Genomic DNA, 113,001 nt, shown 5'->3' with positions numbered 1-113,001 from the left:
CGTTTCGCCAGAATCCGGGTTTCGATGTCGCCAAGGCCATCACCGAACTCGGCGTCGGCGAGGCCTTGATGAGCTTCCTCGAAGCGAAGGGAACGCCTTCCATCGTCGAGCGGGCCCTCGTCGCTCCGCCCCAGGGCCGCGTCGGCCCCATCACGCCGGCCGAGCGCGCGAGCCTCATGGCGAACAGCCCCGTGCGGGGGAAGTACGATGCGGCGGTCGACAACGAGAGCGCCTACGAGATCCTGGCCAAGCGCAAGGGTTTGGATTCCGCGCCGGCAGAGGCGGCTCAGCAAGCCGAGGGCGGTCTGACGGGCATGCTCGGTGGATTGCTCGGCAGCGTCTTCGGCTCGAAACCCGCTGCAAAGGGGCGCCGCCCTCCACAAACCCTCGCCGAACAGGTCATCGGTAACGCTGCCCGTTCCATGGCGCGCAAGGTTGGAACGGAGGTGGGGAATGCGATCCTTCGCAATGTGCTGGGCGGGCTGACCAAGCGTTGAATTCGTGGCACGCGGCTCTTGCCCGAACCGGCATCGCATTGACAAATCACCCCCATCGCGCCTATGCACCAGCGCAATGCGCGGCTTCCTCGACGAAGTCCGCGCGTTTCGCGTTCGCGCCCGGCTCGACCCGGTGTCGCGGATGACCTGAACAAGAAGACGGTCCAGGTTCACCTGACGGTGAGCGGGAGGCCGGCAGAGAACACGAAAGAGAACGATGTTCGCAGTCATCAAGACGGGCGGCAAGCAGTATCGCGTTGCCGCCAACGACACCATCACGATCGCCACCCTCGAGGGTGAAGCCGGCTCCACCGTGACCTTCGGGGACGTGCTCCTTTTCGCCGACGGCGCTGGCGCCACTCAGATCGGCGCGCCGCTGCTCTCGGGCATCAGCGTCACCGGCGAGATCGTCAGCCATGGCCGCGACGCGAAGGTCATCGCCTTCAAGAAGCGCCGCCGCCAGAACTCGCGCCGCAAGCGGGGCCACCGCCAGCACCACACGGTGGTTCGCATCACCGGCATCAGCGCCTGACGGTCGGATCGTTTTTCGAGATTTCGGAGTAAGCCACAATGGCCCATAAAAAAGCAGGCGGCTCGTCCCGCAACGGCCGCGATTCCGCCGGCCAGCGCCTCGGCGTGAAGAAGTTCGGCTCGGAAGCCGTCATCGCCGGCAACATCATCGTGCGCCAGCGCGGCACCAAGTGGCATCCCGGCGCCAATGTGGGCATGGGTACGGATCATACCCTGTTCGCCAAGACCGATGGCCGGGTGCTGTTCATGACCAAGCGCGGTCGTGCCTTCGTCACCGTCGTGCCGCTGCAGGAAGCTGCCGAGTAACGAACTTTTCTTTCGGTCGCCCGGCCTTCCGGCCGGTCGGGGCATGGATGGGGGAGGATGGGTATCCATCCTCCCTTTCGTCGTCTGAGGCGGAGTAGGTTCCGCCTACAGCGATGGGGTCGAGGCCATGAAGCGTACCCTTGCCGTATCGGGCGCGGCTGCCCTGGCGGCCTTCGGGTTTGCCGCCCTCCTGTTGCGTGGCTTGGACCACCCCCAGCCAGCACCCGGTGTCGTCGCGACGACGTCTGCGATGCCGACGCTGTACTGTGAATTCTACAATTTCGTCGGCCGCGCTCCGAAGGTCGGGTTCACCTTCTCGACCTCGCGCGCCAACGAAGCTCCGGCCTTCGCCCAAGTGAACCAGATCGAGGCGGACGGGACGCGGACCGCTTTTGGCGCGGACAGCGAGCCGTCACGGAATTGGACTTTCGAGGCGGGAGACCCGCCGAATCTGGTTTCGCCCGACGATGCCATCCGCATCCTCCTTTACGGATACGAGGGCACCACGTCCGCCGGGACGTGGTTCGAAGCCGGACTTCGGAGTATCCAGTACCTGAACCTCGACGGGAAATGCCGTTGCGGCGGCGTCTGACGCCGATACCGGCATCCCGCCGGAGCCGACCCGCGAGACCGCTTCGCGTGTCCGAGACGAATGAAGTGAGACGAGCAGTACCGTGAAATTCCTCGACGAAGCCAAGGTCTACGTGCGCTCCGGCGACGGTGGTGCCGGATGCGTGGCCTTCCGGCGTGAAAAGTTCATCGAATTCGGCGGTCCCAACGGCGGCGACGGCGGCCGGGGTGGCGACGTCTGGGTCGAGTGCGTCGACGGTCTCAACACCCTGATCGACTACCGATACCAGCAGCATTTCAAGGCCAAGAAGGGCGAGCACGGCATGGGCTCGAACCGCCACGGGGCCAACGGCGCCGACGTGGTGCTCAAGGTGCCGGCCGGGACTGAGATCATCGCCGAGGACGGCGAGACACTGATCGCCGACATGACCCATATCGGCCAGCGGGTACGCTTGGCCAAGGGAGGCAACGGCGGCTTCGGAAACGCCTATTTCACCACCTCGACGAACCGTGCCCCCAAGCATGCCAACCCGGGCCTCGAGGGCCACGAGCAATGGGTCTGGCTGCGCCTGAAGCTCATCGCCGATGCGGGCTTGGTCGGCCTGCCGAATGCCGGTAAATCGACGTTCCTCGCCACCGTGACGGCGGCCAAGCCGAAGATCGCCGATTACCCCTTCACCACCCTGCACCCCGGCCTCGGCGTCGTCCGCTCGGACGAGCGGGAATTCGTTCTCGCGGATATTCCCGGTCTCATCGAGGGCGCACACGATGGCGTCGGCCTCGGCGACCGGTTCCTCGCCCATGTCGAGCGCTGCCGCGTGCTCCTGCACCTCGTCGAGGCCACCAACGAGCATGCGGGCAAGACCTACAAGCTCGTCCGCAAGGAACTCGAGGCCTATGGCGGCGGCCTGACCGACAAGCCCGAGATCGTCGCCCTATCGAAGGCCGACGTGGTCGATCCCGACACGCTCAAGGAGCAGGTCGCCCGGCTCAAGCGCGCCTCGGGGAAGAAGCCGTTGATCCTGTCGTCGGCGACGGGGCTCGGCGTTCAGGACGCGCTGCGGGCGATCACCCGCTCCATCGCGGAGGCCAAGCGCGCCGAGGCGGAGGCGCAGCCGGCCGATGCGTGGCAGCCGTGAGTGACGCGGCGGTGACTTCGCCGCGTGCATCGACGCCCAACCTCCAGGACTTCCGCCGGATCGTCATCAAGGTCGGTTCGGCACTCCTCGTGGACCGCGCGCGCGGACGTCTGCGCCATGCCTGGCTCGCGGCTCTGGCCGAGGACATCGCCGACCTGCACGCGCAGGGAGCCGACGTCCTCGTCGTCTCCTCGGGCGCCATCGCCCTCGGGCGTACGGTGCTTGGATATCCGCCCGGTACCCTGCGGCTGGAGGAGAGCCAGGCGGCGGCGGCCGTGGGACAGATCGCGCTCGCGCGGCACTGGTCGGAGGCGCTCGGCCACCACGGGATCGCGGCCGGTCAGATCCTGGTGACGCCGCAGGACACCGAGGAGCGCCGACGCTACCTCAACGCCCGCGCCACCGTGCTCAAGCTGCTCGAAGTGCGCGCCGTGCCGGTGGTGAACGAGAACGACACCGTGGCCACCAGCGAGATCCGCTACGGCGACAACGACCGGCTCGCCGCCCGTGTCGCCACCATGATCGGTGCCGACGTCCTGGTGCTCTTCTCCGATATCGACGGCCTCTATACGGCGCCGCCTCACACCGACCCGCTCGCTCGCCATCTTCCGGTGATCGAGCGCATCACCCCCGAGATCGAGGCCATGGCCGGCGGTCCGGCCTCGGATCTGTCGCGCGGTGGGATGCGCACCAAGGTCGAAGCCGCGAAGATCGCCGCCAGCGGCGGCACCCACATGGTCATCGCCGACGGCCGCGAGAAGAACCCCCTGCGCACCATCCTGAAGGGGGGGCGTTGCAGCTGGTTCCTGTCGGGCTCCAACCCGATCGCCGCGCGCAAGGCCTGGATCGCCGGGTCCCTCGAGCCGCGCGGCATCCTCATCGTCGATGACGGTGCCGCCCGCGCGCTTCAGGGGGGAGCCAGCCTGCTGCCGGTGGGCGTCACCGGGATTCACGGCGGATTCGGACGCGGCGACGCCGTGGTGATCCGCGATGCCGCCGGGCGGACCCTCGGGCGTGGCTTGGTGGCCTACGACAGCGATCAGGCCGTGCGGATCATCGGCCGCCCGAGCCGCGAGATCGCCGATCTGCTGACTCATCCCGGCCGCGCCGAAATGGTGCATCGCGACGACCTCGCCATGGTGGGCGAATAGCCGGGTTGTCATGCGTTACGCTTGTTTCCCCAGTATCCGGCATGCGATGACGGGCGGGACAACAGGCGGGCGCGCCGGATCGCGCGACGGCCCGCGAGGATGAAGGCCGTGCCCGTTCTGAACCTGCGTACCGATTTTCAAGCTCCCGATCTGACCGCCGAGATGCATGCCATCGGCCAGCGCGCGCGAGCCGCCGCGCGTGGCATCGCGCTGGCACCAGCTCAGATCAAGGATATCGCGCTTCGCACCATCGCCGAGCGCTTGCGGGGGGCACAGTCCGAGATCCTGACAGAAAACGCCCGGGACGTGGAAGCGGCCCGCGCCGCCGGCCAGACTCAGGCGCTCATCGACCGGCTCACCCTCGATCCCACGCGCCTGAGCGCCATCGCCGACGCCGTCGAGAAGATCGGTGCCTTGCCCGATCCCGTCGGGCGTCAGGTCGCTGCGTTCGAGCGTCCCAATGGCCTGCTGATCGAGCGCATCGCCGTGCCGCTGGGCGTCATCGGCGTGATCTTCGAGAGCCGCCCCAACGTCACCGCCGATGCCGGCGCGCTGTGCCTCAAGGCCGGCAATGCCGCCATCCTGCGCGCCGGGTCCGACAGTCATCGCACGGCCATGGCCATCGCGCGCGCCATGCGGGCCGGTCTGGAAGCGTCCGGACTGCCGGCGGACGCGATCCAGATCGTACCGACCCGTGATCGGGCTGCCGTTGGCGCCATGCTGTCCGGCCTCGACGGCTGCATCGACGTGATCGTGCCCCGGGGCGGGCGCGGTCTGGTGGAACGTGTCCATGCCGAGGCGCGGGTGCCGGTCTTCGCGCACCTCGATGGTATCTGTCACGTCTACGTCGCCGCCGGCGCCGATCTCGACATGGCCCGTACCATCGCCCTCAACAGCAAGATGCGCCGTACGGGTATCTGCGGCGCCGCCGAGACCCTCCTGGTGGATCGCGCCTGCGCCAGCACGCATCTGGCTCCCCTCGTCACGGCTCTCATCGAGGCAGGGTGCGCCGTGCGTGGCGATACGGATGTGCAGGCGGTCGATGCCCGTGTGACGCCGGCCGCGGAGGCGGACTGGCGTACGGAGTACCTCGATGCCATCATCGCCGTCCGAGTGGTCGATGGTCTCGATGCGGCGATCACCCATATCGAGACCTACGGATCGCACCACACCGATTCCATCGTGACCGCCGACCGCGCCGAGGCGACGCGCTTCCTCGCCGAGGTCGATTCCGCCATCGTCGTCCACAACGCCTCGACCCAGTTCGCCGATGGCGGGGAGTTCGGCTTCGGGGCCGAGATCGGTATCGCAACGGGCCGGATGCATGCGCGCGGACCCGTCGGCGTGGAGCAACTCACCACCTTCAAGTACCGCGTCCACGGGAGTGGGCAGACGCGTCCTTGACGCTTCGCTTCGTTCCGCCACCACACGCGGCTTCCGATGCGACTTGACGTGTCGGGACCCGTTCGGCTTCCGCCGGCCTGCCCCGGCCTCCGGATCGGCCTCTACGGCGGTTCGTTCAACCCGGCTCATCTCGGGCATCGGCATGTCAGCCGCGTCGCCCTGCGGCGCCTGGGCCTCGACCGCGTCTGGTGGATGGTCACGCCGGGCAATCCCCTGAAGGACCGGGCCGATCTCGCTTCCATCGACGCGCGCGTCTCGGCCGCTCAGGCTATCGCTGCCCATCCCCGCATCGTGGTGACGGCTTTCGAGAGCCTCATCGGTGCTCGCTACACTCGGCAAAGCCTTCGCTACCTCACGGACCGCCATCCGGCCGTGCGATTCGTCTGGATCATGGGAGCCGACAGCCTCGCGACATTTCATCGCTGGCAGGGATTCCGTGCGATCGCCGAAACCATGCCCATCGCCATCATCGACCGGCCCGGCTTCACTCTCAAGGGGCCGGTTGCGCGGGGTGCGCAAGCCCTCGGCCGTTGGCGGATCGACGAGGCGGATGCCCGTGTGCTCGCCGATCTCGACCCACCGGCCTGGGTCTTCCTGCACGGTCCACGCTCTCATCTGTCCTCCACGGCCCTGCGAACCGGGGGGCGGAAAGATGGATTGCGCGAAGACGCAACGGGAACGTTCCATGTCGCGCCCATTCAGGGTACGATCCCCGCATGACGATGGCCATTGCAGGAACTGAGACGCTGAACGACGCGGTCCACCAGGGAGCCCCAGGTTCCGACGACGTTGCCGACCGCAAGATCGGCGACCTCAGAGCGCTCGCCCTCGATTGTCTGGAGGACATGAAGGCGGAGGAGACCATCGAGATCGATCTGATGGGTCGGACGTCGCTCGCCGACACCATGATCATCACTTCGGGTCGCTCGCAGCGCCATGTCGGTGCCATCGCTGACCGCATCCTCCAGGACATGAAGGCCAAGGGTCTCGGCTCCGCCCGGGTCGAGGGCATGCCGGCCTGCGACTGGGTGCTGATCGATGCAGGCGACATCATCGTCCACATCTTCCGCCCGGAAGTGCGCGGCTTCTACAATCTCGAGAAGATGTGGGGCGCCGACCGTCCCGCCGTCGACCTGCCCAGCAACGCCCTAGCCGAGTAAGCGACCGCGGGTCGTCGACTCCATGCGGCTCCTCATCGCGGCGGTCGGGCGCCTGAAGGCCGGTCCGGAGCGCGACCTCGCGGCACGCTACCGCGAACGGGCGGCCCAACTCGGCCGCAGTCTCGGCTTTCCAGCCTGCGATACGGTCGAGATTCCCGAGAGCCGTGCACGTCGGCCTCAGGATCGTTGTGCGGAGGAGGGCACGGCCATCCTCACGCACGCGCAGGGAGCCGCCCTCGTCGTCTACGACGAACGCGGACGCGCCGATCTCACCAGTGAAACCTTCGCCGATCGCGTGGCGGCCTGGCGCGACGCCGCGCGTCCGAGCCTCGCCATCGCCATCGGCGGAGCCGACGGACTCGATCCGGCGGTACGAGCGCGAGCCGATCTCACCCTGTCCTTCGGCGCGGCGACGTTGCCGCATGGCCTTGTGCGCGTGCTGGCCTTGGAGCAGGTGTATCGAGCGCTGACGATCCTCGCCGGCCATCCCTATCATCGCGGAAACCTCGACGAACGATGACGGCGGCCAGGCCATGGATGGCGGCACGGGGGGGAGGGCGCAGCTTATGCGTGCTCGCCCTGACCGGCCTCGCCGTGACCACGCCGGCCGCAGCGCAGGAATCTGCCAGGCAAGAGTCTGCCAGGGAAATGACTCCGAAAGACCCAAGCGCCAAGTCACCGGCTGCCGAACCGGATGCGGTTCAGAAAGCCGTCGAGGAAAAGAACCGACGTGCCGAGAACTTGAAGCGCATCGAGGAGGCACTCGCGGCCTCGACGGGGACGCGTGCGCAACTCGAGGCCGAAATCACATCCATCGGCGGCGACCGGGCCAAATTCAATACGGCCCTCCTGGATGCGACCCGTCAGGCTCAGGCGACGGAAGACCGGATGACCCGGTTGGAAGAGCGTCTCAAGACCCTTGGGGCCTCCGAGGCGGCCATCCGCCGGTCGCTGGACGGGCGGCGCGGCGTCATCGCCGAGATCCTCGCAGCTCTCCAGCGCATGGGTCGTCGGCCGCCTCCCGCGGTGCTGGTGCGTCCCGAGGACGTGCTCGCCGTTATCCGAACTTCGATGCTGCTCGGTGCCGTGGTGCCCGAACTGCGCGGCGAAGCCGAGACCTTGGCGGCCGACCTCACCGAACTCGTGCGCCTGAAAGGTCTCATCGCCGCCGATCGCGAGGGTTTGAAGAACGATCTCGCCGGATGGGCGCGGGAGCAGCAGCGCCTCAACGGCCTCATGGCTGCCCGAAAGGCGCGGCTGGCCGAGGTGGAGAGCGGCTTGGCGACCGAACGCTCACGCACCGCCGAACTCGGCCTCCAGGCCCGCACCCTCAAGGAACTCCTGGAGCGGATGGAAGGCGAGGTGGCCTCCGCACGCCGTGCGGCGGACGAGGCGCGTGCGGCCGAGACCCGGGAGGCGCGCGCCACGCAGGAGCGCTTCGCTGCCGCCGGTATCCGCGACCCGGCGCGCCTCGCCCCCAAGGTTCGGTTCGCGGACACACGTGGCGATCTGCCTCGGCCTGTGAGCGGAGCGCTGACGCGCGGCTTCAACCAAACCGACGCCAATGGTGGCACCACCCGCGGCATTTCGCTCACCACCCGACCCAAAGCCGTGGTTTCGTCACCGGCCGATGGCTGGGTCTCCTTCGCCGGCCAGTTTCGGTCGTATGGCCGACTCTTGATCATCAATGCCGGCGATGGCTACTATCTACTGCTGGCGGGGATGGATCAGATCGACGTCGAGGTCGGCCAGTTCGTCCTGGCGGGCGAGCCCGTGGCGGCCATGGGCGAGGGCGGTGCGGGTACGACCCCGGCCGGCGGCGATCCGGTGTTATACGTCGAGTTCAGAAAAGACGGCGGCTCCATCGATCCGGAGCCTTGGTGGGCCAAAAGCCCCAGCGAGAAGGTTCGCGGATAATGCGCAAGGTTTCCCTCGTTCTCCTCGGCGCGTTCATCGGCGTCGGGTCCTCCATGGTCGCGACCCAGACCCGCCTGCTGTCGGGGACCAGCGCCGTGGCGGCCTCGGCCGAGACCTATCGCCAACTGAGCCTGTTCGGCGACGTGTTCGAGAAGGTCCGCACCGACTACGTCGAGAAGCCCGACGAGGCCAAGATCATCGAGGCGGCGGTGAACGGCATGCTCACGTCGCTCGATCCGCATTCGAGCTACATGGACTCGAAGAGCTTCCGCGACATGCAGGTGCAGACCCGCGGCGAGTTCGGTGGTCTCGGTATCGAGGTCACCATGGAAGACGGTCTGATCAAGGTCGTCACCCCCATCGACGATACGCCCGCGTCGAAGGCCGGCATCCTTTCCAATGACGTGATCACCCAGATCGACGAGGATCAGGTCCAGGGACTCACCCTGAATCAGGCCGTGGACAAGATGCGTGGCCCGGTGAACTCGCCGGTCAAGCTCAAGATCAGTCGCAAGGAGTCGAAGGACCCCATCGAGGTCGTGCTCAACCGCGACGTGATCAAGATCAAGCCCGTGCGCTCGCGCGCCGAGGGCGGCGACGTCGGCTACATCCGTCTGACCCAGTTCAACGAACAGACCTTCGACGGGCTGCGGTCGGCCATCGACAAGCTCAACGGCGAGATCGGCGCCGACAAGCTCAAGGGCTACGTCCTCGATCTGCGCAACAATCCGGGCGGCCTCCTCGATCAGGCCGTGATGGTCTCCGACGCGTTCCTCGATCGCGGCGAGATCGTCTCGACCCGCGGCCGCAATCCCGACGAGACGCAGCGCTTCTCGGCGAAATCCGGTGATCTGACCAAGGGCAAGCCCATCGTCGTACTGGTCAACGGCGGCTCGGCCTCGGCCTCCGAGATCGTGGCCGGCGCCCTGCAGGATCATAAGCGCGCGACGGTGCTCGGCACCCGCTCGTTCGGCAAGGGCTCGGTGCAGTCGATCATTCCGCTCGGCGGCAGCGGCGCCCTGCGCCTGACCACGGCACGCTACTACACCCCGTCGGGTCGCTCGATCCAGGCCAAGGGCATCGAGCCGGATCAGGAGGTGCTGCAGGAGGTGCCGGACGAGCTCAAGGGCAAGGACGAGACCAAGGGCGAGGCCGGCCTGAAGGGCCACCTCAAGCAGAAGGACGTCGAGGAGCGCGGTGGATCCTCCGCCTACGTTCCGCCCGACCCGGCCAAGGACAAGCAGCTCACGGCCGCCTTCGACTACCTGCGCGGCATCCAGAAGGGTGCGTCCAACACCAAGACGACGGTTCCGAACTGACCCGGCACACGGTCGCTCTTTAGGGAAGCGTTAACCATGGCGGCCCCCAATGTCGGTTCAGAACCGATATCGGGGGCCGCTTTCGTTTCGGGAGGCGGTTGCCGTTCTCGTCCCGACCCTGAGGGAAGCGGCTGAGCGTGGCCTCCGACGACATCCTGACCTGGCCTCTCGGCGCCAAGCGAACCCCACGGGAGCGCCTTCGCAGCCTCAACGCCACATACCTGACCCCACGGATGGTGACAGGGGGCCTCGTCCTCGGCCTCGTCGGTGGCCTGAGCATCCTCGGCGCCGTCGGCGATCCGCAGGGAGGCGAGCCGGTGGCCGTCGCTACCATCGCCCTGCGCGACCCGCCGCCCGTGCCGACCGCTGCGGTCTCGGTGCCCGAGAAACCGGTCGCAGCCCAGCGCTCGGCCGATGCCGTCGAGACCGCCTCCGGTGTCACCGTGGTGCGCGCGGGCGGCGGCAATGCGCCGAGCGACGCCGTGGTGATCCGTGTTCCCGATGCGGCACCGGTCAAGCTCGCGTCCGCCCCCGACCCGCGCCTCGTCGAGCGCGGACGCCACGGCAGCGTGCCGCGCCTCGGCGAAGGGCGAATCCGCCCCCTCGACGTTTATGCCCGGCCCGATCCCGGGACCACCGGCCCACGCATCGCCATCCTGGTGTCGGGGCTCGGCATCGGGCAGGCCGCCACCGCCAGTGCCATCACCCGGCTGCCGCCGGAGGTCAGCTTCGCCTTCGCCCCCTACGGCGGCGACCTCGAACGGACCGTGGCGCGCGCCCGGGAAGCCGGCCACGAGGCGCTTCTTCAGGCACCCATGGAGCCGTTCGACTATCCCGACAGCGATCCGGGGCCACAGACCCTGCTTACGACAGCGCGTCCGCCGGAGAACCTCGACCGGCTTGCCTGGGCCATGAGCCGCTTCCAAGGCTTCGTCGGCATCGTCAACTACATGGGCGCCAAGCTGACGAGCGATGCCTCCGCCTTCGAGCCGGTGCTGCGCGAGATCGCCGCGCGCGGTCTCGGCTACGTCGACGACGGCACCTCGCCGCGTTCCATCGCCACCACCCTCGGTGCCAAGGCGAAGATTCCTGTGGCACGGGCCGAGTTCGTCCTCGACGCCCTGCCCCGGCCCGAGGCCATTGATCGGGAACTCGCGCGGGCCGAAGCGCAGGCCCGTGCCAAGGGCTTCGTCCTGGTGTCCGCCACCGCGATGCCGATGACCATTGACCGGATCGCGCGTTGGTCGAAGGACCTCGAAGCACGCGGCGTGCGGCTCGTGCCCGTGAGCGTCGCCCTGCGTGCGGCTTCGGGGAGCGCCCGCCTCAGCAGCGCCGCGCCCTGAGTGTCGGGCCGATACGATTCTTCGCATCGTGCCGCCATCGTGCGTTGCGGCGCGGGGATGGGGTGCCCTATGATCGCGCCGATGACAGCCCTCCCGAACGACGACGGCACCGGATTGCCGTACCGCCCCTGCGTCGGGATCACGTTGATCGCACGCACCGGTCTCGTATTCATCGGTCGTCGCCGCGCCGATGCCGGTCCGGAACACGTTGCCGATGGCCGTGCCTGGCAGATGCCGCAGGGCGGGATCGACCCCGGCGAGGCCCCCAAGGATGCGGCCTTGCGTGAACTCTACGAGGAAACCAACGTCGCACCCGGCTCCGTCCGGCTGCTGGCCGAAGCGCCCGACTGGCTGACCTACGATCTTCCGCCAGCGGTGATGAAGCAGGCCTGGAAGGGGCGTTATCGCGGGCAGACGCAGAGGTGGTTCGCCTTCGGTTTCCTCGGCGACGACAGCGAGATCGATGTCGCGTCACCCGGTGGGGGTGCCCACGCGTCCGAGTTCGATGCTTGGCGGTGGCAACCCATGGCTGGATTGCCGGACCTCATCGTGCCGTTCAAACGGCCCATCTACGAGGGTGTGGTCGCGGCGTTCGGTGGTTTGACCGACTGGTGCGTTCCGGCGTGAGCTCCAGCACTCTCCCGGCTCGCCGGTAAGGCTGCCCACCGATGCGCTGGTGGTCGATCCCCGTTGTACTGGCGCTGTGCTGGTTCGTGTTCACCCTGACGCCGTTCTGGGCGCTCTACGACCTCGCCCGTGCCGTGCAGGCGCATGACGTGGCCTATATCGAGCGCCACGTGAACTTCCGCACCCTGCGGCTGTCGGTGATCCGACAGGCCGCCGCCGCCGCTCAGGCCCGTGGCGAAACGGGCGGTGCGGAACCGCGCGAGCGCCAGCGCGTGACCGATGCCCTGGTGGCCCTCGCAATCCCCATCGCCGAGTCCCTGGTGACGCCCCAAACCGTGGTCGACCTCCTCGACGACGGCTGGCCCCAATCCATCGACCTCGGCCCTCCGGAGCCCCGGCAAGGAGACACACCCGCCGACCTGCGCAAGCCCGGGCTGCATGCCGAGGGCTTCCGCCGGCTCATCCCGTTCTACCTGTCCTCCGAGATGCGCGGCTTTCGCACCGTGGTCATTCCGGTCCCGCCCGACGAGACGCGGGATCGCCGATTCCGCCTGCGCCTGCGCCTGCGCGGCTGGACATGGCGCCTCGTGGACATCGAGCTACCCGAGGAATTGCGCGAGCGGATCGCGCAGAAGCTCGCCCGTACGGGGCGGAGCCGTTAAGGCGAGGGTGCCAGGGATATAGGACCGGTTACTGGCCCCGGTTTGGTTGGGCCGGATCCGAGTGTTCGCTTCGCCAGAGCCAGCTTCTCAGGCCTATCTCTCAGGCAGTCGCATCGTCGGCGTTCCGGTTGGTGAAGCGAGCGTTGCCCAGGCCGGTGCCGATGGTGAGGATGCCCCAGCGGGTCACCTCCTGTCGGTACGGCACCTCGCTCAGGCCCTGCACGACGGCATCGTTGTGCATCACCACCATGGTGGCGTGGTCGCCGATCCGCGGGATCGCCGCGACGAGGCGCTCGGCGAGGTTGAAGCGGTCGCTCTCCCAGTTGCCGGGCAGGTTCTGTCCACCGCGGTCGATGGTGCCGTCCGCTTCGATAACGCCGGGGCAGCCGATACCGATGAAGGGCGCCAACGTGAGATTGGCCCGGCCCGCTCGCCGGATCAGGTCGTTGAGCATCCCGATGAGCCGATCCACGGCGGCGTCGCGGGTCGGTGCCGGATCCTCGTCGCGGTGACGCCAGATCTCGGAGCGCCAGACCGCGCTCCGGGACAGGTCGGGCGCCTTGCGGAGGTTCGTCGCGACGACCCCGGCGCGGATGTTGGTGCCGCCGATATCGACGGCGAGCAGGCTGTCGTATCCGGCGAAGATCCAGGCCGGTGCGAGGTGGACCGACCCGATGAGGCCGGCTTCGTCGGGGTGGTGGCGGATCGGCTCCAGGGTTAGATCGAGGCCGGCGGCCCGCAGGAGCACACCGGCCCGGGCGATGGCGAGGTGCCCGACGCGGCTGTCGCTGAAGCCGCCCCCGACCACGATGCTCTCCGTGTCACGCCAGCCCTTCTGACGCAGGAAGCGGCGCACCACACGCGCGAGTTCCTGGGCGAACTCCTCGATGGCGCTGAAGATCAGGCCGGAGCTCAAGGGATCGCTGCCGTCCAGCGCCCGATCGAGCGCCTTCTTGCTGAGGTCGGCACTGGGCTTGTCGCCGAAAGGATCGGGGCCGGCCTTGCGCAGGGTTTCCCGCCACGTTTCCAGGATCTCGCGAAACGCCTTCTTCGAGACCTTGTCGCCGACGAACCCGTCGTCGGCCTTCAATTCGCTGTTGTAGTCGTCGACGATCACCGAAGGCAGTCGATGGGCGGCATGTGCGATGCCCGCCTCGCGGGTGAGGATGTCCGTCGCCATGCCGATACGCTGCCCCTGGATACGCGGTCGCCCCCTCAACGCGGCATCCGCTTTAGTGGATGGCGATACGCGCGAGCGGGCGCCGCGGTCCTAACGCGGCGCCCGGGGCATGGGAAGCCGACCGCACCCCCAGGGGTGGGCCGGCCTCGATATCGGGTCGTCAGTTCGCCTTCGGCGCGGCCGGCGCGGCCTCGGCCGGGGGGGCCTTCGGCTCGCGGGTTTCCAGAACCTCCTCGGCCTTCTCCTCGTCGGTGTCGCCGCCGCGCTCGATTGCCTTTGCGGGATTGGCCGCGAGCGCCTTGACGATCGCGACGAGGCGTTCGCACTCGGGACCGTACTGGTAGGTCTCGAGCACGATGGCGGCGTCGCGCAGGGTACGAAGATCGCGCACGGTCTGCTTGTTGGCCGCCTCGCGCAGCTGGCTCTTCGCCGCGATGGCCTCTTCGAGCTTGGCTGCCTTCACGTCGCAGGCGGAAGCGACGCCCGTGGAGGCGATCACGAAGGCGAGGGTGGTGAGGATGGTGCGCATCGGTGGGTCCGGGGGCTGGCGCTCAGGCGTGGTGGGCGGGTGAGCGCAGGATGTCGTTGGCCAGGGCCACGAGGGCGCTGAGGCGATAGGGCTTCGGTACGAACACCGAGTCCGTCACGGCGTCGCCGTGGGCAAGATGGCCGCGTCCGCCCGAGGTGTAGACGACGGGCAGGTCGGGGCGAACCTGGCGCGCACGCTGAGCCAGGGCGAGACCGTTCGTGTTGCGGGCCAGATCGATATCGGTGAAGAGCAGATCGACCCGCTCACGGGCCAGGATGCCCTCCGCTTCATCCGCATCGGACGCGGTGAGAACGCGATAGCCTTCCTCCAGAAGCGCCTCGGCGGCAAGCTCGCAGACCATGATCTCGTCCTCGACGATGAGCACGGTCTCGGCGATCCCGCAGGAGCCGAAGACGGACGGGGTGAAGCTGGGCAGGGCGAGGGCGGCGCAGGCGAATGGGATCATGACGCAACTCCTACTCACCCGGCGGGGGACGCATGGTCCCGTACCGGATCACCCAACCAACGGACCGCAGCGGCGCGATGTTCGAGTGCGTTCACTCCAATTGCGCGGACTTGGTGAGCAAAGCTTTAACCCTGCCGGCCCGGTGGTGAACGCGAAGGGGCGGCGCCCGTGACCCGGCCCTGGCATCTCGGCTTCGGCCTCATTCTCACGGCGCTGGCCGGCTACGTCGACGCCCTCGGCTTCATTCGGCTCGGTGGCCTCTACACCTCGTTCATGAGCGGCAACACGACCCAGTTCGCCGTCGCCCTCGGACATGGCCAGCCCCACCTCGCCTGGCTGCCGGCCCTGCTCATCCTCGCTTTTCTCCTCGGTGGAATCTGCGGCGGCGCCCTCTCGGCCCTGACGCCCGCACGCTGGAGCACGCCCGTGATCCTCGGCTTCGAGGCCGCAATCGTCGCAGCTGCCTTCGAGGCTGCCGTCGCCGCCCCGGATTCGGGCCTCGCCTCCCTGATGCTGGCGCTTGCCATGGGGGCGCAGAACGCGGTCCTGTCCCACGTCCAGGGCTTTCGCGCCGGGACCACTTTCGTCACCGGCGCGCTGTTCAGCTTCGGCCAGAAGCTCGCTTTGGCGCTCGCCCGGCGCGGCGCCCGTTACGCCTGGGTCGGCGATGGGGTGGTCTGGCTCGCGCTTCTCGTCGGATCCCTCGCCGGAACGGTCGCCTACGGCCGTTTGGCGTTGTATGCCCTCGCCATCCCTGCCGGCATCGCCGGCATCCTGGCCGTCGTCGCCACGATCCTGACGGCGCGGCGTGCGGTCTCCGGCGCACCCGCCCTGTGAGGCTCGGGCTCCGCGCGCCTATCGCAACCGAGTGACGAGAGATCCCCGCCGGATGGCCGAGACTGCACCTTCCCTCCTCGACCACGTCACGCCCATCGCGGCCGGGGCCCACGTCACCGCCGCTGTGTGGTTGAAGGACACCCTGGCCCTGGCGCTGGGCGACGGCGCCGTGCTGCTGGCCGGCCGCGGCGAGGTCCGCCGGATCGAATCGCACCCGGACGGCGCCATCCTGGTCGCCGCCGGTGACGGACGCCGGATCGTGACCGGGGGCGATGACGGCCGCGTGGTGGCGACATCGCCCGAGGGCGATGTCGTCGAGGTGGCCGTCGCCAAGGGCGGGGCCTGGATCGACGCCCTGGCGCTCCATCCCGACGGCGCCATCGCGTACGCCGCCGGACGAAACGTTGTGGCCCGCGACGCCAAGGGCCGCGAGAAGGTGTTCGCCGCCCCATCCACCGCGCGCGGCCTCGCCTTCGCGCCGAAGGGCTACCGCCTGGCCGTCTCGCACTACAACGGCGCCACCCTGTGGTACCCGAACCTCGAGACCGCGCCCGACTTCGTCGAGTGGAAGGGCTCGCACATCGACGTGACCTGGTCGCCGGACGGCCGCTTCGTCGTCACCACCATGCAGGAGAACGCCCTGCACGGCTGGCGTCTCCAGCCCGACCGCGGCCACATGCGGATGTCGGGCTATCCCGGCAAGGTCCGCTCCGTGGCCTGGTCGGGCGATGGCGACTGGCTCGCCACCGGGGGCGCGGAAGCCGCCATCATCTGGCCGTTCGACTCGAAGGAAGGCCCCACCGGCAAGGCCCCGCGCGAGTGCGGCGTGCGCCCGGCGCGGGTCTCGCGGGTGGCGTTCCATCCCAAAGCCCTGGTGCTCGCCATCGGGTACGAGGACGGCTGCATCCTGCTCGTGCGTTTCGCCGACGGGTCCGAACTGTTGGTGCGCCCGGCCGTGAAGGGCAGTGGCGTCACGGCCCTCGCCTGGGACGCGCGCGGCGCCCGCCTGGGCTTCGGCTGCAGCGACGGGGCCGCCGGCCTCCTCACCCTTCCGGGCTGACGTCCATGGCGCTGTTCGGGCGGAAACAGCCACAGGCCGATGCGGCGGTGCGCGCGGCGATCCTCGCCTGGGCACGACAGGCCGCGGGCTTCGACGCGGCGGGAATCGTCAAGGTGAACGAGATCGTTTGCGCCGATCCGGCCTGCCCCGGCATGGAAACGATCCTCCTGCTCATGCCGCCGGGGCAGCCGACCCGTGCGGTGAAGATCACCAAGCCCATGGCGGCGGTAACGGAAACCGATGTGGTCCTGGCCCTCGCGCGGGATTGACGATCCCGCGCAGGATTGAAACCGCGTCGCTTTTCTGTCATACGCCGCCTCGCGTTGAACCGCCCGGCCGATCGGGCTGCCGTGGCGGTTCGTGCTGCTCCATCAGAAGCATCAACCGAGCGCATCCCTTCGATCCCAACCCGGATCGGGGTGCATGCGCGTTCAGGAGAGCCAAATGCCCAAGCTGAAAACCAAGTCGGGCGCGAAGAAGCGCTTCAAGATCACCGGCACCGGCAAGGTCATGTACGCCCAGGCCGGTAAGCGCCACGGGATGATCAAGCGGACGACGAAGCAGATCCGCAACCTGCGCGGCACCACCACCCTGTTCGAGGGCGATGCCGCCAACGTGAAGAAGTATTTTTTGCCGAACAGCCGGTAAGCCTTCTTTCACCCGCCGAACTGCTTTTTCTGATCCAGGAGACTCCATATGGCCCGCGTCAAGCGCGGCGTGACCAGTCACGCGAAGCACAAGAAAGTCCTCAAGGCCGCCCGTGGTTATTACGGTCGCCGCAAGAATACGATCCGGATCGCCAAGCAGGCGGTCGAGAAGGGCATGCAGTATGCCTACCGCGATCGTAAGAACAAGAAGCGCACGTTCCGCGCCCTCTGGATCCAGCGTCTCAACGCCGCCGTCCGTGAGCATGGCCTGACCTATTCGCGCTTCATCAACGCGCTGTCCAAGTCCGGCATCGAGGTGGACCGCAAGGCCCTGTCCGAGCTCGCCATCCATGAGCCGGCCACTTTCGCCGCCGTGGTCGAGAAGGCCAAGGCCTCCCTGCAGGACGTCGCCAAGGCGGCTTGAACCTTCTTCGTTCGGCCTTCGCGTCGGACTCTGTGGAAAAGGCGCGGCCCCGCACGGGCGCCGCGCCTTTTCGTTTTTACTGGGCGCGCCGGGTTTTCCAGGGCGCGATGGCTTGCCAAGGCGGCCTCGACCCGCAAAACCCTCGCGCCATGATCGCCCGACCATCCTGTGGTCGAGCCGCAGCCGGTGAGTTGAACCGATGACCGATCTCGACACCCTCGAAGGTGACCTCCTCGCAGAAGTCGCCGCCGCGTCCGATGAGGCCGCCCTCGACGCCGTACGCGTGGCGGCGCTGGGGAAGAAGGGCTCGGTCTCCGAACTGCTCAAGACTCTGGGCGCCATGACGCCCGACGAGCGCAAGGCGCGCGGGCCCCTCATCAACGGGTTGCGCGATCGCGTGCAGGGCGCGTTGGGCGCTCGTCGCGAAGCCCTCGGCGAAGCGGCGCTCACCGCACGCCTCGCCGCCGAGCGCATCGACGTGACCCTGCCCGTGCGCGAGGCGCCGGAGGCGCGCGGCCGCATTCATCCCATCAGCCAAGTCATGGACGAGATCGCGGCGATCTTCGCGGATATGGGGTTCTCCGTCGCCGAAGGGCCCGACATCGAGACCGACGACTACAACTTCACGGCTCTCAACTTCCCGCCCGGCCACCCGGCGCGCGAGATGCACGACACCTTCTTCCTTGCGCCCGACCGCAACGGCCAGCGCAAGGTGCTGCGCACCCACACCTCGCCGGTGCAGATCCGCACCATGCGGTCGAAAGCGCCGCCGATCCGGGTGATCTGCCCGGGACGGACCTACCGTCACGATTCCGACCAGACCCACACGCCGATGTTCCATCAGGTCGAGGGTCTCGTCATCGACAAGGCGGCCAACATCGCCAACCTCAAATGGGTTCTGGAGGAGTTCTGCCGGACCTTCTTCGAGGTCGACGCCGTGAAGATGCGCTTCCGTCCGTCGTTCTTTCCCTTCACCGAGCCCTCGGCCGAGGTCGACATCCAGTGCTCGCGCAAAGGCGGCGAGATCCGCTTCGGCGAGGGCACCGACTGGCTCGAGATCCTCGGCTGCGGGATGGTCCATCCCAACGTCCTGCGCAATTGCGGCCTCGACCCCGACAGCGTCCAGGGCTTCGCCTTCGGCATGGGCATCGATCGTATCGCCATGCTCAAGTACGGCATGCCGGACCTGCGCCCATTCTTCGAGGCGGACGTCCGTTGGCTCGATCATTACGGTTTCCGGCCGCTGGATATCCCGAGCCTGGTCGCCGGGCTGACCGGCTGATGTGATGTCGCGAAGGTCCGGGCGCTGCCCGGATCGTCCTTCTCAACCCTGATGGGTGCCGGATCGCCAGTCGCTGGCCGATCGGAGAGCGCCGACGGACGCAAGTCATGAAATTCACCCTCTCCTGGCTCAAGGATCACCTCGACGCCGAGGCCTCCCTCGACACGATCTCCGAGACGCTCACGCGCATCGGGCTCGAGGTCGAAGGCATCGAGGACAAGGCCGCGAGCCTGAAACCCTACGTGATCGCCCACGTGCTCACGGCCGAGCAGCACCCCAACGCCGACCGCCTGCGCGTCTGTTCCGTGGATGCGGGCGACGGGGAGCCGGTACAGGTGGTCTGCGGTGCGCCGAATGCGCGCGCCGGCATGAAGACCGTGTTCGCCCCCCCCGGCACCTACGTGCCCGGCAAGGCCATCACCCTGTCGGTGGGCACCATCCGCGGCGTCGAGAGCCGGGGCATGCTGTGCTCGGGCGCCGAACTCGGCCTCGGCGACGACCACGACGGCATCCTCGATCTGCCGGAGGACGCGCCCACGGGGCAGACCTACGCGGTCTATGCCGGCCTCGACGATCCGATCATCGAGATCAACCTGACGCCGAACCGCGCCGACTGCACCTCGATCCACGGCATCGCCCGCGATCTCGCCGCCACCGGCCTCGGTGGCCTCAAGCACACGCCCCAGCCGCCCGTACGGGGGGAGGGGGCCTGCCCGGTTCCCGTCACCCTCGACTTCGAGCCGGCCGACCGCGGCCTGTGCCCCTACTTCACCCTGCGCCGCGTGAGCGGCATCACGAATGGCCCCTCGCCGGATTGGATGCAGGCCCGCCTGCGCGCCATCGGCCTGCGCCCGATCAACGCCCTCGTCGACATCACCAACTATCTCACGTTCGACCGGGGCCGGCCGCTGCACGTCTTCGACGCCGCCAAGGTGGCGGGCGGCCTCACCGTGCGCCGCGCCCGCGATGGCGAGGCCCTGAAGGCGCTCGACGGCAAGACCTACGCGCTGACGGACGACACGGTGGTCATCGCCGACGACAACGGTGTCGAATCCATCGGCGGCATCATCGGCGGGGAGGCGTCCGGTTGCGACGCCGGCACCACCGATGTCCTCATCGAATCCGCCCTCTGGGACCCGGTGAACATCGCCCAGAGCGGCCGGCGCCTCGGAATCATCACCGATGCGCGCTACCGCTTCGAGCGCGGCGTCGACCCGGCCTTCACCCTGCCGGGCCTCGATCTCGCCACCCGCCTCGTCCTCGAGATCTGCGGCGGCACCCCGAGCCAGCCCGTGATCGTCGGCGAGCCGCCCGAGACCGAGCGGGTCATCGATTTCCCCTGGACCGAGACCCGGCGCCTGGCCGGCCTCGAACTGTCGCGCGCCGAGATGAAGGTGACCCTGGAAGCCTTGGGCTTCCACGTCGCCGGCAGCGGCGACCGGGTGAAGGTGCTCACCCCGTCCTGGCGCGCCGACGTCGAGGGCAAGGCCGATCTCGTCGAGGAGATCATCCGCATCGCCGGTCTCGATCGCATCGAGCCGAAACCTCTTGCGCGCATCGAGGCCCAGGTCGGTAAGGCCGTGCTCACGGTGATCCAGAAGCGCACGCGGCTCGCCAAGCGCGCACTCGCCGCGCGCGGCCTCGTTGAGGCCGTGACGTGGTCGTTCATTCCCCATGACGACGCCGTGCTGTTCGGGGGCGGCCGGGCGGATCTGGTGCTGGCCAACCCCATTGCGGCTGACCTCTCCGATATGCGCCCGAGCCTCGTGCCCGGCCTGCTGCGCGCCACCCAGCGCAATGCCGACCGGGGTCTCTCCGACGTCGCCCTGTTCGAGGTCGGTCAGTGCTTCAAGAACGATCAGCCGGAAGGTCAGACCGCACGCGCTACAGCGATCCGCCGTGCCACCGCCGGCCATCTCGGCGGTGGCCGCCACTGGGACGGCGCCGCTGCCCCCGTGGATGCGTTCGACGCCAAGGCCGATGCCCTGGCGCTGCTCGCCGCCTTCGGCATTCCCACGGGTGGCCTGCAGGTGGTCGCCGGCGGGCCGAACTGGCTGCATCCCGGCCGCTCGGGTACCCTCCAGTTCGGGCCGAAGAACCCCGTGGGGTATTTCGGTGAGATCCACCCGCGCGTGATGAAGGCGCTGGACCTCAAGGGCCAGATCGTCGCCTTCGAAATCACCCTCGATGGCGTGCCGTTGCCGAAGTATCGCCCGACCAAGGTGAAGCCGGCCCTGGCCCTCTCCGACTTCCAGCCGGTCTCGCGCGACTTCGCCTTTGTGGTGCCCCGCGACGTGGCGGCGGGCGACGTGGTGAAGGCGGCGCAAGGGGCCGAGCGCAAGCTCATCGCCGGCATCGACGTGTTCGACATCTACGAGGGCGTCGGCGTTCCCGAGGGGGCGAAGTCGGTGGCCATCGCCGTTCGGCTCCAGCCCGTCGAACGCACCCTGACCGACGCGGAGATCGAGGCGGTGACGGCCAAGATCATCGCCGAGGTCGGCCGCAAGACCGGCGCGACCCTGCGCGCCTGAACCCCGGAAGAACGGAGCCTCGCCATGATCGACCGTGCCCTCGTCGATGCCCTCTCGGCGGCCGAGTACCTGCCGGCCGCCGAACTTCGGCGCGCGGTCGAAACACCGGAGGCCATCGCCGACGAGGTGCTGCGCGTGCTGGCCGGGCCTGCGGACGGTGCCGAGGTGTCGGAGGCCGACGCCAACCTGCTGTTCTACGGTCTCCACGTCCTCGCGGCCGCCCGCAACACCCGTGTGTTCGCCCCCCTGGTGCGTCTGCTGCATCAGGACGGGGATACCCTCGACGCCCTGCTGGGCGACGCGGTGACGACGACGCTGGCCCGTATCCTCGTCAGCGTCTTCGACGGGGAGGTGGCGCCGCTGCACCGCCTCATCCTCGACAGCACCCTCGACGATTTCGTCCGTAACGAGGCCCTCGCGGCCCTGACCTTCTTGACCCAGACCGGCCGCGTCGACCGTCAGGCGACCCACGACCTCCTCGTGCGCTTCGACGACAAGCGCGTCGCCGTCGAGGGTGATATCGGCTGGGTCGGTTGGGAGGAGACCATCGCGCTGCTGGGGTTTCGCGACCTGGCGCCCCGCTCGGCAGCCGCGCGCAAGGATGGCCGTCTCACCGATGAATTCAGCGACGCGCCGTGGTTCCGCACCACCTTGCGCCAAGCCGAGGCCAAGCCGGACGACCTCGCCCGCTTCGATCCGCGCCGCTACGGCACCATCGACGATCCCGTCGCGGACCTCGCCTGGACGGCCGAGGATGCCGGCCAGCCCGTGCGCAATCCGTTCAAGGATGTCGGGCGCAACGATCCGTGCCCGTGCGGCAGCGGCAAGAAGTTCAAGAAGTGCTGCCTCGACAAGGCCGCCTGACGGCTCACCGCGCCGCGCCGCTGAGCGGGTTCGCGTCGTCCCAGGCATAACCCAGGGTTTCGAACCGCATCGAGCGGGCATCGACCATGAGCAGGCGTCCGACCAGGGGCTCGCCGAAATCCGTCACAGCGCGAATGACCTCCAAGGCCATGAGCGAGCCCATGATGCCGGCGAGCGCCCCGAGCACCCCTGCCTCGGCGCAGGCCGGCACGGAGCCGGGTGGCGGGGGGCTCGGGAAAAGGCAGCGATAGGTCGGATTCGGCCGCCCGTCCGACCCGGTCTCGTGGGCCCGGATGGTGGTCAGCGACCCGTCGAACTGCCCGAGCGCCGCCGTCACCAGGGGGCGCTTGCCGTGGAAACACGCATCCGAGACGGCGTAGCGCGTCGCGAAATTGTCCGAGCCGTCGGCGACGAGATCGTAGTCCGCGACAAGTTCCACCGCGTTCTCCGCCGTCAGCCGGAAGGGGTGGGCCTCGATGGCGACGTGCGGGTTGAGGCGACCCACGGCGTCCGTGGCGCTCTCGACCTTCGGCCGGCCGATATCGGGCGTGCCGTGGATCACCTGCCGCTGCAGGTTCGACAGGGAGACGATGTCGTCGTCGACGATCCCGATGGTGCCGATGCCGGCGGCCGCGAGGTACTGGATCAGGGGCGCGCCGAGGCCGCCGGCCCCCACCACGAGGATGCGCGCCGCCTTGAGGCGGGCCTGTCCCGGGCCGCCGACCTCGCGCAGGACGAGGTGACGGGCGTAGCGTTCGACTTCATCGGATGACAGGGCCATGACCGGGAGATAACGCCCGCGAGGGCGCATCGGAAGCCCCGCGATTTGCGCGGGCACCGGCGGGCGCCTATGGCCGTGGCGATAGTCGCCGAGACCCCGCGAGATTCTGGCCGTGTCTGATTCCCTCGACCGTTCGCCGCTCACATTGGCCCAGGCCCTGATCCGCTGCCCCTCGGTGACGCCGGAGGAGGGCGGCGCCCTCGCCTGGCTCGGCGAAGTTCTGGAATCGGCCGGCTTCACGGTCCACCGGCCGCGCTTCTCCGAACCCGGCACGCCCGATATCGACAATCTCTACGCCCGCATCGGCACCGGCGCACCCTATCTGCTGTTTGCCGGCCACACCGACGTGGTGCCGACGGGCGATGTCGCCGCCTGGCGCCACGGGCCGTTCGCCGGAACGGTGGCCGACGGCCTCCTCTACGGGCGCGGCGCCGTCGACATGAAGGGCGGCATCGCCTGCATGCTCGCCGCCGCCCTCGATTATCTCGACGCGGTCGGGCCGGGCTTCTCGGGCTCCCTCGGTTTCCTCATCACCGGCGACGAGGAGGGCCCGGCCGTCAACGGCACGGTGAAGCTGCTCGAATGGGCGCGGGCGCGCGGCGAGCGCTTCGATCACTGCCTGCTCGGCGAGCCGACGAACCCCGAACGTCTCGGCGACATGATCAAGATCGGACGGCGTGGCTCCCTCACCGGCAAGCTCACGGTCCATGGCCGCCAAGGCCACGTCGCCTATCCGCACCGGGCCGAGAATCCCATCCCCGGCATGCTGCGCCTCGCGGATGCGCTCCTGGCCGAGCCCCTCGACGGCGGCACCCGGCATTTCGATGCGTCGAACCTCGAATTCACCACCCTCGATGTCGGCAATCCGGCAACGAACGTGATCCCGGCGGAGGCGCGGGCGACCTTCAACATCCGCTTCAACGAGGGCTGGACCGCCGAGACCCTCGGCGCCGAAATCCGTGCACGCCTGGAGCGGGCGGCCCGGAACAGCGTACGCTACAGTCTCGACCTGCAGCCCTCGAATTCCCCCGCCTTCCTCACGGAGCCCGACGCCTTCACCAGCCTCGTCTCCGCCGCCATCGAGACGGAGACCGGTCAAGTGCCGAAGCTCTCGACCACGGGCGGCACCTCGGATGCCCGTTTCATCAAGGATGCCTGCCCAGTCATCGAGTTCGGCCTCGTCGGCGAGACCATGCATCAGACCGACGAGTGCGTGGCGGTGGCCGACCTGAACCGGCTCACCGCGATCTATACGCGGGTGCTCGCGGCGTATTTCGCCGCCGCGGCGCCGTCGGCTTGACCGTTCGCGTCAGGCGGCTCGGCGCTTGAGACTTCGGCAGAGCCAGCCGTGTCCGGACCGGTAGCGGCACCGATAGTTGACGCGGCTCGACCGAAACCGCCGGCTGCTCGCGCCCAGGCGATCACCCACGGCGATGTAGATCTGCCGCAGGCGCTGGACGTGGGGATCGTCGAGGCGCAATTCGATGCTGGCCCGGACCATGGCCACCGCAGCCGGCCGATCGGCAATCTCCCTCGGGACCAGTCCCTCGCCCAGGATGACCCGTCCGACTTCGAGGAGAAGGGCTTCGCTCGCACCCTCGCCCGAAGCGGCGAGGCGCTCGAGGTCGAACAGGGTCCGAACGCCCAGGGGCCATAACCGGATCACGCGATCGCGCCCGACCGAGCAACAGAGTTGCGCCTGGGCGACCCAGTCCATGATCTGATAGACCCCATAGGGTGTCTCCACGAACAGCATCAACGGGTTGGCCGCGGCGAGGTTCTGCGTGGAGTGGATATGATAATCCTCGAGCCGGATGCGGATATCGCTGTCGATGCCGTCGATGATCTCCACGGGCGTGATCTTGAACGCCTCGAACACCTCCTCCTCCCGCTTGAAGTTCCGTAATTTGTCGCGCTGGATGATGCTCCGCAGGACGACCTCCGGCATCACGCCCGCGATGAAGCTGGCGGCGACCACCAGCGCGATGACGGATGGCGCGGTCAGGGTCGCCTCGTTCGTCACCAGTGCTTGAACCGCCTCAGTGCCGATCCAGAAGAGGCCGACGACGAGTACCGGGGCGAGCACCGCGCTCAAAAGCATCCGGATCGTCTCACCGACGAGGGTTCCGGGGCTGAGATCGAAGTTCTTGATCGCTCGGTAGAGATTGCGAAGGGCGGTGATGTAGCTGCCGGCGAACGCTGCGCACAGGCCAAGCAGCCACACCATCCCGATGCCGTCGAGCGTAGGGTAAGTCACCCCCGGCCAGCGGAACGCCGCCGCATCGCTTCCCGCAGGCGCCAAAAGCGAAACGAGGAGCGACAGAGCGTAGAACATCGCCAGCCCCGACAGGACGCTGAACGGGATGCTGCCGATAAGCCAGGAGAGCGTTGCGTAGTCTTCCTTCCGACGTGGGAAGTCTTGGACTGCCGTGCCAGGCTGCATCGGAGTGACGACGGGCACTGAGCGGCGCTTGGCGCCGACGAAATACTTGTACTTCACAAATTCGAAGGATGGGATCAGGGAGGGGCTCGACCGGTCGGCGATCTCGAAAACCAGGGCGAGATCCTTGATGGTCTCCTGCCGCTGGCGTTTGATGGCCTCTCGGATCGCAATGAAGATCAGGGGTGAAAGGACCGCGAAGGCGGAGGCAACGACGATGATGACCCGCAGGGGTGTTTCCATGGCGATAATCCCGAGCTCCTCACGATGATCGGAGAGGTTGCGCATTTGGACGCAGAGCCGGGTATAAATTCAACCTCAGATTAAAATTTACTGTGAATCAGCGGTTCATTTAGGTAATCCACCCCCACCAGCGTCAGGCCACACGACGGGGCTAGAGGGCCGCAACGACTGCGGTCCCGGCTCGCCAGGATCCCTGCGACATCGTCGGCCGTGATCTTGCCGGAGCCTGCGAGCACCAGGGTGCCGACGAGCCCCCGGACCTGGTGGTGCAGGAACGAGCGCGCCGACGCCGCCACCACGATCTCGTCGAAGTGACCCATGCTCACTATCGCGACGTCGAGCTGTTCCAGGGTGCGGATCGGGCTCTTGGCCTGGCATTCGGCGGCCCGGAAGGCCGTGAAGTCGTGGCAACCCAGGAGCGGGCGCGCGGCGGCCTGCATCAGCGGGACATCGAGGGGCCACGGCACCTGCCAGACCTGTCCGCGCGTCAGGGCCGCCGGGCTGCGGCGGTTGAGGATGCGGTAGCGATAGTGCCGGCGGAACGCAGAATGGCGGGCGTTGAAGTCCGGGGCAACGCGCTCGGCACTCAGGATCGAGACCGGATGCGGGCGCAGATGCGCGTTCAGGGCGTCGCGCACCACATCCGTGCGCCAAGCCTTGGTGAGGTCGAGATGCGCTACCTGATGCGTGGCGTGAACCCCCGTATCGGTGCGGCCGGCGCAGGTGAGGCCGGCGGTCTCGCCGGAAAAGCGTTTCACCGCCACCTCGATGGCGCCTTGCACGGAGGGCTGCGCCGTCTGGCGCTGCCAGCCGCAGAACGGCGTGCCGTCGTACTCGATGACGAGCTTGTAGCGCGGCATCAGGCGCCGAGGGACGAGCCGGGCACCAAGCGGGCGCCCCGCATGAACTCCGGCCCGGTCGCGACGCCGCCCTTGCCGGCGCGGCGCAGGGCCGTGAGGCGGACGGCGCCCGTACCGCAGGCAAGGGTGCAGGCTTCGTCGAGGATCGTGCCGGGGTCGCCCTTGGCCTCCGTCGCGAGGGCGCCCAGCACCTTCACCCGCTCCGGACCCTTGCCGAGATCGGCCTCGAAGAAGGCGCCTGGGAAGGGGGCCAGTCCGTTGACGTGATTGGCGACCTCAGGGGCCGGGCGGGTCCAGTCGATGCGCGCCTCGTCGTTGGTGATCTTGTGGGCGTAGACGACGCCCTCAGTCGCCTGCAGTGTGAACGTGAGGGCGCCGTGCTCCAGTTCGGCGAGGGCGCGGGCCATCAGGTCGGCGCCGAGCGGCATGAGCGCGTCGTGCAGGGCACCGGCGCTCATGCCGTGCGTGATCGGCAGGCGCGCCTCCAGGCCGACCGGGCCGGTGTCGAGGCCGGCTTCCATCCGCATCACGCCGACGCCGCTCATCGCGTCGCCCGCCATCACGGCGCGCTGGATCGGAGCGGCGCCGCGCCAGCGCGGCAGCAGGGAGCCGTGGAGATTGAGGCAGCCGTGGCGCGGCAGGTCGAGGATCGCCTGGGGCAGCAGCATCCCGTAGGCCACCACCACGGCGACATCGGCCGCGTGCGCCCGAAAGGTCTCGACGGCTTCCGCATTCTTCAGGGTCGTGGGCGTCAGCACGGGCACGCCGAGGGCTTCGGCCATCACGTGGACCGGGGATGCCTTCAGGGCCATGCCGCGCCCGGCTTTGGCCGGCGCGCGCGTGTAGACGGCGACGAGGGTGTGGCCGTCAGCATGAAGGCGTGCCAGCGTCGGCACGGCGAAATCCGGCGTGCCCATGAACACGACGCGCATCGGGCTTTTTCCTAACGTGGGATCACGCGGCGTCGCGCTTGGCCGCCTTGGCGAACTTCTTCACCACCCGGTCGCGCTTCAGCTTCGACAGGTGGTCGATGAACAGCATGCCGTCGAGGTGGTCGATCTCGTGCTGGATGCAGGTGGCGAGCAAGCCGTCGGTCTCGATCTCCTGCGTCGCGCCATCGAGGCCGCGGAACCGCACGCGGACCCGGTCTGGCCGTTCGACCTCGCCATAATAATCCGGGATCGAGAGGCAGCCCTCGTCGTAGACCCGCTTCTCCTCCGAGCCCCAGACGATCTCGGGATCGAGAAAGACCTGCGGCCGGCGGTCGTCCTCGTCCTTCGACGTGTCGATGGTGACGACGCGCTTCGCCACCCCGATCTGGATCGCCGCGAGGCCGACGCCCGGAGCGTCGTACATCGTCTCCAGCATATCGGCGACCAGGGTGCGGATCTCGTCCGTCACGGGGCCGACGGGCTCGGAGACCTTGCGCAGGATCGGGTCGGGCAGGATGACGAGCGGACGGATGGTCATGGCGTGATGGGGTTCGGCTGTGGGGATCGCGGCGCCGCGATCCCCAGCAGATAAGGTCGTGCCGATGAGCGGTCAAATGACCCGTGCGTCCGCCCGTCAGAAGGGTGTGCGGCTGCGGATGGCGGCCGTCAGCGTGCCCTCGTCGAGGTAGTCGAGTTCGCCGCCCACCGGCACACCGTGGGCGAGGCGGGTGATCTTCAGTCCATGGACCTTCAGCGATTCGGTGACGTAATGCGCCGTGGTCTGACCGTCGACCGTGGCGTTCAGCGCTAGGATGATCTCGCGCATGGCCGGGTCGCCGGCGCGCGCCACGAGGCTGTCGAGGTTGAGGTGCTCCGGCCGCACGCCGTCGAGCGCCGACAGTACGCCGCCGAGCACGTGGTAACGGGCCGTCACCGCGCCCGAGCGCTCCAGAGCCCAGAGGTCTGAGACGTCCTCCACCACCACGAGGGTCGAGGGGTCGCGGCTCTCGTCGCGGCAGATGGTGCAGGGCTCGGCGGTATCGACGTTGCCGCAGGCGCTGCACACGACGATGCGCTCCGAGGCGACCCGCATGGCGTCGGCCAAGGGAGCGAGCAGGGTTTCCCGCTTCTTGATGAGCTGCAGGGCCGCGCGCCGGGCCGAGCGCGGGCCGAGGCCCGGCATGCGGGCGAGGAGCTGGATCAGGCGCTCAATCTCGGGACCGGCGACGGCTTGGGGCATGAACGGTCCGTCTGGGCTCGTGCGGATGGCCCGAGGCCACCACATGGTTCAAGCGGGATAGCGGGTGAGGCGTACCCGGCGAAAGTAGGAATCCTCCACACATAGGGTCGCGCCGCTCCGGTTTCGCCCCCGCAGGCCTACGCCCGCGCGGGATACGGAGAATTCAAATTTCTTTTTCCATTGTCGCAAACGTGATTTGTCGGCAAGATTTGAGGAACCGAGCACAAACGGTGACTCGTGGGGCGGCGAACCTGCGCGCGGCGGACCTGAACGACCGCGCGGACGCCCCACACACGAGTCCGGCCCGGCGGAGCGATCAGGGGCCCGAGGAGGAACGCGCATGACCAACATCGGACTTTTCAATTCGGGCCACGGCGCGGAGGCCATCGGCCTGCGCCAGCTGAAAGCCGTGCATTGGAATCTCGAAGCTCCGCGGCTCTACGAAGAGGCGCTGCGCCGCAACGAGGCGGAACTCGCGCAGGGCGGCGCCCTGGTGGCGACCACGGGAAGCCACACGGGGCGCTCGCCGAAGGACAAGTTCGTGGTGCGCGACGAGGGCACCGAGAACGAAGTCTGGTGGGAGAACAACGGCGCGATCACGCCCGAGCAGTTCGAGACGCTCTATCAGGATTTCCTCGGCCATGCCGAGGGGCGCGAACTGTTCGCCCAGGATCTCCATGGCGGCGCCGACCCGTGCCACAGGGTCAAGGCCCGGGTGTTCACCGAGCTCGCCTGGCACTCCCTGTTCATCCGCAACCTGCTGATCCGGCCCGAGCGCGAGACCCTGTCGGATTTCGTGCCGGAACTGACGATTATCGATCTGCCGAGCTTCGAGGCTCAGCCGCATCGCCACGGCTGCCGCTCGAAGACGGTCATCGCCATCGATTTCTCGCGACGCCTCGTGCTCATCGGCGGGTCGGCCTACGCCGGCGAGATGAAGAAGTCGGTCTTCACCTACCTCAATTACCGGCTGCCCAAGGTCGGGGTGATGCCGATGCACTGCTCGGCCAACGTGGCCCTCGACGAGGCCGGCCAGTCGGCCCTGTTCTTCGGCCTGTCGGGCACGGGCAAGACGACCCTCTCCAACGACTCCTCGCGCATGCTACTCGGCGACGACGAGCACGGCTGGAGCCCGGATGGGATCTTCAACTTCGAGGGCGGCTGCTACGCCAAGACCATCCGCCTCTCCCGGAACGCCGAACCCGAGATCTACGCCACCACCGAGCGCTTCGGCACGGTGATGGAGAACGTGGTCATCGATCCCGAAACCCGGGTGCCCGATTTCGACGACGCCTCCCGCACGGAGAACACCCGCTGCGCCTATCCCCTCGACTTCATCGCCAATGCGAGCACCACGGGACGCGCCGCGCACCCGAAGAACATCGTCATGCTCACCTGCGATGCGTTCGGGGTGATGCCGCCCATCGCACGGCTCACGGGGGCAGAGGCGATGTACCACTTCCTCTCGGGCTACACCGCCAAGGTCGCGGGCACCGAACGCGGCCTGACGGCCCCGGAGGCGACGTTCTCGACTTGCTTCGGGGCGCCGTTCATGCCGCGTCACCCGAGCGTCTACGGCAATCTGCTGCGCGACCTCATCGCGAAGCACGCGGTCGACTGCTGGCTCGTGAACACCGGGTGGACCGGGGGTGGTGTCGGCACGGGCCGACGCATGCCGATCCGCGTGACGCGCCGCCTGCTCACGGCAGCCTTGGACGGATCCCTGTCCCAGGTCGAATTCCGACGCGATCCGTATTTCGGGTTCCAGGTGCCGGTCTCGGTGCCGGGCGTCGAGGCGCAGGTGCTGTCACCCGTGGAAACCTGGACCAACAAGGCGGCCTTCGCTGAAACGGCAACGCGCCTCGTCGCCATGTTCCAGGAGAACTTCAAGCGCTTCGCCGAACACGTCGACGCCGACGTGCGGGCGGCCGAGCCGTCCGCTCAGGCGATCGCAGCCTGATCTCTCGAAGGGGGCGACCTGCGGGTCGCCCCCTTCGAGCCCCTAAAAGAGTTTCAGGCCGGGCGGCAGGGGCAGGCCCTTCGTCAGCTCGCCCATGCGCTCGGCGGCGACCTGCTCGGCCTTGCCCCGGGCGTCGTTCATGGCGGCGACGACGAGATCCTCCAGGATCTCGCGCTCATCCGGGTTCATCAGGGTCGGATCGAGCTGCACGCCCTTCACCTGTCCCTTGGCCGTCATGGTCACCCGTACGGCGCCGCCGCCGGAGGCGCCCGATACTTCGACGGTGTCGAGTTCACCCTGCAGGGCGGCCATCTTCTCCTGCATGGCCTGCGCCTGCTTCATCATGCCCATGAGGTCGCGCATGCTCGTAATGTCCTTCGGCTGTATCGGGTGAGGCGTTCAGGCTGATCTGGGGACGGAGCGGCGCCGGCGCTATGCCTCGCCGTCCGTGTCTTCGGTCTCGGCCTCGCCCGTCGGCGGAGCCTCGACCGCAATCTCAGGGGTCTTGTCGCGCACGTCGACGATCTGGGCACCGGGGAAGCCCGCCATCACCGCACGCACGAGGGGATGGGCGGCGGCGCTCTGATGACGGGTTTCCGTCGCGGCCCGTGCCGTGGCGTCGAGGGTCGGCTCGCCGGCCTCCTTCGACAAGGCGACGATCCAGCGCCGGCCCGTCCACAGGTCGAGGGCCTTGGCGAGGTCGTTGGCGATGGTCTGGCGCCCGCCCTCCGCGAGACGGAACTCGATGCGTCCCTCCTCGAAGCGCACGAGATGGACCTCGCGCTCCAGGGCCATCTTCAGGCCGATGTCGCGCTTGGTGTCGGCCAGCGCGACGACGTCTGCAAAGCGCGTCAGCCGTGGGCCTTCTGGTTCGGGGGAGGGGGCTTGGCTCGGTGCGGGCGCCTGACTCGGCATGGGTGAGGGCGCGACCATCGATAGGGCCGGACGGCCACCGCCGCCGGCCGCCATGGACAGGGCCGGGCGCGGCGGCGGCTCGGACGAGAAGATCGGGATCGGCGGCAGGGCCGGGCGCCCCTGCGCCGTGACGGGTGCGGAACTGGCGTGGGTGTCAGCCGGTGTCCGGGCCGGAGCCGCCAGGGCCTCGCCCTTGAACTGGCGCAGGGCTTCGTCGGGGGTCGGCAGATCGGCCGCGTAGGCGAGGCGCACCAGGGCCATCTCGGCGGCGGCCAGCGGCCGCGTCGCAGTCTGTACTTCCGGAATCGCCTTGAGGAGGATCTGCCACGCCCGCGATAGCACCCGGACGGAGAGCTTGCCCGCGAATTCGCCGCCGCGCGACCGCTCCGCCTCGCTCAGGGTCGGATCGGCCGCGGCCTCCTCCGGCACCAGCTTCAGGCGGGTGACGAGGTGGGTGAAGCTCGCGAGATCCGACAGGATCACGGCGGGGTCGGCGCCCGCCTCGTACTGGCCGCGCACCTCGGAAAAGCTCGCCGGAATGTCGCCGCGCATCACCGCCTCGAACAGGTCGACGATACGGCCCCGGTCGGCCAGACCCAGCATGTCCCGTACGCCCTGGGCACTCACGTGTCCGGCGCCGTGCGCGATGGCCTGATCGAGGAGCGAGAGGGCGTCCCGCACCGAGCCCTCCGCCGCCCGCGTGATCGCGGACAGTGCCTCGGCATCGGCCTCGACACGCTCGGCGGCGCAGATCCCGGCCAGATGCGACACCAGGGTGTCGGCCTCGACACGGCGGAGATCGAAGCGCTGGCAGCGCGACAGGATCGTCACCGGGACCTTGCGGATCTCGGTGGTGGCGAACACGAACTTTGCGTGAGGTGGTGGCTCCTCCAAGGTCTTCAGGAAGGCGTTGAACGCCTTCTCGGAGAGCATGTGGACCTCGTCGACGATGTAGACCTTGTAGCGGGCCGAGACGGGTGAATAGCGGATGCCGTCGATGATCCCGCGCACGTCGTCGATGCCCGTGTGCGAGGCGGCGTCCATCTCCAGCACGTCCATGTGCCGGGATTCCATGATCGCCTGGCAGTGGCGCCCGAGTTCGGGCATCGCGATGGTGGGACCGGTGTCGGGATGGCCGTCGCGGACGTAGTTCAGGCCCCGCGCCAGGATGCGGGCCGTGGTGGTCTTGCCGACGCCGCGCACGCCCGTCAGCATCCACGCCTGGGGGATGCGGTTGGCCGCGAAGGCGTTGGCCAGGGTCCGCACCATGGCGCCCTGTCCGATGAGGTCGTCAAAGTTCTGGGGGCGATACTTGCGGGCGAGCACCCGATAGGGCGTCGCGGACGCTTGCGGCTCGGGAAAACCCGGAAGGCCGGGGGCGTCGCTCGGAGTGCCGGAGGTCGCGTCCATGCCGCCTTCGCGTGGGTTGGCGCCGCCCTGGTCGGAGGGATGCCGCCACGCGGGCTATAGATCGAAAGGTGGGAGGCTGGACGAAGACCCGCTCGGTCTCGTTAGGGCTGCTTCCTTCCGGACCTGACCCGGTTGGCGAGTGAAACGTCCCTCGCCAACCTCCCGTGCGCTATATGGCCGGGGCCGGCGGCGGATGCAAGCGGCCGGACCGCAGCAGTGACACGGGAGAGCGAGGCATGGCTTCATTTCGGGCGCGGGCGCTCCACACCGCCTTGATCCTATCGGCCAGTTTCATTGCGCTGGGGACCACGGTGTCGGGGCAGGCTCCCGCTCAACCCTGGGCCGGACACTACGCCTTCGTACACGATGGCGGCCGCACGGCCGGTGGTTCTCCCATCGTCGTCACGTATCGCCTCGACATCGCGTCGGGCCGGGGAAACCGCGACTGTCTTCTCAGGATCGAAGGGTTTCAGACCGACGAGACCATCGTCTGCAAACTCGATGGCGACGCGACCTCGGTCGCGGTGAAATTCCACACCTACGGCGATGGGCGGCTCGTGAACGCCTACGGCACGAAGCTCTACGAGATCGGAAAGACGTTGTTCGCCCTACGCCGGACCGGACCGGTGGTTCTCACGGAGTGGCAAGCTCTGGGTCCGGACGGCGTCCGCCGGGGCACGGCGGGCACCGCGTTCGAACGGCAGCGGTGATCCTCTCGGGAGCGACCGCTGCCGTTCGCCTTACTCGGGCTTGCGCTTCACGATCGCAAAGGTCTTCGGGTCGAGCTTGAGGTCGAACTGCTTGCCGTTGGCGTCGAGGGCGTCGTCCACCTCGATCTCGTCGCTCTCGACTTCGATCTTCTTCCACTTGGTGAAGCCCGCCTCCTTCAGCACGGCGTCGATCCGGGTCAGCTCGGCGGCGGTGGGCTCGCGGTCCGCGCGGGCCGCACCGGTAAGGGCGAGGCCGAGGGCGAGTGCGGCGAGGCCGGTGGTCTTGAACGACATGTGAACTCCTTAAAGACGGTCGAGGTGGGGTGCGAACGACGCACCGCATGATCCGGTTCCCGGTCCCTGAGAAGTCCTGCGCGCGTTAAGGTTGTTTCTGACCGAACTGCCGCCTACGCTTGTATCCGTCGAGCCGTCCAAAAGGGTTGAGAGCCATGGTCACCCGCGTCGCCACCGTCGCCTTCGAGGGAATCGAGGCGCGGGCCGTCGATGTGCAGGTGCAGATCGCGCCCGGTCTCGTCGCCTTCACGGGGGTGGGGCTCGCCGACAAGGCCGTGGGAGAATCCCGCGAGCGGGTGCGCTCCGCCCTCATCGCCTCGGGGCTGGCGCTGCCGGCCAAGCGCATCACCGTCAACCTCGCGCCGGCCGATTTGCCCAAAGAGGGCTCCCATTACGATCTGCCCATCGCGCTCGCTGTCATGGCGGCCATCGGCGCCCTGCCGGCCGATGCCCTGGCCGGCTACTGCGTGCTCGGCGAACTGGCGCTCGACGGCACCATCACGGCGGTCTCCGGCGTGCTGCCCGCCGCAATGGCGGCCAATGCCCGCGGCCTCGGCCTCATCTGTCCGGCTGCCACCGGGCCAGAGGCGGCTTGGGCGGCGGGCGACATGGACGTACTGGCACCGCGCTCGCTCATCCAGCTCGCCAACCACTTCAAGGGCACGCAGGTGTTGGCCCGTCCCGAACCCGCCATCGCCGCGTCGGGCGGTCCACTGCCGGACCTGCGCGACATCAAGGGCCAGGAGGGTGCCAAGCGTGCCCTGGAAATCGCGGCGGCCGGATCGCACAATCTCGTGTTCAATGGCCCGCCCGGGGCCGGTAAATCGATGCTGTCCGCCCGCCTACCCTCGATCCTGCCGCCGCTCTCCCCGCGCGAACTCCTCGAAGTCTCCATGATCCAGTCCGTCGCCGGTGCCCTCAAGGATGGGGCGCTGTCGAACCGTCGGCCGTTCCGGCAGCCGCATCACTCCGCCTCGATGGCGGCTCTGGTCGGCGGCGGGATCAACGCCCGGCCGGGCGAGGCGTCGCTCGCCCATGGCGGCGTCCTGTTCCTCGACGAATTGCCAGAGTTCACCCCACAGGTGCTCGATTCCCTACGCCAGCCCATGGAGACGGGGGAGATCATGATCGCCCGCGCCAACCACAGGGTGACCTATCCGGCCCGCTTCCAGCTCGTGGCGGCCATGAACCCGTGCCGCTGCGGTCAAGCCCTCGAGCCGGGCTACGCCTGCCGCAAGGGTCCGAACGAGCGCTGCGTCGCGCAGTACGGTGCCCGCATCTCCGGGCCTCTCCTCGATCGCATCGATCTGCGCATCGAAGTCGCCGCCGTCACCGCCGCCGACCTCATCCTGCCGCCGCCGGCGGAAGGCTCGGCCGAGATGGCGGCCCGGGTCGCCGCCGCCCGCGCCCTGCAGACGGCACGTTACGCTGCCCGGGATCTTGGACCCAGCGTCACCAACGCCTCCTGCCCGGCCACGGTGATCGAAGCGGTGGCGGCGCCCGATGCGGAAGGGGCCGCCCTGATCCGGAGCGCGGCCGAATCCATGCGCCTCTCGGCCCGCGGCTTCCACCGCACCCTGCGGGTGGCACGCACGCTGGCCGACCTCGACGGCGAGGCCCAGGTCCGTCGCATCCACCTCGCCGAAGCCCTGTCCTACCGCGGCCGCGCCGATCGGCCGGTGGCGGCGTGACTCAGCGCCCGTAGATGTCCTCGACCCGGATGATGTCGTCCTCGCCCGTGTACGAGCCGACCTGGACCTCGATGAGTTCGAGGGCAATCCTGCCCGGGTTGGTAAGGCGGTGCATCGAGCCGATGGGCAGGTAGACCGCTTCGTTCTCGTGGACGAGGACCACCCGGTCGTCGACGGTGACTTCGGCGGTGCCCCGCACCACCACCCAGTGCTCGGCCCGGTGATAGTGCTTCTGCAAGGAGAGTCGGCCGCCCGGCGTCACCATGATGCGCTTCACCTGGAAGCGTTCGCCGATGTCGATGCGCTGGTACCAGCCCCAGGGGCGGTACATCCGCCGATGGGCGTCGGCTTCCGGATGGGCCTTCTCGCGAAGCTGGGCGACGAGGTCCTTGACCTGGCCGGAGCGGGCCTTCGAGGTCACCAGCACGGCGTCCGGAGTCGCCACCACCACCACATCGTCGAGGCCGACCACGGTGGTAAGGAGTTCGCCCTCGCTGTGGATCAGGCTACCGTGGGTGTCGATGGTCTCGACCCGGCCGCGCACGGCATTTCCCGACGCGTCGCGGGGCAGGACTTCCCACACGGCGTCCCAGGTGCCGACGTCCGACCACGGGAACGAGACCGGGAGCACGCCGGCCCGCTCGGTCCGCTCCATCACGGCGTAGTCGATGGAGGTCTTCGGAGCCCGCGAGAAGGCGGAGCCGTCGAGGCGCAGGAAGTCGAGGTCGACCTGCGCGGCGTCGAGGGCCGCCCGGGTCGCCGACAGGATCTCGGGCGCCCGCGCTTCGAGCTCGGCCAGCATCACGTCGGCGCGGAACAGGAAGTAGCCGGAGTTCCACAGGGCGCCCTCGCCGATGAGGCGCTCGGCCCCGTCGCGATCCGGCTTCTCGACGAAGCGCTCGACGGCGTAGGCGCCCGGCACCCCATCGAGGCCCGCTCCGCGCCGGATGTAGCCATAGGCGGTGGCCGGCCCCGTCGGTTCTATGCCGAGGGTCATAATCCGGCCGGCCCGCGCACCGATGGCGGCAGCCTGCGCGGCGGCGACGAAGGCCGGCGTATCGCCGATGACGTGATCGGCCGCCAGGATCAGAACGACGGCTTCCGGATCGCGGCGGGCCGCATGCAGGGCCGCGACCGCCACGGCTGCGGCCGAATCCCTGCGCTCGGGCTCCAGCACGATGTCGGCCTGCACGCCGGCCTGGAGCAGCTGCTCGGCGACGATGAACCGTGCCTCGGCGTTGCTGATGATCGTCGGGCGACCGAACACGGCGGGATCCAGCACACGGCGCGCCGTGTCCTGGAAGGTCGAGCTGTCGGCGTTCACCAGGGGGGTGAACTGCTTCGGCATGCTCTCGCGCGAGGCCGGCCACAGGCGCGTACCCGACCCACCGCACAGGATCACGGGGTGGATCAGTTCGGAACGTGCCTGTGCCATGGTCGATCACTCACGCGAGGGGAGGGCCAGGGTCCAGCATGGACCGGGCCGCGTGGATCATTCCGCCGCTTGGCGCGCGGCGTAGCCCAGGCGGCCGTTCAACTCCTGGATGAGCTTGACCGCCGCCTCGGCGATGACGGTGCCGGGCGGGAAGATCGCCGAGGCGCCCGCTGCATGGAGAGCGGGGTAATCGCTCGGGGGAATGACGCCGCCGATGACGATCATCACGTCCTCGCGCCCCTGCGCGGTGAGCGCGGCCTTGAGTTCCGGCACCAGGGTGAGGTGGCCGGCGGCGAGCGACGAGACGCCGACGATGTGGACGTCGTTCTCAACCGCCTGCCGGGCGGCCTCGTCCGGGGTGGCGAAGAGCGGCCCGATATCGACGTCGAAGCCGAGATCGGCGAAGGCCGAGGCGATGACCTTCTGGCCGCGGTCGTGGCCGTCCTGTCCCATCTTGGCGACGAGGATGCGCGGACGGCGCCCGTCGTTTTCCTCGAACGCTTCCACGAGATGACGGACCGTCTCGACTGCCGGCGACATGCCACCCACCTCCCGCTTGTAGACGCCCGAAATCGAGCGGATCTCGGCCCGGTGCCGACCCCAGGCCTTCTCCAGGGCATCGGAAATCTCGCCCACGGTGGCCTTGGCCCGCGCCGCTTCGATGCCGAGTGCCAACAGGTTGCCTTCGCCCTGCGCCGCCTCGGTCAGTGCTGCGAGGGCCGCATCGACATCGGCTTGGCTGCGCTCGGCGCGCAGGCGCTTGAGCTTGTCGATCTGCAGCATGCGGACGTTGCCGTTGTCGACGCGCATGAGCTCGATGGCGCGGTCGTCGTCCGGCTTGAACTTGTTGACGCCCACGATGGTCTGCCGGCCGGAATCGATCCGGGCCTGGGCGCGGGCGGCCGCCTCCTCGATGCGCAGCTTCGGGATGCCGGCCTCGATGGCTTTCGCCATGCCACCCAATTCCTCGACCTCGCGAAGATGCTCCCAGGCGCGGGCGACGATGTCCTGAGTCAGCTTCTCGACGTAGTACGAGCCGCCCCACGGATCGACCACGCGCGTCGTGCCACTCTCCTGCTGCAGGAACAGCTGGGTGTTGCGGGCGATGCGGGCGGAGAAGTCTGTCGGCAGCGCCAGCGCCTCGTCCAACGCGTTGGTGTGAAGGGACTGGGTGCCGCCCTGCGTCGCCGCCATCGCCTCGATGCATGTGCGGGTGACGTTGTTGAACACGTCCTGCGCCGTCAGCGACCAGCCGCTCGTCTGCGAATGGGTGCGCAGCGGCAGGGACTTGTCGGTCTTCGGCTCGAATTCCTTGACGAGCTTGGCCCAGATCAGGCGCGCGGCCCGCATCTTGGCGATCTCCATGAAGAAGTTCGTCGAGATCGCCCAGAAGAACGACAGACGCGGGGCGAATTGATCGATGGTCAGGCCGGCGGCGAGGCCCGCCTTGATGTACTCGACGCCGTCGGCGAGCGTGTAGGCCAGTTCGAGGTCGTTCGTCGCCCCGGCTTCCTGCATGTGGTAGCCGGAAATCGAGATCGAATTGAACTTCGGCATGTTCTTCGACGTGTAGGCGAAGATGTCGCCGATGATCCGCATCGAACCCGCCGGCGGGTAGATGTAGGTGTTGCGGACCATGAACTCCTTGAGGATGTCGTTCTGGATCGTGCCCGCGAGCTTCTCCGGCGGCACGCCCTGCTCCTCGGCCGCCACGATGTAGAGGGCCAGGATCGGCAGCACGGCGCCGTTCATGGTCATCGAGACGGTCATCTCGTCGAGGGGAATGCCGGAGAACAGTGTCCGCATGTCGTAGATCGAGTCGATGGCGACGCCCGCCATGCCGACATCGCCCGACACCCGCGGGTGATCGGAATCGTAGCCCCGGTGGGTCGCGAGATCGAAGGCCACCGACAGGCCCTTCTGCCCAGCGGCGAGGTTGCGCCGGTAGAACGCGTTCGAATCCTCCGCCGTGGAGAATCCGGCATACTGCCGGATCGTCCAGGGCTGGGTGACGTACATGGTCGGGTACGGCCCGCGCAGGAACGGCGCCACGCCCGGATAGGTGTTCAGGAACTCGATGCCCTCGCGGTCCTCGGGTCCGTAGACGCCCTTCACCGGAATGCCCTCGGGGGTCATCCAGGGCTCGCCCATCGGCGGCACCGGGGCGGCAATGGCATCGGCCGCGTAGGCGACGGCGGTGAAATCGGGAATGCGGGAGGGCATGGATGCGTGCTCGTGCGGCGGCGTGTTGCCCGGCATTATAGGTAAGCGCGCGAGCCGGGCTACTCCTATCCACCGAACGGCTGGCTCGAGGTCACGAAAATTTCGCGCGCCGTGTCTGGCCTTAAAATAATTTTTTTCCTCGGGATCGGGCGGTTTTGCCGGCGACTGGGCGATGGCTCGCTTCACTCCGCCGCCATTCGGCGCGGCGCCCAGTCCTCGACTTCGGCTGCCACCGCCGCGACGACGGTCCGCAGGTGCCACACCAGTTCCGAGAAGCCCCGCCCGAGGGCGAGGCTCGATTCGTTCATGTAGAGGGCACGGTTGATCTCCACCTGAAGGGCGTGGCGTCCGAGATTCGGTTCGCCGTAATGTTCGGTGATGAAGCCGCCCGCATAGGGCTTGTTGCGCAGGGTGCGGAATCCACGGGCACGAAGGTGGTCCTCGAAAGCCCCGATGAGCTCGGGCGCGCAGGCGGTGCCGAACCGGTCGCCGAGGATGAAGTCGGCCCGTGCGGACTCGTCCCGGCCGAGGCTCGAGGACGGCATCGAATGGCAATCGATGAGGATGGCGTGGCCGAAATCGCGGGCGGTGCGCTGGATCAGTCCGCGCAGGGTGCGATGATACGGTTTGTAGAGAGTCTCGATCCGGGTGACCGCGTCCTCCACCGGTAGGCGTCCGCGATAGATTTCCTGTCCGTCGGCGACCACTCGCGGCACGGTGCCGAGGCCGCCGGCCACCCGCATGGAGCGTGTGTTGGCGAACGCCGGCAATCGCCCGTCGAACATGCGTGGGTCGAGTTCGTAGGGCTCGCGGTTCACGTCGAGGTAGGCCCGGGGGAAGTGCGCGCTCATGAGCGGCGCGCCGAGATCCACCACCGGCGCAAACAGCCGGTCGACATGCGCGTCCTCCGACCGACGCAGGGTCAGGGCGTCGAGGCGTGAGGCCTCGACGAAGGCGCGCGGATACACGGCCCCGGAATGGGGCGCATTGAACACGAAGGGGAGGGTGTGGGCCTCAGGCTCGTCCACGCGGAAGGGCGGGTCGAACCAGGGATGTTCCGGAGAATCCGGAGGGGAGAGCGGTTCTGTCATCGCGGCGCGGGCGCCTCGGTCCGGGCGGGAAAACGCATGGCGCCACTGTGCGGGGCCGTGCGGGCCGTGTCTACCGTCACGGCACCCGTCGCCCGCAGGCCACGGTGCCGTCGCACACCAAGCCCGGGGGGCGGCCGGCGTCCGCTAGCAACGTTCTGTTTACCAAGCTGGTGCTTTGTGGAAAGAACACAGCAACTCAAGGGCACAAGGCAACGTTCGATGAAGATCCTCCTCGCGGAAGACGACAACGACATGCGCCGGTTCCTGGCCAAGGCGTTGCAGAATGCCGGCTACGACGTGCTCTCGTTCGACAACGGCCTCTCGGCCTACAACCGGCTGCGCGAGGAGCCGTTCGAGCTGCTCCTCACGGATATCGTGATGCCCGAGATGGACGGCATCGAGCTGGCGCGCCGCGCCACCGAGCTCGATCCCGACATCAAGGTGATGTTCATCACGGGTTTCGCAGCTGTGGCCCTCAACCCGGATTCGAAGGCTCCGAAGGACGCCAAGGTGCTGTCGAAGCCGTTCCATCTGCGCGACCTCGTCAACGAAGTCGAGAAGCTGCTCGCGGCCTGAAAATCGCCTCAGGCCCCGCGGAACGCCGCAGTAGGAAGAGTCTCCGGGCTCGCCTATAAGCGATGTGGAACGCCTTGGGGCCCTGAGACATGAAGCCGGTCACGATCTACACCACCGCCTGGTGCCCTTACTGCTCGGCGGCCAAGAGCCTGCTTCGAGAGAAGGGCATCGTCTTCACTGAGATCGACGTCGAGAAGACGGCCGGCTCGCGCGCCGCCATGGTTCAGCGGGCCGGGGGACGCACCAGCGTGCCGCAGATCTTCGTCGGTGAGAGCCATGTGGGCGGCTGTGACGATCTTTACGCCCTCAACGGCGCCGGCAAGCTCGAGCCGATGGTGTCCGCCTCGTGACGGACGCATCCCGCTTCGTCGCCGCCTGCGTGCAGATGCGCTCGGGACGCGACCCCCTCGCCAACCGCGACGCGGCGGTCGCCCTGGTGCGCGAAGCGGCGGATGCGGGTGCCGATTACGTGCAGACCCCGGAGATGACCTCCCTGGTCGAGCGCAGTAAGGCAAGCCTGTTCGAGAAGGTCACCGGCCAGGACGAAGACCCGACGCTGGCGGCCCTGCGCGAGGTGGCGCGGGAGCGCGGCCTCGTCGTCCAGATCGGGTCGCTCGCCGTGCGCAACGGTGACAAGATCGCCAACCGTGCCTTCCTCATCGATGGGCAGGGGGCGATCACCGCGTCCTACGACAAGGTCCATCTCTACGACGTCGATTTGCCCAACGGCGAGCGCTGGCGCGAATCCGCCACGTATACGGGAGGAGCCTGTGCGGTGGTGGCCGACACGCCGTGGGCACCCATCGGCGTCACCATCTGCTACGACATCCGCTTCCCGGCCCTGTTCCGGGCGCTGGCCGAGGCCGGCGCCGCGATCCTCACGGCGCCGGCGTGTTTCACCCAGCAGACCGGCGAGGCCCATTGGCACGTGCTGCACCGGGCCCGCGCCATCGAGACGGGATCGTTCATGATCTCGGCGGCGCAGGGCGGCCATCACGAGGACGGGCGGGACACCTACGGCCACTCGCTCATCGTCGATCCCTGGGGCAAGGTTCTGGCCGATGCCGGCGGGAACGAGCCCGGGGTGATCCTGGCGGAGATCGACCTGTCCCGCGTCACCGACGCCCGTGCGCGGATTCCGGCCCTCCTGCACGCCCGGCCGTTCACCGTGGAGCGGATCGGGCATTCCGCCTGATCCCGACCCGAGTCCGCCCATGATCCGGTATACCCTCGTCTGCGATGGCAGCCACGCTTTCGAGAGTTGGTTTCCGTCGAGCGAATCCTACGACGACCAGGCCGCGCGTGGGCTGGTGGCGTGTCCGGTCTGCGGATCCGCGCGGGTGGCCAAGGGAATGATGGCCCCGGCCATCGCCCGCACCGATCGTGCGGTGGCTCGCAGTCCCGCTGCCGATGTGCCCGAGGTGGCGCCAGTCCCCGCTCCTGCGCCGACACCCGTGTTCTCGGAGCCCGAACAGCGCGTTCGCGCGCTCATGCGAGCCGTGCGCGAGCACGTCACCAGCACGGCCGACGATGTCGGCACGGCGTTTCCCGAGGAGGCGCGCCGGATGCATTACGGCGAGAGCCCGACCCGCCCGATCTACGGCGAAGCCAGCCTCGAGGAAGCCCGAGCCCTCGTCGAAGAGGGTATCGAGGTGGCGCCCCTGCCGCCCGCCCCCGACGACCGGCACTGACCCCATCAGCGCTTCGCGGCGGCCGTGCCCGAAATGGACGCGAGGACGAACGCCACCACGGCGTTCCAGCCGGCGAGCGAGACGCCCAGGAACCGCCAGGCGGCGGTGGAGCAATCGGCCACCCGCGTGGTCTCGAGGGTCGCGCGGAAATCCGTGACCGTGGCGGGTGCCGCCCCGGTACCCCCGCCGCAATCCGTCGGACCGGCCCAGAGCGCCCACTCGGCGCCGGCGTGATAGACGCTCAACCCGGCGCCGTAGAGCAGCCCGAGGGCAGCCAGGCCCAGGGCAACGCGGCTCAGGCGTTCCGGAAGCACGAGGGCGAGGATCCCGAGGGGGATCGCCGCATAGTACGGAATGCGCTCCTCGAGGCAGAGCTTGCACGGCACGTAGCCAAGCACGAACTGGAAATAGAGCGCCGCCGCCAGGGTCACCACCGCGCCGACGACGAGGATCAGGGCGCTCCGGCGCAGGCGCAGCAGGGTCGCGTAGTTCATCTTACAGAAGCACCTTGAACAGGACGAAGCCGAGGATGATCACCGCGACCGCGATGGCTGCGACGACGTTGAGGTGCCGGTCGAGCACCCCGCGGATCTGAACGCCGTAGCGCCCGAGAAGTCCCGCCAGGAGGAAGAAGCGCGCGCCCCGGGTGACGAGGGACAGAACCACGAACCAGAACAGGTCGTAATGGGCGAAACCCGAGGTGATGGTCACGAGCTTGAATGGGATCGGGGTCAGCCCCTTCAGCAGGATCACCCAATGGCCGTACTCGGCGTAGGACGCCTGGAACGTCGCGGCCTTCTCGGAAAGGCCATAGACCCGGAACACCCATTGGCCGACGGAATCGAACAGCAGGGCGCCGATGGCGTAGCCGAGCACGCCGCCGGCCACCGAGGTCAGAGTGGTGATGAGGGCGTAGAACCACACCCGGTCGGGCCGGCTCACCGCCATGGGCACCATCATCACGTCGGGCGGTACCGGGAAGAACGAGCTCTCGGCGAACGACACCGCGCCCAGCGCCCACGGCGCCGACGGCTTGCCCGCGAGCGCGAGGATCCATTCGTACAGGCGGCGGATCATGGACGGATCATGGGCTTGGCGGAATCCGAATGGATGGGGTGGAAAAGCACTGCCCTTTGAGCATAGGCCAAAGGGCGTGGCGAGCACGCGGCCGTGGAAAATCGCCACTGGCTCGAATCACGAAGGTGTGCCATGAGGCGTTCATCGCGGGCGTGGTGGAATTGGTAGACGCGCCGGACTCAAAATCCGGTTCCGCAAGGAGTGTCGGTTCGATTCCGACCGCCCGCACCATCGTCACGCTCCGGTCTCCAGAAATCGCCTGATCCAGCCGCCGAGGCGTGGTCCGTCGTTGGCTCGCGCCAGCGAGGCGAGGGCTGCTGCGTGCACCGCCGGCTCGTGCGGTACCGCAGGGCTGTGGCCGGCGACGAGGGCCAGGGCGTAGTCGGACGCGAATTCCGGGTGGACCTGGAACGAGATTGCGCGCCGGTCGCGGTAATTGAGGATGCCGTACGGCGTGAAGCTGCTGCCCGCGAGGGTCAGGGTGCCGGGCGGCGGCTCCAGAACCTGATCCTGATGGATCGCCGGGACGGCGATTTCGGTGACGTCGTCCATCCAAGCGGCACGAGCCCGGACCCGGTAGGTGTGCAGGCCGATGCCCCAGCCCTTGGGCGATTTCGCCACCCGCCCGCCGAAGGCGGCGGCCATGACCTGATGACCGAAGCAGATGCCCACCAGCGGCGTTTCGGGCGGCACCGTGCGCAGGAACCCGATGAGGGCGGCGATCCAGGGCAGCGGTTCGCAGACGCCCGCCGGGGACCCGGTGATGAGGTAGGCGTCCTGCTCCGAGGGGCCCGCCGGAAGGGTCCCACGCGCGACGGCATAGTGCGTATAGGCATGGCCGGGCCCGACGAGATCGGCCACCATCCGCCCGTAGGACGGGTAGCGGTCACTCAGGCGCTCGGGCGGATCGCCGGTCTCGAGGATGCCGATCTTCATGACGGGCGGCTTACCAGGGCGCCGGCCGCACCGGAAGCTCAGGCCGCCGTCACCCGGGTGCTCAGGCGGGCCGGTGCCTTCGGTCGGATATCCATGGGGTTGCCGCGCCAGAGAACCGCGCCCCGCATCCAGGCGCCGATCCAGATCACCGGGAAGACGGCGTCGCGGACGAGGAAGGCGAGGAGAAGGCGCGGCCCACGATACCATCCAGCTCGAACCGCGAGGCCGTACTCCGCGCTGTACCAGAGGGTGGCCAGAGCGCACAGCCAACCCGCGAGGGTCGTCGATGGAACCGACAGGAGGGCGATGCCGAAGGGCAGGACCGGACCGGTGCCGATCTCGGGTGCGAAGAACGCCGGAAAGGTGACGCGGCGCAGGCGCGCCCAGCGCAACTGGCGCGCCCAGACTTCGGCGGGCGTTCGCCGCCCCAGGGGCTGCTCGAACGGGCTCGCCACGAGATGGACCCGGGCGCCGGCCGCCCGCACGAGCTTCGTCGCCGCCGCGTCCTCGGCGATCTCGGCCGCGAGGGCGCGGATGCCGCCGCGGGCTTCCAGGAACGGCTTGTGCCACAGCATGCTCTTGCCCTGGGCGAAGCCGAGGCCCACGGCCTCGCCGGCATATTGCCAGCGGGCCTGGAGGGTGTTGAGGAACGCGCATTCGATCTCGGCGCAGAAGCCGTCCGGCCGGGCCCCGATGGGCGTCGAGCAGACGAGGCCGGTGTCGTGACGCCATGCCGACTGGAGCCGCTGGAGATAATCCGGTGGCATCAGGACGTTGGAATCGGCCAACACCACCCAGTCGTGACGCGCCGCCTCCCAGCCGCGGACGCAATTGTTGAGCTTCGGATTGTCGCTGATCCGCTCGTCGCCGACGATGAGGCGCGACGGAATCTCCGGGTGAGCGGCCATCAGGCGGTGGAGCAGGGGCACGATGGGGTCGGCCCGGTCGGCCACGCAGAAGATGAGTTCGTAGTCAGGATGCTCGAGGCGAAAGCCCCGGGTGAGCATCTCCTCGCTGAAGGCCTCGAGGCCGCAGACCGGGCGCACCAGGGAGATCGGCGCTTTCGTGGGGAAGATCGAGGCGCCGCGCCGTCCCCCGAGACGCAGACCCGCCAGCCCGAGGCTGGCGAGGTTGATCAGCGTCAGGGCGAGACACAAGATCAGGGCAAGGTCCGTTCCGGTCCAGGCGTCCATCATGTCCGGGTCTCCCGCGCCGAGGCCGACATCGTGCCGCGCCCCGGTCGTCCGAACGGCCCTAACAGCCCCTCGGCTTCAGTCGTATGACAAGGTCTGCGGGATGGGCGGCGTGGGGGCGGGAATGCGGGGGATGGTCCACGGAGCGGAGGCCGCGGGGGCGTGACGGTCCCGCCCATCGTCTATCACCCGGACTATCAGGCGAGCCTGCCGGACGGGCACCGCTTCCCCATGGGCAAGTACCGCCGCCTGTCCGAGATCCTCCAGGCGCGGGGCCTCGCGCCGGGGGGATTCGTGCGTCCCGAGCCGGCGGATGTGGATCTCATCGCCGGGGTGCACGACCGGGCCTACGTCGAATCCGTCTTCGCCCACGACGTCCCGCGCGCCGTCGCGCGGGAGATCGGGCTGCCCGTGGAAGCGAGCGTGGTCGCGCGTTCGCGGGCCTCCGTCGCCGGGACCCTGCTGGCGGCGCGACTCGCCCTGGCGCATGGCCTCGCGGGAAGCGCCGCCGGGGGGAGTCACCATGCCCGCCGCAGCGGCGGGGCCGGGTTCTGCATCTTCAACGATGTCGCCATCGCGGCCCGTACCCTTCACCGGGAGGGCACCATCGCCCGCGCCGTGGTGATCGATTGCGACGTGCACCAGGGCGATGGCACCGCCGATTGCCTGTCGGGCACGCCGGACCTGTTCACGTTCTCGCTCCACGCCGAGAGGAACTACCCGGCCCGCAAGATCGCAGGCGACCGCGATGTCGGCCTGCCCGACGGGCTCGAGGACGCGGCATACCTCGCCGCTCTAGGAGCCCATGTCGGCCCCCTCCTCGATGCGCTCGCTCCGGATCTCGTCTTCTACAACGCCGGCGTCGATCCCCACCGCGACGATCGTCTCGGTCGCCTCGCCCTCACGGATGCGGGGCTGTCCGCTCGGGACCGCTTGGTCGTCGCGGCGGCGCGATCCCGCAACATTCCCCTCGTGGCGGTGATCGGCGGCGGCTACGCAACCGATATCGATGCCCTCGCGGCCCGCCATGCCGGTGTGTTCGAGGCCATGGCGGCGCAGGCCGCCTGAGCGTCACGCCCGGTCCGGGTCGCCTTTGGGAAGATCCCGCGCGAATCGCTCCATGGCGTCGAACAATCGAGCCAGATCCGCACCCTCGATGGTGTGGAAGCCGAGCGTCCGCGTCAGGAGCAGGCCGAGCGTCGCGAAGGTCAGCACCGCACCCGCGCCGGGGCAGCGGGCGACGTCTTCCATCTGGGCGAGGCGGTCCTTCAGGAATGTGTTGAAGCCTGCGAAGGCCTCGGGATTCTCCGCCGATGCCAGCAGGAGGGCGCGGGGAAATCCCTCTTCGTCGGCGTAGACCTGCCGGACATGGGCGATGAGCGCCAGAGGGAGAGCGGCCGGACCGGGTCCCTGAGCCGCCTCGTGGGCCGCGATGCTGTCGCGGATCATCCCGAGCTTGCGCTCGGCCAGCGCCTGGATCAGCGCGTCTTTCGAGCCGTAATGATGCAGCACGCCGCCCTTGCTCAGGCCGGCCTCCGCCGCCACCGCATCGATGGTCAGGGTGCGTGTCCCCACGCGGCGGATCAGGCGCTCGGCCGCATCGAGGATGATCGCCGGGCGGTCTTCGCGCCGCGTGCGCGGTTTGGTCATCACGTTCCTATTTCTAAAAACCGTCTGGACGGTCGGTAAGATAGCCGATAAGGATCGCCACCGATAGGGTCGCGAGAGGGACGAGCGGGAAGCGATGATCGATTTTTCACCGATCCGATCCTGGCCGGCTCTCCTCGGCGCGGCCCTTTTCGTGACCGTGGCCGTCCTTGCCGCAGTTCCCGTCCCCGCGGCGGCCGACGAGAGCGCTCGTTCTGGCGCGGACAGGATTGCCGGCACCGACAGGAGCCAAGAGCTCGCCCTGGTTCGCACGGTGGTGGCCCAGCGCACCACCATCAGTTCGGACCTCATCTTCACCGGGGACATCGAGGCGCAGTCTCAGGTCAACGTCTCGTTCCGCACCGCCGGCAAGATCGCCAGCCGCCTCGTCGAGGTCGGCGATCACATCCGGGCCGATCAGGTTCTGGCGCGCCTCGATCCGCAGGAGCAGCGGGCCAACCTCGACAACGCGAAGGCGGCGCTGACGTCGGCCGAAGCCCTGCTGACGCAGGCCAAGGTCAGCTTCAAGCGCCAGGAAAGCCTGATGGCCGGCGGCTACACCACGCGGCCGAGCTACGACGACGCCGAGCAGCAGTTGCGCACCACGCAGGCGGCGGTGGAATCCGCCAAGGCGGCCCTCGGCACGGCCCAGGAGCAATTTTCCTACACGGATCTCAAGGCCGGCGTCGACGGAATCGTGCTCAGCCGAACCTTCGAGGTCGGCCAAGTGGTTCAGGCCGGCCAGACCGTGATGGTCATGGCGCAGGACGGCCCGCGCGACGCGGTGTTCAACATCTTCGAGGCGGTGCTGGCGGCACCACCCGAAAGCGAGACCGTCGCCGTCGCCCTCCAGGCCGACCCCAAGGTGACGGCGGTGGGCCGCGTGCGCGAAATTTCGCCGAGCGTGGATTCCGCTTCCGGCACCGTGAGGGTCAAGGTCGGGCTCCAAGCGACCCCGCCGGGCATGAGCCTCGGCGCCGTGGTGATCGGCACCGGCAAGTTCCACGCGCGCCAGGCCATCGTCCTGCCGTGGTCGGCCCTCTACCGCTGGCAGGATGGTCCTGCGGTGTGGGTACGTGATCCGAAGGACGGCACCGTGGCGCCGCGCAAGGTCACCCTGGAGCGCTACGCCCCCGATACCATCGCGTTGGCGGGCGGGATCGAGCCCGGCGAGGAAGTGGTCATCGCCGGTATCCAACTGCTCCGACCGGGCCAGGTCGTCGCCGTCGCCCAGACCCTGGGGGTTGCCCCATGAACCATCACCCCGCTCCTGCCGTCGTGGCTTTCCTCGCGGTCCTCGTCTTGGGGGGCTGCAAGCCGGAGCAGGAGGCCGGTCCGGCCCCTGTTCGCCCAGTGCTGACCACCACGGCCAAATCGGTCGCGACGGAAGTCTTCGGCCCCTTCGCGGGGGTCGTGGCACCGCGCTACCAGTCGGAGATCGGCTTCCAGATCGCCGGACGCATGGTGGCCCGCGACGTGACCGTGGGCGATGTCGTGAAGAAAGGGCAGCGCCTCGCCGCCCTCGATCCCGTCGTGCCGCGCTTCGCCCTGACACGTGCGGAGGCGGACCTCGCCGATGCCGAGGCCCAGGCCGAGAATGCCGGCGCGACGGAGAACCGCCGCCGCAAGCTGCTCGCCGGCGGAAACGTCACCCAGGCTCAACTCGACAGCGCGGTCGCCAGCCGCGACACCGCCCAGGCCCGTCTCGCCCAGGCCCAGTCCAGCCTCCAGAAGGCCCGCGACCAGATCGGCTACACCGAACTCCACGCCGATTTCGACGGCGTCGTCACCGTGCGGTCGGCCGAAGTCGGTCAGGTGCTCAGCGCCGGCCAAGCGGTGCTGACCCTCGCTCGCCCCGAGGAGCGCGAGGCGGTGGTCGACATCCCGGAGGACCTCGTCGGCGCCATGCCGAAGGACGCGGTCTTCACCGTCGCCCTCCAGAGCGCACCCGACGTGACGGCCACGGCCAAGGTCCGCGAGACCGCGCCGTTCGCCGACCGTGTCACCCGGACCCGGCGCATCCGCATGACCCTGCTCGCTCCTTCGCCGGCCTTCCGCCTCGGCTCGACCCTCACGGTCTCCCTCTCGCGGAACGTCGCGCCCCGCTTCGTCCTGCCGGCGACGGCACTGTTGAATACGGATGGCCAGGATTCGGTCTGGCTCGTGGACGCGAGCGGCAAGGCCGTGACCCGCCGTCCCGTTACCGTGACGGGACGGAACGGCAGCCGCGCCACCGTTACACAAGGCCTGGCCGCCGGCGACCGCGTGGTCGTCGCCGGCATCCATTCGCTGAGCGAAGGCCAGGCCGTGCGCCTGCCCGACGCCACGCCGTAACCGGTCGGAAGCGAGACTGACCCCGTGAAGAACTTCAACCTGTCGGAATGGGCCCTGGAGCACCGCTCCTTCGTCTGGTTCCTGATGCTGATCTCGGTGATCGCCGGCGTGCTGGCCTACGAGAAGCTCGGCCGCGAGGAGGACCCGCCCTTCGCCATCAAGACCATGATCGTGCAGGCGCGCTGGCCCGGCGCCACCATCGGCGACACCCTCGATCAGGTGACCGAGCGAATCGAGAAGGAACTGCAACAGATCGACGCCGTCGATTTCAGCCGCTCCTACACCACGCCCGGCCAGGCCACGGTGTTCGTGCAATTGCGCGAGACTACGCCGCCGAAGACGATTCCGGCGATCTTCTATCAGGTCAGGAAGCGCATCGGCGATATCCAAGGCACGTTCCCGCAGGGAATGCAGGGCCCGTTCTTCAACGACGAGTTCGGTGACGTGTTCGGCAACGTCTACGCCTTCACGGCAGACGGCGTCAGCATGCGCCAGCTCCGCGACTACGTGGAACGGGTGCGCGCTGCGGTGAAGTCGGTGCCCAACGCCGGGAAGATGATCCTCCTCGGTGCCCAGGACGAGGTGATCTACCTCGACTTCTCCGTGCGAAAGCTCGCGGGCCTCGGCCTCGACATGAATTCCGTGATCAGAACCCTGCAATCCCAGAACGCCATCACGCCGTCCGGTGTGATCCAGGCCGGGCCCGAGCGGGTCTCCGTAAGGGTCGGCGGGCAATTCATCTCCGAGGACAGTCTCAGGGCCATCAATCTGCGGGTCAACGACCGTTTCTTCCGCCTGTCGGACGTCGCGGAGATCTCACGCGGCTTCACCGATCCACCGACCGCCCTGTTCCGCTTCAACGGCGAGCCGGCCATCGGTCTCGCCATCGCCATGCAGCCATCGGGTAATCTCCTCACCTTCGGCCACGACCTCAAGGCTCGCATGCGCAAGCTCGAAGGCGAGTTGCCCGTAGGCGTCGGCATCCATCTCGTGTCGGATCAGCCCAAGATCGTGGAGGAGGCTGTGGGCGGCTTCACCAAGGCCCTGGTGGAGGCGGTGGTCATCGTGCTCGCCGTCAGCTTCGTCAGCCTCGGCTGGCGCGCCGGCCTCGTGGTCTCCCTGTCGATCCCCTTGGTGCTCGCCATCGTGTTCGTGGTGATGCAGGTGATGGGGGTGACCCTCCAGCGCATCTCCCTCGGCGCCCTCATCATCGCCCTCGGATTGCTCGTGGACGACGCGATGATCACCGTCGAGATGATGGTGGCGCGCCTGGAAGTCGGCGACAACCTCAAGAAAGCCGCGACCTTCGCCTACACCTCCACGGCCTTCCCGATGCTGACCGGCACCCTCGTGACCGTGGCGGGCTTCCTGCCCATCGGTTTCAACGGGTCCTCTGCGGGCGAGTACACCTACAGCCTGTTCGTCGTCATAGCCGCGTCGCTCCTCGTCTCCTGGGTGGTGGCGGTGCTGTTCGCGCCCCTCATCGGCGTGAAGCTCCTGCCGGCGACCATGAAGCACAAGGACCACGACAGGCCCGGTCGCCTGATGCGGATGTTCACGGCGGCGCTGCTCGCTGCCATGCGCTGGCGCTGGACCACGGTGGCGGCCTGCATCGGCCTCCTGGCCGCCGCCATCGTCGGCATGGGCCACGTCCAGCAGCAGTTCTTCCCGGCTTCCGACCGGCCCGAACTCCTGGTCGACATGACGCTTCCGCAGAATGCCAGCATCGCCGAGACCAAGGCCCAGATGGACCGCTTCGAGGCGACCCTGAAGGGCGATCCCGAGATCGCGCGCTGGAGTTCCTATGTCGGCCAGGGCGCCGTACGCTTCTACCTGCCCCTCGACCAGCAGCTCGGCAATGCCTTCTTTGGCCAGATCGTCATCGAGACGAAATCCATCGAAGCGCGCGAGCGCATGAAGACGAAGCTCGAGGCGCTGGCCCGAGACCAGTTCGTGGGCACCGATTTCCTCATCCACTCCCTCGACCTCGGCCCGCCCGTGGGGCGTCCGGTGCAGTACCGCCTCAGCGGTCCCGATCTCCAGGCCCTGCGCGGGCATGCCCTCGCGCTCGCCAACATCGTCGGCGGCAATGCCCACCTCAACGTGCCGACCTTCGACTGGAACGAGCCCGGCAAGGTGCTGAAGGTCGACATCATCCAGGACAAGGCGCGCCAGCTCGGGGTCACGTCCGAGGATATCGCCGGGCTGCTCAACGGCATCGTCGGTGGCCGGGCCATCACCCAGGTGCGCGATTCGATCTACCTCGTCGACGTGGTCGGCCGTGCCCAGGCAGTGGAGCGCAACTCCCTCGACACCCTCCAGACCCTGCAGATTCCGCTGGCCAACGGCAGCGTGGTGCCGCTGCTCGCCTTCGCCACCATCGGCTACGAGCTGGAGCAGCCCATCGTCTGGCGCCGGGACCGCTTGCCGACCATCACGGTCCGCGCCTCCATCGCGGACGGCACCCAGCCCCAGACCGTGGTGACCGAGCTCGACAAGAGTATCACCGCCTTCGGAAAGTCGCTCCCCGACGGCTACACCCTCGCGGTGGGCGGCGCCGTGGAGGAGAGCGCCAAGGGCCAGGGGCCCATCGCGGCGGTGGCCCCCGTGATGCTGCTGACCATGGCGGTGTTCCTGATGATCCAGCTGCAGAGCTTCCAGAAGCTGTTTCTCGTCGCGAGCGTGGCGCCCCTCGGGATCATCGGCGTCGCGGCCGCCCTTCTCCTGTTCGACAAGCCCATGGGGTTCGTGGCGATCCTCGGAATCCTCGCCCTCATCGGCATCATCGTGCGCAACTCGGTGATCCTGGTGACCCAGATCGACGAGTACGAGCGCGACGGGCTGGCTCCCTGGGACGCCGTGGTCGACGCCACCTGCCACCGCATGCGTCCGATCCTGCTGACGGCGGCGGCGGCGAGCTTCGGTCTCGTCCCCATCGCCCGCGAGGTGTTCTGGGGGCCGATGGCCTACGCCATGATCGGTGGCATCCTCGCCGCCACCTTCCTGACCCTGTTCTTCCTGCCGGCCCTCTATGTCGGCTGGTACCGGATCAAGGCGCCGCCGAAGGGCACGCCTCGGAAGACGCATGGCGCCGACGGGCAGGTCCACGCCGCCTGAATTCTTCGGCCTGATCAGTCCGCCCCGGCGCGCTCCACCGTCGCGTCGGGGCGCGAATCCGTCGAGGCGTAATACGGCTTGATGTCGAGGAGCGGCGTGCCGTCGCGACAATCGAGGCCGCGGACCCTGACATGGACGCCGTCGATCCCGAGGTTCTCCACCACCGACAGGGCGATGGGGTTGGGCCGGGCCGGCGAGCGAAGCGAGAACGTGCCCCGGCTCCCGTCGGCATGGCGCGGGCGCTGGCGGATGATGTCGCGGGCGGCCTCGTCCATCCAGTAAAGCACGATGAGATGGCTCGCGCCGGCGAGGTTTTGTAACCCGGGCGTATAGGCCGGATCGAGCACCAGGGTGCAGACCGCATCGGTCTGGAGGCCGTTCTTCGGGCAGTCCCGACGTCCGGGCCACGGCGTGCGGATGCGGCCGATGAAGTACACGCCCGCGTCGAAGGCCTCGGGCAGCGGGATGGTGTCCTCTCCGGGACGGCGTTCGGCGGTCTGCGTCATAGGGAAAGGGCTCCGGCTGAACCGGCATGTCGGATGCTTTGGCACCCCACCGCAACCCTGCGGCCGGTCGCGCCACGCGCGGCGGCGGTGTACAGCCCCGTGTGGGGATTCAGCGAGGAGACACCGTGATCCGCGACGAATTGCGACCGATGGAATCCGTATCCGATCCCGAGACCGCCGTGGACCGGCTCGCCGCCCTACACGCCGGGGCCACGGATGCGCTGCAATCGGCGTTGGCCCGTTACCTCGACGGCGGTCCGGCCCCCGACGCGACGGAGCGGCTGCAATTCCGCTACCCCGAGTTGCGCGTCACCTATCAGCCGTCGGGGCCGATGCCGCAGGTCACCCGCGCGACGGCGAAGTTCCAGGCACCGGGCACCTACGCCACGACCGTGACCCAGCCGGGACATTTTCGCGGGTATCTCCTCGAACAGCTGACGCCGCTGGTCCGCGACTACGGCGCGAGCCTCGAAGTCGGCTTGAGCGCGCAGGAAATCCCGTATCCCTACGTCCTCGAGCCCGGCCTCGATCTCGGGCGAAGCGGAGTCACGCCCCGCGATCTCGCCACCTACTTTCCCGTCCCCCTTCTGTCCGTGGTGGGCGACGAGATCGCCGACGGCCTGTGGCAGGACGCGCCCGACGCGCCGCGCCCCCTGGCCCTGTTCGATGCGATCCGGACCGACTATTCCCTGCGCCGCCTCGTTCACTACACCGGCAGCGACTGGGGCGACGTGCAGCCCTGGATCCTGTTGACGAACTACCATCGCTACGTCGACGGTTTCATCCGCCACGGCCTCGAACGCCTCGCGCGCGGCGACGACGGCTTCGAGCGGATGATCCTGCCCGGCGGCATCTCTGTTTCGCAGGGGGAGGCGGCGTCCGTCGATCCGACGGCGCTCATCGCCGCATCGCCCTGGCACAAGTACCAGATGCCCGCCTATCACCTCGTGGCGCGCGGGCCCGACGGCAGCCAACAGGGCACGACCCTGGTCAATATCGGCGTCGGTCCGTCCAACGCGAAGACCATCACCGATCACCTCGCGGTGCTGCGCCCGCATTGCTGGCTCATGGTCGGCCATTGCGGAGGTCTGCGCCAGTCGCAGACCATCGGCGACTACGTGCTCGCTCATGGCTATCTGCGCCGTGACCGGATCCTCGACGAGCTGGTCCCGCCCGATGTGCCGGTGCCGGCACTCGCCGAAGTGCAACTCGCCCTCCAGGCCGCGGCCGCCAGCGTCACCGGGGAGGCCAGCGACGCTCTCAAGCGCCGCCTTCGCACCGGCACCGTGGTGACCTACGACGACCGGAACTGGGAACTGCGCTTCTCCCAGGAGCGGCGGCGGATCAACCTGTCGCGCGCCATCGGCGTCGACATGGAGAGCGGCACCGTCGCGGCCCAGGGCTACCGCCTGCGGGTCCCCTACGGCACCCTGCTGTGCGTGTCGGACAAGCCGCTCCACGGCGAGATCAAGCTGCCGGGCGCCGCCAACGCCTTCTACGAGCGTGCCGTCGCCGAGCACCTCCTCATCGGTCTCTCGGCCCTCGATATCCTGCGCGCCGACCGTCACGGCCTGCATTCGCGCAAGCTGCGGAGCTTCGACGAACCGCCGTTCCGCTAAAGCTGCGCTCGACCACGTTGGGCCGGGACACATCGCGAGGCCTGTGTTTTGGCGCGCTTTTTTCCGCCGAACCGGCTCGACTTCGGCTGAGAGCGCCCTCGTGCACCCACGATCGTGCCGGACCGGCGCCGGCCCGAAGCGCTTGCCTGCGGGTGGTTCGCGCAGCGACGCGCCTGCGCTTCCCTAACAAACTTTAGGACAGTTCACCGTTTGGTGAGGCAGGGGTGCGATTGCCGAGGAACCCCCATTCTCCCACCGTGCCCGAGACTCGGTGCCGGGGAGGACCTCACCAAGGCAAGTGTCATGTTGGCGCGAATCCGTAACCTCAGAATCGCAACGAAGATCGGCGCGGCCCTCGCGCTGATCGTCCTCGTCGCCGTCGCCTCATCCGTCATGACGCTGCGCAACATGGCTGTCGTCTCGGAAACGGGCCGTTGGGCGGAGCACACCCACGCGGTCCTGGGCGAGATCAGCCGCCTCACCGGTGCGATGGTCGATCGGGAAACCGGCGTCCGCGGCTTCCTCATCTCGGGCGATGACGCTTTCCTGGCCCCCTTCACCGCCGGGACCCGGACGTTCGAGGCTTCCCTGGCCTCGGCCCGCACGCTCACCGCCGACAACGCGGCGCAACAGGAGCGCCTGGGTACGCTCGGCGACCTGGCGCGTCGGTGGCACGACGAGGTCGCCCAGCGCGAGATCCGACTGATGCGCGATCCTGCGACGCGGGAGGAGGCGCGCGGGCTCGAAGCCTCCGGGATCGGCAAGGCAGGCATGGATGCGTTCCGCGCCAAGGCCACGGAAATCGCCGGGGTGGAGTCGGCGCTACTCAAGATTCGCGCCGAGGAGGCCGTTCGGGCGAGCGATGCCGCCTGGCTCACCAGCGTGCTCGGTTTGGCCGGCATGGTGCTCATCGCCGGGTTGGCCCTGGTGCTGCTCCAGATCGGCATCGGCCGCCCCATCGACGGCATGACGCGCACCATGAGCCGCCTTGCCGGCAACGATCTCACCGTCGCTGTTCCGGGGCTCGGGCAGCGCGACGAGATCGGCGCGATGGCGCAGGCCGTGTCCGTCTTCAAGGACACCATGATCCGGACGCGTCAGCTCGAAGCGGACGCCGAGCTGGCCCGCGCCGGGGTCGAAGCCCAGCGCAAGGCCGCCATGCGCGAACTCGCCGAGTCCTTCGAGGGTGCCGTCGGCGGCATCATCACCGCCGTGTCGTCGGCCTCCACGGAACTGCAGGCCACCGCACAGTCCATGACCGTGACGGCCTCGCAGACGAGCAGCCAATCGAATCAGGTGGCCGTCGCCGCCGATCTCGCCGCCACCAACGTCACGATGGTGGCCGCCGCCGCCGAGGAACTCGGAGCGTCCGTGCAGGAGATCGGTCGCCAGGCCGATTCGGCCGCAAGCCTCGCGAGCGGTGCGGTGGAGCAGGCGGCCGAGACTGCGGGTCTGGTCGCGGCCCTGAGCCGGGGCGCCGCCAAGATCGGCGATGTCGTCGGTCTGATCACCACCATCGCGGGCCAGACCAACCTGTTGGCGCTCAACGCCACCATCGAGGCGGCGCGCGCAGGCGAGGCCGGACGGGGCTTCGCCGTCGTCGCCACAGAAGTGAAGGAACTCGCCGGTCAGACGGCGCGGGCCACGGAGGAGATCACGCGCCAGATCGGCGAGATCCAGGCCGCCACCCATCAGGCCGTCTCGGCCATCGACGGCATCGCCGGTCGCGTCCGCGAGATGAGTTCCGTGGCGACTACCATCGCCGCCGCCGTCGAGGAGCAGGGCGCCGCGACCCAGGAGATCGTGCGCAACGTGGCCCAGGCCGCCGTCGGCACCAACGAGGTCACCGCCAATATCGGTGGCGTCGCGACGGCCGCTGCCGGCACGGGCGAGGCCGCCGGCCACGTGCTCACCGCCGCCTCGGACCTCTCGCGCCAGAGCGAGCATCTCGGCTCGGAAGTCGGACGTTTCCTCGCCACCGTGCGGGCGGCCTGAGCCGGCGTCTCCCCCCTGGCCTGACGTTAGAGAAGTCCCGGTCAGCTTCGCTCGCCAAGACTTTTTTCAGGGCGGGAGGCCAAGTGCCCCCCCCCCCCCCCCCCCCCGCGTCAGCGCTCCCGCCGCCACAATCCCGCACGCTCGGAGCGGGCTTGTTCCTCGGCCGCGAGGAGATCGGACGGGGCATCCGCCGAAGCCCGGGCGCCGCCGGCCGCGAGAATGAGGGATGCCAGGTCGTCGCCGTCGATCTGACAGCGCAGGGGTCCGGCATCGGCCCCCGCGGCGGCCGTACAGATCACTTCGCGTCGACGCAGATAGCGTGCGAGCTGGCGGGCGAGTGCTCCACCCTCGCCGTCGACGCCCAGAAGCCTAACCGTGCGGCCGCGGAAGGCCAGGGTTCCGGTATCCACCACCTCCGGGACGCCGCGGATCGCCGCTCCCGACACGGCGGGTGCCACATCCCGGGCGGGCGCCGGTTCGGCCCGGGCGGCGGAGGGGCGTTTGCGCCCGCGCGCCATCTGGGCGGCGGCACGCTGGACGAAATCCCGGAACAGGGCGGCTGGAATGTCGCCGCCGCCGACGCGGTTCATCGACGTATTGTCGTCGTTGCCGACCCAGACCCCCACGACGAGATCCGGGGTCATTCCGACGAACCAGGCGTCGCGATAATCCTGGGTCGTTCCGGTCTTGCCACCCACCGGCATGCCCTGCACCCGCGCGGCCTTACCGGTGCCGCCGTCGACCACGGCCTGAAGCGAATCGAGCATCATCGCCCGCGCCTGGGTCGGCAGGGCTGTGCCGGGCCGTGCTTCGGGGCGCAGGTAGAGCGGCTGCGGCGCGCCGCCCCGGATGGCATGGACGCTGTGGGCATCCACCGGCACGGCGCCGGCCAGCACGCCCGCGTAGGCGCGGGTCATCTCCAGCAGTGTCACCTCGGCCGAGCCGAGGGCGAGGCTCGGCACGTTGGGCAACTCGGAGACGACGCCGAGGCGGCGGGCCGTCGCGATGACGGCCGGGATGCCGATCTCGTCGGCGAGCTGCGCCGCCACGGTGTTGATCGACTGCGCGAAGGCCGAGCGCAGGGGCATCGCGCCCTTGAACCGGCCGGTGGAATTCTGCGGCTCCCAGTCGCCGATCTGCGTCGGCTGATCGACGAGAACGGTCTCCGGCGTGAACCCGGTCTCGTAGGCGGTGAGGTACACGAACAGCTTGAATAGGGAGCCGGCCTGACGCTTGGCCTGTGTGGCGCGGTTGAACTGGCTGTCCTCGTAGTCGCGCCCACCCACCATGGCGAGGATCGCGCCCTCCTTGTTCATCACCACCATGGCGGCCTGGCCCGCCTTCTTCTTCGCCCCTTCGGCATCCATCCGCCGGGCTACCACACCCTCGGCCAGACTCTGCAGATCGAGGTTCAGTGTGGTCCGGACGGTCACGTCCCCGGTGGTGTCGGCGAGTCGCTTGGCTTCGCCCGACACCAGATCGAGGAAATAGTTGGTGCCCGGCGGGGTCTCGGGTGGCGTCCGGAGCGTGATGGTCTCGGCGCGGGCCTTGTCCGCCTCGACGGCCGTGATCGCGCCGGTCTCCACCATGGTCTGGAGCACGACGTCGGCCCGCTCCTTGGCGCCGCCGAAATTGCGGGTGGGCGCCAGCTGCGAAGGGGCGCGCACGAGGCCGGCGAGCATCGCCGATTCCGGCAGGGTCAGCGCTTTGGCGCCCTTGCCGAAGTAGCGCCGGCTGGCGGCATCGAGGCCGTAGGCGCCGGCTCCGAAATAGGCGGTGTTGAGGTAGCCGAGGAGGATGTCGTCCTTCGACATCGTCGCCTCGACGCGCAGGGCCAGGAACGCTTCCTGGATCTTGCGCCGCAGGGTCTTCTCCTGGGTCAGGGAGGTGAGGCGGACATATTGCTGCGTGATGGTCGAACCGCCCTCGCGGACACCGCCGCCCGACGTGTTGCGCCACATCGCCCGCAGGAGCCCACGCGGATCGACGCCCCAATGCGAGCGGAAGCGCCGGTCCTCGATGGCGATGATCGCCTGGGCCATGTGCGGCGGCAGATCGGCGGCAACGAGCTTCTGACCCTGGAACGCACCGCGTGTGGCGAAGACCCGGCCGTCGTCGGCCTCGACCGTAAGCGCCCGTTGGCCGGCCTCCGGCACAACGCCGCCGAGCGGCGGCAGGGTGACGAAGCTGTAGAGGACGAGGCCGGCCAGAAGCACCGTCGGCAGGGCGACGAGGGCGAGGATCGCCAGGAGGACCGGTCGCCCGCGCAGGCGCCCGCCCCAACGCGGATTTGGGGCGGCAATGGGCGCGGGCGTGGGGGACACGGGGGACGCAGCGGCAGGCCCTTCCGCCGTCTCCGGCCCTTGCCGCCGGCCGGATCCGAGGCGACCGGCCAACCGGGTGAAGGCTTGCCCCGATGCGCGCGCGGCGCCGGTCGCGCCACGTCCGCCCGTGCGGGCCGCACTCCCCAGGAGGACTCCGAGTTGGCGCCCGAGGGTGCGGGCTGCGGCGGCGGCCTCGCGGGCTGCGGCACGGGCCGCCTCGCTCTCGGACGAGGCTCCCTTGCCTTGGGCATCCTTGCCTCGGGCATCCTGCGGCGAAGGCCCATCGGGACGCGGGTGTTCGGGGTCGACGGACTTCATGGGGGCACTCGACGGTCGTCGGCACCCACAGGGGCGGGGCCGTCGCGTGTGCGGGTTCTAAACCGTTTCCTTCGCGGCGGGCTATGTTCCGTCGCCCTACTCAGCCGGCGTCGCCTCGGTCACCCGGACGCGGTGGATGGGGGCCGCCTCCCCGGCATCGGCTTCGAGGGCGGGCAGTTCGACCTTGACCTCGGGCGCGACGAGGGCCGCGACGCCCTCGTACTGATCGAGGCGCCGGTCGATCATCCCGCCGATCTTCTCCCGCACTTCCGCGACCGTGAGGCTGCGTCGGCCCTTGCCGGCCTTCTCCGTGAACAGGCTGCGATTGGCCTTCGCCGCGGCCTTGAACACCTGCTTGGCCACCTGGCCCGGCTTGTCCGCGTTCAGGGCGAGGAAGCGTCCGGCGCTGGCCGTCCCGAGGAAATGCGCGAAGTAGAGCTCCGCCGTGGTGAGGTCCCGGCCGATGCGCTGCTCGATCCGGCCGCGGTCGCGCTTGACGAGTTCCCCAGCCATCAGGGCCGCGACATAGGGGTCTTGGCGCAGGCGCAGGACGCGGGTGCGGGTGGCCTCGTCGGAAATCGTGATGGCGCTGCCGCGCCCCGACACCGCAGCGGCCTCGGTCTCGAGACCGTGCCGGGCGCCGTAGGTGCGGATGAGTTCGAGCCAGGTGCTGCTGAGGAACTGGAACAGTCCTTCGGCCGAAGAGGTGGCCGCCTTCACCGTGGTGGAGAAGCTCGATTCCTTGTCGGCGAGCGCCATCATGTAGACGGGGTCGACGCCGGTCTCGCTGGCCGCGCGCAGGATCGTTTCGACGATCTCGCGGGGCACGGCCATGTCACCGAAGCGGAGGCGTTCCGTTCCGGCGCCGTCGCGGATCGGGACGAGCGTGGCGAGGTCGTCGGCGATGAGGGCCAGCGTCGCCGGTTCCTGCTCGACGACGGGAACTCCGGCCCAGTCCTGTGCGTTCGGCTGATGTTCGACCTGTGGTCGCACTGATGTGCGGATCGCGAAGTCCCGCTCGTCGATACGAGCATGAGCGGCCGCTGCGGGTGCCAGGGCGTTCTGCGGGAGGGCCGCACCGATCACCAGCCCGGCCACGAGGGTGGCGAGGGTCCGGCGTCCAGCTTTGGCGAGGGTCCGGCGCGCGCGGCGCTCGGTCCGGGGCAACCAAGCCACGGAAGGATCTGCGGAAAAGGTCTCGTTGGGCACGAGACGGCTCACGTCGTCGGCGCAGGGCGCCGGCTCCGGGAAAACCCCCATCTTTCGTCCTTGTTCGTGCCGCTGCCTTCATGGGCGCGGCTTCGATTTGTTCAGCGCGGCGATGTCTCGCCGCCGGCTGTGACCAGAATGGGACAGCGGCGTGATTCAACCGTGGCACGCTTAACGGACGGTTAAGGCTCTGTTTTCACGAAGTTTTAACGAAGCGTTCGGTCGCCGTTCAGGCAGACCGCGGCAAAAAAGCGTTTCCCGCTGGACTTGGAATGACGCACACGCGGTCCAGTTAGCTAGGGCCTAACGGGAGGCTCCGATCTGCGGAGCGGCAATCCCCGTGGACCCAATGAAGGAAGCCTTTTTCCAATGAGCATGCAGACCGGTCGCCGTGTCGGCGTTGCGTTCGTTGGCATGGGTGGCGCAGTTGCCACCACTGCCATCGCGGGCATCGAGATGATCAAATCCGGATCGAACCGCCTCGACGGATTGCCTCTGGCCGGTCTCTCCGTCGCCGGATTGGCCGACTACAAGGATCTGGTCTTCGCCGGCTGGGACCTCAACGACGACGATCTCGCCTCCGCGGCCACGGGTCACGGCGTGCTGAGCCAGCAGGACATCGAGAACGGCGCCCAGGTGCTCAAGGGCATCAAGCCTTGGCCGGCCGTGGGCAGCGCGAAGTTCTGCAAGAACATCGAGGGCGCCAACCGCATCGTGGCGGCCGACCATCGCGAGGCGGTGTCCGTCATCGCCAACGACCTTCGCCGCTTCAAGGCCGAGAGCAATCTCGACGATGTGGTGGTGATCAATCTCGCCTCCACGGAGCGCTGGCCCGATCTCACCGCCGCGACCCTGAACTCGCCGGAAGCCTTCGAGAAGGGCCTCGATTCCAGCGACGAATCCATCAGCCCGGCGATGCTCTACGCTTACGCGGCGATCAAGAGCGGCGTTCCTTATGCGAACTTCACCCCGAGCATCGCCGCGGACGTTCCGGCCCTGCTCGAGATGGCCAAGACCCTGAACGTTCCGGTCGCCGGCAAGGACGGCAAGACCGGCCAGACCATGATGAAGACGGTCCTGGCCCCGGCTCTCAAGGCCCGCGCCCTCCATGTCGATGGTTGGTTCTCGACGAACATCCTCGGCAACCGTGACGGCCTCGCCCTCAACGACAAGGATTCGCTCCAGTCGAAGCTCAACACCAAGGGCACGGTGCTGGATTCGATCCTCGGCTATCCCGTCGAGGACCATCTGGTCCACATCCACTATTACCGGCCGCGCGGCGACGACAAGGAAGCCTGGGACAACATCGACGTCACCGGCTTCCTCGGTCAGCGTATGCAGATCAAGGTCAACTTCCTCTGCAAGGACTCGATCCTGGCGGCCCCCCTCGTCATCGAGATCGCCCGCGTCCTCGATCTCGCCAAGTCGCGCGGCGACGGTGGCGTCCAGGAGCAGCTGTCGTCGTTCTTCAAGGCACCCATGGTCAAGAACGGCCGCGGTCCCGAGCACGATTTCGGCAAGCAGCAGACCATGCTCCTCGACTGGCTCGGCGTGAACTGATGACAATGTCCCTGGAGGGCGGCCCGGCCGCCCCCCTCGCCCTGCGCCCGCTACTGGTCGAACTCAACGACCTCAAGCGGGTTCATGCCGCCGGCCGCACCGGCTCCATTGCCGAGCGTCTGTTCGCGCAGGGATGGGGTGCCCTCACGGGCGGCGCTTCTGCGGAGGATGTCGCCCTCGACATCACCGCCAAGGCGTTGGCGGCTGCACGCCTCTGCGACCTCGACGCGGCTTTCCTGGCTGCCGTGGGCCTCGATCCTGCCGCCGCATCCGGAGTTCTGGTCGCCGGGTTCGATGCCGTCACCGACAGCGTCGACACGGCTTTGCGCGATCGCCTTCGGGCGCGCCTGCGTGAACCGGGCGGCGTCGTACCCGGCCCGCTTCCAGGGTTCGTTTCCGCCCTGGCCCACCAGCCGAGAGCCGGCGTGACCTGTCCGGGCAAGCCCCGCATCTTGTTGGAACCACCCGAGAATCACGCGGAACATTGCCTGATGGTCGCGGTCTACGGGGTCGTCCTGAGCCCGTTCTACCGGGCCGATCCGACCTTGGTGTTCCTGGCTGCCATGAGCCACCACTTCCACAACGCAGCGATGCCCGATGCCGGCTTTACCGGCGAGATGCTGCTCGGTGAGCATCTCCTGCCGATCATGGCCCGTACCACCCAGTGGGCGTTGGACGAACTCGATCCCGCCTTGCGCGAGACCGTGGCGCGTGCCCGTGCGGTGCTGCCCGACGACGCGACGGCCGAGGGGCGCGCCTTCCACGCCGCCGACTGCATCGACCGTGTCCTACAGATCGCCCAGCACCTGCGTGCCGCCGGCCTGACAATGGGTACGGTCCTCGATGAGATGGAACTCGTTCACGCGGGTCCGGTGAAGGAGTTTCATGATCGCGTCCTGACGGACATGCATATCCCGTGATCCGTTGGTTCGATCACGTGGACACCGCGTCATGATTCCGTTCGCGCTCCTGTCGCCCGAGACTGGGGAATCCCTCAAGGCGGACACCCCGCATTCCCTGCGCGAGAGCGGAACGGGCGCGCGCTGGCCTGTCATCGACGGCATTCCCTATCTGCGCACGAACCGGTCCGAGCTCGTCGCCAGGACTCTCAAGCTTCTGGACTCCGGCGAGACGGGGCTCGCCCTCGAAGGCCTGCTCGCGGATCAGGACGACTGGTGGACCGGGCCACCGGCCGATGCCCTCGATCTGCATGAACTCGTGCGCGACCGGGCGAAGCTCAGCCTGCGGGATGCCGTGCGCCTTCTTGGGTGGGGCCGGGTCGGCGATTACTTCGTCAACCGCTGGACCGACCCGACCTATCTTGGCGGCCTCGCCCTGCTGGAAGCGCATTGGAACGATCCCGTCTGCGTATTCGAGTTCGCATGCGGCATCGGCCATTATCTGCGGGATTTCGCCCTGCGCGGTCTCAAGGTCGCCGGGGCCGACGTGGTGTTCGCCAAGCTCTGGGTCGCCCGGCACTGGGTGGTCGGAGAGGGCGTGCAACTCGTCTGCTTCGATGCCGGCTCACCGCATTGGCCGATCCCCGGTGCGCCCGTCGATCTCGTGGTCTGCAACGATGCGTTCTATTTTCTCGACGGCAAGGCCGAGGTCCTCGACAACCTGCGCCAGAATGCCGGTGACGACGGCTGGCTGGTGTTGAGCCACATCCACAACAGCGGCTGCCCGGGCTTCTCGGCCGGGCGCGCCGTCTCGGCGGCGGAGATCGAGGAGTTGTTTCCCGATGGTCTCGTCTACGATGACGCGGAGCTGACCCGCGCCCTCGTTGAGGCCCGCGCACCCTCTCCGCGTGCGCCGAGCGATCTCACCGGAGTCGAAGCGTTTTCGGTCGTCGCCGGTCCCGGTATGCGTCCGGCTCCGCGTGCCATCGTCGACGGCATCACCCTGCCACGCGCCGGAACGCGGCTGCGCCTCAATCCGCTCTACGCTCCGGACCCGACTGGGGGCTACCGCATCGTCTGGCCGTCGGACCGCTACGAGGCGGAGTATGCCGGTCTCGCGACCTATCCTCCGCATTCGGGCGGTCCGGAAAGCCTCGCCTGGAGCGGCGGCCTTGAGAGCCCGGATCTCGACCGCATCCGTGCGCGCGAGTTCGTCGATCTGCCGGAGCGGTGGTGATGGATTCGATCGCCTGGGGAATCGTCGGCTTCGGTTGGGTCGCGCGGGACTATATGGCGCCGGGCATCCGGGCGGCCGGGCATCGGCTCGTGGCCGTGGTCGATCCAGGCTCGGAATCGCGGGCGGCCGCGGAAGCGTTGGGTGCCCGTGCCTACGCGAACCTCACGGATCTCGCCGCCGACCGCGAGGTCGAGGCGGTCTATGTCGCGACGCCGAATCACCTCCACCGCGAAGCCATCGAGGCGTTGGTCGGCTCCGGCAAGGCGATCCTATGCGAGAAGCCCATGGCGGCCAGCCTCGCAGACGCCGAAGCCATGGCGGCGGCGGTCGGCGCGGGGAGCACCTTCTACGGCACGGCCTTCGACCAGCGCCATCACCCCGCCCACCGGGCGATGCGAGACTGGATCGCGGACGGCCGTCTCGGCACCGTCACGGCGGTCAGAATCGTCTATGCCTGCTGGCTTCCGCGGAGCTGGGCCTCCGTCCCGGGGCAGGACAACTGGCGCATCGATCCGAAAAAGGCCGGTGGCGGCGCCCTGATGGATCTCGCCCCCCACGGCCTCGACCTCGTCGATTTCCTCGTCGGCGAATCCATCGTCGATCTCGCGGCCCTCACCCAGGCCCGCGCCCAGGATTACGCCGTGGATGATGGTGCCCTCCTCATCGGCCGCACGGGCTCGGGCGTGCTCGCCAATCTCCATGTCGCCTACAATTGCCCCGACGCCCTGCCACGCCGGCGCCTCGAAGTGACCGGAACGGCGGGGCAGCTCACGGCCATCGACACCATGGGGCAGGTGGCGGGCGGCAGTCTCACGTTCATCGACGGGTCAACCGGCGTGTCGGAAGACATCGCCTTCGACGGCGCGGCCTCGCCCTTCCTCGAACAGGTCCGCGCCTTCGGCTCCGCCCTGCGGCGTCCCGGCGAGCGAGCCGCCTACAGCGCCGCCCGCGACCTCCATACCATGCGCCTGCTGGCCCGCGCCTACGACGCCCTGGCCTGAGAACGGATCATCACGTGAGCGAACACGATCAGGACGCCAGAGCCCGCAATCCGCGCGTCAAGGCTCCGCGCGCCTACCCCTACGGCGCCGCGCGCCAGATCGAAGGCCTGCCCTCCGACTTGCCCGAGCCCGTCCGCGCCTACCTCGATATCCTGCCGCAGGGGCGCATCGTCGGCTTTCCCCTGGCGCCCCTGGATCGTACCGGCATCCCCGTCTGGTTCGTCTCGCTCTTCCTCGACGACCCGTTCTTCGTCGGTGCCATGCCGAGCGGCATCGGGTACGGCGCCACGGACGACGAGGCCCTCATCGGGGCCGTGGCCGAGATCGCCGAGAACCTGATGCCCTCGTTGGCGGTGATGCCGCGCAAGAAGGAGCGCGGCAGCTACGAGGACCTCGTAAAGGTGTTCGGCGCCGGCTCCGTCGCCGACCCGCTGACCCTGTGTCTGCCGGCCGGCAGCCCCGTCGGCCGAGGCTCGGTGCTCGAATGGACGCCCGCCATCCGTGCCCGCACGGGCGAGACCGTGTTGATGCCCCTCGACATCGCCGCGACGGATTATTTCGAACTGTCCGAGGGCTACAAGCCCTTCACCAACCTCATCACCAACGGCCTCGGCGCAGGGCCGGACACGGATTTCGCCCTCGGTCATGGTCTGCTCGAACTCCTGCAGCGCGACGGCAACGGCCTGCTGTTCCGCGCCCTCGACCAGGGGGTGATGCTCGACCTGTCGGAGGGGCTCGGTCCTGAGACGCGCGGCATGCTCGACCGCCTCGATGCGCTCGGCATCAAGGCCCTGCCGAAATTCGCCACCGACCAGTTCGGCCTGACCAACATCTACGTCGTGGGCCACGATCGGAACTTGGCCGACACGCCTGTGCCCATCGCCTTGTCGGCCTGCGGCGAGGCCTGCGATCCGGACCGCGAGCGGGCCCTGCGCAAGGCATTGCTCGAATTTCAGGCCGCCCGCGTGCGCAAGGCCTTCGGCCACGGGCCTCTGTCCTTCGCCGAGCGTGTCACCCCGCCGGGCTACGTTCAGGCCTTCATCGACAAAGCCCTGCCGAGCCTCGATCTCGAAGAGAGCCGGGCCCTCAAGGCCATGCTGGAATGGATCGTCCTGCCGCCCGAGGATCTGGCCGCGACCTTGCGCGACACGGTGTATTCCGAGCGCGGCACGAAGAAATTCACGGACTTGCCGACGACCGCCGCTCCCGATGGACACGCGCGCGGCCGTATCGCCCGCGAGCGCCTGGAAGGGGCCGGCTTCGACGTGCTCTACGTCGATTGCGCGCCGCCCGGCGGTTCCGTCGGCGTGGTCAAGGCGATCGTGCCGGGGCTCGAGGTCGAGACCATGAGCTATCACCGCATCGGCGAGCGCAACACGCAAAAGCTCATCGCGCGCGACCACCCGTTGATCCGGTTCGGAGAGGCCAGCGAGACCCTTCGCCCCGTGCGGTTGACACCCGAGGCCCTGGAGCGCTTCGGCGGTCAGCCCCTGTTCGATACGGCACTGGCCGACCAGATCGTCGGGTCGCATTATCCCCTCTATCGCGAGCCGGAATCGCACCACGCACCGTTCCGCCTCGCCCAGCAGGGGACAAGGTGAATGAGCCTGCGTTTTGCCTACAACACCAATGGCACCGCCAATCATCGCCTGACCGATGCCGTCGATCTCATCGCGGATGCCGGCTACCAGGGCGTGGCGCTGACCCTCGACATCCACCACCTCGACCCCTTCGCCGAGCATTGGGTGCAGGACGCGCAAAGCCTGTCGAGCCGCCTCCAGCGCCTCGGCCTCGGTGCGGTGATCGAGACCGGCGCCCGCTTCCTCCTCGATCCGAAAGCCAAGCACGAGCCGACCCTGGTCACCGGCGACGCCGTGGGTCGTGCCCGGCGCATCGGTTTCCTCAAGCGCGCCATCGACATCGGCGCCATCCTTCAGGCCGAGGCGGTCTCGTTCTGGGCTGGTGTACCGAAACCCGGAATCGACCGGGCCGAGGCGCGGCACTGGCTGATCGAAGGCTTGGCGGAGGTGACGGACTACGCCCGCGCCCACGGCGTGGTGGCATGCCTCGAGCCCGAGCCCGGCATGCTCATCGAGACCCTCGACGATTTCGCCGCCCTGGATATTCCGGGCCTGCACCTCGCCCTCGACACCGGCCACTGCCTCGTCACCGGCGAGCGTGATCCCGCCGCGGCGGTCGCCGAATTCCAGGACCGGATCGGCACGGTGGCCATCGAGGACATGAAGCGCGGCGAGCACATCCACCTGCCCTTCGGCGAGGGCGACATGGACGTACCCGCCGTCCTCGATGCCCTGGATGCCATCGACTTCCGACAACTCATCTGCGTCGAACTCTCCCGCGAGAGCCACCGGGCCGACGTCATGGTCCCGGCCTCACTCCAATTCCTTCGCAATTGCCGCAAGCCCAGGGCGGAGCCGGTCCAGTGAGAATCTGCTTCGTCAGCCGGCGCTACTTCCCGGCCATTTCCGGCATGAGCGTCTACGCCCAGAACCTTCTGCGCGAACTCGTGCAAGCTGGCCACGACGTGACGATGATCAGCCAGTATCGCGGTGACGATTTCGGCACCCGCGTCTACGGCGGCGGTCCGCCTCCGCCGGTTCCGGGCGTGAACGTCATCGGCCTCGAACAGGTCGGCGAGCAGACCGACGGCGATTTCGAGCGCGACATCGACACGATGGTGGCGACCATCCGGAGCGAGCACGAGAGGCAGCCCTTCGATATTCTGCACGCCCAGTATGGGTATCCCACCGGCTGGGCGACCCTGCTGGCCGCCAAGGCGATCGGTGTGCCGACGGTGGTTTCGATCCAGGGCGGGGACGGTCACTGGGTCGGCTCGTGCTGCGAGACCCACCGCGTCGCCATGTGCGACGTGCTGGCCCACGCCAACGCTCTGCTCATCGGCGGCCCGTCCTTCGTCGACGAAGTCTGCGACCGCCTCGGCTCGGACCCGGCCCGTTTCACCATCGTGCCGGGTGCCGTCGACACCGCGCGCTTCACGCCGGGACCCGGGGACCATGCCGGTCCCGTGCGCCTGTTCTATCATGGCCGCGTCGACCGCCGGAAAGGCGTCCTCGACTTCATCGACGCCCTCGGTCTCGTGCGCGCGCGTGGGGTGCCGTTCGAAGCGATCATCTCGGGCATTGGACCGGATGTGGAGTCCTCGAAGGCCCGCGCCGCGGAACTGAACTTTTCGGAGTCTGAAATCCGCTTCACCGGCTACGCCGATTACGACACGGTGCCGGACCTCTATCGGGCCGCCGACGTGTTTGTGTCGCCGACCTATGCGGAGGGCTTCTCCAACACCATCCTGGAGGCCATGGCGGCGGGTCTCGCCGTGGTCTCGACCCATTCGGTCGGCGTGTCCGATTGTCTGCGCGATGGCGAGAACGGGCTCATGGTCCAGCCCGGTGACGTGCCGGCCTTGGCGGAGGCCCTGACGCGGGTGATCGAGGACGACGCCCTGCGCGCGCGCCTCGCCCGGGACGGCCTGGAGGAATGCCGCCGCGTCTATTCCTGGGGTGCGGTCGGACGCCGGATCATGGACGTGTACGATGCCGTCGCGGGCATGAAGCCGGCCACGGACTTCGCCGGCGATCTGCCGCCCGACCCTACCTGTCGCTTTCGCGCCGAACCCCACCTGCTCTGATGCCGGCGGTTCTCGCCCTGTCGCCGCACCTCGACGATGCGGCCTTCTCGTGCGGCGGCACCCTCGCGGTGCTGGCGCGGGCCGGTTGGCACGTCACCATGGCGACGGTGTTCACCGGCTCGGTGGCCGACCCGAAGGGGTTCGCCCTGGCCTGCCAGACCGACAAGGGTCTCGGGCCGGAGATCGACTACATGGCGCTGCGCCGGGACGAGGACGCGGACGCCGCCCGAGCCCTCGGCATCGCTGCGCCACGGCATCTGCCGTTCCGCGAGGCGCCCCACCGGGGCTATGCCAGCGCGCCCGAGCTGTTCGCGGAGCTTCGGGGCGATGACGGCATCGTACCGGATCTCGTGCGCGCCTTCGGAGAACTCATGGCCGAGACGCAACCCGACCTGATCCTGGCGCCGCAAGCCGTCGGCGGTCACGTCGATCACGTTCAGGTCGTGGACGCCCTCACGACCATCGCCACCGGCGTCCCGATCCTGTGGTGGCGCGACTTTCCCTACACCGTGCGGGACGCCGAACCGCGCGAGCCCCTGCGCGATCGCTTCGCCGAACTGCCGGTGCAGGTCATCGCGTTCGGTGCGGCGGCACAAGCGGCCAAGTACGCGGCCTGCGCGGCCTATGCGAGCCAGCTCGGCTTTCAGTTCGGCGGACCTGACAACCTCGCCGAGCAACTGGCACGGGAGGGCGGCGTCGAACGCTTCCGGCTGAGCGGCGCCCTGCCGGACCCTGTTGTACGCCTCGTCGGGTGATCCCGAATCGCCCGAAAAGCCTGCGGGACCCCGCCGACCTCGCCGCGCGCCGTGACCTCCTGGCGACTCCGCATCTCGCACCCTTGCGCATGCTCGCCCACCGCATCGCGGCCGAGCGGGACGCCTCTGTGCCGGAGCCGGACCCCCTCGATGGCGGTGTCGATGCGCGGCTTCTGCTGTTGCTGGAAACGCCGGGCCCGCGCGGTACCGGCTTCGTTTCGCGCGACAACCCCACGGAGACGGCCGCCAACTTGTTTCGCTTCTTCCAAGAGGCTGGCATCGCACGGGGCGACACGGTGATCTGGAATGCGGTCCCGTGGGTGATCCACGCGCCGGGCGCACGCAACCGCGCGCCGCGCCGATCCGAAATCGCCGCAGCCGCGCCCTACCTGGAGCCGTTGCTCACCTGTCTGCCACGCCTGCGCGTCGTGGTTCTGGCCGGGCGCGTGGCAGGACTGAGCCGTCCCGCACTCGCGAGTCTGCGGCCCGACCTGCCGGTGATCGCGGTGCCGCATCCGAGCCCGACCTATGTCTGTACGGCGCCCAGCGTCGCCGAACGCATCCGACGGGGCTTCGGCGAAGCCGGCGCCATCCTGGCCTGACGGGATGCTCCGATCCAGTGCAACCCACGGGCAAGATCGGTCCATCGCTGGCAATTGCCGGCCGATGCCCCTAAATGCGGGCCACGGGCCGCGGTCCGGCACAAGCCCGGGCCATCCATGCCGCCGCCAAGGCCGAGCGGGGTGCCCGGCGGAGGCGGACGCCGATACGATGAACTTTGCGGGACAGCACAAGGAGCTCGGCCGGGCCGAGACGATCGGCGAGGACGCGTCCGGCGTCGAGCCCGACGATGCTCATTCCAGCGATTCCCGCCCCAGCGATATCCCCGCGGCTCCCGCCGCCAAGCGTTCCTTCAAGGGGCGCTACGCCTGGATCGGCACCATCGCCAGCATCGTGATCTTCGCCGTGTCGGTCTACGTCCTGTGGCGGCTCGTCGAGACGGTCACGTGGGCCGAACTCCACGCGGCCTTCACGGCGGCGACACCGGGACAGCTCGGACTCGCCTTCCTGTTCGTCGCCGTGAGCTATCTGTTCCTGACCTGCTACGACGCCCTGGCCCTGCGACAACTCCAGATCGTTGTCCCCTACCGCACGACGGCGCTCGCCTCGTTCACCAGCTATGCGGTGAGCTTCACCCTCGGTTTCCCGCTGCTGACGGCCGGCACCATCCGCTACTGGATCTATTCCGGCCGCGGCTTGAGCGCCGCCAAGATCGCCGCCCTCACGGTGATCGCCGGCTTCACCTTCTGGCTCGGCATGGGCGTGGTGCTGGGATTGAGCCTCATCGCGGAGGCCGGGCAACTCGCCGGGCTCACCTTCACAAGCATCCGCCTCAACCAGGGGGTCGGCCTCGCCGCACTCCTGTCCGTCGTCGCCTACCTCGCCTGGGTGTCGCTCAAGCGCCGCAGCGTTCGGGTGAAGGGCTGGCGCCTCGAGCTACCCGGAGCTTCGGTTTCGTTGAGCCAGATGGTAGTGGGCATCGGCGACGTCTGCGCGGCCGCCGCCACCTTGTACGTGCTGTTGCCGGCCGAAACCTCCATCGGCTTCACGACCTTCGTCGCCATCTACGTGCTCGCCGCCATGCTGGGCATCGCCTCGAATGCGCCCGGCGGCCTCGGTGTGTTCGAAGCGACGATCCTGCTCGCCCTATCGAGCCTGCCGCGCGATCAGGTGCTCGGCTCCCTGCTGCTGTTCCGGGTCTGCTACTACCTCGTGCCGTTCGTCATCGCCCTGTCGATGTTGGGGGGCTACGAAGTGCTGAAGCGCGTCCGTGCCGGGCGTCTCCGGCGCGCTGAAGGGACGTGATCGCCGCCGTCTGAAAAGCGGCAGGGAGGGCAGCATGGCACGGGGCGCGCGTCGATCCGCCTGGACCGCCGCCGCGTGCGCGAGCGTCGTTCTCGGCCTGGGCGCTTGGGCGCGCGGGACTCTGGATGCGCCGTGGGTCGCTGCCTCCGTCGCGGCCCTCGCCCTCGGAGGCTTCGTCGGTGGTCTGTTCCGCACCCGTATCCGGGCAGCCCCGGAGGCCTCTGCCCACGCACGGCATTCCGTCGCCGAGGCGCTCCTTGCCAACATTCCCGATCCGGTGATCCTGGTGGACCGGCGCGCCGTGGTCATCGAGGTCAATCCCGCCGCCCGCGCGCTCCTTCCGGCCCTGAAGCTTCGCCATCCGCTCTCGTTCGCCCTGCGCGCGCCCGACGTTCTCGATGGCATCGAGGAGGTGCTGCGCACCGGCGCCCCCCTGAAGACGCTCTACGCCACCCGGGTGCCCACGGAGCGTGCCTTCGAGGTGCAGATCGGCGCCCTGCCGATGCCCGACGGGCCAGCGGGCGGCCAGCCCAACGTCGTCCTGTTCCTGCGTGACCTCACCTCGGCCCGACGCTTGGAGGCGATGCGGGTGGATTTCGTCGCCAACGCGAGCCACGAACTGCGCACCCCGCTCGCCTCGCTCCTCGGCTTTATCGAGACTCTTCAGGGGCCGGCCCGGAACGACGCCCCGGCCCGCGAGCGCTTCCTTGCCATCATGAAGACCCAGGCGCATCGAATGACGCGCCTCATCGACGACCTGCTGTCCCTGTCCCGCATCGAACTGCGCGAGCATGTGCCACCGACGAAGCCCGTCGATCTCGCCCGGATCGCCCGCGAGATGGTCGAGACGCAAAGTCCCCTTGCGCGGGAGCGCGGCGTCGAAGTGACGTTCGAGGCGGACGGCGTCCACCCAATGCCGGGCGAACGCGACGAACTCCTTCGGGTGGTCGAGAACCTCGTCGAAAACGCCGTGAAATATGGCGGCCGCGGCGGCCGCGTCGCCGTCTCGGTCGCCCGCCTCGTGGAGTTGCCGCCACGCCGCGCCCGCATCGTGCTCGCCGTGCGTGACGAAGGCCCCGGCATCGCGCCCGAGCACATCCCGCGCCTGACGGAGCGATTCTACCGCGTCGACGTCGCCTCGAGTCGGGATCAAGGCGGCACGGGCCTCGGCCTCGCCATCGTCAAGCATATCGTCAACCGCCACCGTGGCCGCCTCGTCATCGAGAGCGCTCCGGGTGCCGGGACCACCGTGCGGGTGTCCTTTCCCGAATTCGTCATGGAGCCCGGCAACGCGGCCGAGACGGCCGGACGGTGAGCCCATGCGCTCGGACGAATCCCCCGAGCGCGACGCATTTGCGACATACCGGGCGTGCGCCCACGTTCGATTTTCCTCCCCGGGCCCAAGCCCCACATGAGGAGCATGACACGCCCTGCGCACGCCTCTCCTCCTTCGTTGCCCAACCGCTTCGACTTTCCGGTCACCGGCTTGTCCTGTGCCTCCTGCGTGGGGCGGGTAGAGCGTGCCCTGACGGCGCTGCCGGGAGCATCGGAGGTTGTGGTCAACCTCGCAACGGGGCGTGCCAGCCTGCGCCTCGACGGCACCGGTGCGGGGGCGGCCGTGGAAGCCATCGCCCGGGCGGGCTACGGCGTCCCGGAAGCGACGACGGCGTTCGATATCACCGGCCTGTCCTGCGCCTCCTGCCTGGCTCGAGCCGAGCGTGCCCTCGTGGGCGTCCCGGGGGTGATCGCAGCGTCCGTCAATTTGGCCACGGGGCGCGCCACCGTGCGTCATACGGAAGGGGTGGTCGCGTTCGATAAACTCGCCGCAGCCGTAAGGGGGGCGGGCTACGAGGCCGTTTCGGGCACCGTCGCCGCGCGGGAGACACCCGAAAGCCGCAGGCGGGCGGAAAGCGCCACCCTCCGGCGCGATCTTCTTGTCGCCGCTCTCCTGGCAACACCCGTCGTCGTCCTCGATATGGGCGGCCACCTCGTCCCCGGCCTTCACCATGCCACCGGGACGATGGTCACGGCCTGGATTCAAACCATCCTGGCGACCCTGGTCCTGGCCGGTCCGGGCCGCCGCTTCTTCGTTCAGGGCGTTCCGGGTCTCCTGCGCGGTCACCCCGACATGAACGCCCTCGTCGCCCTCGGGGCCGGCGCGGCCTACCTGTACTCCCTGGTCTCGGCCTTCGCCCCGCATTGGCTGCCGCCCGGCACCGCGCATCTCTATTTCGAGGCGGCGGTGCTCATCGTCACCCTCATCCTCCTCGGGCGCACCCTGGAGGCACGGGCCAAGGGCCGTACGGGTGCCGCCATCGCCCGCCTCGTGGGTCTGTCGCCCACCACTGCCCGTGTGATCCGCGACGGCAGGGAGCGGTCCGTGGCGCAGGCGGATCTGCGCCTCGGGGACGTGGTGCGGGTCCGCCCCGGCGAGCGCGTCTCGGCCGATGGCACCGTGGTCGCGGGAACGAGCTTCGTCGACGAAAGCATGGTGACGGGCGAGCCCGTGCCCGTCTCCAAGGGCGTCGGCGATGCCGTCATCGGCGGGACGCTCAACACCACGGGCGGGTTCGACCTCGCCGTCGGAGCCATCGGGACCGAAACGGCCTTGGCCCGGATCGTCGCCATGGTCGAGGCCGCGCAGGGCGGTAAGCTCCCGATCCAGGCCGTGGTCGATCGGGTCACCGCCTGGTTCGTACCCGCCGTCATGATCGTCTCGGCCCTGACCTTCGTCGCCTGGTTCGTCCTCGGCCCGAGCCCGGCCCTGGGCTTCGCCCTGGTCAACGCCATCGCGGTGCTCATCATCGCCTGTCCGTGCGCCATGGGCCTGGCGACGCCGACCTCGATCATGGTCGGCACGGGGCGAGCGGCCGAACGCGGCGTTCTGTTTCGCAGTGGCACCGCTCTCCAGGCTTTGCGCGATGCGCGGGTGGTTGCCCTCGACAAGACCGGGACCCTCACGGAGGGTCGTCCGAGCCTCACCGATCTCGTGCCGGCACCGGACTTCTCGGACGACGAGGTTCTGGCGCTGGCCGCGGCCCTCGAAGCGCGTTCGGAACATCCCGTCGCCCGTGCCATCGTGGAAGCGGCCGAAGCGCGGGGGCTTACCCTCGCGCCGGTGACCGAGTTCGAGGCTTCGCCGGGGTACGGCATCACCGGGCGCGTCGCCGGCCGATCGGTGGCGGTCGGGGCGGACCGCCACATGGCCCGGCTCGGTATCCCCACCGCCGCACTCGCCGCGCAGGCCGCCGCCCTGGAGATGCGAGGCCGCAGTCCTCTCTACGTCGCCGTGGATGGGCGCTCGGCCGCCCTCGTGGCCGTCGCCGATCCGATCAAGCCGGGTGCAGCCGAGGCCGTCGCAGCCCTGAAGAGGCGCGGCCTCGCCGTCGCCATGGTGACCGGCGACGCACGCGGTGCCGCCGAAGGCGTGGCCAGAACCCTCGGGATCGACACGGTTTTCGCCGCGCTTCTTCCCGACGGCAAGGTCGAGGCCGTGCACGCGTTGCGGGCACGCTTCGGCACCGTGGCCTTCGTCGGCGACGGGATCAACGATGCACCGGCCCTGGCGGAGGCGGAGATCGGTATCGCCATCGGCACGGGTACGGACATCGCCGTCGAGAGTGCCGACGTGGTGCTGATGTCGGGTGCCCTGGACGGCCTCGTCACCGCGATCGGTCTGTCGCGGGCGGTGATGCGCAACATCCGGCAGAATCTGTTCTGGGCGTTCGCCTACAACGTCGCCCTGATCCCCGTGGCGGCGGGCCTGCTCCACGCCTTCGGCGGCCCCCTGCTGTCGCCGGTGCTGGCTGCGGCCGCCATGGCCGTGTCGAGCGTCTTCGTGCTGGCCAACGCCCTTCGCCTGCGCCGGGCCGACGGGGCGCGCGAGGCCATCACCGGGTGATTCGCCGCCACATCCCGAAATCGGGTAGGTTCGATGCGGTCGTGGGCCCGATCACGCGTCTGGCCCCTTGTTTGCTGGGCCGTCTTGCGTTTGTCACCCGAAGTCCATCCTGAGAGGGGCCGCCCCTTCGAAAGTCAGTCCCATGCCCGTCCTCGACCGGATCGCAGCCCTGGCGCCGGAGATCACCGCCTGGCGCCACGATCTGCACGCCCATCCGGAACTGCAATACGACGTCCACCGGACCGCTGGCTTCGTCGCCGACAAGCTCAGGGCCTTCGGCTGCGACGAGGTGGTAACCGCCATCGGTCGTACCGGCGTCGTCGGGGTGATCCGGGGGCGGGCGCACGGCTCGAACCGGGTCATCGGCCTGCGCGCGGATATGGACGCACTGCCGATCCGGGAAGTGCGCGATCTGCCCTATCGCTCGACGAACCCCGGGAAGATGCATGCCTGCGGGCATGACGGTCATACGGCCATGCTGCTCGGCGCGGCGCGGTATCTCACCGAAACCCGCGACTTCGACGGAACGGCGGTCATGATCTTCCAGCCGGCGGAAGAGGGCGGCGGCGGCGGCGAGGCCATGGTCCGCGATGGGCTCATGGAGCGCTTCGGCATCGAGACCGTCTACGGCATGCACAACATTCCGGGTCTGGCGGTCGGTCACTTCGCCATTCGGCCCGGCCCGATCATGGCCTCCACCGACCGCTTCACCATCACCGTCGAGGGCAAGGGCGGCCACGCCGCACAGCCGCACGCGGCCATCGACAGTGTCTTGGTGGCGAGCCACGTCGTGGTTGCCCTCCAATCCATCGTGGCGCGTTCCGTCGACCCCCTCGACAGCGCCGTGGTCTCGGTCTGCGCTCTGGAAGCCGGAGAGGCCTTCAACGTCCTGCCGCAATGCGTGACCCTGCGGGGGACCATGCGGGCCCTGTCGAAACCCGTGCGGACTCTGGTCCAGGGCCGCATCGAAGCGGTGGTCACCAACGTCGCGGCGGCCTTCGGCGCACACGGAAGCATCGTGTTCGGCAGCGGCTACCCGGTGACCGAGAACCACCCGGCGGAGACGGATTTCATCGCCGACGTGGCGGCCGGTCTCGTGGGCGAATCACAGGTCGAGCGCGCTGTGGCGCCCATGATGGCGGCGGAGGATTTCTCCTACATGCTCGCCCACCGGCCCGGTGCCTACATCTTCCTCGGCAACGGAGCCAGCGCCGGACTGCACCACCCGGAATACGATTTCAACGATGCGGCCGCCCCGTACGGCGCCTCGCTCTGGGCGCGCGTCATCGAGACCGGGCTGCCCCTCCGGTCGGGCACGCCCGAATAGGGCGACCCGGCCTGAGGTCCGGTTCAGCCCCGCTGGGGCGCGGTACCGCCGAGATGGAACACCCGGTGCGGCACCAGTTCGCCGCGCTCGACATCGCCGACCGCCACCAGGATGCCGCCGCAGGTGGCGAAGGCTTTGCCCTCCACCGGGGCGTCGCGCCCACGCAGGATCACCGCCTGACCGCGCATGAGGCGTAGTGCCATGTCGCGGGAGACGGGCACCGACGGAACGGCGTCGAGGGCCGTTTCGACGGGATGAAGGTGCGGACCGTTCCCGTCGGGGCCGGCTTCCTCGAGGGTGGCGACGACGCAGGATTCGGCCTCGGCGAAGGGACCGACGCGGGTACGGCGCAGGGCCGAGACATGGCCGTAGCAGCCGAGCATCCGCCCGAGGTCGCGGGCGAGCGCCCGCACATAGGTGCCCTTGCCGCACTCCGCCTCGATCACCGTGCGCTGTCCGTCATGCTCCACCACGGCGAGGTGGTCGATCTGGACGGGGCGAGCCACAAGCACCACCTCCTCGCCGTCGCGGGCGAGGTCGTAGGCGCGTTCCCCGGCGATCTTGATGGCCGAGTAGCGCGGCGGCACCTGCTCGATGGCGCCGACGAAGCTCGGCAAAGCGGCTTCCACGGCCCCGCGCTCGGGCCGGCTCTCGCTGGTGGCGACGGGGCGCCCCTCGGCGTCGTCCGTGTCCGTCTCGATGCCCCAGGTGACCGTGAACACGTAGGCCTTGCGGCCGTCCATGACGAACGGAACGGTCTTGGTCGCCTCACCCAGCGCGATGGGAAGGATGCCGGATGCCAGGGGGTCGAGGGTGCCGGCATGGCCGGCCTTTTTGGCATTGAAGGCGCGCTTCACCACCGCGACCGCATGGGTCGAGGTCATGCCGACGCCCTTGTCGAGGATCACCCAGCCGTTGACGTCGCGGCGCTTGGGGCGGTCGGGCCGTGGCCCGCCGCGCGGCGGCCGGCGTCCTTCGGCGGGGCGAGCATCGGCGGCCGTGTCGTCCGCGCCGAGGGGCGGCGGAACACCCTCATCGGGGGATTCGATGGTCGTGTCGTTGGTCATGCTGTCCTCGGTCGAGGGACGGGGCGCACGCGGGGCCAGGGCCGTCCGGTCTTGGTGTCTGGAAAAAAGATCGGCGCGGGAATGCTACGGCGTCCCCTGGTCGGACGTTCGGGGTCCGCTTCGGGACACCGACGGAACTATCAGGCCGCCTCCGGGTCCGGTCCGTCCTCGTTGGACTTCTGCGCGTCGAGGTCGCGCCGGACCTTGTCCGTGCGCAGGAGGGCGTCGATCCGGTCGGCCTCGTCGAAGGTCGCATCGCGTAAGAAGCGCAGGTCGGGCGCGAACTTGAGGTTCACCCGGCGGGCCACCTCCTGGCGCAGGGCCTTCTTGTTGCGCTCCAGGGCGGCGATCACCGGTGCTTCGTTCTGGCCGCCGAGCGGCATGATGTAGGCCGTGGCGAGCTTCAGGTCCGTCGACATGCGGACCTCCGGCACGGTGATGACGTGCGCGCTCAGCACCGGATCCTGGATGTCGCCGCGCTGGAGCACCTCCGCGATGGCGTGGCGGACGAGCTCGGCCACGCGCTGCTGGCGCTGCCTCGGTCCGGTCGGGGTCTGTCTCTGAGCCATGAACGGTTCTGATCGTCTTGTCGGAACGGAGGGTTGGCGACCCGCCCCCCACCGCCCGGCGGACGGAGCTCGAGGGGAAGACCGCCATCGGTCCGTCACTGATACGGAGCATCGATCGCCGCCGCTTGGAAAACGGAAGCCGGCCAGACCGAAGCGGATGTCGAAGGGGCCTCTCTTAGCCCAAATACTCGTTCCGGATATAGGCCTGTTGTGCGCGTTTCGCCGTCGCCGGGGTACGGGCCGGGTGGTCGTGAATGTGCGCGGCGAACATCCGGTCGATCCATTGCGCGTTTTTGAAGATGCGCTTCGACCGCAGGAGGTTGAACGGCGCGATCTTCCGCATGGGGTGGGCCGCGTTGAATTCGGCCACCGCCAGCAGCTCGCCGTTCCACGGATTGCAGCCGTCCATGGCGACATCGTCGAGGTAGACCGGCACGATGGGCAGGTACCGGTCGGGGGCACCGTCGAGCACCGGCAGGGTTCGTACCGTCGAGGAGTAATAGTCCACGTCCACCGAAACGAAGCCGATGGGGGCGTCGGGGCCGACGCCGGCGAGGTAGCCCGGGATCGTCTCGGCCACGTCGCCGATGAGCAGGCGGCAACGCTCAGGCAGGGCGCGGCGCAGGGCCTCGAAATCCATCGGATAATCGCCCTCCTGGAAATATTCCGGCAGGTCGCGGTGATCCACGGCGGGGGGCATGCCGGTGCCGGTGTCGAAGCCGACGACGTCGATGCTCACCCCCGTCGCGGCTTCCGTGCGTGCCGCGAGCGCGCACATGTTGAGGAGGCCCGCTCCCGTGGCCACGCCGAACTCCAGGATCGCGATCCGCTTGAGGCCGAGCTTCTTCGCCGATTCCGCGGCGAACAGGATCGGGTAAGCGTATTGCTGGCGCACCACGAGGTCGAAGGCGACCTTGGCCGGGTAGCTGCCGAACAGGGCCACGCCCGCCGAAATGATGTTCAGATGCAGGGGCTCGGTGAGCCGCTCGACGAAGATCTTCCGGTACTTGTTGTCCGACAGGGCCCGTCGCAGGGCGTATGAGTTCAGCATCGTGCCCGCCTCGACCGGGCCGTATGCCGGTCGTTCCGCGGCCCATATAGCCGCCTCGCACCTGCAGCGACGAGAGGGCCGTGTGCCTTCCCCCAGCCAAACTCGACGATGCGGTTAAGGCCCGACATAGCGACTAGGGCATGCCTGCGCGGGACGCGATCCCCGCCCTGGTCGATCTTCCCCGTCTGGTGCAACGACGGACACCCGCTGCCGACCGATGAACCCCGCGTGCCGTGCGATGTGGCCGGAAACGAGAACAGGGCCGCGACGGATGTCGCGGCCCTGTTCGTCTGGATCCTGCCCGTACGCTCAGAGCGTGCGGCGGATTTCCTCGACCCGGTAGCACTCGATGGTGTCGCCGGCCCGCATGTCCTGGAAGTTCTCGAAGGACATACCGCACTCGTAGCCGGAGATGACTTCCTTGGCGTCGTCCTTGAGGCGCTTGAGCTGCGAGAGCTTGCCCTCGTGGATGACCACGCTGTCGCGGATGAGGCGAACGTGGGCGCCACGCTGGACCACGCCGTCCGTGACGCGGCAACCGGCGATCTTGCCGACCTTCGACACGTCGAAGATCTGCAGGATCTGGGCTTCGCCCAAGCGCTCTTCGCGGAGCGTCGGGGGCAGCATGCCCGACAAAGTCGCTTTGATGTCGTCCACGAGGTCGTAGATGATGTTGTAGTAGCGGATCTCGACGCCCTTGTTCTCGGCCGACTCGCGCGCTTCCTTGTGGGCCCGCACGTTGAAGCCGATGACGACGGCCTTGGAAGCCTCCGCCAGGGTGATGTCCGACTCGGTGATGCCGCCCACACCCGAGAGCAGGATGCGCGCCGACACCTCGTCGTTGCCGAGCTTCTCCAGGGCGCCCGTGATGGCTTCCACCGAACCCTGCACGTCGCCCTTGACGACCAGCGCCAGTTCCTTGCGGCCGGCGCCTTCCTTGAGGTCGCGCATCATGTCGACGAGCGAACGGTTAGCGCCGCCCGTGCGGGCTGCGATGCGCTCGCGCTTCTGACGGGCACGGTACTCGGTGACCTCGCGAGCACGGGCCTCGTTCGGCACCACCACGACACGGTCACCCGCATCCGGCGTTCCGTTGAAGCCGAGCACTTCCACCGGTACCGAGGGACCGGCGTAGGGAACGTTCTCGCCCTTGTCGTCGATGAGGGCGCGAACACGACCCCACTCGGCGCCGGCCACGACGATGTCGCCGGTGAACAGGGTGCCGCGCTGCACGAGGACCGTGGCCACGGGGCCGCGACCGCGATCGAGCTTGGCCTCGATGACCGTGCCCTCGCCGTCGCGCGTCTCGTTGGCGCGCAGGTTCATGATCTCGGCCTGCAACTGCAGACCATCGAGCAGTTCCTCGAGACCGTCGCCGGTCTTGGCCGAGACCTCGAATTCGAGGGTCTCGCCGCCCATGGACTCGACCTGGATGTCGTGCTGCAACAGCTCGGTACGGACCCGCTGCGGGTTCGCCTCGGGCTTGTCGATCTTGTTGATCGCCAGGATGAGGGGCACGCCCGCCGCCTTGGCGTGGGCGATGGCCTCCACCGTCTGGGGCATGACGCCGTCATCGGCCGCCACCACCAGCACGACGATGTCCGTCACCTTGGCGCCACGGGCGCGCATGGAGGTGAAGGCCGCGTGGCCGGGGGTATCGATGAACGTCACCATGTCGCCGCTGGGGGCCGCGACCTGGTAGGCGCCGATGTGCTGCGTGATGCCGCCGGCCTCGCCCGAGACCACGGTGGTCTTGCGGATGGCATCGAGCAGCGAGGTCTTGCCGTGGTCGACGTGACCCATGATCGTGACGACGGGGGGACGGGGATCGAGATCCTCCTCCAGTTCCGGCTCGTCGCTGAACAGGCCTTCCTCGACGTCCGACTCCGCGACGCGGCGCACGGTGTGGCCGAGCTCCTCGGCGATGAGCTGCGCTGAGTCCGAGTCGATCACGTCGGTGATCTTGTGGATCTCGCCCTGCTTCATCAGCAGTCGGATCACGTCCACGGCCCGCTCCGACATGCGGTTGGCGAGTTCCTGAATCGTGATCGTCTCCGGGATCGTCACCTCACGCGAGAGCTTCTCTTTCTGCTCGACGTGACGGTTGCCGCTCATACGCTGCTGGCGACGGCGGAACGAGGCGACGGAGCGCGTGCGCTCGTCCTCGCCCGAAGTCGCGGTCGCTATGGTGAGACGTCCGCGATTCCGGTCGCCGCCCGGCTGCTTCGGGGTCTTGGGCGGCGTGATGATCTTGAGCGGCATGCCTGGACGGCGGATCACGCGCTTCTGCTCGTTCTCCTCCTCGGCGGCCTGCGGACGACCCGGCGTGCGGGCCGTGGTGGCAGCACCGGCCGGACGCGCGGCGGTGGCCGTCGTCGGCGTGGTGGGCTCCGGCTCGGGGGCCGGGGCGGGGCGGGCCATGAAGTTGAGGTCGCGCGGCTTGCGCACGTCGGCCGTGATCGTCTTGCGCGGCTCGGAGGAAGCCGGGCGCGCAGTCAGGGGCGGACGTGCCGCAGGCGCTGCAGGTGCAGCGGCGGGACGCACCGGAGCCGCAGCGGTGGCTGCAGGGGCCGCCGGCGCGCGCGGAGCCGCGGGCGGCGTGCGAACGATGGTCGGGGCCGCCGGCATCGGCGCCGTCTTGGAGACGGTGGGCGCCGGTGCAGGCGCCGCGTCGTCGGCAGCGACAGCCTTCGCGGCTTCCTTCGAAGCCTCCCTGGCGGCCTCGTCGGCCGCGCGGCGCGCTTCCTCGGCGGCGGCGAGGCGAGCCTCTTCTTCCTGACGCCGACGGGCTTCCTCGTCGCGCTTACGCGCTTCGGCGGCCTCACGCTCGCGCTGCTCGACGGCCAAGCGTTCGCGTTCGGCGGCGGCATCCGCCTCCGCACGTTGCTTGGCCTCGGCCTCGCGACGCTTCGCATCGGCGAGGGCGGCCGCGCGGGCGTTGCTCTCCTGCTCGCTCAGCGTGCGCAGCACGACGCCCGACGCCGAGCGCTGAGCCTGACGAGGCGCTGCGGGGGGCGGAGGGGGCGCAACGCGCGTCGCCGGAGCGACAGGTGTCGTTTCCCGTACGGGTGCGGCCGGTGCCGCGCCGATCACACGACGCTTCACCGTCTCGACCACGACCTGCTTGGTACGGCCATGGGAGAAGCTCTGACGCACCGTTCCCTGCTCGATCGGGCGCTTCAAGGACAGCGGCTTCGAAGGGGGTCTCGCCTGCGTCTTGTCGCCCGGATTGTTCGTATCGCTCATTCAGTCCAAACCCTGAGGGTTTCCATCGTCCCGAGAACCGGCAAACTGCTGTGCGCCGGGCGAATCCGTCACTTCGTCGTCGTGCAGATCGGAAGTGGTTCGCCCATAACGGGCGGAACCGGCCTCCTCGGCCGTCGTCGCCAAACCTTCGAAGGAACGGAGCCGACGCCAACGCGCAAGGCAGCCGGAACTCCCGACTCCTGCGACGAGAGCCGCATGTATCACATGATCCCGGCCCAAGGCCACGCCCAATTCTTCATTGGACAGGCTATCGATGACGGGAATGCGGGATATGGCATCACCATGGCGGCGGTGCAATGCCGCCGCGATCTTCCGGCGGCCGTCGGCGCTGCCGTCGTGCGCCTGGATCACCGCCGCGACGCCGGCCTTGTCGCCGATGGCCGCCTCGACCTTGGCGAAGCCCGCCACCACGCAGCCGGCCTTGTTGGCGAGCGACAGGGATTGACGCAAATCTGCCCGGAGGCCTTCCGCGATTCGGTCCGCGAGGTCGGCCGGTGCCGCAGCGTCCTTGGTCTTGAACGCCCGTTGGAACGCGCGTTTCTTCAAGGCTTCGATCACCACCGCGCGCGTCGGCGTGAGCCACGCGCCTCGCCCGGGAAGCCTGGCCCGTAGATCGGCCACCACCTCACCGTCGGGCGAGAGTACGAATCGGATGAGCCCGTCGGGCGGCCGCTTCGTGCGGGTGACGATACAGCTCCGCTCCGCGCCCTGGCGGCCACGGCCGAGCCCGGCATCGAGCAACGCGCTCAATTCCGTCTCCGTTGCCTCGGCCGCGGGATCGACAGCCATGGGATCGTCGGGGATGGGCGCCATGGCATCCTGAGGGACGGGGGGATTTATGCGAAAACGGAGGGGCCGGGCTCGCCGGTTCCCTCCGCTCGATGTTCAGGTGTCGGCGATCAGGCGGTGGCAGGCGCCTCGGCATCCTCGGCCGCACCGTCCGCTTCGGCGGCTTCCGTCGGCGCCTCGATCCAGCCGGCATGCACGCGGGCCGCCATCACCATGGCCTCGGCTTCCGTGCGGGAAACCTCGAACCCATCGAGATAGCCGGCGTGGCGCGTCGCCTCGGGGCCGCGCCCCTCGGTGTAGCCGACGAGATCGTCCGTGGCGCAGCCGGCGAGATCCTCGATGGTCTTCACGTCGTTCTCACCGAGCGCCACCAGCATGGGGGTGGTGATGCCGTCGATCTCGCGCAACTCGTCCTGCACGCCGAGCTCCTGGCGCTTGGCGTCGAATTCCGATTCGATCCGGGCGAGGTGGTCCTGCGCACGCGCCTGGATCTCGGTGCCGCTTTCCTCGTCGAGGCCCTGGATGTTGGCGAGTTCGCCGGGTTCGACGTAGGCGATCTCCTCGACGTTGCGGAACCCTTCGGCAGCCAGCAGCTGACCGACGGTCTCGTCGACGTCGAGGGCTTCCATGAAGATGGCGGTGCGCTCGGCGAACTCTTTCTGGCGGCGCTCCGACTCCTCGGCCTCGGTGAGGATGTCGATATCCCAGCCGGTGAGCTGCGAGGCGAGGCGCACGTTCTGGCCGCGGCGTCCGATGGCCAGGGAAAGCTGGTCGTCCGGCACCACCACCTCGATGCGGTCGGCCTCCTCGTCGAGCACCACCTTCACGACCTCGGCCGGCTGGAGCGCGTTGACGATGAAGGTGGCCTGATCCTCGGACCACGGAATGATGTCGATCTTCTCACCTTGAAGCTCGCCGACGACGGCCTGGACGCGCGAACCGCGCATGCCGACGCAGGCGCCGACCGGATCGATGGAGCCATCGCGCGAGATCACCGCGATCTTGGCGCGCGAGCCCGGATCGCGGGCCACCGCCTTCACCTCGACGATACCGTCGTAGATCTCCGGAACCTCCTGGCCGAAGAGCTTGGCCATGAACTGCGGATGCGAGCGCGACAGGAAGATCTGCGGCCCACGCACCTCGCGGCGCACGTCGAACAGGTAGGAGCGGATTCGGTCGCCGGGGCGGAAGGTCTCGCGCGGAATCATCTCGTCGCGGCGGACGATGCCCTCGCCGCGTCCGAGATCGACGATGACGTTGCCGTACTCGACGCGCTTTACGAGGCCGTTCACGACCTCGCCGATGCGGTCCTTGTACTCGTCGAACTGACGGTCGCGCTCGGCGTCGCGTACCTTCTGGACGATGACCTGCTTGGCCGACTGGGCGGCGACGCGGCCGAAATCGAAGGGCGGCAGGGTGTCGGAGATCACGTCGCCCACGAGGGCGCCGGGGTTGTAGCGGCGGGCCTGATCGAGGGTGACCTCGCGGGCGTCGTTCTCGACCTGATCCACCACCACGAGGTGGCGTGACAGGCGGAGCGCGCCGGTCTTCGGATCGATCTCGGCATGCACGTCCGTCTCGGCGCCGTAGCGCGAGCGGGCCGCCTTGGCGATGGCCTCCTCCATGGCGTCTATGACGATGGAGCGGTCGATCACCTTTTCGCGCGCGACTGCTTCGGCGATCTGCAGGAGTTCGAGCCTGTTGGCGCTGACGACGGCCATCGGTTTTCGTCCTTCTCTTCGTCGTGGTTTTTTCGTGATCGCGTCGCGCGTTCGAGCGCGATCCGGGCGTTTCTAGTGAAGCTTGCCGTCATCCTTCACCCGGACCGCCTTGGTGCGGATGGGCTTGGCCTTGTTCTGGGCCTTGATGGCGAGGCTCGCTTCGGTTTCGATCTTCTCGGGCCTGGGCCGGGCCGAAGCCTTCGGCTTAAGCGGCCGTGAAATCTTCTTCTTAAGGGGGGGCGCCGGCTCAGCCTCGGGGCCGTCCTCGTCCTCGTCCTCGTCGTCCAGCATCGGCGGCGGGCCACCGCCCCGGCGCAGGGACTCACGCACCAGATCGTCCGTCAGGACGAGATAGGCATCGCCGAGATCGCGCAAGGGCAGATCGATCCGGCTCGGCAGGCCTTCCTTCACGTCGGGCAGGTCGATGGGCACCGTGAGCCCGTCCGGATTGGGCGTGCGGATGATCCCACGGAACCGCTTGCGACCCTCGAGGGGCACGGCGAGCTCGATCTTTGCCTCGTAGCCGGCCCAGCGCTCGAAATCGACGGCCCGCACCAGGGGACGGTCGATGCCCGGCGAGGAGATCTCGAGGTAGTACGGCTTGCCGATGGGGTCATCGAGGTCGAGGAGCGGCGAGATCGCCCGGCTCACCGCCTCGCAATCGTCCACCGACATGGTGCCGTCCGGCCGCTCGGCCATGATCTGCACCGTGCAGCCGTTGGCGCTCGAGACCCGCACCCGCACCACCCGAAAGCCCAAGCCTTCGATGGAAGCCTCGATGACCTGGACGACGCGCGCGGCGACGCCGGTCTCGGTGATCAGACGTTTTTCGGGAGAGTCCGCCATGCTGCGCTTAAAGTCCGGCCTTGGTCGAAGGGATCCGGTGGCGCTGAGCTTGCGGCAATAAAAAAGAGCGGACCCGGTGGGGCCCACTCCCGAACCGCAGCCTCAAGACTGCAACCAGAACTGATGTGCTTTAGTTAGTCCCGTCGCGGGTTCGTTTCAAGCGGTTTCGCGCGCTGGAAATCGAACCGCGTCAGTGACCCGAATCGCGTACGGCCATTCGGAGTTGGCTTTCCAGGCGAGCGAGACGGTGGGTCGCCGCCTTGTGGAGGCATCCCCGGAAGCTGTCGCCGGCGAAGAAGCCGATTTCGGCTTGGCGACGACATTCGAGGAGGGGCGGCCCGAGAACCACTCCCAGCGCCACGACGAGCACGATGCCGACGTTGATCAACGCCGCGGCGAGCCAGGCCCTTCCGCTGCCGAATGCACGGCCGCCGGATGGAGCAGGCCGTGCCGCATCGTTTCCCGTCGTCAGGTCACGAACGGACGGAGGCGGTCCACGCCGGGTCGCCATCAGGCGGTCGAGATCGACGCCCTGAGAAGCCTTGGCCAACACATCCCCCTGGTCCGGCGCCCCCGTCGTCCGAGGCGATTGCCCCGGGTCCAAGCTGCACACGAGCGATGTTCGGCCTCCAATCTTGAAGGAACCGCAAAGATCGGAGCGATCGTCTGACATCTCGGGCCGAACGTGTTCATCACCGGTGACGCCCGCTTGAGCGTAGCGGTGGTTTGCGCAAGATGCGGCCACCGCTCCGAACGCCACGGAATTCCGCCCATGTCGAACACATCCCGCCCGCCCGCCGGCCCGACGGGGGACCCGGCCACCGAGGGGGCACTGTCCCGCTTGGGGATCCGCTTCACCGCTTGGGCGGAAAAGTGGTTTCCGGATGCGTTCGTCTTCGTCGCCATCGCGGTGGTGATCGTGGCGCTGGGCGCGCTGGCCAACGGCGCCCCGCCGGCGGCCATCGCGAAAAGCTTCGGCGACGGGTTCTGGAGCCTGATCCCCTTCACCATGCAGATGGCCTTCGTCACCATCGGCGGCTACGTCGTGGCCACCGCCCCTCCGGTGCAGGCTCTGATCGACCGCCTCGCGGCGATTCCGAAATCCGGTCGCGGCGCCGTCGGTCTGGTGGCGGCGGCCACCATGCTGTCGTCGTTCCTCAGCTGGGGCCTGAGCCTGATCTTCGGCGGCCTCCTCGCTCGGGCGCTGGCGCGGCGCACGGACCTGAAGATGGATTACCGCGCGGCGGGTGCCGCCGCCTATCTGGGGCTCGGTGCCACCTGGGCCATGGGCCTCAGTTCGTCCGCGGCGCAGCTTCAGGCGAACCCGGCGAGCCTGCCGAAGAACCTCCTCGCCATCACGGGCGTGATCCCGTTCAGCGAGACCATCTTCCTGTGGCAGTCGATGCTGATCGCCGTGATCCTATTCGTGATCTCCATCATCATCGCCTACGTCTCGGCACCCGGGCCGGCCAATGCCGTCACCGCGGAATCCATGGGCGTCGATGTCTCGCGCGAAAAGCCCGACACCACGCGTCCGAGCCAGCCGAGCGAGTGGCTGGAGCACTCGCCGATCCTGATTCTGCTCCTCGCGGTGCTGGCGGTCGGCTGGCTCGTGCAGGAATTCGCCCGGCAATCCTGGATCACCGCGATCTCGAGCCTCAACACCTACAACTTCCTGTTCCTCACCCTCGGACTGCTCCTGCACTGGCGGCCGAAGAACTTCCTGAAGTCCGTCGGCAAGGCCGTGCCGGCCACCGCCGCCGTCCTGATCCAGTTTCCGTTCTATGCCGCCATCAGCGCCATGCTCACTGGGCCGAAGAACGGGGCCGGCACGTCCGTATCCGACGTCATCACCCACGCGTTCGTGAGCCTGAACACCACGGGCAGCTTCCCCATCTCCATGGGCGTCTACTCCGCGGTGCTCGGCTTCTTCGTGCCGTCCGGCGGCGGAAAATGGCTCCTGGAAGCGCCCTACGTGATGCAGGCGGCCAACGAACTTCAGGTCCATCTCGGCTGGGCGGTGATGGTCTACAACGCGGCGGAAGCCCTGCCGAACCTCATCAATCCGTTCTGGATGCTGCCGCTGCTCGGCATCCTCGGCCTGAAGGCCCGCGACATCGTCGGCTTCAGCTTCCTGCAACTCATCATCCACCTCCCGGTGGTGCTGTTCCTGCTCTGGGCATTGGCCTTCACCCTGACCTACCACCCGCCCGTGATGCCGTAGGCCGCGTGATGTCCAACCCCGACCGCATGCCGGAACTTCCGGTCGAGCAACTCACCGACGCCCAGAAGGCAGCGTCGGAGGCGTTTCGCGTGGCACGCAAGGGACCGGTCTTCGGGCCGTTCGTGCCGCTCCTGCGCAGTCCCGAACTGATGACCAACGCCAGCACCATGGGGTTGCACCTGCGCTACCGCAGCGTGCTGCCCCTGCATCTGTCGGAACTGATCATCCTGATCACGGCGCGGGAATGGACCCAGCAGCTGGAGTGGCACATCCATGCGCCCATCGCCGTGGAGGCCGGGCTCGATCCGGCCCTCGTCGCGGCGATCCAAGAGGGGCGGCGTCCCGATGCGATGGGTCGGGAAGAGGCGTTGGTCTACGCTTTCTCGATGGAGCTTCACCACAACAAGGCGGTGAGCGACACCACCTACGCCCGCGTGGTCGAGGCCTTCGGCGAGCAGGGCGCCATCGAGATGGCGGGGATCAACGGCTACTATACGTTGCTCGCCATGAGCATGAACATGGCCCGGACGGCCCTGCCGGACGGAGCGACGCCGCAATTGCCGCCGTTGGTCGGGTAGTTCTCGAGTTTCTATCGTGCCCGCTGGCCGGCGGCGCGGTTCGATGTCGGAACCGGATCACGCGCCTGACGACGACCTGCGGCCTCGTGCAGGCGGACGGCGACATATCCCATCACGACGACGATGGCGGGCGTGACGACGAATGCGAGAATGGCAAGCTCGGTCATGGGGTAAGCTCCTTCAGCGTACGCCTCGCCAACAGATGTAGGATGGTCGCAGCGGTAAGCCAACCGGCAATCCCCAGCATCAGAGCAAGCGGTTTCAACGTCACCTGCAGATTGCTGACATTGTAGATGTAGCCGGCCACGGGCGTTGCGATCCCGACGGTGAAGCAGGATGTCGCCGCCGTGTTGAGCGCAGTCGCCAGGAGTTTGGTCTGTTCGTTGAAGACGATGCTCATTGGGTCGACCGTCGCGCGAGGCGTTACCGGTTCACGACCGGCCCCGAACCGGCACGAACGCCGCCACGGCGGCCAGCAGCCATCCGCCCATGAGCAGGACCCCGCCCGTGGGCGCGGCCATGGCAAACAGCGGCGTGCCGTGGAGCGCCCGCAGGGCGAGGTCGCCGGAGAACAGGGCCAGGCCCACGACGAGGGCGGCGGCGGCGAGCCGGGTGAGGAGACGGTGCGTCGCGCCCGTGGCGGCCAGGGCCACCAGTCCGAGGAGGGTGGGGGCGTGGAACAGCAGGAACTGCGCGGCCGTCTTCAGGCTGTCGGCCCCGGCCCGGTGGGCCGCCATCGCGCTTGCCGCGACCCCGAGGAGGCCGGCGAGGGCGCCCAGCGCCATGAGGATGCGGTCGGGCAGGGTCATGCGCCGCGCTCCTTGAGCAGGCGGGCGACGCTGGCGCGCAGTTCCGGCACGCCGCGATCGTCGCGGCTCGAGGTGATCAGGATCTCCGGATAGGCGGCCGGGCGCTTCGACAGGGCTTCACGGGTCTTCTCGATGCGCGCCTCGATCTCGGATTTCTTCAGGGCGTCGCCCTTGGTCAACACCACCTGATAGCTCACGGCGGCCTGATCGAGGCCGTCGAGAACATCGGTGTCGATGCTTTTCAAGCCGTGGCGCGAATCGATGAGCATGAACACCCGCGCGAGGTTGGCCCGACCTTTCAGGTAATCGTGGATGAGGTCGGTCCAGGCCTCGACCTTGGTCTTCTCCACCGCCGCGTAGCCGTAGCCCGGCATGTCGACGAGGGTCAGGCGGCCGCCGATGTCGAAGAAGTTGAGCTGCTGGGTGCGGCCGGGCGTGTGCGAGGTCCGCGCCAGGGTGTTGCGGCCGGTGAGTGCGTTGACGAGGCTCGACTTACCGACGTTGGAGCGCCCCGCGAAGGCGATCTCGACGCCCTTCATGGGCGGCAGGGCCACCACGGTGGGGGCGGAGGAGAGGAAGTCGGCGGCGCCGGCGAACAGGAGGCGGCCGGATTCGAGGAGCGCGGCGTCGGCTTCGGTCTGGGATTCTGATTGAGACATGGGTCGGGACCGATCGGGGCGGGCGTATCCGCCATTCGAGAGCCGACACGCGAGAAACAGGACGGTCCTCCCCGTCGCAGGACAGGGAGGACCGACGGGGAGAGGGCGAGCCGTGAAGGCGCCGGTCCGGTTCGTGTCGGACCGGCGTCTTTCGAAAAGATCAGCTTTTGGCCGGCGCGTTCTTGTCGGCGGGCTTCTTCTTGAACATCCCCGAGAGGTTGTCCCACAACTCCACCTTCACGCCGTTGCGGCGCATGATGACGTATTGCTGGATCACCGAGAGGGTGTTGTTCCAGGCCCAGTAGATCACCAAGCCGGCCGGGAAAGAGCCGAGCATGAACGTGAACACGATCGGCATGAAGGTGAAGATCTGCGCCTGGACCGGGTCCGGCGGCGCGGGATTCATCTTCATCTGGATGAACATCGTGATGCCCATGATGATGGGCCAGATGCCGAGGTGGACGATGTCCGGCGCCGCGTAGGGGAGCAGACCGAACAGGTTGAGGAAGCTCGTCGGATCGGGCGCGGCCAGATCCTGGATCCAGCCGAAGAACGGCGCGTGCCGCATCTCGATGGTGATGAACAGCACCTTGTAGAGGGCGAAGAACACCGGAATCTGGATCAGCACCGGCCAGCAGCCGGCGACCGGATTGATCTTCTCCTTCTTGTACAGCTCCATCATCGCCTGCTGCTGCTTCAGCTTGTCGTCGCCGTAGCGTTCGCGGATGGAGGCCATCTCGGGCTGCACGGCCTTCATCTTGGCCATGGACTGGTAGGACTTGTTGGCGATGGGCAGGAACAGGAGCTTCAGACACAGGGTCACGACCAGGATCGCGACGCCGAAATTCCCGAACAGGTGGAAGAAGAAGTCCAGCGCCCGGAACATCGGCTTGGTGATGAAGTGGAACCAGCCCCAGTCGATCATCAGATCGAACTTCTCGATTCCGAGGTCCTTCTGGTAGCCGTTGATGGTGTTGACTTCCTTGGCCCCGGCGAAGAGCTGCTGGGTCGCCGTCGCCGTGGCGCCGGGATCGACGACGCGCACGCCGCCGAGCACGCTCGCCTGATAGACCTTGGTGGCGCCGTCCGTGCGCTCGGTGAAGCTGCCGGTGTATGGCGCCGCCTGATCGGGGATCGCTGCCGCGGCCCAGTACTTGTCGGTGATGCCGACGAAGCCACCGGTGACGCCGGTCCAGGCCTTGCCCTTGGTGGTGACGTTGCCGAGCACCGGCTCCTTGGCGAGGTGGTCGTAGGTGTATTCCTGCAGGCCCTCGGCGCCGAGCACGCCGATCATGCCCTCGTGGAGCACGTAGTAGCCCTGCGTCGTCGGCTTGCCCCAGCGCGAGACGAGGCCGTACGGGTAAAGGCTGACGGCGGCCGCACCCTTGTTCTCGACCTCGTCGCGGACCGTGAACATGAACTTGTCGTCCACGGCGATGATGCGGCGGAAGACCAGGCCGGCGCCGTTGTCGAAGCTCAGGGTGACGGGCTTGCCGACCGACAGGGTGGTGGCGTCGGCGGTCCAGACCGTGTCGCCGCCGGGTAGCGGGCCGGCATTCTGGCCGACCCAGCCGAATTCGCCGTAATAGGGATTGGCCGTGCCGGTGGGGGAGAGCAGCACGATGCGCGGGCTCTTGTCGTCCACGGTCTCGTGGTAGTTCTTGAGAAGGACGTCGTCGATGCGGCCACCCTTGAGGGCGATGGTGCCGGCGAGTGCCGGCGTGTCGATGGTCACGCGGGGCGAGCGGGCGATCACCGCCTCGCGGGGCTCGACCGCGCCTTGGCCGTTGCCGGTGGCACCCGGAAGGGTCCCGGGCACGGGGGCGGCCGGGCCGCCTTCCTTCGGGCTCGGGCTCGGTACGCCGTCGGCCGAGGTCGCCGCCTTGCCCTGGAGCGCTTGGGCTTGGAGGGTCGCCTGACGCTGCTGCTCGACGCGCGGGGCGGCGATGAAGTAGTTCCAGCCGAGCAGGACCGCCAGCGACAGGGCGATCGCGACGATCATGTTCGTCTTGTCATTACCCATCGGTCGGTCCGTCGCATGCGTTGGGAATGGGGGAGGGCGCCGTGGCGCGGCCCTGCGAGGCGTCAGCCCCGGGACCAGAGGCCAATAGCGGCATCGTGGAGTCAGCGCCAGACGCCGGCCGGTCGGATATCGGCTTGTCGGATGCAGGCTTGCCCCGACCACGCCGGGGGCTGGAGCGGACTGCCGCCTCGCCAGCCGAATCCTTGCGCGTCTGCGGCTTGGTCACGATGGGTACGGCGCGGCGCAGGTCTTCGATCAGGGTCTCGAACGCGGCGGACAGAGCCGGGCGCCGAGCGATGAGCACCACGTCGGCCGCCGGACTCGGCAAGACGTTTTCCGCCGCGCGCAGGGCCGCGCGAAGACGCCGCCGGATGCGGTTGCGCTCCGTGGCGTGCCCGACACGCTTCGTGATGGTGAAGCCGATGCGCAGGCCTTCGGCCACTGCGGCGGGTTCCTCGCCGGACTTCTGCACAGACTCGCTGCGCAGTCGGCCCTGGGCGGAGAAGCGCTCAGTGTGGAAGCGTCGTCCGCTCGCCGCGGTCAGGAAGTCCGAGCGTTGCGTGAGCCGTCCGATCGTCGCCACGGCCAATCCGATCTCGTGGCCGGAGGCCAAGGTCATAAGACCGGGTTCAGACAGGACCGGCCGCCCGAAGGCGGCACGGCACCCCGGTCGCTCTCAGGCCGACAGCTTCTTGCGGCCGTGGGCGCGGCGGGCGGCGATGACCTTGCGGCCGCCGGCGGTCGCCATGCGGGCACGGAACCCATGGCGACGCTTACGCACGAGCTTGCTGGGCTGATAGGTTCTCTTCACGGCACGATCTCCGATGGCCAAGGATGGGTGCCGCAGGCTTCAACGCCAGTGCAGGCCCCGTCACTCGTCCAGAATGTGTCTGCAAGCGCGAAGAGCGCCCAGAAGGGCGCCGCGTCGCGATGGCGCGGCTTATGGCGGATGGCCGGCGCCGAGTCAACGCGCATCGGCGGATCGAAGGCCGTGGAACAGGCTGCCCGCGCCCGCTCGAGTTAAGGTTAACTTTAGGTGAAAGAGGCGCTCGCTCGTTCGCGGCGTTAGCATTGCGGACCATCGGATGAAAGCGGCGGGATTGTCCCCGATCGGGACGATGGACCGACGAAGCGCCGCACGGGAGGCACGATGAACGGATTCGACGTCACGATTCGGGACGAGCGGGACTGGGTCAGTTTCGGTGATACCTATGTGGGCTCCGATGCCTTCAAGACGCTGTTTCGCGAAGGCATGACCATGGTGGAGGAGGCGGCGGCCTATCTCGATGGCGAGGGCCGCGACGAGTCGCGCCTGATGTCGCGGGACGGCACCCTCAGCTACGCCAGCGAGACCATGCGGCTGACCACCCGCCTCATGCAGATCGCGTCCTGGCTCCTGGTGCAGCGCGCCGTCGCCGAGGGCGAGCTGACGCCCAACGAGGCCTTGGAAGAGAAGACTCGGGTGCGCCTCGCCACCCCCGATCCGTTCAAGGCGGACGTCTTCGGGATCCTGCCGGCCCGTCTGCAGGACCTCATCGTGCGCTCGCGCCGGATGCATGCCCGCATCCTCCACCTCGATGGGCTGATCACCGACGAGCGTCCGGCTCCCGTCGCGGTCGCGAGCCCCGTCGCCGCGCAGCATACCCTGCTGCATGCGGCGTTCGGGACCGCGCACTGAGATCTGCCAAGTGACGACACCCCGGCCGATGGGGATCGGCCGGGGTGTCGTGTTCGAGCGACGGTTGGATGCCTGAGCGTCAGGCGACCCGAACGCGCCAGATCTCGGCGGCGTATTCGCGCATGGAGCGGTCGGACGAGAACCAGGCCATCCGGGCCGTGTTGAGGATGGCCGAGCGCCACCACGCGGCCGGATCGTTCCAGGCCGTGTCGACGGCCCGCTGGGCGCGCCAGTAATCCTCGAAATCGACGGTCAGCAGGTAGCGGTCGTCGTGGACGAGGCTGTCCACGATGGGCCGGAACCGGGCGGGATCGTCGGGCGAGAATCCACCGGTCCCGATGAGGTCGAGGGCGGCCGCGAGGCGCGGCGAGGCGGCGATGGCGGCCCCGGCGTAGTCCGGCTCGTTCATGCGGGCTTGCACCCCAGCCGCGTCGAGGCCGAAGATGAAGATGTTGTCCGCACCGACATGATCGCGGATCTCGATGTTCGCGCCGTCGAGGGTGCCGATGGTGAGGGCACCGTTCAACGCGAGCTTCATGTTGCCGGTGCCGGACGCTTCCATGCCGGCGGTGGAGATCTGCTCCGACAGGTCGGCTGCCGGGATGATCGCCTCGGCCAGACTCACCGAATAGTTCGGCAGGAACACCACCTTGAGGCGCCCGGCGACATCGGGATCGTCGTTGACCACCCGGGCGACGTCGCAGGCGAGCTTGATGATCAGCTTGGCCTGGACGTAGCTCGGCGCGGCCTTGCCGCCGAAGATCTTGACCCGGGGCGTCCAGTCCCGGTGCGGCTCGGCCTTGATCGCCTGATAGAGTGCCACCGTCTCGATGACGTTGAGGAGTTGGCGCTTGTACTCGTGGATGCGCTTGATCTGTACGTCGAACAGGCTCGACGGATCGATGGTGACGCCCGTGCGCTCGACCACCACCCGGGCCAGCGCCTCCTTGCGGGCACGGCGCATGGACCGGTAGCGGTCTTGGAAGCTGGTGTCCGAAGCGTGGTCGGCGAGCCCGGTCAGCAGCTCGGGATTGTCGAGGACGCCGGCGCCCACGGCTTCGACGGCGAGGCGCGTCAGTTCCGGATTGCAGTTGTGCAGCCAGCGGCGGAAGGTGATGCCGTTGGTCTTGTTGACGATCTTGTCCGTATCGAGGGCGTGCAGATCCTTGAAGACCGTCGAGCGCATGAGGTCCGTGTGCAGGGCCGAGACCCCGTTGACCCGCCGCGCGCCGAGGAAGGCGAGGTGCCCCATGCGCACACGCTTGCCGTTGGCCTCCTCGATGAGGGACACGGAGGCGAGCTGCGCCGCATCCGCCCGGCCGTGCCTGCCCTGCTCCTCGAGGTGCATCCAGTTGATGAGGTAGATGATCTGCATGTGGCGCGGCAGCACCCGCTCCATCAGCTCGACGGACCACGTCTCCAGGGCCTCGGGCAGCAGGGTGTGGTTGGTGTAGCCGAGCGTGTTGGTGGTGACGTGCCAGGCGTCTTCCCAGTTGAAGCCGTGATCCTCCAGGAGGAGGCGCATCAGTTCCGGGACGGCGATGGCCGGATGGGTGTCGTTGAGCTGGATCGCGGCGTGGTCGGGCAGGGTGCGGAGATCGCCGCGCTCGGCCGCGTGCCGGCGCACGAGATCCTGCAGGGACGCGGAGGTGAAGAAGTACTCCTGGCGCAGGCGCAGTTCCTGGCCGGAATCCGACGAATCGCTCGGATACAGCACCCGTGAGATCGCCTCGGCCCGGGACCGCGCGGCCACGGCGCCGATATGGTCGCCGCCATTGAAGCGTGCTAGCTCGACGGGCGCTTCCGCTTCGGCCTTCCAAAGGCGCAGGGTGTTCACGTGGCGCCCGCGCCAGCCCACCACCGGCACGTCGTGGGCCACCGCCTGAACCGTCTCGGCCGGGTGCCAGTGACGGCGAATCACGCCCTCGGACACGGCCGACATGGTGACATGGCCACCGAACCCGATGGTGTAGGTCGCCTCCGGGCGGACGAATTCCCAAGGGTTGCCCTCGGCGAGCCAGGTCTCCGGGGCTTCCTTCTGCCAGCCATCCTCCAGGGATTGCCGGAACAGGCCGTGGTCGTACCGGATGCCGTAGCCGATGGCCGGGATCGAGAGGCTCGCCATGCTTTCCATGAAGCAGGCGGCGAGGCGCCCGAGGCCGCCATTGCCCAGGGCCGCGTCGGGTTCGGCGCCCTCGACGGTGTCGAGGTCGACGCCGAGGTCGCGCAAGGCCGCGCGTGTGGTCTCGACGAGGCCGAGATTGTTCATCGCGTCCGACAGCAGACGGCCGATGAGGAATTCGAGGGAGAGGTAGTAGACCCGCTTGTTCGGCACGGATTCACCGTTCGCCATACAGGCATCGACGATCCGGTCGCGCAGTGCCAGAGCGGTCGCGGCGAACCAGTCGCGTTCGCGGGCATTCTGCGGGGTCTTGCCGATGGCGTAGGCGAGCTTGGCGAGGATCGCTTCGCGCAGGTCGGCCACGGCGTCGCCCGATGTGGAGACGACGGGCAATGTGCGCGCGACCGCCCGGTGGACGCTCGCCTGACCGGCTGCGTCCTCACCGGTCTCGGGTGCGATGAGCTTCTCATTCAACACGTGTCGATCCCCCTCATGCTTGCAGGCGCGCGGCCGGTCGCTTGAGCGCGAGCCCCCGAGGTATCGCCTCCATGCGGGCGTGCGCCTCGGGGTTTCGCGGTTGCCACCTGTTGAATCGCGCTACGGGTCGCTTCTCTCGGCTGGTCTGCGAGAGCCGCTCCCGTCTCCGTGATGCGTTCGGACCCTGAGGTCCGACAACACCGTGCGTCGCATCGAATCCGCACGGGAATGAGACAGGGATAGGTTGAAGGTTCGATGAATGCGGCGGAAACGCGCAGTCAGCGGCCACATTGTGCGAGAGCCGCCCAGTCCCGTATGCACTGCCTTGCCAATTGCATACAAAGAGCTGCATGATTGCATATTAGCTATCCGCTTCACGGAGGCCGACCATGAGGGACTGGGCGACGCAAGGGAGTGCCCGCGCGGCGCGCATCGCGGCCGGCGCCCCCTTCGCCCGCGGCAAGGTCGTCGCCCTGTCCGATCTCGCGCCCTTCCTCGAAGCGGTCCTCCGACCGGGGGACAGGGTGTGCCTCGAAGGCGACAACCAGAAGCAGGCCGACGTCCTGGCCGACGCCCTGGCCGAGGTCGACCCGGGGGTGATCCACGACCTCCACATGGTGCAGTCGGGCATCGTTCTCCCGTCCCATCTCGACGTGTTCGAGAAGGGGATCGCGCGTCGGCTCGACTATTCGTATTCCGGCCCGCAGGCGGCGCGCATCGCCCGGATGCTCTACGGCGGACAGATCGCCCTCGGTGCGGTTCACACCTACCTTGAGCTCTTCGCGCGCTACTTCATCGACCTGACGCCGCAGGTCGCCCTGATCGCGGCCGTCAGCGCCGACCGCGACGGAAATCTCTACACCGGCCCCAACACCGAGGACACGCCCACCGTCGTCGAGGCCACGAGCTTCAAGGACGGCCTCGTGGTGGCGCAGGTCGGCCAGATCGTCGACCGGGTGCCCCGCGTCGACATCCCCGGCGACCGGGTCCATTTCGTGGTCGACGCGGGCAAGCCGTTCTACGTCGAGCCCCTGTTCACCCGCGATCCCGCTGCCATCACCGAGACCCAGATCCTCACGGCGATGCTGGCGATCAAGGGCCTCTACGCGCCCTACGGCATTCGCCGACTCAACCACGGCATCGGCTTCAACACCGCCGCCATCGAGCTGCTGCTGCCGACCTACGGCGAAGCGCTCGGTCTGCGCGGACAGATCTGCACCCACTGGGCGCTGAACCCGCACCCGACCCTGATCCCCGCCATAGAGGCCGGTTGGGTCGAGCAGATCCACTGCTTCGGTTCGGAAGTCGGGATGGACGATTACATCGCCGCCCGGCCAGACATCTACTTCACGGGCTCGGATGGGTCGCTACGCTCCAACCGGGCCTTCTGCCAGACCGCGGGCCTCTATGCCTGCGACCTCTTCATCGGCTCGACCCTGCAGATCGATCTCTCGGGTCACAGCTCGACGGTCACCACCAACCGCATCGCGGGCTTCGGTGGGGCGCCCAACATGGGGTCCGACCCACGCGGCCGGCGCCATCCGAGCGTGCCCTGGCTCAAGGCCGGTGCGGAGGCCGATCCCGATACGCCCGCCCCCTTGCGCCGGGGCCGCAAGCTCGTGGTGCAGATCGGCGAGACATTCGGGGATGCCAACGTACCCCTGTTCGTCGAGCGGCTCGATGCCCTCGCGCTCGCCGAGACGCTCGATCTGCCGCTCGCGCCCGTGATGGTCTACGGCGACGATGTCACCCACATCGTCACCGAGGAGGGCATCGCCAATCTCCTGCTGTGCCGCAACGTCGACGAGCGCGAGCAGGCGATTCGGGGGGTGGCCGGCTACACGGAGATCGGGCGCCGGCGCGATGCCGGCATGGTGGCGCGCCTGCGCGAGCGCGGCGTGATTCGCAGGCCGGAAGATCTCGGCATCGACCCCCTCGACGCGGACCGTAGCCTGCTCGCCGCCCGCTCCATCAAGGATCTCGCCCTCTCGTCAGGCGGCCTGTACCGGCCGCCGAGCCAATTCCGCAACTGGTGACGGTGAAGCATGGAACGCCTCAGCTACACCCTCGACGCGCCGATCCCCGCCGGGGGCAACAAGCTCCAGGCCCTCGTCGGGATCGTCGCCTCCGGTAATCTGGAAGTGCTGCTGGAGCGGGTGCTCGCGCCCGACCGGTGCACCATCGAGATCGCCACGGCCGCCCATGGCTTCGGCGAAGTCTGGACCGCCGTGGTGGCGGATTTCGTGGCGCGCCGCGGTGCGGGCGGCCTGCGCATCGCCATCAACGACGGGGGCGCCCGGCCCGACACCGTCGCCCTGCGCCTCGCCCAGGGCGCACGGCTCATTGCCGGAGACATGCCGTGAACCCCGCCGCCGCGCCTCGCCCCTTCGAGCCGGAGGCCTTGAGCTGGTACGAGGGCAGCGCCCGCCAGCGCGTCGCCGCCCTCGTCGATCCCGGTAGTTTTCACGAGGTCGTCGGTCCCGAGGAACGGGCGACGAGCCCGCATCTCGCCCTGTTCGACCTGCCCGAGCAGTTCGACGACGGCATGATCGTCGGAAGCGCGACCCTCGACGGCGCCGAGGTTCTGGTCGCCGCCCAGGAGGGACGTTTCATGGGCGGGGCCGTGGGGGAGGTTCACGGGGCCAAGCTCGTCGGCCTGCTCCGCGCCGCCAAGGCTCTCCGCCGCGATGTGCTCATCCTGTTCGACACCGGCGGCGTGCGCCTGCAGGAAGCCAATGCAGGCGAGACCGCCATCGCGGAGATCATGCGGGCCTTGATCGAAGCGCGTGGTTCCGGATCGCGCGTGGTCGGCCTCGTCGGTGGGCGTTCGGGTTGCTACGGCGGCGGCGGGCTCATCGCCGGCTGTTGCTCGGCCCTCATCGTCACCGAACAAGGACGCATCAGCGTCACGGGCCCGGAGGTGATCGAGACCAATCGGGGCGTCGAGGAGTTCGATTCCCGCGACCGCGCACTGGTCTGGCGCACCATGGGGGGTAAGCACCGCTACCTCCTCGGTGGCGCGGACGCTTTCGTCGACGACGGGCCGGGCGCGTTTCGCGCGGCGGTGCAGGCGATCCTGGCAAAGCCCGACCGCCTCGATCTCGCGACCCTCGACGCCGAGCAGGCGCGGCTTGAGCGGCGGCTCGTCCGCTTCGGTACCGCCAGTGATGCGGTCGCGGTCTGGTCGATCCTCGGGGTCAAGGACGCACCCGGCGTTCCGGGCCTGTCCACGCAGGCGTTCCACGCCATCGCCACCTGCCGGGAGAGTGCCGATGACGCTCGCTGAGATCCTCGCCGGACTGTTTCCGGACGGCCATGATGTGGCTGTCGCCGATGGGCTCATCCTCGGCACCGGGCGGCGCGCCGGCGGCAAGCCCGTCCATGTGCTCGGCCTGGCCGAGGGCACACCCCTCGGCATCGAGGGAGCCTTGACCCTGGCGGGGCGGGTCCTCGCCATCGCCCGCTCCGGCGGCGGTGCGCCGATCCTGATGCCCGTCGACTCGTCCAGTCAGCGCATGAGCCGGCGTGACGAGCTCCTCGGTCTCAACGAGTACCTCGCCCACCTCGCCAAGGCACTGATGCTCGCCGAGGCGGAGGGGCACCGGACCCTCGGCCTGCTCTACGGACGCAGCGCCGCCGGGGCCTTCATCGCCACGGCGCTGGCCACCGGCCACCTCGTCGCCCTGCCGGGCGCCCACCCGGAGGTGATGGACCTGCCCTCCATGGCACGGGTCACGAAACTCTCCCTCGACGTTCTCACCGAGAAGGCCAATGCGACCGCGGTGTTCGCCCCGGGCCTCGACAATCTCGTCCAGACGGGGGCGATCCACGAGACCTGGGACCCACGGAGATCCCTGGCCGAGCAGTTGGAGGCTTACCTTGCCGCGCCACAGGCCTCTGGCGATTGTCGCGACCGTCTCGGGGCGGAGCGTGGCGGTCGGACTCGGGCTGCCGCCATCGCCGAGCGGGTTGCGGCGCGCGTCGCGGACCATGCCTGAGGCGCTCGGGCGCCATCAGATGGCCCGGGTCGCCCCCGCCGCCTGGCGCGCGCTCCTCATGCGGCGGCCCGAGTACGACGGCCTGCCCTACGTCGCCGACTGGGCCGAACGGAACTGGCCCCTGGTCGTCCGGCGTCCCGCCGGGGGCGAGGCGGGTATTCCCCTGGGGCTGCCCCTGCCACCCGCTCAGGGCAAACGACGTCTGTCCTTCGTGCTGGAGGCGTCCGCGCTGCGTGCCATCGCACCTCCGCCCCGTCTTGCCGAGGCCGCGCCCGCGGCGTCGCCCGAGTGGCAACCGACCCTGCGACGCCTCCTCGATCTCGACCCCGAGGTACGGACTTTCGGCAGCCTCGCCTGGCAGCACCTCACGGGCCTTCCCTACCTGTCGCCGACGTCCGACATCGATCTGCTGTGGCGCCTCGACGGGGCGCCCGAGGCGCTCCTCGCCGGTCTCTCGACCATCGCCAGCGAGGCCCCCATGCGGATCGACGGCGAGTGCCTCGGAGCCGGCGGGATGGCCGTGCAGTGGCGCGAACTCGCCGAGGGGATGCCCGAGATTCTGGCGAAGGATGCCCGCGGCGTGAGCCTCGTCGCCCGCTCCGATTTCCTCGCGGGTGCCGGATGCTGAGCGCCGCGCGGGTGTCGGCGCTCTCCACACCGGCTGACGCGCTCGCCGCAACGGCCGTGTCCTGCCTGCGCCTCGAGGTCGCCACCTACCCGAAGCCGGGCCTCGTCAGCCACGTCGATCCGGGCGCCCATGCGGACATGGATGCGGCCCTGCTGAACCGCAGCGCCGACACCCTGGAGCCGTACTTCGCCGATCTCGCCGAGGCCGGCGGGCGGGGCGCCGGCATGGACACCCTGAGGGCCATCGGTCTCGCGGCCGAGGCGGCGATGCTCGCGGCCACAGGCGGGGTGAACACCCATCGCGGCGCGATCTTCGGTCTGGGCCTCCTCGTGGCCGCGGCCGGATTCCGCGACGCCTCTGGCGATCGCCGACGCCTCGGGCGTCTCGTCGCCGACCGTTGGGGCGACGCCATCGCGAACGGTCCCATCCCCCTCCACAGCCACGGTTCCGCCGCCTTGCGACAATACCGGGCCGGCGGTGCGCGACGCGAGGCAGCGCTCGGGTTTCCAACCCTCTACGCCCTCGGACTCCCGGCTCTGCGCGAAGCCGAGGCCATACGACCCGATGACCCGGAAGCCGTGCGGGTGCAGCTCTGCCTCGCCCTCATGGCCGGCGTGGAGGACACGAACCTTCTGCATCGCGGTGGTGCCGCGGGCCTCGCCTACGTGCAGGGGGCCGCCCGCGCGTTTCTCGCGGCCGGCGGCATCGCATCTGCCGACTGGCGGGCGCGGGCACAGCCGCTGCACATCGCCTTCACGCGCCGCAACCTCAGTCCGGGCGGCTGCGCCGATCTCCTCGCCATGACCTTGTTCCTCGACGGGGTGGGGCCATGACGTTGGCCCTGCTCTGCTCCGGTCAGGGGCTGCAATCGCCCGATCTGTTCGCCTTGACGGCGGATGCCCCCGCCGCCGCGCCGATCTTCGCCCATGCCGCCGCGTATCTCGGGTGCGATCCGCGCAGCCTCGTGGCGCAGGCCGATCCAGCGGAACTCTACGCCAACCGCATCGGGCAGATCCTGTGCGTCACTGCCGCCCTGGCCCTGGCAGAGTGCGTCGCCGACATTCTCCCACGGCGCTGTGTCGTCGCCGGCTACAGCGTCGGCGAGATGGCGGCTTGGGGCGTTGCCGGAATCTGGACGCCGGAGCAGGTCCTCGGCCTCACCGCTGCGCGGGCCGAGGCCATGGACGCGGCGAGCCGCCCCGGCCAGGGGCTCGCCGCCATCCGTGGCCTGCCGCGTGCGACCCTCGATCCTCTCGTGGCGCGTCATGCCTGCGCAATCGCCATCCGCAACCCCGCGGACCTGTTCGTGGTCGGCGGCATGAGTGACGCTCTCGATGCCCTCTGCGCCGAAGCCGCGCAGATGGGCGCGGCGCGGGCGAGCCGGTTGCACGTCGGGGTCGCCTCGCACACGGCCCTGCTCGAACGGGCCGTGGACCCGTTCCATGCGCAGCTCGCCCCCGTACCCGTGCGCCGGCCCATCACAGGCCGGATCCTCCTGAACGGCACGGATGGCACGCCGATCTTCGACGCCGGACGATTCCGCGGTGCGCTCGCCCGACAGGTCGCGACCTTCGTCGATTGGACTGCCTGCCTCGATGCCGTGGTCGAGCGCGGCGCCGAACGGAGCCTCGAACTCGGTCCGGGCCACGCCCTGGCGGACATGATGCGGACACAAGCGCCGCAGCTCGCCGTTCGCTCGGCCGATGCCTTCCATACGCTGAGCGGTCTGCGCGCCTGGATTGCCGAAACCTGATCCGTCGTTTGCCTCGCCTTCTCGCCGGGCCTTCGGCATTCGGTCGCGGCCATCGTCCTGAACCGACCCTGAATTCGACGGGCTGCGACCGTTTGCGACGCACCAAAAGCAAGGAATTCGTAACCGAAATCGTGGCTTGGATTGTGCATTGCAACGGAACCATTTACCAATCGGGGCGTTCACGATGCCGACGTCAGCCACGGGTTGTTTCGCCCTGCACGTCCAAGGTGCCCGGAGCGGCAAGGATAAAATGACGTCTGCGGCGACTGCTCACTCCGCCTCCGCCCGTGGCCTTCTCGGCCAGACGATCCCTCCGCTGCATCAGCCCCGCATCCTGTTCGCCACGCCCGAGATGGCGGATTTCGTGAAGACCGGCGGTCTCGGCGAAGTCGCGGCGTCCCTGCCGCGGGCCCTGCGGCGGCACTACGACATCCGCGTCCTCATCCCCGGCTACCGTCAGGTGGTGGATCGCTTCGACCACATCCCCGTCGTCGCGCAGTTGCCCGGCCATGCCGGTGTGCCGCCCTGCGAACTCGGCCTGGTCGAGAGCGCCGACAACCTCCAGATCTACGTCGTCCTCAGCCCCGAACTCTACCAGCGCGACGGCACGCCCTACGGCGACGGGCAGGGCGATTTCGCCGACAACGACATCCGCTTCGCCCGCCTGAGTCTCGCCGCCGCCGAGATCGCTCGTGGCGTCGATCCGGCCTGGGCCGCCGACCTTCTCCACCTCAACGACTGGCAGGCGGCCCTCGCCCCGGCCTACCTCGCCTGGTCCGGAGTGCGGGTGCCGAGCATCCTCACGGTGCACAACCTCGCCTACCAGGGCCTGTTCCCGCACGAATCCCTCGGCCGTCTCGGCGTCCCGGACCACGCCTTCCAGATGGACGGCGTCGAGTTCTACGGGCAGCTCTCCTTCCTCAAGGCCGGCATCTACTACGCCTCCCACGTCACGACGGTGAGCGACACCTACGCCCGCGAGATCACGACGCCGGACGCCGGCTGCGGCCTCGACGGGTTGCTGCGCACCCGCGCGTCCCAGGGGCGGCTGGCCGGTATCCTCAACGGCATCGACGAGAGTTGGGACCCGCGCACGGATCCGTACCTCGCCACCCGCTTCGAGGCCGACGACTGGAAGGGCAAGCGCGCCAATGCGGAGACCGTCCGCCGCCAGTTCGGCCTGGCCGTCTCACGCGGGCCGCTCTTTGCCATCGTTTCGCGCCTCGTTCACCAGAAGGGCATCGACCTCAGCCTGGCGGCCGCCGACACCATCGTGGCGGAGGGCGGCCAGCTCGTGGTCATCGGGCAGGGCGAGAGCCGGTTCGAGGGGGCCCTGCGCGATCTCTCCCGCCGCCATCCCGACGCCGTCGGTGTCCATGTCGGGTTCAACGAGCAGGATGCCCGCCGAATGTTCGCCGGCAGCGACTTCCTGCTGATGCCGTCGCGCTTCGAGCCCTGCGGTCTGGCTCAGATGTACGCCCAGCGTTTCGGCTCGCTTCCCATCGTCCATCGTACCGGCGGTCTCGCCGACACCGTCGAGGACGGCGTGACCGGCTTCACCTTCGGCGATGCGTCGGCGCGCGGTTTCTCCGGCGCCATTCGGCGGGCCCTCGACACCTTCGGTCAGAAGAAGCGCCTCAACGCCATGCGCCGCACCGCCATGTCGCGCACCTTCGGCTGGGACGAGGCCGCGACCACCTACGCCTCGCTCTACGCCCGCGCGTTCGGCAATGGCGCCGGCCTGCGGGCCCGCGCGGCCTGATGCGATAACACTCTCCACGGGGGCCGAACCCCAAGACCTGCGAAAAGGCCCTTGCCACGCATCGCCTCCCGCCCGCAAAAGCGCGGCGAACCGTGAGAGATGCGATGCCCGCCTACCGTTCCCGCACCACCACCCATGGCCGCAACATGGCCGGCGCCCGCGGCCTGTGGCGTGCGACCGGTATGAAGGACGGCGATTTCGGCAAACCGATCATCGCCGTGGTGAACTCCTTCACTCAGTTCGTGCCCGGCCATGTCCACCTGAAGGATCTCGGCCAGCTCGTGGCCCGGGAGATCGAGGCGGCCGGCGGCGTCGCCAAGGAATTCAACACCATCGCGGTCGATGACGGCATCGCCATGGGCCATGACGGGATGCTGTACTCGCTCCCCTCGCGCGAGCTCATCGCCGATTCCGTCGAGTACATGGTCAACGCCCACTGCGCCGACGCGATGGTGTGCATCTCCAATTGCGACAAGATCACACCCGGCATGCTGATGGCGGCTTTGCGCCTCAACATCCCGGCGGTGTTCGTGTCCGGCGGCCCCATGGAGGCCGGGAAGGTTCAGCTCAAGGGCGTGATCAAGAAGCTCGACCTCGTCGACGCCATGGTGGCGGCGGCCGACGACCAAGTGTCCGACGAGGATGTGGCCGCCATCGAGCGCGCGGCCTGTCCGACCTGCGGCTCGTGCTCGGGCATGTTCACGGCCAATTCCATGAACTGCCTGACCGAGGCCCTCGGTCTGTCCCTGCCCGGCAACGGCTCGGTGCTGGCGACCCATGCAGACCGCCGCCGTCTGTTCGTCGAGGCCGGCCACCTCATCGTCGATCTCGCCAAGCGCTACTACGAGGGCGACGACGCCAGCGTGCTGCCCCGCGCGGTCGCGGGCTTCTCGGCTTTCGAGAACGCCATGACCCTCGACATCGCCATGGGCGGCTCCACCAACACGGTGCTGCATCTGCTGGCCGCCGCCCACGAGGCGGAGGTGCCGTTCACCATGGCGGACATCGACAGGCTCTCACGGCGCGTACCCGTGCTGTGCAAGGTCGCCCCGGCGGTGGCCGAGGTCCACATGGAGGACGTGCACCGGGCGGGTGGCATCATGGCGATCCTCGGTGAACTCGACCGCGCCGGCCTCATCGATGCGCAGGCCGGGAGCGTGCACGCCGGCACACTGGCTCAAGCCCTCGACCGCTGGGACGTGCGTCGCACGGCCAGTACCACGGTGTCCGAGTTCTACCGCGCCGCGCCGGGCGGTGTGCCGACCCAGGTCGCCTTCAGCCAGGCGGCGCGCTGGGAAGACCTCGACCTCGACCGCGAGGGCGGCGTCATCCGCGCGGCGGCGCATGCCTATTCGCAGGATGGCGGTCTCGCCGTCCTGTACGGAAACCTCGCCGTCGACGGCTGCATCGTGAAGACGGCGGGTGTCGACGCCTCGATCCTCACCTTCACCGGCATCGCCCGGGTGTTCGAGAGCCAGGACGCGTCGGTCGACGCCATCCTCAGCGGGCGGGTGAAGGCCGGCGAAGTCGTTTTGATCCGCTATGAAGGTCCCCGTGGCGGTCCCGGCATGCAGGAGATGCTGTACCCGACGAGCTACCTGAAATCGAAGGGCCTCGGCAAAGCCTGCGCCTTGGTCACCGATGGGCGGTTCTCCGGTGGCTCGTCCGGCCTGTCCATCGGACACGTCTCGCCGGAAGCGGCGGAGGGCGGCCTCATCGGCCTCGTGCGCGACGGCGACCGCATCGAGATCGACATTCCGGGACGCAGCATCCATCTCGCCGTTGACGAGGCTGAACTCGTCGCTCGCCGAGCCGCACAGGACGCCGCCGGGTGGAAGCCGGCCGAGCCACGCAAGCGCCAGATCACCACGGCTCTGCGGGCCTATGCGATGTTCGCCACCAGCGCCGCGCGCGGGGCCGTGCGTCAGGTCGGACCCGAATAGGGGTTCGGCCCCACCGGAGCGCTCTCCGCCGAAGTGGATGCCGGTTCGTCGAAGAGCATGGCCAAGCAAGGGCCTCGTGCTGCGTCCCGACCCAACGTGGTCGGGCACGCCTCTAGCCGCGCCCGAACGATTCCAACCGGGCTCTCGTCACGAGAAGCCGATTTTTCGTGTCAGGGGATGGGGTCGAGCAGGATCGGATAGCAACGCGCGCCGGCCGCCGCCGCCAGGACTTCCACGGCGCCGACGGTCGAGGCATCTCCCGCGACATGGACCACATCGGTGGTGCGCAGCGACGGTAGATGCGCCGTCAGGGGGCCGGGTCGCACGTCGGGCGGGCGCTGGCGGCTGCGGTCGGCGACGAGCACGACGCGGCCGACGCCCGTGGCACGCAGCCAATCCAGGGATGGCCGCATGTAGAGGTCGAGCGGATCGCGGGCACCGACATGGATCGCCACCTCGCGCGCCGGCTCGATGTACCGCGCGGCCCGCGCAATGGACCAGATCGGAGCGAATCCGGTCTCGGCGGCGACGAGGACGAGGCGACCGCCACCGGGCCGGTAGTAGCCCCGGCCGACGGGCCCTTTGATCTTCACCGGATGGTCGAGCCGGATGCCGTCGCCGAACGCGTCGGGCAGGGCCGCGCGATCTCCGGTGAGGCGAAGATGGAAGACGAGTTCGTTGAGTTCCGCCGCGCCGTCGACGCGCAGGGTCGGACTGAGGGTGACGGGATCGAAGCCCTCGAAGGTGGCCACCACGCCATGGCCCGGTTCGAAGGCGAGCCGCTTGGTGATCGTCACCACGACTTCGAGGGTGTGGGGCCCGAGTGGGGTGATCTGCGTGACCGTTCCGGCGCGCTTTTGCGCAGGAACGGGCTTCACCGGGGCAGCGACCGTCTCGGACCGCTCGATGAGGCTGGGGCGGGGCAGGGTGAGCTTGACGGCGTCCGAGCGGTGGCTGCGTGCCTGTGCACGCCGGGGGAGGGGGCCGGACCCCTGGCCCAGGAGACCGGGTTGCGCGGCGATCATCCCGTCGGCCAGGGCGGCTTCCAGGGGCGTATCACCCGTGGAAACACGCACGGACCTGCCGTTGACCACGAGGGAGCAGCGGGCGCTCATCAGTATCCCTCGAACAGGGCAGGGCGGCGCGTCGCGCGTCGCGGAGGGGCGGCTATCGTGCGGTGTGCAGGAGCTGGTCGACGAGGGCGGCCCAGCGGTCGCGTACGGCCTGGGCCTCGGGCGTCAGCGGCTCCGGGTCGGCGATGGTCGCGATGCAGGCCCGCAGGTGGGCGGCCTCGTCGCGTTCCGAGCGTAGAACCGCCTTCATGACGAGGAGCTGGGCCTTCAGGTGAGCAACCTCCTCGGAGGCCTGCGCGCGATTCTCGGGGGCCGCGGCTCCCGGGTGAAGCGTGACGACCTCGGCCATGGGGGTCTCGACGAGTCGAAGCGGCCGGGCCATCAGGCGCCGCACGATGGTGGAGTCGAAACCTTCGTCGGTCCGGAGTGCGGCCTCGGCCATCACGCAATTCCCTCTCGCACGGCCACTCGTATCTGGCCTTTCGTCATCGAGAACGATGCCGGATCATGGTTAAGGGAGGTTTAAGCCGATCCAAGACATTCAGGCGATGGGGCGTTCTACCGAGGCGGCGGACGAACTCGTCCCGACCCGAGCAGACGTGTGGCGTTCGACCGACCCTGCGGGACGCGCCGTCTCGACGAAGCCATTCGGCGTATCGATCGACCGGGCGGTCTCAGGCGGCTTCCGGGGCCGCTCCAAGGAGCTGTCGAGCCTGGAGCATCGACATGGGCTCGCCGAAGGCGAAGCCCTGTGCGTACTCGCAGCCGAGTTCCGCCAGCGCCTGCGCGTCGGCTTCCGATTCCGCACCCTCGGCCACGATGGCGAGGCCGAGTTCCTGCGCCATCTTGACGATGGAACGAAGGATCCCCGTGCGTCCCGTCGCGATCTGGCGAACGAAGGATTGGTCGATCTTGATCGTGTCGAACGGAAAGCGCTGGAGGTACGACAGGGCGGAGTAGCCCGTCCCGAAATCATCCAGCGACAGGCCGGCGCCCAGATCGTGGATGCGGGCGAGCATCTGCGCCGCGTATTCCGGATTCTCCATCACCAGGCTCTCGGCGAGCTCGAGCTTGAGAGACCCCGGCAGCACGCCGGAACGCGCCAGGATCGTCTTCACGTCGTGCAGGAGATCGTGGCGCAGCAACTGACGCGACGACATGTTGACGGTGGCGAAGATCGGCGGTTCGACGTCGAGGGAACGTTGCCAGGCGGCGAGTTCGAGGGCCGTGCGCTCCAGGGCGAAAATTCCGAGGTTGACCACGAAGCCGCATTCCTCGGCCACCGGCATGAAGGTGGACGCCGGGATACGGCCGAGTCTCGGATGGTCCCAGCGCAGGAGCGTCTCGAAACCCGCGACGGTGCGGTCCTCCAGCCGGACGATGGGCTGGAACAGCACTTTCATCTCGTTGCGTTCGAGGGACCGGCGCAGGTCCCCTTCGAGCATCAGGCGGTCGCCGCGCTCGTTGCGCATATCGGCGCGGAACACCTCGATGCGGTCGCCGCCGCCGCGTTTGGCCTGGATCATGGCGATCTCGGCGTTCTTGAACACCTCCTCGCGCTTCAGGGTGGCTCCGACCTCGTGCAGGACGATACCCACGGACACCGTGAGGAAGATCTCGCGATCGGCGTAGGTGATGGGCGTGGCGATGGCCTTGCGGATCATCTCGGCGAACGAAAGGATACGGTCGGGATCGCGTTCCGACAGCAGGATGAGGGCGAATTCGTCGCCCGCCACCCGGGCCAGGGTGTCCTGCGGGCGGAGGAGCCGGCCGAGGCGACGCGACAGGGTCAGCAGGATCGAGTCGCCGGCCGAGAGACCAATCGCGTCGTTGATGGCCTTGAACCGGTCGATGTCGAGAACGATGGTCGTCGGCTTCAGACGCGCATCCTGGCTGGCAAAAGCGAGTGCCGCGTCGAGTCGGTCGTGGAACAGTTCGCGATTGGGCAGTCCCGTGAGGCTGTCGTGCACGGCATCGTGCAGCAGGCGTTCCTCGGCGGTCTTCACCTCGGTGACGTCCGCGATGGTGCCGACGATGCGCACCACCTCGCCGTCGGTGCCGATCACGGGGCGCGCCTTCAGGCGATACCAGTAGTACGGCCCGGCCGTGGAGCGCAGGCGGAAATCGTGGACGATGCGGCCGCGCCGCTCCTCGATGACCGTATCGAGGGCGGCCGAGTAGCGCTCCACGTCGAAGGGATGCACCAGGGCGAGCCAGTTCACCGCCGGACCTTCGAGGGTTCCCCGCTTCAGCCCGAGTTGCCCCTCCATCTCCTGACCGGCGAAGACCCGGTCGCCGGGTACATCCCAGTCGAACACCACGTCCCCTGCGCCGGTCAGCGCCAGCGCTCGACGCTCGGTGTCGGACACGAGGGCGTGGGTGAGGCCACCCCCGGCGAAGGCGTGCTGCATCACCGTGAACCCGATGAGCATGACGATAAGGACGAGACCACCGATGAGGGCAGGTTGCACGAGATCGGAACCGATCTGGCCGGTGATGGCGAACCCCGCCGCCACCACCCACACAAGAAGAAGGAACCATGTCGGGATCAGCAGGATCGCCCGGTCATAGCCGTTATGGGCGGCGAGATAGACGATGAGGAGCAGGCCGACGCCGGCCACCGCCGCGATGGAGATGCGGGCGACGCCCGCGGCCACGGGCGGATCGAACACCGCGAGCGCGACGAGGCCCGCGAGGAATGCGAGCCAGAAGAACGCCACGTGGCTGTAGCGCACGTGCCATCGGCTGAGGTTGAGGTAGGCGAACAGGAAGACCAGCAGGGTGGCGCCCAGCACCGCCTCGGCCGACGCACGATAGATTCGCTCCGCCACCTCGGTGACGGGGAGAATGCGCTGCAGGAACCCGAAATCGATGCACGCGTAGGCGAGCACAGACCACGCCAGCGCTGCGGCGGCCGGGAAGATGATCGCGCCCTTGACCACGAAGATGATCGTTAGAAACAGAGCCAGCAGGCCGGCGATGCCGATGATGATCCCTTTGTAGAGGGTCAGGCCGGTGGACTTCTTCCGGTAGGCTTCCTGGTCCCAGAGGTAGACCTGGGGGATGCTCGGTCCACGCAACTCGGCCACATAAGTGACGGTGGCGCCGGGATCGAGGGTGATGACGAACTGGTCGGCTTCCGGGTTCTCGTCGCGCTCCGGGCGGATACCCTGGCTCGCCGTGATCGCGGCGATGCGCGAGCCACCGAGATCGGGCCAGATCACCCCGGACCCGACGAGACGGAAATGCGGGGCGACGAGGACCCGGTCGATCTGCTCGTCGGTATCGTTGGTGAGCGCGAACACCATCCAGTCGGGGCGTGCACCCGTGTCGCGCGCCTTGACGACGATGCGGCGGACGATGCCGTCCTTACCCGGCGCCGTGGAGATCTGGATGAGGTCGCCGTCCGAGCGGTAGCGCTCGATCATCGTCGTGAGGTCGATGGCCGGCGCATCGAGGGTGACCCGCACGGCCTCGACGGCGCGCGCCGGCGCGCTGAAGACCAGGGCGCCGAACAGGGCCGTGAAGACGGCGGCGAAGACGAGGAGGATTTGACGCAACGGGCGAGTGTTCCGGCCGGGCGGGCGAGTGTGACGAATACGGCTCAGCTAGGGTGCCCAGTCGTATCGGCGGCGACCTCCACCGGCAAGGCGGAGTGCTCGCCGAAGCGGAGGCACCCACTGTTTCTCAACCGTGACGCCGGACCCGCTGGATCACGTTCCTTTGCGGCCAAAACAAGCCGCCCGCGAAATCCTTAGGCCGCGCTCAAGGCCGCGGTGATCCGCTCGAGGGACGGCAGCTTCTTGATCGGGCCGATGGCGGCGAGGGTCGGGGCGCCGGTGAGAAGCCTTCTGCCGGCAGCCCGCACATCATCGACGGTCACGGCATCGACCTTGGCGATGACCTCCTGCGCCGGAATCACCCGGCCCCAGGCCAGGATCTGGCGGGCATTGCGCTCGATGCGGCCCCCCGGTGTTTCGAGGGCCGACAGCAGGGCGACCTTGAGCTGTGCCTTGGCGCGGGCGACCTCGACGGTGTCGGCGTCGCGGGCCGCCCGGGTTGTGGCCTCCAGGGTCACGTCGATCAGTTGGCCGAGATCGCCGCCCGAGGTGCCGGCGCCGATGCCGAACAACCCGCAATCGTAGAAGGACCAGTGGAACGCCTGAATCTCGTAGGCGAGGCCCCGCGTCTCGCGGACCTCGTGCCACAGGCGCGAGGTCAGGCCGCCGCCGAGCACTTGAGCGAACATATGCAGGGCGTAGTAGCCGGGATCGCGGAACGAGAGGCCCGGCAGGCCGAGGACCACGTTGGCCTGCTCGAGCTTCTTCTGGATCCGCTTCTCGCCGCCCTTGTAGACACCCGGGACCGTCTCGGGGGGCGTCGCAGCCTTGAGATCCCCGAAATGGGCCCGCGCCGATTCGACGATGGCGTCGTGCGCGATCGCACCGGCCGCCGCGAGCACGATGCGCTCTGGGGTGTACTCGCGCGCGATGTAGGCTTCGATGCCGGCGCGGTCGAAGCTGTTGATCGTCTCGGGC

At 68.6% G+C, this 113,001-nt stretch carries 105 protein-coding genes, 1 tRNA gene and 1 other RNA gene (2 of these 107 only partly in view); 63 read left to right on the top strand and 44 right to left on the bottom strand.

What is annotated here, in order from left to right; genetic code table 11:
* The 15 genes from ASF22_RS15895 to ASF22_RS15825 form a co-directional block, all read left to right on the top strand.
* A protein-coding gene (locus tag ASF22_RS15895; protein WP_056266072.1) for a helicase HerA-like domain-containing protein crosses the window boundary here: on the top strand, positions 1-497 show its 3' portion. Its footprint begins 1,036 nt before the window's first position; the window shows 497 of its 1,533 coding nt (coding positions 1,037-1,533); its start codon lies beyond the left edge, outside the window; its stop codon occupies positions 495-497.
* A 217-nt stretch (positions 498-714) separates the two neighbouring features.
* Complete coding sequence (rplU, locus tag ASF22_RS15890; RefSeq protein WP_056087079.1) at positions 715-1,029, top strand: 50S ribosomal protein L21; 315 nt, start codon at positions 715-717, stop codon at positions 1,027-1,029.
* Positions 1,030-1,067: 38 nt separating this feature from the next.
* A complete protein-coding gene (rpmA, locus tag ASF22_RS15885; RefSeq protein ID WP_056171859.1) occupies positions 1,068-1,334 on the top strand; it encodes a 50S ribosomal protein L27 in 267 nt (88 codons plus the stop codon).
* Positions 1,335-1,461: 127 nt separating this feature from the next.
* Complete coding sequence (locus tag ASF22_RS15880) at positions 1,462-1,926, top strand: hypothetical protein (protein WP_056266069.1); 465 nt, start codon at positions 1,462-1,464, stop codon at positions 1,924-1,926.
* Between the two features lie 82 nt (positions 1,927-2,008).
* Complete coding sequence (obgE, locus tag ASF22_RS15875) at positions 2,009-3,043, top strand: GTPase ObgE (RefSeq protein WP_056171856.1); 1,035 nt, start codon at positions 2,009-2,011, stop codon at positions 3,041-3,043.
* A complete protein-coding gene (gene proB / locus ASF22_RS15870) occupies positions 3,040-4,194 on the top strand; it encodes a glutamate 5-kinase (RefSeq protein ID WP_244472854.1) in 1,155 nt (384 codons plus the stop codon). Before obgE ends, proB begins: the two co-directional genes overlap by 4 nt.
* Positions 4,195-4,302: 108 nt before the next feature.
* On the top strand, positions 4,303-5,598 hold the full coding sequence (locus ASF22_RS15865) for a glutamate-5-semialdehyde dehydrogenase (RefSeq protein ID WP_056266178.1): 1,296 nt from the start codon (positions 4,303-4,305) through the stop codon (positions 5,596-5,598).
* A gap of 36 nt (positions 5,599-5,634) precedes the next feature.
* On the top strand, positions 5,635-6,318 hold the full coding sequence (locus tag ASF22_RS15860; protein ID WP_082483749.1) for a nicotinate-nucleotide adenylyltransferase: 684 nt from the start codon (positions 5,635-5,637) through the stop codon (positions 6,316-6,318).
* The gene (gene rsfS, locus ASF22_RS15855; RefSeq protein WP_082478728.1) at positions 6,315-6,758 is read left to right on the top strand and encodes a ribosome silencing factor; all 444 of its coding nucleotides are present in this window, start codon (positions 6,315-6,317) and stop codon (positions 6,756-6,758) included. The genes ASF22_RS15860 and rsfS overlap by 4 nt, the downstream gene beginning before the upstream one ends.
* A gap of 22 nt (positions 6,759-6,780) precedes the next feature.
* Positions 6,781-7,278, top strand: a complete 498-nt coding sequence (gene rlmH / locus ASF22_RS15850) for a 23S rRNA (pseudouridine(1915)-N(3))-methyltransferase RlmH (protein WP_056266067.1) — start codon at positions 6,781-6,783, stop codon at positions 7,276-7,278.
* Between the two features lie 74 nt (positions 7,279-7,352).
* Complete coding sequence (locus ASF22_RS15845; RefSeq protein ID WP_056266175.1) at positions 7,353-8,675, top strand: peptidoglycan DD-metalloendopeptidase family protein; 1,323 nt, start codon at positions 7,353-7,355, stop codon at positions 8,673-8,675.
* A complete protein-coding gene (locus ASF22_RS15840) occupies positions 8,675-9,994 on the top strand; it encodes a S41 family peptidase (RefSeq protein ID WP_056171849.1) in 1,320 nt (439 codons plus the stop codon). The genes ASF22_RS15845 and ASF22_RS15840 overlap by 1 nt, the downstream gene beginning before the upstream one ends.
* 131 nt (positions 9,995-10,125) lie before the next feature.
* A complete protein-coding gene (locus tag ASF22_RS15835) occupies positions 10,126-11,337 on the top strand; it encodes a divergent polysaccharide deacetylase family protein (protein WP_056266065.1) in 1,212 nt (403 codons plus the stop codon).
* A gap of 81 nt (positions 11,338-11,418) precedes the next feature.
* Positions 11,419-11,964, top strand: coding sequence for an RNA pyrophosphohydrolase (locus ASF22_RS15830; protein ID WP_056172179.1), 546 nt, complete (start codon positions 11,419-11,421; stop codon positions 11,962-11,964).
* A gap of 41 nt (positions 11,965-12,005) precedes the next feature.
* On the top strand, positions 12,006-12,626 hold the full coding sequence (locus ASF22_RS15825) for a DUF2939 domain-containing protein (protein ID WP_056266062.1): 621 nt from the start codon (positions 12,006-12,008) through the stop codon (positions 12,624-12,626).
* A gap of 100 nt (positions 12,627-12,726) precedes the next feature.
* Here the strand turns inward: ASF22_RS15825 and ASF22_RS15820 are convergent, their stop codons facing one another.
* The 3 genes from ASF22_RS15820 to ASF22_RS15810 form a co-directional block, all read right to left on the bottom strand.
* Positions 12,727-13,806, bottom strand: a complete 1,080-nt coding sequence (locus tag ASF22_RS15820) for an ROK family protein (protein WP_056266059.1) — start codon at positions 13,804-13,806, stop codon at positions 12,727-12,729.
* 160 nt (positions 13,807-13,966) lie between these two features.
* Positions 13,967-14,335, bottom strand: a complete 369-nt coding sequence (locus tag ASF22_RS15815; RefSeq protein ID WP_056171840.1) for a hypothetical protein — start codon at positions 14,333-14,335, stop codon at positions 13,967-13,969.
* A gap of 22 nt (positions 14,336-14,357) precedes the next feature.
* Positions 14,358-14,801, bottom strand: a complete 444-nt coding sequence (locus ASF22_RS15810; protein ID WP_056266055.1) for a response regulator — start codon at positions 14,799-14,801, stop codon at positions 14,358-14,360.
* A gap of 168 nt (positions 14,802-14,969) precedes the next feature.
* On the opposite strand from ASF22_RS15810, the gene ASF22_RS15805 reads away from it, so the two are divergent.
* The 8 genes from ASF22_RS15805 (at position 14,970) to ASF22_RS15770 (ending at position 22,446) form a co-directional block, all read left to right on the top strand.
* Entirely contained in the window at positions 14,970-15,638 is a 669-nt protein-coding gene (locus ASF22_RS15805) for a YoaK family protein (RefSeq protein ID WP_056171836.1), read from the top strand.
* A gap of 52 nt (positions 15,639-15,690) precedes the next feature.
* Positions 15,691-16,698: a hypothetical protein gene (locus ASF22_RS15800; protein WP_056266054.1), complete on the top strand. Its 1,008-nt coding sequence runs from the start codon at positions 15,691-15,693 to the stop codon at positions 16,696-16,698.
* Positions 16,699-16,703: 5 nt separating this feature from the next.
* Entirely contained in the window at positions 16,704-16,967 is a 264-nt protein-coding gene (locus tag ASF22_RS15795) for a hypothetical protein (protein WP_056266051.1), read from the top strand.
* Between the two features lie 175 nt (positions 16,968-17,142).
* Positions 17,143-17,346 (top strand): 50S ribosomal protein L35, encoded by a 204-nt coding sequence (gene rpmI / locus ASF22_RS15790; protein ID WP_018044555.1) that lies wholly within the window; start codon positions 17,143-17,145, stop codon positions 17,344-17,346.
* Positions 17,347-17,394: 48 nt separating this feature from the next.
* A complete protein-coding gene (rplT, locus tag ASF22_RS15785) occupies positions 17,395-17,769 on the top strand; it encodes a 50S ribosomal protein L20 (RefSeq protein ID WP_056087037.1) in 375 nt (124 codons plus the stop codon).
* A 199-nt stretch (positions 17,770-17,968) separates the two neighbouring features.
* Positions 17,969-19,051, top strand: coding sequence for a phenylalanine--tRNA ligase subunit alpha (gene pheS, locus ASF22_RS15780; protein WP_056171831.1), 1,083 nt, complete (start codon positions 17,969-17,971; stop codon positions 19,049-19,051).
* 107 nt (positions 19,052-19,158) lie between these two features.
* Positions 19,159-21,582, top strand: a complete 2,424-nt coding sequence (gene pheT, locus ASF22_RS15775) for a phenylalanine--tRNA ligase subunit beta (RefSeq protein ID WP_056266049.1) — start codon at positions 19,159-19,161, stop codon at positions 21,580-21,582.
* A gap of 24 nt (positions 21,583-21,606) precedes the next feature.
* Entirely contained in the window at positions 21,607-22,446 is an 840-nt protein-coding gene (locus ASF22_RS15770; RefSeq protein WP_156647775.1) for a DUF1186 domain-containing protein, read from the top strand.
* A 4-nt stretch (positions 22,447-22,450) separates the two neighbouring features.
* Here ASF22_RS15770 and moeB read toward each other — a convergent pair whose 3' ends face one another.
* Positions 22,451-23,227, bottom strand: a complete 777-nt coding sequence (moeB, locus tag ASF22_RS15765; RefSeq protein WP_056171827.1) for a molybdopterin-synthase adenylyltransferase MoeB — start codon at positions 23,225-23,227, stop codon at positions 22,451-22,453.
* Between the two features lie 112 nt (positions 23,228-23,339).
* Here moeB and dapE point away from each other — a divergent pair, with 112 nt between their 5' ends.
* The gene (dapE, locus tag ASF22_RS15760) at positions 23,340-24,527 is read left to right on the top strand and encodes a succinyl-diaminopimelate desuccinylase (protein WP_056266046.1); all 1,188 of its coding nucleotides are present in this window, start codon (positions 23,340-23,342) and stop codon (positions 24,525-24,527) included.
* A gap of 9 nt (positions 24,528-24,536) precedes the next feature.
* Here the strand turns inward: dapE and ASF22_RS15755 are convergent, their stop codons facing one another.
* The 5 genes from ASF22_RS15755 to recR all read right to left on the bottom strand — a co-directional run bounded on the left by ASF22_RS15755 (position 24,537) and on the right by recR (position 28,942).
* A complete protein-coding gene (locus ASF22_RS15755) occupies positions 24,537-25,910 on the bottom strand; it encodes a hypothetical protein (protein WP_156630078.1) in 1,374 nt (457 codons plus the stop codon).
* A gap of 80 nt (positions 25,911-25,990) precedes the next feature.
* Positions 25,991-26,770 carry a tRNA pseudouridine(38-40) synthase TruA gene (gene truA, locus ASF22_RS15750; protein ID WP_056266041.1) on the bottom strand — a complete coding sequence of 260 codons (780 nt, stop codon included), beginning with the start codon at positions 26,768-26,770 and terminating at the stop codon, positions 25,991-25,993.
* Positions 26,770-27,702 (bottom strand): methionyl-tRNA formyltransferase, encoded by a 933-nt coding sequence (gene fmt, locus ASF22_RS15745; protein WP_056266039.1) that lies wholly within the window; start codon positions 27,700-27,702, stop codon positions 26,770-26,772. The genes truA and fmt overlap by 1 nt, the downstream gene beginning before the upstream one ends.
* Positions 27,703-27,724: 22 nt before the next feature.
* Complete coding sequence (gene def / locus ASF22_RS15740; protein WP_056266036.1) at positions 27,725-28,240, bottom strand: peptide deformylase; 516 nt, start codon at positions 28,238-28,240, stop codon at positions 27,725-27,727.
* Between the two features lie 96 nt (positions 28,241-28,336).
* The gene (gene recR / locus ASF22_RS15735; protein WP_056171814.1) at positions 28,337-28,942 is read right to left on the bottom strand and encodes a recombination mediator RecR; all 606 of its coding nucleotides are present in this window, start codon (positions 28,940-28,942) and stop codon (positions 28,337-28,339) included.
* 340 nt (positions 28,943-29,282) lie between these two features.
* Here recR and ASF22_RS15730 point away from each other — a divergent pair, with 340 nt between their 5' ends.
* Positions 29,283-30,902 (top strand): phosphoenolpyruvate carboxykinase, encoded by a 1,620-nt coding sequence (locus ASF22_RS15730; RefSeq protein WP_056266033.1) that lies wholly within the window; start codon positions 29,283-29,285, stop codon positions 30,900-30,902.
* Between the two features lie 42 nt (positions 30,903-30,944).
* Here ASF22_RS15730 and ASF22_RS15725 read toward each other — a convergent pair whose 3' ends face one another.
* The 3 genes from ASF22_RS15725 to ffs all read right to left on the bottom strand — a co-directional run bounded on the left by ASF22_RS15725 (position 30,945) and on the right by ffs (position 33,391).
* Complete coding sequence (locus ASF22_RS15725) at positions 30,945-31,265, bottom strand: YbaB/EbfC family nucleoid-associated protein (RefSeq protein WP_056266031.1); 321 nt, start codon at positions 31,263-31,265, stop codon at positions 30,945-30,947.
* A 69-nt stretch (positions 31,266-31,334) separates the two neighbouring features.
* A complete protein-coding gene (locus ASF22_RS15720) occupies positions 31,335-33,227 on the bottom strand; it encodes a DNA polymerase III subunit gamma/tau (RefSeq protein ID WP_056266027.1) in 1,893 nt (630 codons plus the stop codon).
* Positions 33,228-33,294: 67 nt separating this feature from the next.
* Positions 33,295-33,391, bottom strand: an RNA gene (ffs, locus tag ASF22_RS23255) — signal recognition particle sRNA small type.
* A 72-nt stretch (positions 33,392-33,463) separates the two neighbouring features.
* Between ffs and ASF22_RS15715 the strand changes: the two genes are divergently transcribed.
* The gene (locus tag ASF22_RS15715; protein WP_056171807.1) at positions 33,464-33,937 is read left to right on the top strand and encodes a DUF5991 domain-containing protein; all 474 of its coding nucleotides are present in this window, start codon (positions 33,464-33,466) and stop codon (positions 33,935-33,937) included.
* Positions 33,938-33,967: 30 nt separating this feature from the next.
* Here ASF22_RS15715 and ASF22_RS15710 read toward each other — a convergent pair whose 3' ends face one another.
* Positions 33,968-34,231, bottom strand: coding sequence for a PepSY domain-containing protein (locus ASF22_RS15710; protein ID WP_056266025.1), 264 nt, complete (start codon positions 34,229-34,231; stop codon positions 33,968-33,970).
* A 155-nt stretch (positions 34,232-34,386) separates the two neighbouring features.
* On the opposite strand from ASF22_RS15710, the gene ASF22_RS15705 reads away from it, so the two are divergent.
* Positions 34,387-35,922 carry a YifB family Mg chelatase-like AAA ATPase gene (locus ASF22_RS15705; protein WP_056266022.1) on the top strand — a complete coding sequence of 512 codons (1,536 nt, stop codon included), beginning with the start codon at positions 34,387-34,389 and terminating at the stop codon, positions 35,920-35,922.
* Between the two features lies 1 nt (position 35,923).
* Here the strand turns inward: ASF22_RS15705 and ASF22_RS15700 are convergent, their stop codons facing one another.
* From ASF22_RS15700 to ASF22_RS15690, 3 genes are all read right to left on the bottom strand, one after another.
* Complete coding sequence (locus tag ASF22_RS15700; RefSeq protein ID WP_056266020.1) at positions 35,924-37,357, bottom strand: mannose-1-phosphate guanylyltransferase/mannose-6-phosphate isomerase; 1,434 nt, start codon at positions 37,355-37,357, stop codon at positions 35,924-35,926.
* Positions 37,358-37,414: 57 nt separating this feature from the next.
* Positions 37,415-39,580 carry a methylmalonyl-CoA mutase gene (scpA, locus tag ASF22_RS15695; protein ID WP_056266170.1) on the bottom strand — a complete coding sequence of 722 codons (2,166 nt, stop codon included), beginning with the start codon at positions 39,578-39,580 and terminating at the stop codon, positions 37,415-37,417.
* Positions 39,581-39,762: 182 nt separating this feature from the next.
* Positions 39,763-40,671, bottom strand: a complete 909-nt coding sequence (locus ASF22_RS15690) for an N-formylglutamate amidohydrolase (protein WP_056266016.1) — start codon at positions 40,669-40,671, stop codon at positions 39,763-39,765.
* A gap of 219 nt (positions 40,672-40,890) precedes the next feature.
* Between ASF22_RS15690 and ASF22_RS15685 the strand changes: the two genes are divergently transcribed.
* The 4 genes from ASF22_RS15685 to ASF22_RS15670 all read left to right on the top strand — a co-directional run bounded on the left by ASF22_RS15685 (position 40,891) and on the right by ASF22_RS15670 (position 42,938).
* Entirely contained in the window at positions 40,891-41,247 is a 357-nt protein-coding gene (locus ASF22_RS15685) for a response regulator (RefSeq protein WP_003603128.1), read from the top strand.
* An 89-nt stretch (positions 41,248-41,336) separates the two neighbouring features.
* Positions 41,337-41,597: a glutaredoxin 3 gene (gene grxC, locus ASF22_RS15680; RefSeq protein ID WP_056171797.1), complete on the top strand. Its 261-nt coding sequence runs from the start codon at positions 41,337-41,339 to the stop codon at positions 41,595-41,597.
* Complete coding sequence (locus ASF22_RS15675) at positions 41,594-42,442, top strand: carbon-nitrogen hydrolase family protein (protein ID WP_280137419.1); 849 nt, start codon at positions 41,594-41,596, stop codon at positions 42,440-42,442. Before grxC ends, ASF22_RS15675 begins: the two co-directional genes overlap by 4 nt.
* Before the next feature lie 19 nt (positions 42,443-42,461).
* Positions 42,462-42,938 carry a DUF1178 family protein gene (locus ASF22_RS15670; RefSeq protein ID WP_056266013.1) on the top strand — a complete coding sequence of 159 codons (477 nt, stop codon included), beginning with the start codon at positions 42,462-42,464 and terminating at the stop codon, positions 42,936-42,938.
* A gap of 5 nt (positions 42,939-42,943) precedes the next feature.
* Here the strand turns inward: ASF22_RS15670 and ASF22_RS15665 are convergent, their stop codons facing one another.
* Positions 42,944-43,432, bottom strand: a complete 489-nt coding sequence (locus ASF22_RS15665; protein WP_056171792.1) for a disulfide bond formation protein B — start codon at positions 43,430-43,432, stop codon at positions 42,944-42,946.
* Position 43,433: 1 nt separating this feature from the next.
* Positions 43,434-44,015: a YqaA family protein gene (locus ASF22_RS15660; protein ID WP_056171790.1), complete on the bottom strand. Its 582-nt coding sequence runs from the start codon at positions 44,013-44,015 to the stop codon at positions 43,434-43,436.
* 146 nt (positions 44,016-44,161) lie between these two features.
* Between ASF22_RS15660 and ASF22_RS15655 the strand changes: the two genes are divergently transcribed.
* Positions 44,162-44,246, top strand: a tRNA-Leu gene (locus tag ASF22_RS15655).
* 3 nt (positions 44,247-44,249) lie between these two features.
* On the opposite strand, the gene ASF22_RS15650 is transcribed toward ASF22_RS15655, so the two are convergent.
* Together ASF22_RS15650 and ASF22_RS15645 are read right to left on the bottom strand one after the other, a co-directional pair.
* On the bottom strand, positions 44,250-44,951 hold the full coding sequence (locus tag ASF22_RS15650; RefSeq protein WP_056266010.1) for a glutamine amidotransferase: 702 nt from the start codon (positions 44,949-44,951) through the stop codon (positions 44,250-44,252).
* A gap of 38 nt (positions 44,952-44,989) precedes the next feature.
* On the bottom strand, positions 44,990-46,147 hold the full coding sequence (locus ASF22_RS15645; protein ID WP_056266008.1) for a ceramide glucosyltransferase: 1,158 nt from the start codon (positions 46,145-46,147) through the stop codon (positions 44,990-44,992).
* 159 nt (positions 46,148-46,306) lie between these two features.
* Between ASF22_RS15645 and ASF22_RS15640 the strand changes: the two genes are divergently transcribed.
* Positions 46,307-47,212 carry a histone deacetylase gene (locus tag ASF22_RS15640; protein ID WP_056266004.1) on the top strand — a complete coding sequence of 302 codons (906 nt, stop codon included), beginning with the start codon at positions 46,307-46,309 and terminating at the stop codon, positions 47,210-47,212.
* 3 nt (positions 47,213-47,215) lie between these two features.
* Here the strand turns inward: ASF22_RS15640 and ASF22_RS15635 are convergent, their stop codons facing one another.
* Complete coding sequence (locus ASF22_RS15635; protein WP_056171782.1) at positions 47,216-47,794, bottom strand: TetR/AcrR family transcriptional regulator; 579 nt, start codon at positions 47,792-47,794, stop codon at positions 47,216-47,218.
* 94 nt (positions 47,795-47,888) lie between these two features.
* Here ASF22_RS15635 and ASF22_RS15630 point away from each other — a divergent pair, with 94 nt between their 5' ends.
* From ASF22_RS15630 to ASF22_RS15620, 3 genes are read left to right on the top strand one after another with little or no spacing between them, the layout of a single operon-like run.
* Positions 47,889-49,046 (top strand): efflux RND transporter periplasmic adaptor subunit, encoded by a 1,158-nt coding sequence (locus ASF22_RS15630; RefSeq protein WP_082483747.1) that lies wholly within the window; start codon positions 47,889-47,891, stop codon positions 49,044-49,046.
* Positions 49,043-50,125, top strand: a complete 1,083-nt coding sequence (locus ASF22_RS15625) for an efflux RND transporter periplasmic adaptor subunit (protein ID WP_056266001.1) — start codon at positions 49,043-49,045, stop codon at positions 50,123-50,125. The genes ASF22_RS15630 and ASF22_RS15625 overlap by 4 nt, the downstream gene beginning before the upstream one ends.
* Positions 50,126-50,149: 24 nt before the next feature.
* Positions 50,150-53,242 (top strand): efflux RND transporter permease subunit, encoded by a 3,093-nt coding sequence (locus tag ASF22_RS15620; protein ID WP_056265998.1) that lies wholly within the window; start codon positions 50,150-50,152, stop codon positions 53,240-53,242.
* Between the two features lie 14 nt (positions 53,243-53,256).
* Here the strand turns inward: ASF22_RS15620 and tsaA are convergent, their stop codons facing one another.
* Positions 53,257-53,748 carry a tRNA (N6-threonylcarbamoyladenosine(37)-N6)-methyltransferase TrmO gene (gene tsaA / locus ASF22_RS15615; protein ID WP_056265995.1) on the bottom strand — a complete coding sequence of 164 codons (492 nt, stop codon included), beginning with the start codon at positions 53,746-53,748 and terminating at the stop codon, positions 53,257-53,259.
* Positions 53,749-53,897: 149 nt separating this feature from the next.
* Between tsaA and ASF22_RS15610 the strand changes: the two genes are divergently transcribed.
* Both ASF22_RS15610 and ASF22_RS15605 read left to right on the top strand, forming a co-directional pair.
* Positions 53,898-55,367: an AMP nucleosidase gene (locus tag ASF22_RS15610; protein ID WP_210166257.1), complete on the top strand. Its 1,470-nt coding sequence runs from the start codon at positions 53,898-53,900 to the stop codon at positions 55,365-55,367.
* A gap of 303 nt (positions 55,368-55,670) precedes the next feature.
* Entirely contained in the window at positions 55,671-57,362 is a 1,692-nt protein-coding gene (locus ASF22_RS15605) for a CHASE3 domain-containing protein (protein ID WP_056265990.1), read from the top strand.
* A 110-nt stretch (positions 57,363-57,472) separates the two neighbouring features.
* Here the strand turns inward: ASF22_RS15605 and ASF22_RS15600 are convergent, their stop codons facing one another.
* Both ASF22_RS15600 and ASF22_RS15595 read right to left on the bottom strand, forming a co-directional pair.
* Positions 57,473-60,004, bottom strand: coding sequence for a PBP1A family penicillin-binding protein (locus ASF22_RS15600; RefSeq protein WP_056265988.1), 2,532 nt, complete (start codon positions 60,002-60,004; stop codon positions 57,473-57,475).
* Positions 60,005-60,100: 96 nt separating this feature from the next.
* On the bottom strand, positions 60,101-61,180 hold the full coding sequence (locus ASF22_RS15595) for a transglycosylase SLT domain-containing protein (protein WP_348271153.1): 1,080 nt from the start codon (positions 61,178-61,180) through the stop codon (positions 60,101-60,103).
* 402 nt (positions 61,181-61,582) lie between these two features.
* On the opposite strand from ASF22_RS15595, the gene ASF22_RS15590 reads away from it, so the two are divergent.
* The 13 genes from ASF22_RS15590 to ASF22_RS15530 all read left to right on the top strand — a co-directional run bounded on the left by ASF22_RS15590 (position 61,583) and on the right by ASF22_RS15530 (position 77,426).
* Entirely contained in the window at positions 61,583-62,773 is a 1,191-nt protein-coding gene (locus ASF22_RS15590; RefSeq protein ID WP_056171764.1) for an inositol-3-phosphate synthase, read from the top strand.
* The gene (locus ASF22_RS15585) at positions 62,773-63,693 is read left to right on the top strand and encodes a hypothetical protein (protein ID WP_056171762.1); all 921 of its coding nucleotides are present in this window, start codon (positions 62,773-62,775) and stop codon (positions 63,691-63,693) included. Before ASF22_RS15590 ends, ASF22_RS15585 begins: the two co-directional genes overlap by 1 nt.
* A gap of 31 nt (positions 63,694-63,724) precedes the next feature.
* The gene (locus tag ASF22_RS15580; protein WP_056265982.1) at positions 63,725-64,909 is read left to right on the top strand and encodes a methyltransferase domain-containing protein; all 1,185 of its coding nucleotides are present in this window, start codon (positions 63,725-63,727) and stop codon (positions 64,907-64,909) included.
* A complete protein-coding gene (locus ASF22_RS15575; RefSeq protein WP_056265980.1) occupies positions 64,909-65,910 on the top strand; it encodes a Gfo/Idh/MocA family oxidoreductase in 1,002 nt (333 codons plus the stop codon). Before ASF22_RS15580 ends, ASF22_RS15575 begins: the two co-directional genes overlap by 1 nt.
* A 14-nt stretch (positions 65,911-65,924) precedes the next feature.
* On the top strand, positions 65,925-67,511 hold the full coding sequence (locus tag ASF22_RS15570; protein WP_056265978.1) for a YcaO-like family protein: 1,587 nt from the start codon (positions 65,925-65,927) through the stop codon (positions 67,509-67,511).
* Positions 67,512-68,357 (top strand): sugar phosphate isomerase/epimerase family protein, encoded by an 846-nt coding sequence (locus ASF22_RS15565; protein ID WP_056265975.1) that lies wholly within the window; start codon positions 67,512-67,514, stop codon positions 68,355-68,357. It abuts the gene before it with no gap.
* Positions 68,354-69,577 (top strand): glycosyltransferase family 4 protein, encoded by a 1,224-nt coding sequence (locus tag ASF22_RS15560; protein ID WP_056265973.1) that lies wholly within the window; start codon positions 68,354-68,356, stop codon positions 69,575-69,577. Before ASF22_RS15565 ends, ASF22_RS15560 begins: the two co-directional genes overlap by 4 nt.
* A complete protein-coding gene (locus ASF22_RS15555; RefSeq protein WP_056265970.1) occupies positions 69,577-70,332 on the top strand; it encodes a PIG-L family deacetylase in 756 nt (251 codons plus the stop codon). Before ASF22_RS15560 ends, ASF22_RS15555 begins: the two co-directional genes overlap by 1 nt.
* On the top strand, positions 70,329-70,934 hold the full coding sequence (locus tag ASF22_RS15550; protein WP_056265964.1) for a uracil-DNA glycosylase: 606 nt from the start codon (positions 70,329-70,331) through the stop codon (positions 70,932-70,934). Before ASF22_RS15555 ends, ASF22_RS15550 begins: the two co-directional genes overlap by 4 nt.
* Positions 70,935-71,103: 169 nt before the next feature.
* Positions 71,104-72,198 carry a lysylphosphatidylglycerol synthase domain-containing protein gene (locus tag ASF22_RS15545; protein WP_056171746.1) on the top strand — a complete coding sequence of 365 codons (1,095 nt, stop codon included), beginning with the start codon at positions 71,104-71,106 and terminating at the stop codon, positions 72,196-72,198.
* 34 nt (positions 72,199-72,232) lie between these two features.
* A complete protein-coding gene (locus ASF22_RS15540; protein WP_056265962.1) occupies positions 72,233-73,513 on the top strand; it encodes an ATP-binding protein in 1,281 nt (426 codons plus the stop codon).
* A gap of 105 nt (positions 73,514-73,618) precedes the next feature.
* Complete coding sequence (locus ASF22_RS15535; protein ID WP_156647773.1) at positions 73,619-76,099, top strand: heavy metal translocating P-type ATPase; 2,481 nt, start codon at positions 73,619-73,621, stop codon at positions 76,097-76,099.
* A gap of 142 nt (positions 76,100-76,241) precedes the next feature.
* Entirely contained in the window at positions 76,242-77,426 is a 1,185-nt protein-coding gene (locus ASF22_RS15530) for a M20 aminoacylase family protein (RefSeq protein ID WP_056265956.1), read from the top strand.
* A 23-nt stretch (positions 77,427-77,449) separates the two neighbouring features.
* Here the strand turns inward: ASF22_RS15530 and truB are convergent, their stop codons facing one another.
* From truB to ASF22_RS24010, 8 genes are all read right to left on the bottom strand, one after another.
* Positions 77,450-78,493 carry a tRNA pseudouridine(55) synthase TruB gene (truB, locus tag ASF22_RS15525; RefSeq protein WP_056171739.1) on the bottom strand — a complete coding sequence of 348 codons (1,044 nt, stop codon included), beginning with the start codon at positions 78,491-78,493 and terminating at the stop codon, positions 77,450-77,452.
* A 140-nt stretch (positions 78,494-78,633) separates the two neighbouring features.
* On the bottom strand, positions 78,634-79,062 hold the full coding sequence (gene rbfA, locus ASF22_RS15520) for a 30S ribosome-binding factor RbfA (protein WP_056171737.1): 429 nt from the start codon (positions 79,060-79,062) through the stop codon (positions 78,634-78,636).
* Between the two features lie 175 nt (positions 79,063-79,237).
* Positions 79,238-80,113: a hypothetical protein gene (locus ASF22_RS15515; protein ID WP_056171735.1), complete on the bottom strand. Its 876-nt coding sequence runs from the start codon at positions 80,111-80,113 to the stop codon at positions 79,238-79,240.
* 309 nt (positions 80,114-80,422) lie between these two features.
* Complete coding sequence (gene infB / locus ASF22_RS15510) at positions 80,423-83,359, bottom strand: translation initiation factor IF-2 (RefSeq protein WP_056265954.1); 2,937 nt, start codon at positions 83,357-83,359, stop codon at positions 80,423-80,425.
* Positions 83,360-84,169: an RNA-binding protein gene (locus ASF22_RS15505; RefSeq protein WP_056172172.1), complete on the bottom strand. Its 810-nt coding sequence runs from the start codon at positions 84,167-84,169 to the stop codon at positions 83,360-83,362.
* Between the two features lie 110 nt (positions 84,170-84,279).
* Complete coding sequence (gene nusA, locus ASF22_RS15500) at positions 84,280-85,890, bottom strand: transcription termination factor NusA (protein ID WP_056171732.1); 1,611 nt, start codon at positions 85,888-85,890, stop codon at positions 84,280-84,282.
* Positions 85,891-85,962: 72 nt separating this feature from the next.
* Positions 85,963-86,736: a ribosome maturation factor RimP gene (rimP, locus tag ASF22_RS15495; protein WP_056265951.1), complete on the bottom strand. Its 774-nt coding sequence runs from the start codon at positions 86,734-86,736 to the stop codon at positions 85,963-85,965.
* 190 nt (positions 86,737-86,926) lie between these two features.
* The gene (locus ASF22_RS24010; RefSeq protein ID WP_156647771.1) at positions 86,927-87,496 is read right to left on the bottom strand and encodes a hypothetical protein; all 570 of its coding nucleotides are present in this window, start codon (positions 87,494-87,496) and stop codon (positions 86,927-86,929) included.
* Between the two features lie 12 nt (positions 87,497-87,508).
* Here ASF22_RS24010 and ASF22_RS15485 point away from each other — a divergent pair, with 12 nt between their 5' ends.
* Both ASF22_RS15485 and ASF22_RS15480 read left to right on the top strand, forming a co-directional pair.
* On the top strand, positions 87,509-88,960 hold the full coding sequence (locus ASF22_RS15485) for a TIGR00366 family protein (RefSeq protein ID WP_056265948.1): 1,452 nt from the start codon (positions 87,509-87,511) through the stop codon (positions 88,958-88,960).
* Positions 88,961-88,968: 8 nt separating this feature from the next.
* Complete coding sequence (locus tag ASF22_RS15480) at positions 88,969-89,538, top strand: hypothetical protein (protein WP_056171722.1); 570 nt, start codon at positions 88,969-88,971, stop codon at positions 89,536-89,538.
* A gap of 11 nt (positions 89,539-89,549) precedes the next feature.
* Here ASF22_RS15480 and ASF22_RS24005 read toward each other — a convergent pair whose 3' ends face one another.
* The 7 genes from ASF22_RS24005 to rpmH form a co-directional block, all read right to left on the bottom strand.
* Positions 89,550-89,705 carry a hypothetical protein gene (locus ASF22_RS24005; protein ID WP_156368798.1) on the bottom strand — a complete coding sequence of 52 codons (156 nt, stop codon included), beginning with the start codon at positions 89,703-89,705 and terminating at the stop codon, positions 89,550-89,552.
* Positions 89,702-89,938 (bottom strand): hypothetical protein, encoded by a 237-nt coding sequence (locus tag ASF22_RS15475; protein WP_056171720.1) that lies wholly within the window; start codon positions 89,936-89,938, stop codon positions 89,702-89,704. The genes ASF22_RS24005 and ASF22_RS15475 overlap by 4 nt, the downstream gene beginning before the upstream one ends.
* Before the next feature lie 31 nt (positions 89,939-89,969).
* The gene (locus tag ASF22_RS15470) at positions 89,970-90,347 is read right to left on the bottom strand and encodes a DUF423 domain-containing protein (RefSeq protein ID WP_056265944.1); all 378 of its coding nucleotides are present in this window, start codon (positions 90,345-90,347) and stop codon (positions 89,970-89,972) included.
* Complete coding sequence (gene yihA / locus ASF22_RS15465; protein WP_056171716.1) at positions 90,344-91,006, bottom strand: ribosome biogenesis GTP-binding protein YihA/YsxC; 663 nt, start codon at positions 91,004-91,006, stop codon at positions 90,344-90,346. The genes ASF22_RS15470 and yihA overlap by 4 nt, the downstream gene beginning before the upstream one ends.
* Before the next feature lie 160 nt (positions 91,007-91,166).
* Positions 91,167-93,029: a membrane protein insertase YidC gene (gene yidC / locus ASF22_RS15460; protein ID WP_056265941.1), complete on the bottom strand. Its 1,863-nt coding sequence runs from the start codon at positions 93,027-93,029 to the stop codon at positions 91,167-91,169.
* Positions 93,022-93,612 carry a ribonuclease P protein component gene (gene rnpA / locus ASF22_RS15455; protein WP_082483755.1) on the bottom strand — a complete coding sequence of 197 codons (591 nt, stop codon included), beginning with the start codon at positions 93,610-93,612 and terminating at the stop codon, positions 93,022-93,024. The genes yidC and rnpA overlap by 8 nt, the downstream gene beginning before the upstream one ends.
* A 93-nt stretch (positions 93,613-93,705) precedes the next feature.
* On the bottom strand, positions 93,706-93,840 hold the full coding sequence (rpmH, locus tag ASF22_RS15450) for a 50S ribosomal protein L34 (RefSeq protein WP_055947927.1): 135 nt from the start codon (positions 93,838-93,840) through the stop codon (positions 93,706-93,708).
* 339 nt (positions 93,841-94,179) lie between these two features.
* Between rpmH and ASF22_RS15445 the strand changes: the two genes are divergently transcribed.
* Positions 94,180-94,707 carry a DUF1465 family protein gene (locus ASF22_RS15445; RefSeq protein ID WP_056171710.1) on the top strand — a complete coding sequence of 176 codons (528 nt, stop codon included), beginning with the start codon at positions 94,180-94,182 and terminating at the stop codon, positions 94,705-94,707.
* Positions 94,708-94,786: 79 nt separating this feature from the next.
* Here ASF22_RS15445 and ASF22_RS15440 read toward each other — a convergent pair whose 3' ends face one another.
* Entirely contained in the window at positions 94,787-97,222 is a 2,436-nt protein-coding gene (locus ASF22_RS15440; protein ID WP_244474311.1) for a glycogen/starch/alpha-glucan phosphorylase, read from the bottom strand.
* Between the two features lie 473 nt (positions 97,223-97,695).
* Between ASF22_RS15440 and mdcA the strand changes: the two genes are divergently transcribed.
* The 9 genes from mdcA to ilvD all read left to right on the top strand — a co-directional run bounded on the left by mdcA (position 97,696) and on the right by ilvD (position 107,390).
* Positions 97,696-99,342, top strand: a complete 1,647-nt coding sequence (mdcA, locus tag ASF22_RS15435) for a malonate decarboxylase subunit alpha (protein WP_056265932.1) — start codon at positions 97,696-97,698, stop codon at positions 99,340-99,342.
* A 9-nt stretch (positions 99,343-99,351) separates the two neighbouring features.
* On the top strand, positions 99,352-99,669 hold the full coding sequence (gene mdcC / locus ASF22_RS15430; protein ID WP_056265929.1) for a malonate decarboxylase acyl carrier protein: 318 nt from the start codon (positions 99,352-99,354) through the stop codon (positions 99,667-99,669).
* Positions 99,666-100,592 carry a biotin-independent malonate decarboxylase subunit beta gene (locus tag ASF22_RS15425; protein ID WP_056265926.1) on the top strand — a complete coding sequence of 309 codons (927 nt, stop codon included), beginning with the start codon at positions 99,666-99,668 and terminating at the stop codon, positions 100,590-100,592. The genes mdcC and ASF22_RS15425 overlap by 4 nt, the downstream gene beginning before the upstream one ends.
* A complete protein-coding gene (locus ASF22_RS15420) occupies positions 100,579-101,304 on the top strand; it encodes a biotin-independent malonate decarboxylase subunit gamma (RefSeq protein ID WP_056265922.1) in 726 nt (241 codons plus the stop codon). The genes ASF22_RS15425 and ASF22_RS15420 overlap by 14 nt, the downstream gene beginning before the upstream one ends.
* Positions 101,297-101,932: a malonate decarboxylase holo-[acyl-carrier-protein] synthase gene (mdcG, locus tag ASF22_RS15415; protein WP_056266162.1), complete on the top strand. Its 636-nt coding sequence runs from the start codon at positions 101,297-101,299 to the stop codon at positions 101,930-101,932. Before ASF22_RS15420 ends, mdcG begins: the two co-directional genes overlap by 8 nt.
* On the top strand, positions 101,926-102,765 hold the full coding sequence (mdcB, locus tag ASF22_RS15410) for a triphosphoribosyl-dephospho-CoA synthase MdcB (protein ID WP_056265919.1): 840 nt from the start codon (positions 101,926-101,928) through the stop codon (positions 102,763-102,765). The genes mdcG and mdcB overlap by 7 nt, the downstream gene beginning before the upstream one ends.
* Positions 102,762-103,685, top strand: coding sequence for an acyltransferase domain-containing protein (locus tag ASF22_RS15405; RefSeq protein WP_056265917.1), 924 nt, complete (start codon positions 102,762-102,764; stop codon positions 103,683-103,685). The genes mdcB and ASF22_RS15405 overlap by 4 nt, the downstream gene beginning before the upstream one ends.
* Before the next feature lie 250 nt (positions 103,686-103,935).
* Positions 103,936-105,447 carry a glycogen synthase GlgA gene (glgA, locus tag ASF22_RS15400; protein WP_056265912.1) on the top strand — a complete coding sequence of 504 codons (1,512 nt, stop codon included), beginning with the start codon at positions 103,936-103,938 and terminating at the stop codon, positions 105,445-105,447.
* A 104-nt stretch (positions 105,448-105,551) separates the two neighbouring features.
* Positions 105,552-107,390 (top strand): dihydroxy-acid dehydratase, encoded by a 1,839-nt coding sequence (gene ilvD / locus ASF22_RS15395; protein ID WP_056265908.1) that lies wholly within the window; start codon positions 105,552-105,554, stop codon positions 107,388-107,390.
* A 170-nt stretch (positions 107,391-107,560) separates the two neighbouring features.
* Here ilvD and ASF22_RS15390 read toward each other — a convergent pair whose 3' ends face one another.
* From ASF22_RS15390 to ASF22_RS15375, 4 genes are all read right to left on the bottom strand, one after another.
* A complete protein-coding gene (locus ASF22_RS15390; RefSeq protein ID WP_056265904.1) occupies positions 107,561-108,505 on the bottom strand; it encodes a hypothetical protein in 945 nt (314 codons plus the stop codon).
* Between the two features lie 52 nt (positions 108,506-108,557).
* Positions 108,558-108,905: a hypothetical protein gene (locus tag ASF22_RS15385; protein ID WP_056171686.1), complete on the bottom strand. Its 348-nt coding sequence runs from the start codon at positions 108,903-108,905 to the stop codon at positions 108,558-108,560.
* Between the two features lie 232 nt (positions 108,906-109,137).
* Positions 109,138-112,023: a sensor domain-containing phosphodiesterase gene (locus tag ASF22_RS15380; protein WP_056265901.1), complete on the bottom strand. Its 2,886-nt coding sequence runs from the start codon at positions 112,021-112,023 to the stop codon at positions 109,138-109,140.
* Positions 112,024-112,217: 194 nt separating this feature from the next.
* Positions 112,218-113,001, bottom strand: the 3' portion of a protein-coding gene (locus ASF22_RS15375) for a pitrilysin family protein (RefSeq protein WP_056265898.1). 512 nt of this gene lie beyond the right edge of the window; only the last 784 of its 1,296 coding nucleotides appear in the window; its start codon lies off the right edge, out of view; it ends in the stop codon at positions 112,218-112,220.

Origin of the sequence: Methylobacterium sp. Leaf87 (genome assembly GCF_001422775.1) — a bacterium.
Classification (GTDB): domain Bacteria; phylum Pseudomonadota; class Alphaproteobacteria; order Rhizobiales; family Beijerinckiaceae; genus Methylobacterium.
This window is presented reverse-complemented; position numbering and strand designations above follow the sequence as displayed.

What these genes read in the sequence shown, in the direction of transcription:
- rplU (WP_056087079.1), top strand. Translation starts at nt 715, where the DNA reads ATGTTCGCAGTCATCAAGACGGGCGGCAAGCAGTATCGCGTTGCCGCC.
- rpmA (WP_056171859.1), top strand. Translation starts at nt 1,068, where the DNA reads ATGGCCCATAAAAAAGCAGGCGGCTCGTCCCGCAACGGCCGCGATTCC.
- ASF22_RS15880 (WP_056266069.1), top strand. Translation starts at nt 1,462, where the DNA reads ATGAAGCGTACCCTTGCCGTATCGGGCGCGGCTGCCCTGGCGGCCTTC.
- ASF22_RS15860 (WP_082483749.1), top strand. Translation starts at nt 5,635, where the DNA reads ATGCGACTTGACGTGTCGGGACCCGTTCGGCTTCCGCCGGCCTGCCCC.
- rsfS (WP_082478728.1), top strand. Translation starts at nt 6,315, where the DNA reads ATGACGATGGCCATTGCAGGAACTGAGACGCTGAACGACGCGGTCCAC.
- rlmH (WP_056266067.1), top strand. Translation starts at nt 6,781, where the DNA reads ATGCGGCTCCTCATCGCGGCGGTCGGGCGCCTGAAGGCCGGTCCGGAG.
- ASF22_RS15840 (WP_056171849.1), top strand. Translation starts at nt 8,675, where the DNA reads ATGCGCAAGGTTTCCCTCGTTCTCCTCGGCGCGTTCATCGGCGTCGGG.
- ASF22_RS15830 (WP_056172179.1), top strand. Translation starts at nt 11,419, where the DNA reads ATGACAGCCCTCCCGAACGACGACGGCACCGGATTGCCGTACCGCCCC.
- ASF22_RS15825 (WP_056266062.1), top strand. Translation starts at nt 12,006, where the DNA reads ATGCGCTGGTGGTCGATCCCCGTTGTACTGGCGCTGTGCTGGTTCGTG.
- ASF22_RS15820 (WP_056266059.1), bottom strand. Translation starts at nt 13,806, where the DNA reads ATGGCGACGGACATCCTCACCCGCGAGGCGGGCATCGCACATGCCGCC.
- ASF22_RS15815 (WP_056171840.1), bottom strand. Translation starts at nt 14,335, where the DNA reads ATGCGCACCATCCTCACCACCCTCGCCTTCGTGATCGCCTCCACGGGC.
- ASF22_RS15810 (WP_056266055.1), bottom strand. Translation starts at nt 14,801, where the DNA reads ATGATCCCATTCGCCTGCGCCGCCCTCGCCCTGCCCAGCTTCACCCCG.
- ASF22_RS15800 (WP_056266054.1), top strand. Translation starts at nt 15,691, where the DNA reads ATGGCCGAGACTGCACCTTCCCTCCTCGACCACGTCACGCCCATCGCG.
- ASF22_RS15795 (WP_056266051.1), top strand. Translation starts at nt 16,704, where the DNA reads ATGGCGCTGTTCGGGCGGAAACAGCCACAGGCCGATGCGGCGGTGCGC.
- rpmI (WP_018044555.1), top strand. Translation starts at nt 17,143, where the DNA reads ATGCCCAAGCTGAAAACCAAGTCGGGCGCGAAGAAGCGCTTCAAGATC.
- rplT (WP_056087037.1), top strand. Translation starts at nt 17,395, where the DNA reads ATGGCCCGCGTCAAGCGCGGCGTGACCAGTCACGCGAAGCACAAGAAA.
- pheS (WP_056171831.1), top strand. Translation starts at nt 17,969, where the DNA reads ATGACCGATCTCGACACCCTCGAAGGTGACCTCCTCGCAGAAGTCGCC.
- pheT (WP_056266049.1), top strand. Translation starts at nt 19,159, where the DNA reads ATGAAATTCACCCTCTCCTGGCTCAAGGATCACCTCGACGCCGAGGCC.
- ASF22_RS15770 (WP_156647775.1), top strand. Translation starts at nt 21,607, where the DNA reads ATGATCGACCGTGCCCTCGTCGATGCCCTCTCGGCGGCCGAGTACCTG.
- moeB (WP_056171827.1), bottom strand. Translation starts at nt 23,227, where the DNA reads ATGGCCCTGTCATCCGATGAAGTCGAACGCTACGCCCGTCACCTCGTC.
- ASF22_RS15755 (WP_156630078.1), bottom strand. Translation starts at nt 25,910, where the DNA reads ATGGAAACACCCCTGCGGGTCATCATCGTCGTTGCCTCCGCCTTCGCG.
- truA (WP_056266041.1), bottom strand. Translation starts at nt 26,770, where the DNA reads ATGCCGCGCTACAAGCTCGTCATCGAGTACGACGGCACGCCGTTCTGC.
- fmt (WP_056266039.1), bottom strand. Translation starts at nt 27,702, where the DNA reads ATGCGCGTCGTGTTCATGGGCACGCCGGATTTCGCCGTGCCGACGCTG.
- def (WP_056266036.1), bottom strand. Translation starts at nt 28,240, where the DNA reads ATGACCATCCGTCCGCTCGTCATCCTGCCCGACCCGATCCTGCGCAAG.
- recR (WP_056171814.1), bottom strand. Translation starts at nt 28,942, where the DNA reads ATGCCCCAAGCCGTCGCCGGTCCCGAGATTGAGCGCCTGATCCAGCTC.
- ASF22_RS15730 (WP_056266033.1), top strand. Translation starts at nt 29,283, where the DNA reads ATGACCAACATCGGACTTTTCAATTCGGGCCACGGCGCGGAGGCCATC.
- ASF22_RS15725 (WP_056266031.1), bottom strand. Translation starts at nt 31,265, where the DNA reads ATGCGCGACCTCATGGGCATGATGAAGCAGGCGCAGGCCATGCAGGAG.
- ASF22_RS15720 (WP_056266027.1), bottom strand. Translation starts at nt 33,227, where the DNA reads ATGGACGCGACCTCCGGCACTCCGAGCGACGCCCCCGGCCTTCCGGGT.
- ASF22_RS15715 (WP_056171807.1), top strand. Translation starts at nt 33,464, where the DNA reads ATGGCTTCATTTCGGGCGCGGGCGCTCCACACCGCCTTGATCCTATCG.
- ASF22_RS15710 (WP_056266025.1), bottom strand. Translation starts at nt 34,231, where the DNA reads ATGTCGTTCAAGACCACCGGCCTCGCCGCACTCGCCCTCGGCCTCGCC.
- ASF22_RS15705 (WP_056266022.1), top strand. Translation starts at nt 34,387, where the DNA reads ATGGTCACCCGCGTCGCCACCGTCGCCTTCGAGGGAATCGAGGCGCGG.
- ASF22_RS15700 (WP_056266020.1), bottom strand. Translation starts at nt 37,357, where the DNA reads ATGGCACAGGCACGTTCCGAACTGATCCACCCCGTGATCCTGTGCGGT.
- scpA (WP_056266170.1), bottom strand. Translation starts at nt 39,580, where the DNA reads ATGCCCTCCCGCATTCCCGATTTCACCGCCGTCGCCTACGCGGCCGAT.
- ASF22_RS15690 (WP_056266016.1), bottom strand. Translation starts at nt 40,671, where the DNA reads ATGACAGAACCGCTCTCCCCTCCGGATTCTCCGGAACATCCCTGGTTC.
- ASF22_RS15685 (WP_003603128.1), top strand. Translation starts at nt 40,891, where the DNA reads ATGAAGATCCTCCTCGCGGAAGACGACAACGACATGCGCCGGTTCCTG.
- grxC (WP_056171797.1), top strand. Translation starts at nt 41,337, where the DNA reads ATGAAGCCGGTCACGATCTACACCACCGCCTGGTGCCCTTACTGCTCG.
- ASF22_RS15670 (WP_056266013.1), top strand. Translation starts at nt 42,462, where the DNA reads ATGATCCGGTATACCCTCGTCTGCGATGGCAGCCACGCTTTCGAGAGT.
- ASF22_RS15665 (WP_056171792.1), bottom strand. Translation starts at nt 43,432, where the DNA reads ATGAACTACGCGACCCTGCTGCGCCTGCGCCGGAGCGCCCTGATCCTC.
- ASF22_RS15660 (WP_056171790.1), bottom strand. Translation starts at nt 44,015, where the DNA reads ATGATCCGCCGCCTGTACGAATGGATCCTCGCGCTCGCGGGCAAGCCG.
- ASF22_RS15650 (WP_056266010.1), bottom strand. Translation starts at nt 44,951, where the DNA reads ATGAAGATCGGCATCCTCGAGACCGGCGATCCGCCCGAGCGCCTGAGT.
- ASF22_RS15645 (WP_056266008.1), bottom strand. Translation starts at nt 46,147, where the DNA reads ATGATGGACGCCTGGACCGGAACGGACCTTGCCCTGATCTTGTGTCTC.
- ASF22_RS15635 (WP_056171782.1), bottom strand. Translation starts at nt 47,794, where the DNA reads ATGACCAAACCGCGCACGCGGCGCGAAGACCGCCCGGCGATCATCCTC.
- ASF22_RS15630 (WP_082483747.1), top strand. Translation starts at nt 47,889, where the DNA reads ATGATCGATTTTTCACCGATCCGATCCTGGCCGGCTCTCCTCGGCGCG.
- ASF22_RS15625 (WP_056266001.1), top strand. Translation starts at nt 49,043, where the DNA reads ATGAACCATCACCCCGCTCCTGCCGTCGTGGCTTTCCTCGCGGTCCTC.
- tsaA (WP_056265995.1), bottom strand. Translation starts at nt 53,748, where the DNA reads ATGACGCAGACCGCCGAACGCCGTCCCGGAGAGGACACCATCCCGCTG.
- ASF22_RS15610 (WP_210166257.1), top strand. Translation starts at nt 53,898, where the DNA reads ATGGAATCCGTATCCGATCCCGAGACCGCCGTGGACCGGCTCGCCGCC.
- ASF22_RS15605 (WP_056265990.1), top strand. Translation starts at nt 55,671, where the DNA reads ATGTTGGCGCGAATCCGTAACCTCAGAATCGCAACGAAGATCGGCGCG.
- ASF22_RS15600 (WP_056265988.1), bottom strand. Translation starts at nt 60,004, where the DNA reads ATGAAGTCCGTCGACCCCGAACACCCGCGTCCCGATGGGCCTTCGCCG.
- ASF22_RS15590 (WP_056171764.1), top strand. Translation starts at nt 61,583, where the DNA reads ATGAGCATGCAGACCGGTCGCCGTGTCGGCGTTGCGTTCGTTGGCATG.
- ASF22_RS15585 (WP_056171762.1), top strand. Translation starts at nt 62,773, where the DNA reads ATGACAATGTCCCTGGAGGGCGGCCCGGCCGCCCCCCTCGCCCTGCGC.
- ASF22_RS15580 (WP_056265982.1), top strand. Translation starts at nt 63,725, where the DNA reads ATGATTCCGTTCGCGCTCCTGTCGCCCGAGACTGGGGAATCCCTCAAG.
- ASF22_RS15575 (WP_056265980.1), top strand. Translation starts at nt 64,909, where the DNA reads ATGGATTCGATCGCCTGGGGAATCGTCGGCTTCGGTTGGGTCGCGCGG.
- ASF22_RS15565 (WP_056265975.1), top strand. Translation starts at nt 67,512, where the DNA reads ATGAGCCTGCGTTTTGCCTACAACACCAATGGCACCGCCAATCATCGC.
- ASF22_RS15555 (WP_056265970.1), top strand. Translation starts at nt 69,577, where the DNA reads ATGCCGGCGGTTCTCGCCCTGTCGCCGCACCTCGACGATGCGGCCTTC.
- ASF22_RS15545 (WP_056171746.1), top strand. Translation starts at nt 71,104, where the DNA reads ATGAACTTTGCGGGACAGCACAAGGAGCTCGGCCGGGCCGAGACGATC.
- ASF22_RS15540 (WP_056265962.1), top strand. Translation starts at nt 72,233, where the DNA reads ATGGCACGGGGCGCGCGTCGATCCGCCTGGACCGCCGCCGCGTGCGCG.
- ASF22_RS15535 (WP_156647773.1), top strand. Translation starts at nt 73,619, where the DNA reads ATGACACGCCCTGCGCACGCCTCTCCTCCTTCGTTGCCCAACCGCTTC.
- ASF22_RS15530 (WP_056265956.1), top strand. Translation starts at nt 76,242, where the DNA reads ATGCCCGTCCTCGACCGGATCGCAGCCCTGGCGCCGGAGATCACCGCC.
- truB (WP_056171739.1), bottom strand. Translation starts at nt 78,493, where the DNA reads ATGACCAACGACACGACCATCGAATCCCCCGATGAGGGTGTTCCGCCG.
- rbfA (WP_056171737.1), bottom strand. Translation starts at nt 79,062, where the DNA reads ATGGCTCAGAGACAGACCCCGACCGGACCGAGGCAGCGCCAGCAGCGC.
- ASF22_RS15515 (WP_056171735.1), bottom strand. Translation starts at nt 80,113, where the DNA reads ATGCTGAACTCATACGCCCTGCGACGGGCCCTGTCGGACAACAAGTAC.
- infB (WP_056265954.1), bottom strand. Translation starts at nt 83,359, where the DNA reads ATGAGCGATACGAACAATCCGGGCGACAAGACGCAGGCGAGACCCCCT.
- ASF22_RS15505 (WP_056172172.1), bottom strand. Translation starts at nt 84,169, where the DNA reads ATGGCTGTCGATCCCGCGGCCGAGGCAACGGAGACGGAATTGAGCGCG.
- nusA (WP_056171732.1), bottom strand. Translation starts at nt 85,890, where the DNA reads ATGGCCGTCGTCAGCGCCAACAGGCTCGAACTCCTGCAGATCGCCGAA.
- rimP (WP_056265951.1), bottom strand. Translation starts at nt 86,736, where the DNA reads ATGGCGGACTCTCCCGAAAAACGTCTGATCACCGAGACCGGCGTCGCC.
- ASF22_RS15485 (WP_056265948.1), top strand. Translation starts at nt 87,509, where the DNA reads ATGTCGAACACATCCCGCCCGCCCGCCGGCCCGACGGGGGACCCGGCC.
- ASF22_RS15480 (WP_056171722.1), top strand. Translation starts at nt 88,969, where the DNA reads ATGTCCAACCCCGACCGCATGCCGGAACTTCCGGTCGAGCAACTCACC.
- ASF22_RS24005 (WP_156368798.1), bottom strand. Translation starts at nt 89,705, where the DNA reads ATGACCGAGCTTGCCATTCTCGCATTCGTCGTCACGCCCGCCATCGTC.
- ASF22_RS15475 (WP_056171720.1), bottom strand. Translation starts at nt 89,938, where the DNA reads ATGAGCATCGTCTTCAACGAACAGACCAAACTCCTGGCGACTGCGCTC.
- ASF22_RS15470 (WP_056265944.1), bottom strand. Translation starts at nt 90,347, where the DNA reads ATGACCCTGCCCGACCGCATCCTCATGGCGCTGGGCGCCCTCGCCGGC.
- yihA (WP_056171716.1), bottom strand. Translation starts at nt 91,006, where the DNA reads ATGTCTCAATCAGAATCCCAGACCGAAGCCGACGCCGCGCTCCTCGAA.
- yidC (WP_056265941.1), bottom strand. Translation starts at nt 93,029, where the DNA reads ATGGGTAATGACAAGACGAACATGATCGTCGCGATCGCCCTGTCGCTG.
- ASF22_RS15445 (WP_056171710.1), top strand. Translation starts at nt 94,180, where the DNA reads ATGAACGGATTCGACGTCACGATTCGGGACGAGCGGGACTGGGTCAGT.
- mdcA (WP_056265932.1), top strand. Translation starts at nt 97,696, where the DNA reads ATGAGGGACTGGGCGACGCAAGGGAGTGCCCGCGCGGCGCGCATCGCG.
- mdcC (WP_056265929.1), top strand. Translation starts at nt 99,352, where the DNA reads ATGGAACGCCTCAGCTACACCCTCGACGCGCCGATCCCCGCCGGGGGC.
- ASF22_RS15420 (WP_056265922.1), top strand. Translation starts at nt 100,579, where the DNA reads ATGACGCTCGCTGAGATCCTCGCCGGACTGTTTCCGGACGGCCATGAT.
- mdcG (WP_056266162.1), top strand. Translation starts at nt 101,297, where the DNA reads ATGCCTGAGGCGCTCGGGCGCCATCAGATGGCCCGGGTCGCCCCCGCC.
- mdcB (WP_056265919.1), top strand. Translation starts at nt 101,926, where the DNA reads ATGCTGAGCGCCGCGCGGGTGTCGGCGCTCTCCACACCGGCTGACGCG.
- ASF22_RS15405 (WP_056265917.1), top strand. Translation starts at nt 102,762, where the DNA reads ATGACGTTGGCCCTGCTCTGCTCCGGTCAGGGGCTGCAATCGCCCGAT.
- glgA (WP_056265912.1), top strand. Translation starts at nt 103,936, where the DNA reads ATGACGTCTGCGGCGACTGCTCACTCCGCCTCCGCCCGTGGCCTTCTC.
- ilvD (WP_056265908.1), top strand. Translation starts at nt 105,552, where the DNA reads ATGCCCGCCTACCGTTCCCGCACCACCACCCATGGCCGCAACATGGCC.
- ASF22_RS15390 (WP_056265904.1), bottom strand. Translation starts at nt 108,505, where the DNA reads ATGAGCGCCCGCTGCTCCCTCGTGGTCAACGGCAGGTCCGTGCGTGTT.
- ASF22_RS15385 (WP_056171686.1), bottom strand. Translation starts at nt 108,905, where the DNA reads ATGGCCGAGGCCGCACTCCGGACCGACGAAGGTTTCGACTCCACCATC.